At 70.7% G+C, this 115,343-nt stretch carries 96 protein-coding genes and 1 pseudogene (1 of these 97 running past the window's edge); 40 read left to right on the forward strand and 57 right to left on the reverse strand.

Annotated features, from left to right (window positions below; genetic code table 11):
• Window positions 1-98 precede the first annotated feature (98 nt).
• A complete protein-coding gene (locus tag CLV71_RS30560) occupies window positions 99-863 on the reverse strand; it encodes a class I SAM-dependent methyltransferase (protein WP_133906352.1) in 765 nt (254 codons plus the stop codon).
• Between the two features lie 112 nt (window positions 864-975).
• Here CLV71_RS30560 and CLV71_RS30565 point away from each other — a divergent pair, with 112 nt between their 5' ends.
• On the forward strand, window positions 976-3,327 hold the full coding sequence (locus tag CLV71_RS30565) for a CDP-alcohol phosphatidyltransferase family protein (protein WP_243866808.1): 2,352 nt from the start codon (window positions 976-978) through the stop codon (window positions 3,325-3,327).
• The gene (locus tag CLV71_RS30570) at window positions 3,324-4,028 is read left to right on the forward strand and encodes a creatininase family protein (RefSeq protein ID WP_133906353.1); all 705 of its coding nucleotides are present in this window, start codon (window positions 3,324-3,326) and stop codon (window positions 4,026-4,028) included. Before CLV71_RS30565 ends, CLV71_RS30570 begins: the two co-directional genes overlap by 4 nt.
• A 55-nt stretch (window positions 4,029-4,083) precedes the next feature.
• On the opposite strand, the gene ribA is transcribed toward CLV71_RS30570, so the two are convergent.
• The 6 genes from ribA to CLV71_RS48010 form a co-directional block, all read right to left on the reverse strand.
• On the reverse strand, window positions 4,084-4,725 hold the full coding sequence (gene ribA / locus CLV71_RS30575) for a GTP cyclohydrolase II (RefSeq protein WP_133906354.1): 642 nt from the start codon (window positions 4,723-4,725) through the stop codon (window positions 4,084-4,086).
• Window positions 4,722-5,663 (reverse strand): lysylphosphatidylglycerol synthase transmembrane domain-containing protein, encoded by a 942-nt coding sequence (locus CLV71_RS30580; RefSeq protein ID WP_243866809.1) that lies wholly within the window; start codon window positions 5,661-5,663, stop codon window positions 4,722-4,724. Before CLV71_RS30580 ends, ribA begins: the two co-directional genes overlap by 4 nt.
• A gap of 115 nt (window positions 5,664-5,778) precedes the next feature.
• On the reverse strand, window positions 5,779-6,810 hold the full coding sequence (locus tag CLV71_RS30585) for a glycosyltransferase family 4 protein (protein ID WP_243866810.1): 1,032 nt from the start codon (window positions 6,808-6,810) through the stop codon (window positions 5,779-5,781).
• Entirely contained in the window at window positions 6,807-7,205 is a 399-nt protein-coding gene (locus CLV71_RS30590) for a 6-pyruvoyl trahydropterin synthase family protein (RefSeq protein WP_133906355.1), read from the reverse strand. The genes CLV71_RS30585 and CLV71_RS30590 overlap by 4 nt, the downstream gene beginning before the upstream one ends.
• A 21-nt stretch (window positions 7,206-7,226) precedes the next feature.
• Window positions 7,227-8,192: a zinc-dependent alcohol dehydrogenase gene (locus CLV71_RS30595; RefSeq protein WP_133906539.1), complete on the reverse strand. Its 966-nt coding sequence runs from the start codon at window positions 8,190-8,192 to the stop codon at window positions 7,227-7,229.
• A 95-nt stretch (window positions 8,193-8,287) separates the two neighbouring features.
• On the reverse strand, window positions 8,288-8,452 hold the full coding sequence (locus CLV71_RS48010) for a hypothetical protein (RefSeq protein WP_166664315.1): 165 nt from the start codon (window positions 8,450-8,452) through the stop codon (window positions 8,288-8,290).
• A gap of 17 nt (window positions 8,453-8,469) precedes the next feature.
• On the opposite strand from CLV71_RS48010, the gene CLV71_RS30600 reads away from it, so the two are divergent.
• The 3 genes from CLV71_RS30600 to CLV71_RS30610 all read left to right on the forward strand — a co-directional run bounded on the left by CLV71_RS30600 (window position 8,470) and on the right by CLV71_RS30610 (window position 11,690).
• The gene (locus CLV71_RS30600; RefSeq protein ID WP_133906356.1) at window positions 8,470-9,090 is read left to right on the forward strand and encodes a hypothetical protein; all 621 of its coding nucleotides are present in this window, start codon (window positions 8,470-8,472) and stop codon (window positions 9,088-9,090) included.
• Between the two features lie 236 nt (window positions 9,091-9,326).
• The gene (locus CLV71_RS30605; RefSeq protein WP_133906357.1) at window positions 9,327-10,685 is read left to right on the forward strand and encodes a glycoside hydrolase family 10 protein; all 1,359 of its coding nucleotides are present in this window, start codon (window positions 9,327-9,329) and stop codon (window positions 10,683-10,685) included.
• Window positions 10,686-10,856: 171 nt separating this feature from the next.
• Entirely contained in the window at window positions 10,857-11,690 is an 834-nt protein-coding gene (locus tag CLV71_RS30610) for an alpha/beta fold hydrolase (RefSeq protein WP_133906358.1), read from the forward strand.
• A gap of 50 nt (window positions 11,691-11,740) precedes the next feature.
• On the opposite strand, the gene CLV71_RS30615 is transcribed toward CLV71_RS30610, so the two are convergent.
• The 3 genes from CLV71_RS30615 to CLV71_RS30625 form a co-directional block, all read right to left on the reverse strand.
• Window positions 11,741-12,361, reverse strand: coding sequence for a lytic polysaccharide monooxygenase auxiliary activity family 9 protein (locus tag CLV71_RS30615; protein ID WP_133906540.1), 621 nt, complete (start codon window positions 12,359-12,361; stop codon window positions 11,741-11,743).
• Window positions 12,362-12,449: 88 nt separating this feature from the next.
• Window positions 12,450-13,817 (reverse strand): glycoside hydrolase family 6 protein, encoded by a 1,368-nt coding sequence (locus CLV71_RS30620; protein WP_133906359.1) that lies wholly within the window; start codon window positions 13,815-13,817, stop codon window positions 12,450-12,452.
• Window positions 13,818-14,165: 348 nt separating this feature from the next.
• Window positions 14,166-15,101, reverse strand: a complete 936-nt coding sequence (locus tag CLV71_RS30625) for a glycoside hydrolase family 6 protein (protein WP_243866811.1) — start codon at window positions 15,099-15,101, stop codon at window positions 14,166-14,168.
• 278 nt (window positions 15,102-15,379) lie between these two features.
• Between CLV71_RS30625 and CLV71_RS30630 the strand changes: the two genes are divergently transcribed.
• Window positions 15,380-16,414, forward strand: coding sequence for a LacI family DNA-binding transcriptional regulator (locus CLV71_RS30630; RefSeq protein WP_133906360.1), 1,035 nt, complete (start codon window positions 15,380-15,382; stop codon window positions 16,412-16,414).
• 56 nt (window positions 16,415-16,470) lie between these two features.
• On the opposite strand, the gene CLV71_RS30635 is transcribed toward CLV71_RS30630, so the two are convergent.
• Window positions 16,471-19,050, reverse strand: coding sequence for a glycoside hydrolase family 9 protein (locus tag CLV71_RS30635; protein WP_243866812.1), 2,580 nt, complete (start codon window positions 19,048-19,050; stop codon window positions 16,471-16,473).
• Window positions 19,051-19,294: 244 nt separating this feature from the next.
• Here CLV71_RS30635 and CLV71_RS30640 point away from each other — a divergent pair, with 244 nt between their 5' ends.
• Window positions 19,295-20,341, forward strand: coding sequence for a lytic polysaccharide monooxygenase auxiliary activity family 9 protein (locus CLV71_RS30640; RefSeq protein WP_133906361.1), 1,047 nt, complete (start codon window positions 19,295-19,297; stop codon window positions 20,339-20,341).
• A 36-nt stretch (window positions 20,342-20,377) separates the two neighbouring features.
• Here CLV71_RS30640 and CLV71_RS30645 read toward each other — a convergent pair whose 3' ends face one another.
• Window positions 20,378-20,917, reverse strand: coding sequence for a hypothetical protein (locus tag CLV71_RS30645; protein WP_133906362.1), 540 nt, complete (start codon window positions 20,915-20,917; stop codon window positions 20,378-20,380).
• Window positions 20,918-21,078: 161 nt separating this feature from the next.
• On the opposite strand from CLV71_RS30645, the gene CLV71_RS30650 reads away from it, so the two are divergent.
• Window positions 21,079-23,025, forward strand: a complete 1,947-nt coding sequence (locus CLV71_RS30650; RefSeq protein ID WP_243866813.1) for a glycoside hydrolase family 9 protein — start codon at window positions 21,079-21,081, stop codon at window positions 23,023-23,025.
• Between the two features lie 172 nt (window positions 23,026-23,197).
• Here the strand turns inward: CLV71_RS30650 and CLV71_RS30655 are convergent, their stop codons facing one another.
• The gene (locus CLV71_RS30655) at window positions 23,198-24,439 is read right to left on the reverse strand and encodes a hypothetical protein (protein ID WP_133906363.1); all 1,242 of its coding nucleotides are present in this window, start codon (window positions 24,437-24,439) and stop codon (window positions 23,198-23,200) included.
• A gap of 110 nt (window positions 24,440-24,549) precedes the next feature.
• Here CLV71_RS30655 and CLV71_RS30660 point away from each other — a divergent pair, with 110 nt between their 5' ends.
• The 7 genes from CLV71_RS30660 (at window position 24,550) to CLV71_RS30690 (ending at window position 32,581) form a co-directional block, all read left to right on the forward strand.
• On the forward strand, window positions 24,550-25,752 hold the full coding sequence (locus tag CLV71_RS30660) for a TerC family protein (protein WP_243866814.1): 1,203 nt from the start codon (window positions 24,550-24,552) through the stop codon (window positions 25,750-25,752).
• 152 nt (window positions 25,753-25,904) lie between these two features.
• Window positions 25,905-26,567, forward strand: a complete 663-nt coding sequence (locus CLV71_RS30665) for a response regulator transcription factor (protein ID WP_133906543.1) — start codon at window positions 25,905-25,907, stop codon at window positions 26,565-26,567.
• Between the two features lie 3 nt (window positions 26,568-26,570).
• A complete protein-coding gene (locus CLV71_RS30670) occupies window positions 26,571-27,974 on the forward strand; it encodes a sensor histidine kinase (protein ID WP_133906365.1) in 1,404 nt (467 codons plus the stop codon).
• Entirely contained in the window at window positions 27,971-28,921 is a 951-nt protein-coding gene (locus tag CLV71_RS30675) for a TAXI family TRAP transporter solute-binding subunit (protein WP_133906366.1), read from the forward strand. The genes CLV71_RS30670 and CLV71_RS30675 overlap by 4 nt, the downstream gene beginning before the upstream one ends.
• 21 nt (window positions 28,922-28,942) lie before the next feature.
• Window positions 28,943-29,581 carry a hypothetical protein gene (locus CLV71_RS30680; RefSeq protein WP_133906367.1) on the forward strand — a complete coding sequence of 213 codons (639 nt, stop codon included), beginning with the start codon at window positions 28,943-28,945 and terminating at the stop codon, window positions 29,579-29,581.
• 365 nt (window positions 29,582-29,946) lie between these two features.
• A complete protein-coding gene (locus tag CLV71_RS30685; protein WP_133906368.1) occupies window positions 29,947-31,416 on the forward strand; it encodes a sensor histidine kinase in 1,470 nt (489 codons plus the stop codon).
• 76 nt (window positions 31,417-31,492) lie between these two features.
• A complete protein-coding gene (locus tag CLV71_RS30690) occupies window positions 31,493-32,581 on the forward strand; it encodes an alpha/beta hydrolase family protein (protein ID WP_133906369.1) in 1,089 nt (362 codons plus the stop codon).
• Here CLV71_RS30690 and CLV71_RS30695 read toward each other — a convergent pair.
• The 17 genes from CLV71_RS30695 to CLV71_RS30775 all read right to left on the reverse strand — a co-directional run bounded on the left by CLV71_RS30695 (window position 32,571) and on the right by CLV71_RS30775 (window position 55,406).
• Window positions 32,571-33,614, reverse strand: a complete 1,044-nt coding sequence (locus tag CLV71_RS30695; protein WP_208297821.1) for a LacI family DNA-binding transcriptional regulator — start codon at window positions 33,612-33,614, stop codon at window positions 32,571-32,573. The two genes, CLV71_RS30690 and CLV71_RS30695, sit on opposite strands and share 11 nt — an antisense overlap.
• A complete protein-coding gene (locus CLV71_RS30700) occupies window positions 33,611-34,519 on the reverse strand; it encodes an ABC transporter ATP-binding protein (protein ID WP_133906371.1) in 909 nt (302 codons plus the stop codon). The genes CLV71_RS30695 and CLV71_RS30700 overlap by 4 nt, the downstream gene beginning before the upstream one ends.
• Window positions 34,519-35,469: an ABC transporter ATP-binding protein gene (locus CLV71_RS30705; protein ID WP_133906372.1), complete on the reverse strand. Its 951-nt coding sequence runs from the start codon at window positions 35,467-35,469 to the stop codon at window positions 34,519-34,521. The genes CLV71_RS30700 and CLV71_RS30705 overlap by 1 nt, the downstream gene beginning before the upstream one ends.
• Window positions 35,470-35,545: 76 nt before the next feature.
• A complete protein-coding gene (locus CLV71_RS30710) occupies window positions 35,546-36,496 on the reverse strand; it encodes an ABC transporter permease (RefSeq protein WP_208297822.1) in 951 nt (316 codons plus the stop codon).
• Window positions 36,493-37,485, reverse strand: coding sequence for an ABC transporter permease (locus tag CLV71_RS30715; protein ID WP_133906373.1), 993 nt, complete (start codon window positions 37,483-37,485; stop codon window positions 36,493-36,495). Before CLV71_RS30715 ends, CLV71_RS30710 begins: the two co-directional genes overlap by 4 nt.
• Window positions 37,486-37,492: 7 nt before the next feature.
• On the reverse strand, window positions 37,493-39,217 hold the full coding sequence (locus tag CLV71_RS30720; RefSeq protein ID WP_133906374.1) for an ABC transporter substrate-binding protein: 1,725 nt from the start codon (window positions 39,215-39,217) through the stop codon (window positions 37,493-37,495).
• Window positions 39,218-39,233: 16 nt separating this feature from the next.
• The gene (locus tag CLV71_RS30725) at window positions 39,234-41,135 is read right to left on the reverse strand and encodes a glycoside hydrolase 5 family protein (protein ID WP_208297823.1); all 1,902 of its coding nucleotides are present in this window, start codon (window positions 41,133-41,135) and stop codon (window positions 39,234-39,236) included.
• A 229-nt stretch (window positions 41,136-41,364) separates the two neighbouring features.
• Window positions 41,365-42,609 carry a multiple monosaccharide ABC transporter permease gene (gene mmsB, locus CLV71_RS30730; protein WP_424923924.1) on the reverse strand — a complete coding sequence of 415 codons (1,245 nt, stop codon included), beginning with the start codon at window positions 42,607-42,609 and terminating at the stop codon, window positions 41,365-41,367.
• 1 nt (window position 42,610) lies between these two features.
• Window positions 42,611-44,119: a multiple monosaccharide ABC transporter ATP-binding protein gene (gene mmsA / locus CLV71_RS30735; protein ID WP_133906547.1), complete on the reverse strand. Its 1,509-nt coding sequence runs from the start codon at window positions 44,117-44,119 to the stop codon at window positions 42,611-42,613.
• 27 nt (window positions 44,120-44,146) lie between these two features.
• Window positions 44,147-45,262 carry a multiple monosaccharide ABC transporter substrate-binding protein gene (chvE, locus tag CLV71_RS30740; RefSeq protein WP_133906375.1) on the reverse strand — a complete coding sequence of 372 codons (1,116 nt, stop codon included), beginning with the start codon at window positions 45,260-45,262 and terminating at the stop codon, window positions 44,147-44,149.
• A 17-nt stretch (window positions 45,263-45,279) separates the two neighbouring features.
• On the reverse strand, window positions 45,280-46,788 hold the full coding sequence (gene araA, locus CLV71_RS30745; RefSeq protein WP_133906376.1) for an L-arabinose isomerase: 1,509 nt from the start codon (window positions 46,786-46,788) through the stop codon (window positions 45,280-45,282).
• Between the two features lie 10 nt (window positions 46,789-46,798).
• Complete coding sequence (locus CLV71_RS30750; protein WP_133906377.1) at window positions 46,799-47,452, reverse strand: L-ribulose-5-phosphate 4-epimerase; 654 nt, start codon at window positions 47,450-47,452, stop codon at window positions 46,799-46,801.
• On the reverse strand, window positions 47,449-49,122 hold the full coding sequence (gene araB / locus CLV71_RS30755; protein ID WP_133906378.1) for a ribulokinase: 1,674 nt from the start codon (window positions 49,120-49,122) through the stop codon (window positions 47,449-47,451). The genes CLV71_RS30750 and araB overlap by 4 nt, the downstream gene beginning before the upstream one ends.
• Window positions 49,123-49,246: 124 nt before the next feature.
• Window positions 49,247-50,269 (reverse strand): LacI family DNA-binding transcriptional regulator, encoded by a 1,023-nt coding sequence (locus CLV71_RS30760; protein ID WP_133906548.1) that lies wholly within the window; start codon window positions 50,267-50,269, stop codon window positions 49,247-49,249.
• Between the two features lie 84 nt (window positions 50,270-50,353).
• Entirely contained in the window at window positions 50,354-51,841 is a 1,488-nt protein-coding gene (locus tag CLV71_RS30765; protein ID WP_243866817.1) for a family 43 glycosylhydrolase, read from the reverse strand.
• Window positions 51,838-54,330 (reverse strand): alpha-L-arabinofuranosidase C-terminal domain-containing protein, encoded by a 2,493-nt coding sequence (locus tag CLV71_RS30770; RefSeq protein WP_133906379.1) that lies wholly within the window; start codon window positions 54,328-54,330, stop codon window positions 51,838-51,840. The genes CLV71_RS30765 and CLV71_RS30770 overlap by 4 nt, the downstream gene beginning before the upstream one ends.
• Window positions 54,331-54,365: 35 nt before the next feature.
• A complete protein-coding gene (locus CLV71_RS30775; protein WP_133906380.1) occupies window positions 54,366-55,406 on the reverse strand; it encodes a glycoside hydrolase family 43 protein in 1,041 nt (346 codons plus the stop codon).
• Between the two features lie 186 nt (window positions 55,407-55,592).
• On the opposite strand from CLV71_RS30775, the gene CLV71_RS30780 reads away from it, so the two are divergent.
• The 4 genes from CLV71_RS30780 to yjfF are packed head-to-tail and all read left to right on the forward strand — an operon-like array spanning window position 55,593 to window position 60,055.
• Window positions 55,593-56,540, forward strand: a complete 948-nt coding sequence (locus CLV71_RS30780) for an ABC transporter substrate-binding protein (protein WP_133906550.1) — start codon at window positions 55,593-55,595, stop codon at window positions 56,538-56,540.
• 4 nt (window positions 56,541-56,544) lie between these two features.
• Window positions 56,545-58,062 carry a sugar ABC transporter ATP-binding protein gene (locus CLV71_RS30785; protein ID WP_133906381.1) on the forward strand — a complete coding sequence of 506 codons (1,518 nt, stop codon included), beginning with the start codon at window positions 56,545-56,547 and terminating at the stop codon, window positions 58,060-58,062.
• Window positions 58,059-59,066 carry an ABC transporter permease gene (locus tag CLV71_RS30790; protein ID WP_133906382.1) on the forward strand — a complete coding sequence of 336 codons (1,008 nt, stop codon included), beginning with the start codon at window positions 58,059-58,061 and terminating at the stop codon, window positions 59,064-59,066. The genes CLV71_RS30785 and CLV71_RS30790 overlap by 4 nt, the downstream gene beginning before the upstream one ends.
• Window positions 59,063-60,055, forward strand: coding sequence for a galactofuranose ABC transporter, permease protein YjfF (gene yjfF, locus CLV71_RS30795; RefSeq protein ID WP_133906383.1), 993 nt, complete (start codon window positions 59,063-59,065; stop codon window positions 60,053-60,055). The genes CLV71_RS30790 and yjfF overlap by 4 nt, the downstream gene beginning before the upstream one ends.
• Here yjfF and CLV71_RS30800 read toward each other — a convergent pair.
• The 6 genes from CLV71_RS30800 to CLV71_RS30825 all read right to left on the reverse strand — a co-directional run bounded on the left by CLV71_RS30800 (window position 59,985) and on the right by CLV71_RS30825 (window position 65,586).
• Window positions 59,985-61,004: a branched-chain amino acid ABC transporter permease gene (locus CLV71_RS30800; RefSeq protein WP_133906384.1), complete on the reverse strand. Its 1,020-nt coding sequence runs from the start codon at window positions 61,002-61,004 to the stop codon at window positions 59,985-59,987. The two genes, yjfF and CLV71_RS30800, sit on opposite strands and share 71 nt — an antisense overlap.
• Window positions 61,001-61,876: a branched-chain amino acid ABC transporter permease gene (locus tag CLV71_RS30805; RefSeq protein ID WP_133906385.1), complete on the reverse strand. Its 876-nt coding sequence runs from the start codon at window positions 61,874-61,876 to the stop codon at window positions 61,001-61,003. Before CLV71_RS30805 ends, CLV71_RS30800 begins: the two co-directional genes overlap by 4 nt.
• Before the next feature lie 175 nt (window positions 61,877-62,051).
• Window positions 62,052-63,293 (reverse strand): ABC transporter substrate-binding protein, encoded by a 1,242-nt coding sequence (locus CLV71_RS30810; protein WP_133906386.1) that lies wholly within the window; start codon window positions 63,291-63,293, stop codon window positions 62,052-62,054.
• Between the two features lie 12 nt (window positions 63,294-63,305).
• Complete coding sequence (locus CLV71_RS30815) at window positions 63,306-63,998, reverse strand: ABC transporter ATP-binding protein (protein ID WP_133906387.1); 693 nt, start codon at window positions 63,996-63,998, stop codon at window positions 63,306-63,308.
• Window positions 63,991-64,749, reverse strand: coding sequence for an ABC transporter ATP-binding protein (locus tag CLV71_RS30820; RefSeq protein WP_208297826.1), 759 nt, complete (start codon window positions 64,747-64,749; stop codon window positions 63,991-63,993). The genes CLV71_RS30815 and CLV71_RS30820 overlap by 8 nt, the downstream gene beginning before the upstream one ends.
• Before the next feature lie 90 nt (window positions 64,750-64,839).
• Window positions 64,840-65,586 carry a 3-hydroxybutyrate dehydrogenase gene (locus tag CLV71_RS30825; protein ID WP_133906388.1) on the reverse strand — a complete coding sequence of 249 codons (747 nt, stop codon included), beginning with the start codon at window positions 65,584-65,586 and terminating at the stop codon, window positions 64,840-64,842.
• A gap of 270 nt (window positions 65,587-65,856) precedes the next feature.
• Between CLV71_RS30825 and CLV71_RS30830 the strand changes: the two genes are divergently transcribed.
• Window positions 65,857-66,900, forward strand: a complete 1,044-nt coding sequence (locus CLV71_RS30830) for an alpha/beta hydrolase (protein WP_166664316.1) — start codon at window positions 65,857-65,859, stop codon at window positions 66,898-66,900.
• Window positions 66,901-66,996: 96 nt separating this feature from the next.
• On the opposite strand, the gene ilvA is transcribed toward CLV71_RS30830, so the two are convergent.
• Window positions 66,997-68,226, reverse strand: coding sequence for a threonine ammonia-lyase IlvA (gene ilvA, locus CLV71_RS30835; protein WP_243866818.1), 1,230 nt, complete (start codon window positions 68,224-68,226; stop codon window positions 66,997-66,999).
• A 49-nt stretch (window positions 68,227-68,275) separates the two neighbouring features.
• On the opposite strand from ilvA, the gene hrpB reads away from it, so the two are divergent.
• The 3 genes from hrpB to CLV71_RS30845 all read left to right on the forward strand — a co-directional run bounded on the left by hrpB (window position 68,276) and on the right by CLV71_RS30845 (window position 73,508).
• Window positions 68,276-70,666, forward strand: coding sequence for an ATP-dependent helicase HrpB (gene hrpB / locus CLV71_RS30840; RefSeq protein WP_166664317.1), 2,391 nt, complete (start codon window positions 68,276-68,278; stop codon window positions 70,664-70,666).
• A 141-nt stretch (window positions 70,667-70,807) separates the two neighbouring features.
• Window positions 70,808-70,945 carry a hypothetical protein gene (locus CLV71_RS48015; protein ID WP_166664318.1) on the forward strand — a complete coding sequence of 46 codons (138 nt, stop codon included), beginning with the start codon at window positions 70,808-70,810 and terminating at the stop codon, window positions 70,943-70,945.
• A gap of 73 nt (window positions 70,946-71,018) precedes the next feature.
• The gene (locus CLV71_RS30845; protein WP_133906390.1) at window positions 71,019-73,508 is read left to right on the forward strand and encodes a class III lanthionine synthetase LanKC N-terminal domain-containing protein; all 2,490 of its coding nucleotides are present in this window, start codon (window positions 71,019-71,021) and stop codon (window positions 73,506-73,508) included.
• A gap of 7 nt (window positions 73,509-73,515) precedes the next feature.
• Here CLV71_RS30845 and CLV71_RS30850 read toward each other — a convergent pair whose 3' ends face one another.
• The 4 genes from CLV71_RS30850 to CLV71_RS30865 are packed head-to-tail and all read right to left on the reverse strand — an operon-like array spanning window position 73,516 to window position 76,820.
• The gene (locus tag CLV71_RS30850) at window positions 73,516-74,469 is read right to left on the reverse strand and encodes an asparaginase (RefSeq protein ID WP_133906391.1); all 954 of its coding nucleotides are present in this window, start codon (window positions 74,467-74,469) and stop codon (window positions 73,516-73,518) included.
• Window positions 74,462-75,256: an amino acid ABC transporter permease gene (locus CLV71_RS30855; RefSeq protein ID WP_133906392.1), complete on the reverse strand. Its 795-nt coding sequence runs from the start codon at window positions 75,254-75,256 to the stop codon at window positions 74,462-74,464. The genes CLV71_RS30850 and CLV71_RS30855 overlap by 8 nt, the downstream gene beginning before the upstream one ends.
• A complete protein-coding gene (locus CLV71_RS30860) occupies window positions 75,253-75,897 on the reverse strand; it encodes an amino acid ABC transporter permease (RefSeq protein ID WP_133906393.1) in 645 nt (214 codons plus the stop codon). Before CLV71_RS30860 ends, CLV71_RS30855 begins: the two co-directional genes overlap by 4 nt.
• Window positions 75,897-76,820, reverse strand: a complete 924-nt coding sequence (locus CLV71_RS30865; protein ID WP_133906394.1) for a glutamate ABC transporter substrate-binding protein — start codon at window positions 76,818-76,820, stop codon at window positions 75,897-75,899. Before CLV71_RS30865 ends, CLV71_RS30860 begins: the two co-directional genes overlap by 1 nt.
• An 89-nt stretch (window positions 76,821-76,909) precedes the next feature.
• On the opposite strand from CLV71_RS30865, the gene CLV71_RS30870 reads away from it, so the two are divergent.
• Complete coding sequence (locus CLV71_RS30870) at window positions 76,910-78,067, forward strand: ROK family transcriptional regulator (RefSeq protein ID WP_208297827.1); 1,158 nt, start codon at window positions 76,910-76,912, stop codon at window positions 78,065-78,067.
• Window positions 78,068-78,211: 144 nt separating this feature from the next.
• A complete protein-coding gene (locus CLV71_RS30875; RefSeq protein ID WP_133906395.1) occupies window positions 78,212-79,855 on the forward strand; it encodes an ABC-F family ATP-binding cassette domain-containing protein in 1,644 nt (547 codons plus the stop codon).
• Here CLV71_RS30875 and CLV71_RS30880 read toward each other — a convergent pair whose 3' ends face one another.
• Entirely contained in the window at window positions 79,856-80,176 is a 321-nt protein-coding gene (locus CLV71_RS30880; RefSeq protein WP_133906396.1) for an antibiotic biosynthesis monooxygenase, read from the reverse strand. It abuts the gene before it with no gap.
• Between the two features lie 53 nt (window positions 80,177-80,229).
• Between CLV71_RS30880 and CLV71_RS30885 the strand changes: the two genes are divergently transcribed.
• From CLV71_RS30885 to CLV71_RS30900, 4 genes are all read left to right on the forward strand, one after another.
• A complete protein-coding gene (locus tag CLV71_RS30885) occupies window positions 80,230-80,850 on the forward strand; it encodes a histidine phosphatase family protein (protein ID WP_133906397.1) in 621 nt (206 codons plus the stop codon).
• Between the two features lie 93 nt (window positions 80,851-80,943).
• Window positions 80,944-81,906 (forward strand): hypothetical protein, encoded by a 963-nt coding sequence (locus CLV71_RS30890; RefSeq protein WP_133906398.1) that lies wholly within the window; start codon window positions 80,944-80,946, stop codon window positions 81,904-81,906.
• Window positions 81,903-82,589, forward strand: a complete 687-nt coding sequence (locus tag CLV71_RS30895) for a response regulator transcription factor (protein WP_481734524.1) — start codon at window positions 81,903-81,905, stop codon at window positions 82,587-82,589. The genes CLV71_RS30890 and CLV71_RS30895 overlap by 4 nt, the downstream gene beginning before the upstream one ends.
• Window positions 82,586-83,980: a sensor histidine kinase gene (locus CLV71_RS30900; RefSeq protein WP_133906400.1), complete on the forward strand. Its 1,395-nt coding sequence runs from the start codon at window positions 82,586-82,588 to the stop codon at window positions 83,978-83,980. Before CLV71_RS30895 ends, CLV71_RS30900 begins: the two co-directional genes overlap by 4 nt.
• A 57-nt stretch (window positions 83,981-84,037) precedes the next feature.
• Here CLV71_RS30900 and CLV71_RS30905 read toward each other — a convergent pair whose 3' ends face one another.
• Window positions 84,038-84,475 (reverse strand): VOC family protein, encoded by a 438-nt coding sequence (locus tag CLV71_RS30905; protein WP_133906401.1) that lies wholly within the window; start codon window positions 84,473-84,475, stop codon window positions 84,038-84,040.
• A gap of 46 nt (window positions 84,476-84,521) precedes the next feature.
• Window positions 84,522-84,806 (reverse strand): hypothetical protein, encoded by a 285-nt coding sequence (locus CLV71_RS30910; RefSeq protein WP_133906402.1) that lies wholly within the window; start codon window positions 84,804-84,806, stop codon window positions 84,522-84,524.
• 57 nt (window positions 84,807-84,863) lie between these two features.
• Here CLV71_RS30910 and CLV71_RS30915 point away from each other — a divergent pair, with 57 nt between their 5' ends.
• Complete coding sequence (locus CLV71_RS30915; RefSeq protein WP_133906403.1) at window positions 84,864-85,400, forward strand: TetR/AcrR family transcriptional regulator; 537 nt, start codon at window positions 84,864-84,866, stop codon at window positions 85,398-85,400.
• Window positions 85,401-85,410: 10 nt separating this feature from the next.
• A complete protein-coding gene (locus CLV71_RS30920; RefSeq protein ID WP_133906404.1) occupies window positions 85,411-85,734 on the forward strand; it encodes a hypothetical protein in 324 nt (107 codons plus the stop codon).
• Here CLV71_RS30920 and CLV71_RS30925 read toward each other — a convergent pair.
• The 6 genes from CLV71_RS30925 to CLV71_RS30950 all read right to left on the reverse strand — a co-directional run bounded on the left by CLV71_RS30925 (window position 85,694) and on the right by CLV71_RS30950 (window position 97,929).
• Window positions 85,694-88,309 carry a PEP-utilizing enzyme gene (locus tag CLV71_RS30925; RefSeq protein WP_133906405.1) on the reverse strand — a complete coding sequence of 872 codons (2,616 nt, stop codon included), beginning with the start codon at window positions 88,307-88,309 and terminating at the stop codon, window positions 85,694-85,696. The genes CLV71_RS30920 and CLV71_RS30925 overlap by 41 nt on opposite strands.
• Window positions 88,310-88,416: 107 nt before the next feature.
• Window positions 88,417-89,565, reverse strand: a complete 1,149-nt coding sequence (locus CLV71_RS30930; protein WP_133906406.1) for an alkaline phosphatase PhoX — start codon at window positions 89,563-89,565, stop codon at window positions 88,417-88,419.
• A gap of 95 nt (window positions 89,566-89,660) precedes the next feature.
• Complete coding sequence (locus tag CLV71_RS30935; protein WP_133906407.1) at window positions 89,661-91,907, reverse strand: SulP family inorganic anion transporter; 2,247 nt, start codon at window positions 91,905-91,907, stop codon at window positions 89,661-89,663.
• A gap of 142 nt (window positions 91,908-92,049) precedes the next feature.
• Window positions 92,050-92,499: a DUF3592 domain-containing protein gene (locus tag CLV71_RS30940; RefSeq protein ID WP_133906408.1), complete on the reverse strand. Its 450-nt coding sequence runs from the start codon at window positions 92,497-92,499 to the stop codon at window positions 92,050-92,052.
• A 152-nt stretch (window positions 92,500-92,651) separates the two neighbouring features.
• Window positions 92,652-94,142 (reverse strand): S8 family peptidase, encoded by a 1,491-nt coding sequence (locus tag CLV71_RS30945; RefSeq protein WP_208297828.1) that lies wholly within the window; start codon window positions 94,140-94,142, stop codon window positions 92,652-92,654.
• Between the two features lie 160 nt (window positions 94,143-94,302).
• Window positions 94,303-97,929 carry a S8 family serine peptidase gene (locus CLV71_RS30950; RefSeq protein WP_133906410.1) on the reverse strand — a complete coding sequence of 1,209 codons (3,627 nt, stop codon included), beginning with the start codon at window positions 97,927-97,929 and terminating at the stop codon, window positions 94,303-94,305.
• Window positions 97,930-98,223: 294 nt separating this feature from the next.
• Between CLV71_RS30950 and CLV71_RS30955 the strand changes: the two genes are divergently transcribed.
• Window positions 98,224-100,206 (forward strand): glycosyl hydrolase family 28-related protein, encoded by a 1,983-nt coding sequence (locus tag CLV71_RS30955; RefSeq protein WP_133906411.1) that lies wholly within the window; start codon window positions 98,224-98,226, stop codon window positions 100,204-100,206.
• A 14-nt stretch (window positions 100,207-100,220) separates the two neighbouring features.
• Entirely contained in the window at window positions 100,221-101,336 is a 1,116-nt protein-coding gene (locus CLV71_RS30960; RefSeq protein WP_133906412.1) for a VanZ family protein, read from the forward strand.
• 125 nt (window positions 101,337-101,461) lie between these two features.
• On the opposite strand, the gene CLV71_RS30965 is transcribed toward CLV71_RS30960, so the two are convergent.
• The 5 genes from CLV71_RS30965 to CLV71_RS30985 form a co-directional block, all read right to left on the reverse strand.
• On the reverse strand, window positions 101,462-102,754 hold the full coding sequence (locus CLV71_RS30965; protein WP_133906413.1) for a M28 family metallopeptidase: 1,293 nt from the start codon (window positions 102,752-102,754) through the stop codon (window positions 101,462-101,464).
• Window positions 102,755-102,838: 84 nt separating this feature from the next.
• Window positions 102,839-103,936, reverse strand: coding sequence for a ligand-binding sensor domain-containing protein (locus CLV71_RS30970; RefSeq protein WP_133906414.1), 1,098 nt, complete (start codon window positions 103,934-103,936; stop codon window positions 102,839-102,841).
• Window positions 103,936-104,709, reverse strand: a complete 774-nt coding sequence (locus CLV71_RS30975) for a hypothetical protein (RefSeq protein ID WP_133906415.1) — start codon at window positions 104,707-104,709, stop codon at window positions 103,936-103,938. Before CLV71_RS30975 ends, CLV71_RS30970 begins: the two co-directional genes overlap by 1 nt.
• Window positions 104,710-104,719: 10 nt before the next feature.
• On the reverse strand, window positions 104,720-105,733 hold the full coding sequence (locus CLV71_RS30980; RefSeq protein ID WP_166664319.1) for a methyltransferase domain-containing protein: 1,014 nt from the start codon (window positions 105,731-105,733) through the stop codon (window positions 104,720-104,722).
• 127 nt (window positions 105,734-105,860) lie between these two features.
• Window positions 105,861-106,862, reverse strand: a complete 1,002-nt coding sequence (locus CLV71_RS30985; RefSeq protein ID WP_341771680.1) for an ATP-binding cassette domain-containing protein — start codon at window positions 106,860-106,862, stop codon at window positions 105,861-105,863.
• A 59-nt stretch (window positions 106,863-106,921) separates the two neighbouring features.
• Here CLV71_RS30985 and CLV71_RS30990 point away from each other — a divergent pair.
• From CLV71_RS30990 to CLV71_RS31010, 5 genes and pseudogenes are all read left to right on the forward strand, one after another.
• Window positions 106,922-107,308: pseudogene (locus tag CLV71_RS30990) on the forward strand (TetR/AcrR family transcriptional regulator C-terminal domain-containing protein); the annotation flags it as partial.
• A 20-nt stretch (window positions 107,309-107,328) separates the two neighbouring features.
• Entirely contained in the window at window positions 107,329-107,787 is a 459-nt protein-coding gene (locus CLV71_RS30995; protein ID WP_133906419.1) for a MarR family winged helix-turn-helix transcriptional regulator, read from the forward strand.
• The gene (locus tag CLV71_RS31000) at window positions 107,784-109,490 is read left to right on the forward strand and encodes an MFS transporter (protein WP_133906420.1); all 1,707 of its coding nucleotides are present in this window, start codon (window positions 107,784-107,786) and stop codon (window positions 109,488-109,490) included. The genes CLV71_RS30995 and CLV71_RS31000 overlap by 4 nt, the downstream gene beginning before the upstream one ends.
• 207 nt (window positions 109,491-109,697) lie before the next feature.
• Window positions 109,698-111,830 carry an immune inhibitor A domain-containing protein gene (locus CLV71_RS31005; RefSeq protein ID WP_208297829.1) on the forward strand — a complete coding sequence of 711 codons (2,133 nt, stop codon included), beginning with the start codon at window positions 109,698-109,700 and terminating at the stop codon, window positions 111,828-111,830.
• Between the two features lie 88 nt (window positions 111,831-111,918).
• Window positions 111,919-112,704 carry an alpha/beta fold hydrolase gene (locus CLV71_RS31010; RefSeq protein ID WP_208297830.1) on the forward strand — a complete coding sequence of 262 codons (786 nt, stop codon included), beginning with the start codon at window positions 111,919-111,921 and terminating at the stop codon, window positions 112,702-112,704.
• Here CLV71_RS31010 and CLV71_RS31015 read toward each other — a convergent pair.
• Window positions 112,682-113,092, reverse strand: a complete 411-nt coding sequence (locus CLV71_RS31015) for a PGPGW domain-containing protein (RefSeq protein ID WP_133906422.1) — start codon at window positions 113,090-113,092, stop codon at window positions 112,682-112,684. The two genes, CLV71_RS31010 and CLV71_RS31015, sit on opposite strands and share 23 nt — an antisense overlap.
• 377 nt (window positions 113,093-113,469) lie before the next feature.
• Window positions 113,470-113,736 (reverse strand): hypothetical protein, encoded by a 267-nt coding sequence (locus CLV71_RS31020; RefSeq protein ID WP_133906423.1) that lies wholly within the window; start codon window positions 113,734-113,736, stop codon window positions 113,470-113,472.
• A gap of 179 nt (window positions 113,737-113,915) precedes the next feature.
• Here CLV71_RS31020 and CLV71_RS31025 point away from each other — a divergent pair, with 179 nt between their 5' ends.
• Together CLV71_RS31025 and CLV71_RS31030 are read left to right on the forward strand one after the other, a co-directional pair.
• Window positions 113,916-114,596, forward strand: coding sequence for a hypothetical protein (locus CLV71_RS31025; protein ID WP_133906424.1), 681 nt, complete (start codon window positions 113,916-113,918; stop codon window positions 114,594-114,596).
• 42 nt (window positions 114,597-114,638) lie between these two features.
• Window positions 114,639-115,343, forward strand: partial view of a glycoside hydrolase family 15 protein gene (locus tag CLV71_RS31030; protein ID WP_133906425.1) — the start only. Its footprint extends 1,404 nt past the window's final position; only the first 705 of its 2,109 coding nucleotides appear in the window; its start codon is at window positions 114,639-114,641; its stop codon lies beyond the right edge, outside the window.

Genomic DNA, 115,343 nt, shown 5'->3' on the forward strand with positions numbered 1-115,343 from the left:
CCTGGTCAGCCAAGCTAGGGCCCGGGCCTGCGTCCGTCTCAAGATCCACAAACCGCAGGCTACCGGCCCTGTCACAACCTAACCGACCAGCATTGCGGCTAGGCCGGAATCGCCAGCAGGTCCTCGTGCTCGACGGTCACCCGCAGGTCCTCGCCCAGCCTGCGGGACAGGTACTCCTCCGCCCCCGCACCCAGCTCCGGGTTCTGCTCGCAGGCGGCCGACACCCACCCCCCGAGCCATTCGGACAGCAGCGGTGACGAGGTCAGCCGCCAGTGGCTCGGTCGTCTGTGGACCGTCGCACCCAGACGGGTGAACGCCGTCGCCATCGCCGGGACCGCGGACGGTCCAAGCAGGACACGACCCCCCACGGTACGTCTCTGGTGTGCGTTGAACGCCGCCATCAACTGCTCGTCCAGCGGGTCGGCGGGCGCCAGCTCCACGCGCCCCACCACCGACAGCGTGAACAACGCCGGGCAACCCGCCCCCACACACGCCGCCGCCAGCTCTGTGACCTCCGCCATGGTCAACAGGTCCAGCAGCGCGGAGCCCGTGACGAGTGAGACACCCGACAGCTCGGCGGCGCCGATGGTCGTGATGTCCCGCAGGTCCGTGACGGCCCCGGGCACCGACGCGGCCGCCACCTGCAGCAACGCGGGGTCGAGGTCGGTCAGGACCCACGTCGCCTCGCCGGGGAGCCGGGGCGCCAGCCACCGGGCCATCGCCCCCGTGCCGCTGCCCAGGTCACGAACCACCAGGTCCGGCCCGTTCAGGGACGTACGCAGCGTCGTGAGGAGTTCCTCCGCACGCGCGGACGCGTCGGCGGGTTCACGGAGGGCAAGCCACTGGGCTGAGAAGTCGCTCATCGATCCCTAACACGCGGGGGCCATGTCGGTGGTTCAGAACCATACGGACGCGGCGTGCGTATTCACAGTCGAATCAGATCTTGTTGAGGGCGGAACAGATCTTGGAGGGACCGTGACCGCACCGATCACCCGGACACTCGTCATCGCCGCGGGGGCGATGGCGGGTTTGCTCACCCTGCTGACACTGGCCGGGTCAGCAGGACTCGGCCCACCGGGCTGGCTCGCGGGCACGGCGTTCGCGGCCGCGGGATGGGCCGTGCTCACCGAGGCGGCGTCACGCTACGGGCTCACGCGGTTCGGACCGGCCGACCTCGTCACCATGACGCGGGCGGTACTCGTCGGCGTGGTCACGGCCATGGTCGTGGACACCAGCCACCCCCGCACGTCACTGTGGCCCCTGGCGATCGTCGCGGCGCTCGCGCTCGCGACCGACGCCATCGACGGCAGGGTCGCGCGGCGGACCGACACCGTCTCCGAGTTCGGGGCACGCTTCGACATGGAGGTCGACGCGTTCCTCATCCTCGTGCTCAGCGCCTACGTCGCCACCCAGCTCGGCTGGTGGGTGCTCGCGATCGGCGCCATGCGCTACCTGTTCGTCGCCGCGGCGCGGCTCTGGCCGTGGCTCGGCGCGCCGCTGCCGGTCCGCCTGTCCAGCAAGGCCGTCGCGGCGGCGCAGGGCATCGTGCTCACCGTCGTGTTGCTGCTGCCCACGACGCCCGCGATGATCCTCACCGGGCTCGCGCTGCTGGCCCTGATCTGGTCCTTCGCGTACGACGTCCGCTGGCTGCACCGCAACAAGGCCACCGCGCCCGCCGTCGCGACCGCCACGGCGACTCCGGAGACGACCACGAGGGCCACCCGCAGGCGCCGCATCCTCACACCCGTCGCGTGCGTGCTGGTCCTGTTCGCGCTCCTCGCGCCGGCGAGCCTTTCCGAGCTGACCCCGGCCGCGTTCACCCGCATCCCCGTCGAGGGGCTCCTGGTCGCCGGGCTCGTGCTCGTGCTGCCCGGCCGCGCACGGCGCGTCGCCGCCTCGCTCGTCGGGGTCGGGCTGGCCCTGATCACGATCATGAAGCTCTTCGACATCGGCTTCGAGGAGGCGCTCGGCCGCAAGTTCCACCCCGTCTACGACTTCTCGGCACTGCGACCCGCCGTCGAGTTCGTCCAGGACTCCCTGGGCTCCTTCGCCTCGGTCGCCGCGATCGTCGGCGCGGTCCTCCTCGTCATCGGGCTCGTCGCGGTCATGGTGCTGTCGGTGCTGCGGCTCACGAAGGTCGCCGTCGGCAGGCGCACGTTCGCCACCCGCGGTCTCGCGGCACTCGGCGTGGTCTGGGTGGCCGCCGCCGTGCTCGGCCAGCCCGTCGCCGCGAACTCCGCGGCCAACGAGGTGTACGACGACCTGCGCCAGGCCCGCGCCGACATCGTGGACCCGGACGTGTTCGCGCAGCAGGCCGCGGTCGACAAGTACCGCTACACCCACGGCGACAAGCTGCTGAACGGCCTGCGCGGCAAGGACGTCATCCTCGTGTTCATCGAGAGCTACGGCCGGGTCGCCGTGCAGGGCACCGACATCGCGCCGGGGGTGGACAAGGTCCTCGACGGGGGCACCGACACCCTCAAGGCCGCCGGTTTCGACTCCCGCAGCGCCTTCATGACCTCCGCGACCTTCGGCGGCATCAGCTGGCTCGCGCACTCCACCACGCAGTCCGGCCTGTGGGTCGACTCCCAGCCGCGCTACGACACGCTGATCGGCACCGACCGGCTCACGCTCACGGGCGCGTTCGCGCGGGCGGGCTGGCGCACTGTCGGCATCTCGCCCTCGATCGTCCGCGACTGGCCGGAGGCGAAGTTCTTCGGCTACCAGAAGGCGTACACACGCGACAACGTCGGCTACGAGGGCCCCAACTTCGCCTACGCCAAGATGCCCGACCAGTACACGATGTCCGCGTTCTACCGCAACGAGATCCAGCCCGCGAACCGCAAGCCGGTGATGGCCGAGATCGACCTGGTGTCCAGCCACATCCCGTGGACGCACCTGCCGACCATGATCGACTGGAACACGGTCGGCGACGGCTCGGTGTTCGGGCCCATGCCCGCGCAGGGCAAGACGCAGGCCGAGGTGTGGCCGGACCCGATGAAGGTCCGCGCCGCGTACGGACAGTCCATCCAGTACTCGCTCGACACCCTGATCCAGTACATGACCCACTACGGGTCCAAGGACACGGTCATGGTGTTCCTCGGCGACCACCAGCCGGGTCCGTCGGTGTCGGGTGACACCAAGAACCACGACGTGCCGATCTCGATCGTGGCCGGCGACCCCGCGGTGCTCGACAGCGTCAGCGGCTGGGGCTGGCAGGACGGCCTCAACCCGGGCCCGTCCGCGCCGGTGTGGAAGATGGACTCGTTCCGCAACAGGTTCCTGGACACGTTCGCCGCGCCGCCCAGCGGGCATCCCGGCATATGACCTCACTGCTCCCGACGGGCACGTCCGTCGACGCGCGGGACCGCGACGTGGCCGTGCTCCCGGTCGGCAGCTTCGAACAGCACGGCGCCTTCCTCCCCCTGGCGACGGACTCGGTGATCGCGATGACGGTCGCCGGGGCCGTCGCCTCGGCGCACCCCGTGCTGCTCCTGCCGCCCGTCACGATCTCCTGCTCGCACGAGCACGCCGCGTGGCCCGGCACCGTCAGCATCTCGGCGGCGACCCTGTACGCGATCGTGCGGGACGTGGCGGACTCCCTGCGGCTGCAGGGGATCCGGAAGCTGGCGCTGGTGAGCGGGCACGGCGGCAACTACGTGCTCGGCAACGTCGTCCAGGAGGCCAGTGCGCGCGGCGAGCGCATGGCGCTGTTCCCCACCGAGACCGACTGGCTGGCCGCACGGGCCGCGGGCGGTGTCGAGACCGGGCCGGACACCGACATGCACGCCGGTGAGCTGGAGACCTCGCTGCTCCTGCACGCGCACCCCGAGCTGGTGCCGGAGGACTACGCCGACCACGACGAGCGCGCCGACGAGCGGGACCGGTTCCTCACCCTCGGCCTCGGCGCGTACACGCGGTCGGGCGTCATCGGCAGGCCGTCGCTGGCCACGCCCGCGAAGGGCCGGGACGCGCTGGCCTACCTGGTCACCGCGTTCGGCGACGTGCTCGCCGCGCTGAACCACTGAAGGCACGAGAAAAGGCGCGTCCGGCAGCGGACGCGCCCTTCCTCTGTGGATACTTCTAGGCCAGGTGCGGGAGGAGGTGGTCGAGCCGCTCCCGCTTGGTGCGCAGGTACGGCAGGTTGTCCTCGTTGGGGGCGATGAGCAGCGGCACCCGCTCCACGACACTGATCCCGTTGCGGCGCAACGAGTCCAGCTTCTCCGGGTTGTTCGAGAGCAACCGCACCTGCTCGATCCCGAGGTCGCGGAGGATCTGCGCGGCCACGTCGTACTCGCGGGCGTCGACCGGCAGGCCGAGCGCGAGGTTCGCCTCGACGGTGTCCAGGCCCTCCTCCTGCAGGCGCATCGCGGCCAGCTTGGCGAGCAGGCCGATGCCGCGGCCCTCGTGGCCCTTGAGGTAGATGACCACCCCGGCGCCCTCGGTCACCACCCCGCGCATCGCCGCGTCCAGCTGGTCGCCGCAGTCGCAGCGCGTCGAGGCGAACACGTCCCCGGTGAGGCACTCCGAGTGCAGCCGTGTCAGCGGCGTGGTCCCCGCGACCTCGCCGTACACGAGCGCGACGTGCTCGTGTCCCCACCTCGAGTCGAGGTAGCCAACCGCCCGGAACTCCCCGTACGTGGTCGGCAGGCGGGTCTCCACCATGCGTTCGACCGTCTCCGCGGAGTCCTCGACCTTTGGTCCAACGTCGGCCAGGTCCGTCATGCCACCCTCTCTCGTTTCCGGACAAGCTCCATGGCGACGGGACCGCGGACGTACGCCGCGAGCTTCGCCCACGGCACGAGCGTCAGCGCACCCGGCAGGCTCGCCACGAGCCCCAGCAATCCGAACGCCACCGCGGCGGTCAGGCCCTGCGCGGCCCCGAGGCCCGCGGCGGCGAACATCAACGCCGTCACGCCCTCCCTCGGCCCCCAACCACCCACGTTCAGCGGCAGCCCCATCGCCAGCAGCGCGACGATCACGATCGGCAGCAGCTGCTCCAGCGACTGCGGCGCACCTGCCGCCTTCATGGCGATGAGGAACAGTGTCACGTGCCCGGTGAGTGCCGCGGCGGACAGCGCCGCGATGCTCGGCCAGACGTCCCTCGACAGCAGGCCGCTGCGCACGTCGTCGATCGTGCGGCGCCACCGCGAGCCGACGCCGACCCACCGCCGCGCGGCCAGGTAGGCGAGCACGACCACCCCGAGCACGGCCACGATCGCCAGGCCGAGGCCTCGCGCCGGCCCGGACAGCAGCACAGCCACTCCCGCGACCATCACCACGGCCTGCCCCGCCGTCCGCTCGAGCACGACCGCGCGGACACCGGCGCCGACGTCGCCCTCCTGCTTGCCGTGCGAGACGGCCCGCTGCACGTCGCCGAGCACCCCGGCGGGCAGCACGGCGTTGAGGAACAACGCGCGGTAGTAGTCGGTGACGGCCTTGCCGAGCGACAGTCGCAGGCCGAGACGCCGTGCGACCAGGCACCACCGCAGCGCACAGAGCACGGTGGTGCCGAGCCCGACAAGGAGCGCGGCCGCGACGTCACTCCCGTCGAGTACCCGGAATCCGTCGACGAACCCCCCGCCGCCCACTTTCCACATGAGAGCGCCCACGATCGCCACGCCAGAAGCAAGCTTGAGCCACGTCCAGATCTTCCCGTTCACGCCGCCACCTCGCCTGCTCCGCAGCGCCGGAACGCTCCGCAGGCTCCGCTGCTCCGGCGCTCTCCGCCGGCTCGGCAGCAGCGTGAATACCGATTGTTCACTCCGCAAGCTCCGTTCACCGCAATACTCCCGCGAGCCTCTTCGCCGCCGTCGGCCAGTCCTCGATCTCACGTGCCCGTGCCGCGTCACGCAGCCGGTCGCGCAGCTCGGCCTCGGTGAGCCAGCGGCGCAGCGCCTCGGTGAGCGCGGGCACGTCGTCGGGTGGGACCAGAAGGCCCGGCGTCTTGTTGATGTCCCGGCCGAGCGTGTGCGGCAGTGCGTCCACGTTGGTGGTGAGCACCGGCACGCCGCGCACGAGTGCCTCGGTGACGACCATCCCGAACGTCTCGCGACGGGAGGGCAGCACCAGCAGGTCGGTCCGGTTGAAGGTCTGGTTCAGGTCCTCGTCCGACAGCGGGCCGGCGAGGATCATCTTGTGCGTCAGACCGAGCTTGTCGATCATGGCCTGGATCCGGCGCGCGTGGCCGGGGTCCCGTCTCAGCGAGCCGACACAGACGCACGTCCACGGCAGGTCGGAGAGGTTCGCGAGCGCCTCGGCGAGCACGTCGTGGCCCTTGCGCTGGGTCACCGACGCCAGGCACAGGAGCCGGTTGCCCGACTCCGTGCCGGCCGCGAGGGGCGCGGGGTCGGTCCCGGGGGGCGCGGTGCGCACGCGGCGCGGGTCGAGCCCGTGGTGCGCGATGGCGCGGCGGGCCGCCCACTCGCTGGTGGCGACGACCGCGGTCGCGGCACGCAGCACCTCGCGTTCGCGCCGGTCGAGGCCTGCCGCGCGTTCGGCGGGCAGCCCGGTCTCGTCGGCGAGCTGCAGGTGCAGCACGACCACGAGACGTAAGCGGCGTGCCTGGGGCACCACCACCTCCGGCACACCGCACGCGACGAGCCCGTCGATCAGGACGACGGACCCGTCCGGGATCTCGCCGAGGGTCTGGGAGAGTGCGACGCGGGCCTTGGTGCTCGGTGTCGGCCAGCGGCCCGGCACCGTCGCCTTCTCGAGGCCCAGCAGCTCGCACATCCGTCTGTCATAGGTGTTGCCGCCACTCGCGACGGTGACGTCGTCGACGTCCCCCGGCAGTATGAAGACCGTCACATGGACCGCCGGTAGGTCGCCCAGGCCACATGGGATTCCTTCAGTGTCACCGAGATCTCTGCGAGCCCGGTGGCGCTGTCGCCGAGGGATCCGTTGTGGACACGGTCGACCAGGCGGTCGGCGATGACCTTCGCGAGGAACTCCGTGGAGGTGTTGACCCCCGTGAACTCCGGCAGCTCGTCGAGGTTGCGGTAGTTCAGCTCGCCCAGTACCGCCTTGAGCTGGTCTGTCGCGAGCCCGATGTCCACGACGATGTTGTCCGCGTCCAGCTCGGTGCGGGAGAACGTGGCGTCCACGACGAAAGTGGCGCCGTGCAGCTGTTGCGCGGGGCCGAACACCTCTCCGGTGAAGCTGTGCGCGACCATCATGTGGTCGCGGACGGTGAGGCTGAACACCCTGCGCCTCCTACGGTCGGCTTAGTCGCTGTCGTAGGTAACACGCAGGCAGAGCGAAGACGGTTCACGGCTGATCAGCTTCGGCAAAGCCGCAGGTAGGTCGTCGAACCGGCACTGGTCGGCCACCAGCGCGTCGAAGCAGGGGTCGGCGAGCAGGTCCAGGGCCGTCGCGAGGCGCTGGCCGTAGCTTCGCGGCCGGTTGGGCGAGACGGTGCCGACCTGGCTGCTACGGATGGTGAGGCGCCGGGAGTGGAACCACTCCCCCAGCGGGATGCTGACGCGGCGGTCGCCGTACCAGCTCAGCTCCACGCAGACGCCCTCCGGCCGGAGCAGCTCGAGTGCCCGGGTGAGGCCCTGCTCGGAGGCGCTGGCGTGCACGACGAGGTCACGGTCGGCGCGGGCGTCGTCCGGGAGGGCGAACTCCACCCCGAGCTTGTCGGCGATCTCCGCACGTGCGGGGTCGATGTCGACGAGCTGGACCTTCGCGGCCGGGATGCCGGCGAGGATGCGGGCGACGGAGGCCCCGACCATCCCGGCGCCGACCACGGCGATCCGGTCGCCGACCTGCGGGGAGGCGTCCCAGACGGCGTTGAGCGCGGTCTCGATGGTGCCGGCGAGCACGGCGCGTGCGGCGGGCACGGCGTCGGGCACGACGGTCACGGCGTCGGCGGGGACGACATAACGGGTCTGGTGTGGATAGAGGCAGAAGACCGTGCGCCCCAGCAGCTCCGCCGGTCCACTCTCGACGATCCCGACGTTGAGGTAGCCGTACTTCACGGGTGCGGGGAAGTCACCCTCCTGGAAGGGGGCGCGCATGATGTCGTGCTGGCTCGCGGGCACCCCACCCCGGAACACGAGCGCCTCGGTGCCCCGGCTGACGGCCGAGTAGCGCGTGCGCACGACCACGTCGTCCGGCCCGGGGTCGGGCAGCTCGACCGCCCGCAGTTCCCCGTAGCCCGGCTCCCGCACCCAGAACGCCCGCTCCACCGCCACCGGCCCCGCCTCCTCGTCCACCGCGTCCGGCCCGCCCCCCAGTGCACTGAAGGACGCCTTCGTAACGCCCAGCGTAAGGAAGGCGTCCTTCAGTGCATGGGGGCCTCGGTCGCCTCGGCGGCGCGGGTGTGGAGGCGGGTGCGGATCTCGTCCGGGGTGTAGGCGCGTCGCTTGCGTTCGGCGCGGGCGATGGCCGCCCCGGTCGCCGCGACTCCGGCCAGGCCGGCCAAGCCGACGATTTTCCACCAGCGCACGGGCCTAGGCTACCCGGATGGCCGTTTCACTGGACGAGGCAGTCGAGCTGACCCGCACCGGCGACGTGTGGTTGTTCCGAGGGTCGACCGTGGCGGACCGGACCATCCGGATCACCACGAACAGCCCGGTCAACCACGTCGGCATGGCGATCGTCATCGAGGACCTGCCGCCGCTGATGTGGCACGCGGAGCTGGGACGGTCCCTGCGGGACGTGTGGACGGGCGGCCACCAGCGCGGCGTGCAGCTCCACGACCTGCGGGAAGCGGTCGTGCTGTGGACCACCCGGTACCGGCAGCGTGCGTGGCTGCGCCAGCTCGAGCCGCTCGCGGGCAAGGAGATGGAGGACGCCGCGCTGCGGACGGTCGCGCGCCTGGACGGGACACCGTTCCCCTCGACGGCCAAGCTCTTCAGCCGGTGGCTCTACGGACGCGCTCCCATCCCGAAGACCAGGACGACCGACGCGAAGCTGGAGACCGCGTACTGCGCGGAGGTCGTCGCGCTCACCTACCAGGCCATGGGCCTGCTGCCGGACCGGCGCCGCGCCAACTGGTACGACCCCGGCCGTTTCTGGAGCGGGGACGACATGCCGCTGCTGGCAGGCGCGTCACTGGGCCGGGAAATCACCGTGACGACCTGATCGATACTTCCACAAAAGTTTCGACACTCCACCGGCTGTCGCAAACCAGCAGCTCAGCGTATACGCGGCTCAACCGGCCGAAACTTTCCGATAATATTCCGGAAAACAATGATTGACATTCGTTCTGCCTCGCACTGAGAATCGGAAGAGCTGTAGCTGGTCGCGATCGAGTCGTCGCTCAGCGTTGCGCGAAATCCAACTCCGGTTTGGTCTAGTACAGCGAGGAAGAAACAGTCATGGTCAAGGAATCCCTGCGAGCCGTCGCCAGGAAGGCGGCGGTGTTCGTGGCGGCAGGCGCGATGGCGGCCTCGGGCGCGGTGGCGCTGGCCGGCACCGCCGACGCCGCCACGACGCTAGGTGCCGCGGCCGCGGCTCGCGGCAGGTACTTCGGCGCCGCGGTGGCCGCGAACCACCTCGGTGAGGCGCAGTACGCGAGCACGTGGACAACCGAGTTCAACGGCGTCACGCCCGAGAACGAGATGAAGTGGCAGACGGTCGAACCCAACCGCAACCAGTTCAACTTCTCCTCCGCCGACCAGATCGTCACCCAGGCGCGCAGCCGGGGCATGACGATCCGGGGGCACACACTGGTGTGGCACTCCCAGCTCGCGGGCTGGGTGAGTGGCCTCGACGCCACCAACCTCCGCTCGGCGATGCTCAACCACATCAACGGCGTGATGGCGCACTGGAAGGGCCAGATCTACGCCTGGGACGTCGTCAACGAGGCCTTCGCGGAGAACGGCGGCCGTCGTTCCGAGTCGGTGTTCCAGCAGAAGCTCGGCAACGGCTACATCGAGGAGGCCTTCCGCGCCGCCCGCACAGCCGACCCGAACGCCAAGCTCTGCTACAACGACTACAACACCGACGGCATGAACGCGAAGAGCAACGCCGTCTACGCGATGGTGCAGGACTTCAAGAGCCGAGGCGTGCCGATCGACTGCGTCGGCTTCCAGTCGCACTTCAACGCCCAGTCCCCGGTGCCGAGCAACTACCAGCAGAACCTGGCACGCTTCGCCGCGCTCGGCGTCGACGTGCAGATCACCGAGCTGGACATCGAGGGCTCCGGCACGGCACAGGCGAACAACTACGCCAACGTCGTGCGTGCCTGCCTCGGCGTGTCCCGCTGCACCGGCATCACGGTGTGGGGCATCCCGGACAAGTACTCGTGGCGGGCGAGCGGCACGCCGTTGCTGTTCAACGACAACTACGGCAAGAAGGCCGCGTACACGTCGGTGCTGAACGAGCTGAACGGTGGCACGACCGACCCACCGCCGGACGACCCGGAGGACCCGCCGCCCGCCGACGGTGCCTGCGCGGCGACCGTGACGACCAACCAGTGGCAGGGCGGCTTCGTCGGCACCGTACGGGTGACCGCGGGCTCGGCCCAGGTCAACGGCTGGACGGTCACCGTGACGCTCCCCTCCGGCGCGACCCTGACCAGTGGCTGGAACGCGAACCGCAGCGGCAACTCGGGCACGGTCCAGTTCACCAACGTCGGGTTCAACGGCTCGATAGCTCCCGGGCAGTCGGTCGAGTTCGGCTACCAGGGCACCGGGACCGGAACCGGTGTGACCCCCAGCTGCGCGGCCGACTGACCGGGGACTCGCGCGCGGTGCGTACGTGGCCCACCACTCCAGCCACGCACGCACCGCGCCGTGTCAACGCTCACAACCGGGGCGCACCCGGAATGACCCGCTCGCGCCGCACCGTTGTGCCGGACAGCGGAGAACGTCCGTTCTCCCGGGTCCAGCAAAGGAAACAGCGCGATGCCGTTCATCACCGTCGGGACAGAGAACGCCTCGAACGTCGACCTGTACTACGAGGACCACGGCGAGGGTCAGCCGGTCGTGCTCATCCACGGGTACCCGCTCGACGGGCACTCCTGGGAGAAGCAGAGCGCCGCGCTCCTGGCCGCGGGCTACCGTGTCGTCACCTACGACCGCCGCGGCTTCGGCCGGTCGAGCCAGCCCACCACCGGCTACGACTACGACACCTTCGCAGGCGACCTGAAGGTGGTCCTCGACACGCTGGACCTGACCGACGCCGTGCTTGTCGGCTTCTCGATGGGCACCGGTGAGGTCGGCCGCTACCTCGGCACGTACGGGTCGGCCAGGGTCGCGAAGGCAGCCTTCCTCGCCTCGCTCGAGCCGTTCCTGCTCAGGACGGACGACAACCCGGAAGGCGTGCCGCAGGAGGTCTTCGACGGCATCTCGGCCGCGGTGAAGGCCGACCGCTACGCCTACTTCACCGAGTTCTACAAGAGCTTCTACAACACCGACGACAACCTCGGCACGCGGCTGTCCGAGGAGGCACTGCGCAACAGCTGGAACGTCGCGGCGGGTGCGTCGTGGTTCGCCTCCAGCGCCGCGGTGCCGACGTGGCTCACCGACTTCCGCGCCGACATCCCGAAGATCGACGTACCAACGCTGATCCTGCACGGCACCGCCGACAACATCCTGCCGATCGACGCCACCGGGCGCCGCTTCCACGAGCTCCTGCCCGCCGCGAGGTACGTCGAGATCGAGAACGCGCCGCACGGCCTGCTGTGGACACACGGCGACGAGGTCAACGAGGAGCTGCTCGCCTTCCTCGCCGAGTGAGCGAAGAGGTGGCGGTCACCTTCCGGAGGCGACCGCCACCCTCCCTACGGCTAGCTGAAGTTCACGTCACTGCACCAGTAGTAGGACTGGTCCAGGTGACTCGCCTGCCAGATCGTGTAGACGATGTGGCGACCGGTCCGGCTGCCCGCGTTCACGTTGAGGAACGTGTGTTCCTGCGGCGGGGTCTTCCCCACGGTCGTCACCAGCTCCAGGTCCGACCACCGCAGAGCCTGCGTGATCGGGTTGAAGCCCTGTTTCGTGATGTAGACGCGGTAGTAGTCCGCGCCGTGGAATGCCTGGTCGTACACGTCGACGGTGAAGTTCCGCGACTTGTTGACGGCCTTCCAGTCGCCCACCGTGTCCATGGCCCGGTACCTGCCGCCCTGGGTGCGGCCGGCACTGCACAGCTGGCCGTCCGGGATGGCTGCCTGGTGGTTGCCTGCCACGCCCTCGCGGTAGAGGCCGTTCCAGTTCCACATGGCGTTGGTGTCGGTCTGCCACGCCTGCCAGCACATCGGGTCCTGCGTGGCCATCGCCGGGTTCTGGAAGTCACTGCCCCAGCGCTGCCAGCAACCGTAGTTGCGCGACGGCGGGTCGATGGTGGTGCCGTGCGCCGACGCGGTCGACGCGAAACCGACCAGCAGGGTTGCCACCGCCGCGAGAACGGCCATGGCACGTAGTCGGATAGACACTTCTCCACTCCTTTCTATCCTTTGTGGACGGTGGCGGGCCCGCGTTCGTGGCGGGCCCGCCCTTTCGTCACAGCGGTGGGTAGGCGTTACGCATCAGTTCCTGGAACTGGGCCGAGAACCAGTGACCGGACAGCGGCGAGTTCGCGAGCGCGCCGGAGGGGTTGTCGCCGTTGCGCGGGTTGCACTGGTAGGCGGGATCGCACATCTCGTCGAAGCCCTTGCCCTCGTCGTTCGGGATCTCCTGGCTGGCGCCGTCGGACTCGCCCGGCGGCTTCATCCACACGTACGCGTCGACCCCCGACGCCGGCACGGCCGTTGGACGCTCACCGAGACCCGCACCGGACTGGTTGCACCAGTTGCCGATGTGGATGCGCCGGTCGACGCGGCCGCCGTCGACGTAGGCGTCCACGGACGTCTGGGGGCCGGGGCCGGTCGGCCGGGCGCTCCCGCCCCAGCCGTTGCGCGAGGTGTCGATCAGCATGCCGACCCCCTGGTCGAAGCCGGCCCGCACGAGCCGTTGCCGGAACGCCTGCGCGAAGGACAGCTCGTCGACGTAGCGGTTCCAGTCGACCCACCTGGACTGGCGCACGGGGTCACCGAGGCCGTCGACGGTGAAGTACGGCTCACGCAGCACCGAGTAGTTCGCCGTGTTGGTGATGAAGCCGTGCACGTCCGCCGGGGTCGCGCCCTCGGCGCGGGCCGCCTCGGCGAACTGGTCCACGGCCGCGCCGAAGTTGTCGTCCCAGCCGATCCAGCCGTGGTGCGCGGCGTCGACGTAGTTGTAGACGTTCTCGATCGCGCCGAGCCTGCCGAGCGCGTAGCCGACGCCCCTGACGTAGTTGCCGTTCGCCTTCATGACGTCGCACCGGGGTGTCGCCGTCGGCCTGCCACCGGTGTTGGTCACCAGGTTCGGCAGCGAGTCGATCTCGGTGACGGTGACGATCCGCAGGTCCGCGTAGGCGGGGTCGGCGAGGATCTCGGCGATCGGGTCGATGAACTCGGACTTGTACCTGGGCAGGTCGTCCGGTCCCAGCTCGCCGTTGGACGCGAGCGCCGCGCAGTCGCGGCCGGGCAGGTCGTAGATCACGAGCTGGATCACCGTCGGCTCACCGCCGGACTGGCTGACCGCCTCGTCGAGGTGGTCGCGCAGGCCCATGCCGCCACCCGCGCCCTCGATCGCCGCGATCCGGTCCAGCCAGACGCCGGTCGGCTGGTCGGCGATCCGGCTGCCGCCCGGTTCGGCGGCGGCCTTCGCCGACCACTCGGGGCTCACGTAGACCCGGGCACCCGCGTAGGGGTTGTCCACTCTCGGGGCGGGAGTCGCGGACGTGGTGCCGGCGGCGACGGTGAGAACCGATGCCGACGTGAGAGCAGCGGCGGCCAGGGCGCGAAGCAGGCCGGTCCCCGGCATGCCCCGTGCGATGGCTGAACGCATGATGACTCCTTTGTCCTCAGGCTTTCAGGGGAGAATTTGGGAACGCTCCCAGCGACTGACTGTAACGGTGCAGACCGGACACGTGAAGCTTGAACGGGCGAAGCCGACCCGAACTGGCGACGGACTGTGATTTTCCGACCGGACAAAACGGTCACGGACTAGGCCGTTCGGGGGGTGTTCGATGGCTGACCAGTGCCTACGCCACCGGAACGCAGCCGTGCTGGGCTGTTCGGCTGTTGATCTTAGCCCGATCGTGCGAACTTCTCGCGGATCGGTAACGGTCACCGAAACGAAAATATCGGCGAGGCCGGAATTGCCTCGCCGATATTTCCGAGAACGTCGCGCTAATCAGCCGCCGGCCAGCTCGAAGGCGCGCTGGGGCACGAACTGGCCCGCACTCGCGATGCAGCCGTCGGCCTCGCCGGGCAGTTTCACCCACAGGAACGCGTCGATCCGCGCGTCACCCGTCTCGGTCGTGCTCGGCGTGCCGATCCGCCGCCCCGCCGGGTCGCACCACTCACTGCCGAGCGGGCCGTTGCCGTTACGGCTCGTGTCGATCACCGCGTGCAACCGCCCGTCGCCGACGGCCGAGAGCACCGACCTGGCGTAGGAGACCTCGGCGGCGGAGGTGCGGTAGTTGGACACGTTCGTCGAGATGCCGTCGGCGCTGTTGGAGATGTCGGCCGCCCGCAGCCGGGCCGCCGCCTCGGCCGCCGGGAGCCACGCCGAGTGTCCGATGTCGAAGTACACCTTGGCCTGCGCCGAGCCCGCCTTGAGCCGCTTTCCCGCGTAGGCCATGGAGTTGCGCGTCTCGGCCTGCTGGGCCGCACTCTGGCAGTCGGTCATCAGCGGCAGCACGTCCGGCTCGAGAACGATGTACGCGGGCCGCCCGGCGAGCCCGGCCGCGACCTCGTCGATCCAGGCCCGGTAGGCCGCGTGCGAGGGCGCGCCGCCGGAGCTGGCCCCGCCGCAGTCGCGGTTCGGGATGTCGTAGACGACCATGATCGGGATCTTCCCGGCGGCGGCCGCGGCGCCCACGAAGGCACTGACCTGTGCACGCACCGTGCTCGTGTTGGTCGTGGTGAACCAGCGCGCCTGCGGCACGCTCGCGATCCGGTCCCGGATGACCGCGGCGCGGCCGTCGTTCGGGTTGGCGGCGACCCAGCGGGCCGCGTTGGTCTCCGGGTCCACGTAGAACACCGACGGCGCGGCGGCGGCCGGGGTCGCCGACGCGGCCACACCGGCAACCACGCCGATGGCGACCACCCATTTCCTGATTCCCATCCAAGCCTCCGTAAGAAAACACGTGAAGACGGATGGGAGCGTTCCCAAGAATAGCTTCCCCAGTGTGCGTGGTTCGCCACGCGGAGTCAAGGAACCACCGGCCATGGGAAGGTTCCCAGTATCATGACCGGGATGCGGGAGTGCGCGCGACGAGGCGGACACTGTCCCGGCCGCGGCGTGCGCACAGGGTAAGAGGGCGAGCACACTCCGGGGGCGGGCGGCGTCTTTCGTGCGGCGACCAATTCCTTTTCAACCAGCGGGAATTGCGGGAGTGCGGCATGACGAGCGACGGTCGTCGAACACGGGCGAGCGGGCGCCCGACCCTCGAACAGGTCGCGGTCGAGGCGAACGTCTCCCGCGGCACGGCGTCGCGGGTCGTCAACGGCTCGCTCGAGGTGAGTCCCTGGGCGCTCAAGGCGGTACAGGACGCGATCCGCAAGCTGGGCTACGTGCCCAACCACGCGGCACGCAGCCTGGTGACGCAGCGCAGCGACACGGTGCTGCTGGTGGTGTCGGAGTCAGAGGACCGGGTGTTCGGCGAGCCGTTCTTCGCGAGCCTCGTCCGCGGGCTGTCCCTGGAGCTGTCCACCACCCCGCTGCAGCTCAACCTCATCATGGCGAACACGGCTCGCCAGCACGGCCGCGTCGAGCAGCAGGTGCGCAACGGCCACGTCGACGGCGTCTTCCTGATCTCGCTGCACGGCGACGACCCGCTCCCCCGCAACCTGATCGACGCGGGCGCACCGGTCGCGGTGATCGGCCGGCCCATGTCGGACATCGGCGCGGCCCCCTACGTCGACGCGGACAACGAGTCGGGTGCCCGGTCGGCGACCGAGTACCTGTACAACCAGGGCAGGCGCCGCATCGCGACGATCACCGGCCCGCAGGACATGGCCGCGGGCGTCGACCGGCTGGCCGGCTACCGGTCCGCGCTGCGGGGCAAGCGGGGCGTGTCACGCCTGATCGCGCAGGGCGACTTCGGCCAGGCGAGTGGCGAGGCCGCGACCCGCGAGCTGCTCGCGAAGGACCCGACGCTCGACGCGATCTTCGCCGCGAGCGACCTCATGGCGGCAGGCGCGCTGCGGGCGTTGCGGGCCGCGGGCAGGCGGGTCCCCGACGACGTCGCGGTGATCGGCTTCGACGACTCCGAGGTCGCCCGCCACACCGACCCGGCGCTCACCAGCGTGCGCCAGCCCATGCAGCAGATGGGCCGCGAGCTGGCCAAGCTCCTCATCACCCAGCTGCGTGACCGGGAGACCAAGCTCAGCCCGGTGATCCTCCCCACCGAGCTCATCATCCGCGAGTCCACGTGACGCGCAGCTGACTCCGGAGCGGGCGGGCCCGGCGGCGCGGGCCCGCCCGCTCACGGTCACGCGGCGCAGAGGTGGTCGTTCACCGTGAACCTGGTCGGCGGCGTGTGCTGCCCGGTCTTACCCGCGTTGAAGCCGAGCGTCACCGTCCCGCCGGGCGGCACCGGCTGCTGCCACGACTCGTTGTTCGCGCTCACCTGGCGGTCCTGCTGGGACCACGTCGCCGACCAGCCGCTGGTCAGCCGCTCGTCGCCGCCGAAGGCGAAGCGCAGTGCGAAGCCCTGCCACGGGGTGGTGCCGGTGTTGGTCAGCGTCACCTGGGCGGTCAGGCCCGTCGCCCACGTGCTGGCGTCGTAGGTGACCCGGCACGCGCCCGCCGCGTCGGACTGCTCCGCGGTCCAGTTCGACAGCCACGCGAACGCCGAGTTCCAGTTCACGGTCACCTCGTTGACCGAGTACGCCTCGATGTGGTCGACGAAGCAGCGCTGCGGCGCGCAGCCGGTCAGCAGCCGCGCCGCCACCGGGTCCTGCAGCCGGCTGTTCGGGCCGCCGGACATCGCGCCCGCGGGCGCGTTCGGCAGCGACGGGTCGAGCTGGTTGGCCCAGAACCGGTGGTGCACGTTCCGCACGGCCTGCTCGCCGTAGCCCGCCACGTAGGAGTAGTCGGCCGGGTTCCTGCCGAGCAGGTAGTCGAGCGCGGTGAACACGCCGTCGCGGTACTTCGGCGCCCTGGTCAGGTCGTAGGCCAGCGCCAGGACGACGCCGTTGTTCGCGACCAGGCCGTTGGAGCCCCACTCGTAGCGGCCGTCCTCGGTGCGGTAGGGCGCAGGGTGCCCGGCCGACGCCATGTTCGCGAGGTGCGTGTCCGCGGTCGACACCAGCGCGGCTCTGATGGCGCTCACCCCCGAGGCCGGCAGGCTCGTCGGCACGATCGCCAGCGTGATGTCACCCAGTGCGCCGGTCGCCGCCCAGTCGAAGCCGCGCGGGGTGAGGCTCTTGCCCGCGTAGAGCGGCGAGCCCGTCACGTCCGCGCGGTAGCGGCCGGTGGTCGCGAACAGCTCGGCCGCCGCCCAGTAGAACTCGTCGGACACCGTGGAGTCGCTGTAGGTGCCGCCGCCCTGGCCGTCGTTCGGGTCGGCGAGCACGTCCGGGTGTGCCTTCGCCGCCGCGTAGGCCTTCTCCGCCGCCGCGAGGGCACGGGACGCGAACGCCGGGTCGTAGGTCTTCCACAGCCGGGCGGCCTGTGCTGCCGCGGCGGCCAGGTTGAGCGTGGCCGCCGTGCTCGGCGCGGAGAGCCTGCGGGGCTGGGCGTCCTGGTCCGGCCGGGTCGGCAGGCCGGTCCACTGCTCGTCGTGGATCTTGTGGTGGGCCATGCCTGCGAGCGGTTTCCCGTCGGGCACCTGCATCCGCAGCAGGAACTCGACCTCCCAGCGGGCCTCGTCCAGCACGTCCGGCACGCCGTTGGACCGCTCGGGGATGTCGAGGGTGCCGTCGCCGAGCGCGGCGGCGTCACCGAGGCGCAGGGCGCGCTCGTACTCGTTCTGTAGCTGCCAAGCCGAGATCCCGCCGTTCACCACGTACTTGCCGTGGTCTCCCGCGTCGTACCAGCCGCCACGCACGTCGAGCGTGTAGCCGCAGGCGAGGTCCGCCCGGCACGGCACCGCGTTGTCACCCCGGTTGGGTGCGACGTTCACGTGCCCGGCGGGCCGCGCGTGGGCGGCGCCGACGTACTGCGCCTCGATCGGCGTGCCGCTGCGCTGGTGGTAGAAGAACGCGAGCGAGTCGTACCGCAGGCCGGTGAGCGCGGTCGTCGAGATGTCGAACGGGAAGCTCGTGTCGTCCCCGACCGTGAGCGTGTAACCGCTCCCCTGCCTGGTGTAGGAGGAGAAGTCGGCGATGTGCACGTTCTCCCCCGAGCCCGCGTCGAGACCCTTCGGCACGGTCCGGCCGCGTGCCACGGCGGTGCCCGCCGCGTTCTTCAGCGTCCAGACGAGCGGCGTGGTCGACTCGGTGGCCACGGTCGCGCGCTTGGGCAGGTTCGGCAGGTAGCCGACCTGGTTGACCCGGACGGGTGGCGCCGGTTCGAGGCCCGGTGGCGGCAGCACGCCGCCGACCAGCGAGACGTTGTCCACGCACACCGTGTTGTCGAAGGTCTGGCCGCCGAGCCAGAACGTCAGCTGGCCGTTGCCTGCGGCCGGGAAGTCCAGTGACGACTGGAAGGTGAACGTGAACGTCTGGGCCGTCGGCGTCAGGTTCGCGTCGAGCTTCGCGATCTGCCGGTAGGGCGCCACGGCCTCACCGGCCACCGCGCTCACCTGTTGCAGCGTCGCGGCCCGCGCGTCGAACCGCAGCGTGTAGGACTGGCCCGCCTCGTAGGGCACACCGTTCTGGCCGACCAGCGCGTCGTAGCCGTTCACCGCGCCGCCGGTGACGTCGACGCACCACTCGCCGCCGCTCACCCGCCCGGCCGTGCCGGGACCCGTCCACCACGGGTCGGCCGCGCCGGAGTCGAAGGCGCCGTTGACGACTCGTTCGTAGTCAACGGCTTCCAGGGCTTCGGCGGATGCCGCGAGTGGCGCGCCGAGCGCCAGCAGGACAGCAGCGGCCGTCATCGCCCGCCACCAGTTCTTGATCACCACGACGTGATCTCCCGTCTGCCTGGGACCGACCGATTGGGAGCGCTCCCACAATCTGACCACACCCGCCCCGGCTGGGCAGACCACGGCGCGGGCGGTCGAAACCACCGGCGCCGTCGACCGAACGGCCCAGCCCGTTGGGCGCAACGTTGTGCGGCCCGTGACGGGATGTTTCCCGTCCGCAACCGCGCACGCTACCGTACCAGTACTGGGAGCGCTCCCAGTACGCGTGAGGAAAGAAGGACCGATGACACGAAGATGGGCAACAACGGTGTTGGCCGCCGTCGGGATGTTGATGGCCGGCCTGATAACGGCGACGGTGACCGCGGCGCCCGCGGCGGCACACGGCGCGCTGATGACACCGGGCAGCAGGACGTTCCTGTGCTGGCGCGACGGCCTGTCGCAGCAGGGCGACATCCAGCCGAAGAACTCGGCGTGCGCCGGCGCGGTGGCGCAGAGCGGGGCCAACTCGCTCTACAACTGGTTCTCCGTGCTCCGCTCGGACGGCGCGGGCCGCACGACCGGCTTCATCGCCGACGGCCAGCTCTGCTCGGGCGGCAACCCGAACTTCGCCGGCTTCGACCGGACCGGCAACTGGCCGCTCACCCACCTGACCTCGGGTGCGAGCATGAACTTCACCTACAACGCGTGGGCCGCCCACCCGGGCTGGTTCTACCTGTACGTCACCAAGGACGGCTGGGACCCGAGCCAGCCGCTGCGCTGGGACGAGATCGAGTCCCAGCCCTTCGCCTCGGCCGACCACCCGCCGCTCGCCGGCTCGGTCGGCAGCGTCGACGCCAAGTACTCGTGGACCGCGAACCTGCCGTCGGGCAAGTCCGGCAGGCACGTCATCTACTCGGTCTGGAAGCGCTCGGACTCCAACGAGACCTTCTACGGCTGCTCGGACGTCACGTTCGACGGCGGCAACGGTGAGGTCACCGGCGTCGGCGTGGTCGACAACCCGCCGGACCCGGGCGCCCCGGCGAACGGCGCGTGCAGCGCGAGCTGGGCGGTCACCGGCAGCTGGAACGGCGGCTACCAGGCGGAGGTGACGGTCCGCAACCCGGGCACGACGACGCTGTCCGGCTGGCGTGTCGGCTGGTCGATCCCGAGCGGCACGACCATCAACAGCGTCTGGAACGGCACGCTGACGACCGACAGCCTGGGCACACAGGCGACGGTGAGCAGTGTGGGCTGGAACGGCTCGATAGCGCCGAACACGACCAGGTCCTTCGGGCTGACGGCGAACTCGTCGAGCAGTACCGCGCCGCCGCTGACCTGTTCGAGTCCGTAGTGCGCCGACACCACTGGATCGGCGGCTTCAGTGGTGTCAACCGTGCGCGTGCTCGGAGTTCGCGAACACGCAGTCCTGTTCGTCGGCGGGGATCCGGTGGGCCGTGGGGTCCGTGTAGTCGCACAGGAACCAGTACAGCCCGAGCCTGCTCACCCCGAGCGCGCCTGCCGAGACCCCGAACCCGTTGCCGAAGGCGAACGACGGCCCGTCCGCCACCTCGCCGTCGGTCATCGCGTCGTGCCACGATTCCTGAAATTTTCGCTGCGCATCGCCTTCGAACAACACCAGCCCCACACGCGGGAATTCCGCGGACACCGAACAGGTCGCCCATTCCGCGACGTAGGGCTCGAAGCGCGCGGCGTTGTCCGGGCCGAGGAACTCGACCAGCGCCTCCGACGTCTGCGGGATCACCTCGTCGCAACCCCCTGCGGAGTCCCGCATCCAGTCGACGAGCTCGTCCATTGTGGTCAGCCGCTGGCCGAGGGCCGCGGCGCCCCTGGTGGCGCCCTGCTGCACGCCGGAGCAGCCCGTGAGCACACAGAACGCGGCCAGGAATATGAGGGCGACGCGCTTCATGGCTTTACTGCTCTACTCCGAAATCGACACCGGCACAACCGTCCTCGTACGGATGGCGCAGCCCCCTTCCCAAATCCAACATCGAACCCCTACACTTCTGGGAGCGCTCCCAGGGCGCCCCGCTCGGCGGATCGACCGGAAGCCCTCGACGAGGAGGACCCGTGCGCAACCGGCTCTCACTGCTCACGGTGCCGGCCATGGCCTGCGCCGTGCTCGTGGCACCCTCGGGTGTCACGACGGCTGCCGCGGCGCCCGCCTTCAACTACGGCGAGGCCCTGCAGAAGTCGATCTGGTTCTACGACGCCCAGCGTTCGGGCGCCCTCGGCTCCGGCAACCGCGTCGCCTGGCGCGGCGACTCGGCGCTGAACGACGGCCGCGACGTCGGACTCGACCTGACCGGCGGGTTCTACGACGCGGGTGACCACGTCAAGTTCGGGCTTCCCTTCACCGCCAGCATGACCATGCTCGCGTGGGGCGCCATCGAGGAGCAGGCGGCCTACCAGCGTGCGGGCCAGCTCGCGGCGCTGAAGTCGAACCTGCGCTGGGGCATGGACTGGCTCATCAGGGCACACCCGCAGGCGCAGGTCCTCTACGGGCAGGTGGGCAACGGCAACGCCGACCACCAGTGGTGGGGGCCTGCCGAGGTCATGCCGATGGCCCGCCCCGCCTACAAGATCGACGCGAACTGCCCCGGCTCGGACCTCGCGGGCGAGTCCGCCGCCGCGATGGCCGCCGCGTCCATGGTGTTCACCGACGACGCGAGCTACCGCAACACCCTGCTGACGCACGCGAAGCAGCTCTACACCTTCGCCGACCAGCGGCGCGGCAGGTACAGCGACTGCATCACCGACGCGCAGAACTTCTACCGCAGCTGGAGCGGCTACCAGGACGAGCTGGTGTGGGGCGCGATCTGGCTCTACCGCGCCACGGGCGACGCGACCTACCTCGCGAAGGCCGAGGCGGAGTACGACGCGCTCGCCAACGAGCAGCAGACCACCACGAAGTCCTACCGCTGGACCATCGCGTGGGACGACAAGTCCTACGGCGACTACGTGCTGCTGGCCGAGCTGACCGGCAAGCAGAAGTACTTCACCGACGCCAACCGCTGGCTGGACTTCTGGACGGTCGGCGTCAACGGCCAGCGGGTCACCTACTCCCCCGGCGGTCTCGCCTTCCTCGACACGTGGGGCTCACTGCGTTACGCCGCCAACACCGCGTTCGTGGCGCTGGTGCACAGCGAGAACGTCACCGACCCGACGCTCAGGGCCCGCTACCACGACTTCGGCGTCCGCCAGATCAACTACACGCTGGGCCAGAACCCGCGCAACGCGAGCTTCATGGTGGGCTTCGGGCAGAACCCGCCACGCAACCCCCACCACCGCACGGCACACGGCAGCTGGACCGACAACATCACCCAGCCCGCGCAGAGCCGCCACATCCTCTACGGCGCGCTCGTCGGCGGCCCGAACTCGAGCGACGCCTACACCGACAGCCGCCAGGACTACGTGGCAGGCGAAGTCGCGCTCGACTACAACGCCGCCTACACCGGGGCGCTCGCGAAGCTGTACGACGAGTACGGCGGCACCCCCCTGGCCGACTTCCCGCCCGCCGAGACCCCGGACGGGGCCGAGCTGTACGTCCAGGGCGCGGCAACGCAGCAGAGCACGACCTTCACCGAGGTGAAGCTGTACGTCGCCAACCAGTCCGCGTGGCCCGCGCGGGCCCTGGTCGGCGGCAAGGTCCGCTACTTCTTCACCCTCGACGGCACGACGACACCGGACCAGCTCACGGTCACCACGAACTACAACCAGTGCGGCGCGGCGTCGGCCCCGATCCAGTGGAGCGGCAACGTCTACTACGTCGAGGTGCCCTGCCCCGACTCGATCGCACCGGCCGGGCAGAGCCAGTACCGCAGGGAGATCCAGGTCCGCGTGACGAGCCGAGGCACGTGGGACCCCACCAACGACTGGTCGTACAGCGGGCTGCCCTCGGGCAGCGGCGCACAACCGGCCAACACGAGCCGCATCGTCCTGACCAACGCGGCCGGCGCAGTCCTCTGGGGCAGCGCGCCGCCTCGGTCAGTGTCCGGGAGTCCCTCCGGACGCTGACACAGGGCGGGTCGCCGGCCCGTGGCAACCGGCGACCCGCCCACACTCTCGCCAAGCGATCGGGAGAGCGTTCACATCCCCCGCGTCGGAGATTGTGATCGTGCACATCGGCGTGTGCGACCACACGGCCCCGGTCCCGCCAGCCGCCGCTGGCGGGACCGGGGATCCCGTCTCACGCAGGCAGGCTCGAGAGGGGCACGGCGAACACCGTGCGTCCGCAGGCCTGGCCCGCGCCCGCGCAGTCGCCGTTGGACCACTCGGACTGCGACCAGACCAGGCCGGTGGACCAGTCGTAGGTGAGTGCCTCCGGGTGCACGGCCCAGCACGCCCTGGTCGGGGTGGTGCCGCAGGTGGCGGAGACGCTGGCGGCCGTGGTCTGGGTCCACAGCTGGCCCGGCTGCGTCGCCGAGCTGTGCGCCACGTACCACTTCCCGTCGTGCGCCAACACACCCTGCATGTTCCCGACCGAGCCGCGGTAGGCCTCGGTGGCGGCCACGGTGCCCGAGGAGCCGGCGGCGAGGAGGAAGTCGGCGCCCATGCCGTACCGGTAGAGCCGGCCGCGCAGGGTCTGGTCGGCGAAGTACTCGGTGGTGACCAGGCTGGCGGGCGACGTGCTGCGGTCGAGCGAGAGGGACGAGAAGCACGGCGTGCCGGTGTCGGTCGCCATGTCGCAGGTGCCCGCGGCGTAGCTGTAGTAGCCGATCTGCATCATGGCGTACTCGTAGCCGTAGGCCGCGTACCCGCTGCTCGTCCTGCCGATGGCGCTCGCGCTGTCGGTCATCCGCAGGATGTGGGTGGTGCTGAACACGCGGATGGCGGTGGAGGTGTTGCCGACCGCGGTGACGTAGATCTTGTCGCCGTACCAGGCCATGCCACCCATGTGGGCCTTGGCCGCGGTGAAGGTGGTGCCGGTCGAGTTGGGCACGGCGAGGTAGACCATGCGGAAGGCAGGCGCGGCCGGGTCGTCGTAGTTGATGAAGTGGATCCGCGCGTCGTTGGCCCGACCGAGCTCGTCGGTGCCGTGCCAGCCGGACAGGATGATCCTGTCCGCGCCCCACAGGCCGTCGTCGTCGGCGTCCCCGGAGGTGGTGATGCCCTGCGGGACCCACGCCGTGCTCCCGGCGCGGTCGGCGTCCCAGCACAGCGCGGCGGTCGCCGTCGGCACCCTGGGCAGCGCGGCCTTCTCGTTGCTGGTGCAGCCGGTCATCGCGTGGTCGGCGTCGTGCGCGACGGTGTTGGCGCTGACGTTGGTCATCACGCCGTCGAGAGCGGCGAGCGCCGCGGCGGGTGTGGCGTGCCAGACCAGGCCCTGCTTCGTGGTCGTGGTCAACGGGTCGTCGTAGGCCGCGGTGGCGACGGTGGGTGCCACGAGCAAGGCACCCACCACGGGCAGGACAACCGCGAACACCCGCATGACGACCTCCACCGTGAAGAAATGACATAATGATTCATCTGTGAGAAATGATCTTTCTCAACGCATGCTCAGTCAACAGGTTCGGTGCGGGTTCGTGGCAGAGTGTGGGCGTGCCTCAGGTGGTGTGGTGGGCGACGACTGCCGGGATCGCGGCCCTGTTGCTGTTCGACTACCTGGCACACGTGCGCAGGGCACACGTCCCGACGCTGCGTGAGGCGGCGCTGTGGTCGACCCTCTACGTGGGCATCGCGGTGCTGTTCGGGCTCGGTGTGCTGGTGTTCGGCGGTGCGGACACGGGCGCGGAGTACTTCGCGGGCTGGGTCACCGAGAAGGCGCTGTCGGTGGACAACCTGTTCGTGTTCCTGGTCGTCATGTCCAGCTTCCGGGTGCCGCGGGCGAACCAGCAGAAGGTGCTGCTGTTCGGCATCACGTTCTCGCTGGTCGCACGTACGGGGTTCATCCTGCTGGGCGCCGCGCTGATCGACCTGTTCGCGTGGGTCTTCTACGTCTTCGGGCTGATCCTGCTCCTCACGGCGGGCAACCTGGCCAAGCCCGCGTCCGAGGAGAACCACGACGCGGACAACGTCGTCATCCGTGCCGCGCGCAGGCTCGTGCGCACCACCGACACCTACGACGGCGACCGCCTGTTCACGGTGCGGGACGGTGTGCGGACCATGACGCCGATGCTGCTGGTCATGGTCGCGATCGGCGGTACCGACCTGCTGTTCGCCCTCGACTCGATCCCCGCGCTCTTCGGGCTGACCCAGGACGTGTACGTGGTGTTCACGGCGACCGCGTTCTCACTGCTCGGGTTGCGCCAGCTGTACTTCCTGCTCGACGGGCTGCTCAACCGGCTCGTGTACCTGACCTACGGGCTGGCCGCGATCCTCGCGTTCATCGGGGTGAAGCTCATCCTCCACGCACTGCACGAGAACAACCTCCCGTTCGTCAACGACGGCGACCCGGTCGACGTCGTCGAGATCGGCACCGGGCTGTCCCTGGCCGTGATCTTCGGCGTGCTCGTCGTGACCGTGGCCGCCTCGCTGACCAGTCGCTGGGGCCGGGCCCAGAACGTGATCTGCGCGGCGCGGCGGCACGCCCGCGAATACCTCCACGTGGACAACGACCCCGTGCACCGCGAGGAGATCTACGCGAAACTCCACGCAGAGGAAGCCGTCCTCGGCGGGCTTCCGGAGAAGTACCGGGCCCGGATCCGCGCGCAGGAGGAACTGATGTCCCTTCTCGATCAGGCACACGCGCGCCGCGCCGAACCCGCTGTCACCCCAAAGAGTGGCGGCCGGACACTTTTGTAGTCACTTTCCGTCGGAATTCCTAAACAAATGTCAAAAGTGGGCACGGATTCTTGCTCCGTCGGACAGCATTGCAGACATTGAACCCATCACGAAGGAGGTGGGTCGTGTCCGTTCCGGTACAGGAGAGGCTGGATCTCGAGCCGATCCTCGGGCTGCGAGTTCTGCTGGTCGAGGACAATCCGGCCTTCGCGCAGGCCGTGAAACCCCAGCTCGTCCGTGCTGGGCACATTCCGACGGTCGTGACGCACGCCGCCGACGCGCTCGCCCGTCACCACGAGGCCGACGTCGTGTTGCTGGACCTCCTGCTGCCCGACGGCCACGGACTCGACGTGCTGCGTGGCGTCCGGGTCGAGAGCACGGTCCCGGTGCTCGTGGTCACCGCGGTCGCCGGGAACCAGACCCTGGTCAGGGCACTGCGGCTGGGCGCGGACGACTACCTCGTCAAGCCGTTCGGCAAGGACGAGCTGCTCGCCCGCATCGACGCGGTCGTGCGGCGCGGCCGGATGCGCACGCTCGCACAGCCGACGAACGTCGTCGTCACGCGGGACGTGCGGATCGACCTCGCCGAACGACGGGTGCTGGTCGGCGGTGCCGAGGTGGAGTTGACCCGCAAGGAGTTCACCGTCCTGTCCGTGCTGGCAGGCCACATCGGCAGGCTCGTCACCCGGCAGGACCTCCTCGACATCGGCTGGGGCGACAGCGACCAGACCCGGGACCGTTCGCTCTCGGTCGTGATGACCACGTTGCGCAGGAAGCTCAACCGGCCCGGGCTGATCGTCACCCAGCACGGGCTCGGCTACAGGTTGGAGGTCTAGAGAGTGCGCAGGAGGCTCCTGGTCGTGCTGCTGGCGTTCTCGGCGCTGGCGGTGACCGCGTTCGCGTGGCCGCTCCTGGTCAGTACGGCGGGCGAACGCACACAGGACTTCCGCATCGCCCGCACGGCCGACCTCGAGCGCATCGCGGCCATCGCGCAGCAGGGCACGCTCGACTCCACCGAGCTGGCGGCCGAGCTGAAGGCGGAGGTCGATGCCTACCACGACCTCTACGCGGACGGCGTGCTCGTGGTCGACAACACGGGCGGGACGATCGCCAGTGGGGGCCTGAGGCTCGGCGACCCCGACGTGGCCGACGCGGTCGCCAAGGCGCTGAAGAACCAGCCGGCGACGGCACCGAAGGACCTGCGGCCGTGGTCCTCCGAGCACGTGCTGTTCGCCGTTCCCATCGGCACCGACACCAGGGTGAGCGGCGCGGTGGTACTGCGGTCGTCGGTGACGGCCGCGGCGTCCGACATCGGCGCCGCGTGGCTCGTCGTGCTCGGTGCCGCGCTGGCGGCCGCGGTCGTCTGCGCACTGCTGGCACTGTTCGTCGCCCGCTGGGTGCTGCGGCCGCTCGGCGAGCTGGCGCGGGGTGTGCTCGCCGTCGCGGCGGGCGAGGGCGCCCACGTCGGCGACCGGCTCGGCCCGCGCGAGCTGCGTGCGCTGGCGGCCTCCTTCAACGACATGGCCAGCGCTGTCACGACCGCGGCGGAACAGCAGAGCAGGCTCGTCGCGGACGCCTCCCACGAGCTGCGCAACCCGATCGCCCGGCTGCGGCTGACCGTCGACTCGCTGGTCCCCTACGTCACGCCCGCGGGCGAGGTGCCCTACGGCCGCATCGTCGCCGAGGTCGAGGAGCTGGAGTCGCTCGCGGGCGGCCTGCTCGACCTCGCCGCCGCGGACCACGGGGCCACCGAGCTGGCCGCGGGCGGCGGTTCCACCGACAGCTGCGACGCCACCGAGCTGCTGGTCGAACGCAGGGAGACGTGGCTGCCCGTCGCGGACCGGGCCGGTGTGCGACTGTCCGCGCCGGACTCGGTGGACGCGGTGCCGCTCGCCCTCTCCGAGATCGAGCTCAAGCAGGTGCTGGACGTCGCGATCGACAACGCCATCAAGTACGCGGGCTCCGGCGCACACGTCCGGCTCGACTGCGCGACCGGCGCGGAGGCCGGGCACGTGGCCATCACCGACGACGGACCCGGCCTGCCGGAGCCGGAGATGGCCGTGGCCACCACCCGGTTCTGGCGGTCGCGACGCCACCACGGCGGCCCCGGCTCCGGTCTCGGGCTGGCCATCGCCGAACGGCTGGTGACCGCGCGCGGCGGCACGTTCCGCCTGCGCGCCAACCGTCCGAGAGGGCTCGTGGTCGAGCTGACCGTGCCCCTGGCCAAGGAGACGGACCCATGACGCTGACCAGACGCACACTGTGCCAGGCGGCCGTCGCGGCGGCCGCGGCCGCGCTGACCGGTTGCGGTGCGCAGCTCTACCGGGGGCCGGACCGCGACATCACGATCGCGGGCGGCCTGCGGGGCGGCTTCTACCTCGAGGTGGCCCAGCTGCTTGCCCACGAGGTGAACGCGGCCGAGCCGGGCCTGCACTGCACGGCGGTGAGCACCAACGGGAGCAAGGACAACCTCGAACAGATCGAGTCCGGCGAGGCGGAGATCGCCGTCTGCCAGTCCGACGTGGCGCTCGCCGCCGTCACGGGCACCGACCCGTACCGCGACGTGCAGTCCGTGGCGGGCATCGGCCGCATGTACGAGGACTACCTGCAGCTCGTGGTCCGCGCCGACAGCGGGATCGAGTCGATCACCGACCTCGCGGGCGCAAGGGTGTCGCTCGGCGCGAAGGGCTCCGGCACCGCCATGACCGGCGAGCGGCTGATGGCCGCCGCGACGGTCGCGGTGCGCGAGCGCAACGACACGCTCGAGGTCGCGGTCGACAAGGTGGCCGCGGGCGAGGTGGAGGCGTTGCTGTGGTCCGGCGGCGTGCCGACGCCGCCGATCGCCGAGCTGCACAGGGAGGTCGGCATCAGGCTGCTGCCGCTCGCCAAGGCACTGCCCGCCCTGCGGAACACCTACGACGGGGCCTACCAGTCGGTCACGATCCCGGCCACCGGCTACGGCCACTCCGGCGTCGACACCATCGGCGTGGCGAACCTGTTGGTGTGCGGGCGATCCCTGCCCACCGACATCGCGGCGGCGATCACCGCCGTGGTCGTCGGGCAGGCCGGGAGGCTGGTCCCGCCCCAGGCGGTCGGCACCCAGTTCCTGGACCGCCGCGCACTCATCAACCTGCTCGGAGTGCCCATGCACCCGGGTGCGGTCTCCGCCTACCGGCAGCTGCACGGCTAGCCGACCCCGAGGTGATCCACCATGCTCCTGCTCGCCACCGCCGACGACGTCCGACGACGCGCCCGCTTCCTGTCCGACCGGCTGCGTCTCGACCGCGCCCCACGCCACATGTCGATCATGGTCATCGACGTGACCGGCTTCGGCCGCCTGGACAACCGCGCCCAGACCCGGGTCCGCGCCGCCCTCAACACCATGGTGCGCCAGGCCTTCCGCCGCGCGGGCATCCGCTGGTCCATCGCGGTCGAGAACCGCGGCGACGGGATGATCATCCTGGTGCCCGCGACCAAGTCGACGGTGCGCCTGCTCGACCCCGTGATCCCGGTGCTCGCCGCCCGCGTCCGCCGCCACAACGAGTCGGCCGAGCCCCGCATCCGGCTGCGCGTGTCACTACACGTCGGCGTCGTGGACCGCGACGCGACCGGCTGGGTGGGCAGCGACATGATCACCGCGTGCCGGCTCGTCGACAGTCCCGTGGTGCGCCGGTATCTCCAGCAACGGCCCGACGAGGACGTCGTGGTCGTGGTGACGGACGTCGTGTACTCCGGCCTCGTGACGCACCGCTACCGCCGCCTGGACCCCTCCACCTACGAGGCGATCCACGTCTCGGTGAAGGAGCTGAACACGCGAGCATGGGTGCACGTGCCCCGGCCGTACGACTAGCGCCCTTGAATGCACTGAAGGGAGCTTTCGTAACGTTGGGCCTGGTGCAACTACCGACACACACCCAGGTGCCAGCCCGCTCAGTGGTGGCCCGGCCGAACGTTATGAAGGCGTCCTTCAGTGCGCTGAGCGTTACGAAGGCGTCCTTCAGTACGCCGGACCCGCACCGCTGAGGACGTTCGGTGGTCGCCCGCAGCGCCCTCACCCGCCCCCACCGCGACCCGTGTTCGACGACCAACACGCACTCCCAGGTGCAAGCCACTCACTGGTGGCCCGGCCGAACGTTATGAAGGCGTCCTTCAGTGCGCTGAGCGTTACGAAGGCGTCCTTCAGTACGCCGGACCCGCATCGGTACGGTGGTCGCCGTGGCTGATGGCATGGGTCGGGGCCGGCTGGTCGGGTTCCGGCGGCAGGGCGTCGCCGCCTTCCTGGTCATCGCACTGCCGCTGTCTCTGGAGGTCGCCGGGCACTGGGTCGAGCTGGCCGTCGGCCTCGTCGTGGTCGGGGCGGCCGTCACATCGTTCCCACGCTTCCCGCTCGCGCTGTTCTCACTGGCCGTGGTCGGAGTGCTGGTCCCGACCCTCGTACTCGCCCCCATCGCGACAAGCCCCGTGCGTGGCTGGCCCTTCCTCGTCGCCGCGGTGTTCGGCTATCTCGCCGCGCGGCGACTCGCCGACCAGCGGTCGGTGGTGACCGCACTCGCCGGCATCCTGCTCGCAGGCCTGCCCGTCGGCGTGCTGATCGACGTCGGCGACCGCGGCGCGTTCGGTGTGCTCTTCGGCCTCTACGACTGGTTCGTGCTGGTCCTGCTGCTGCTCCTCGCCGTCGGCCTGCCCTGGCTCGCCGGGCGGTACCGGCGCCAGCGTGCCGAACTGCTCGTCGCCGGGCTCGAGCGGGTCGCGGTCACCGAGCGGGCCCGCATCGCCAGGGACATGCACGACTCCCTCGGGCACGAGCTGGGCCTCGTCGCGTTGCGGGCCGCCGCGCTCCAGGTCGCGCCGCACCTCGACGAGCACACCCGCGCCGAGGCCGGCGAGCTGCGTGCCGGGATCGCCGCCGCCACCGAGCGCTTGCACGAGATCGTCGGCCTGCTCGGCGAGCCGGAGGGCACCGACCTCACACCCCTGGTCGCCCGCGCGACCGCCGCCGGCCAGACTGTCGAGCTGGTCGCACCCGGCGATCCGCCCCCGCAGGTCGCCGCCGCGGTGCACCGGGTCGTGCGGGAGGGGCTCACCAACGCCGCCCGGCACGCACCCGGGACACCGGTGACCGTCCGCGTCACGACAAGCGGCGACCGGACGACCGTGACCGTCGAGAACGCCCTGTCCGGCGTGGAAGCCCCGGGCCGCAACGGGTTCGGTATCGCCGGGCTACGTGAGCAGGTCGCCGTCCTCGGCGGCACGTTCGACGCCGGTGTCCGCGACGGTCGGTTCGTCGTCGAGGCCGGGCTGCCGCACGACACGGCGGTGGCGCCACCCGGGCGTGACCGGCCCCGCCTCTGGCGGCTCGCGCGGGCACCACTGCTCGCCGCCGCCGTCGTCGTGGTGCTGGGCATCGGGTTGTACCTGTTCGTCGGGTCCGACAACCGGCTCGACCCGGCCGTGTACGGGAGGCTCTACCTCGGGCAGCCGCAGGCGGACGTCGAGAGGGTGCTGCCCCGCTTCCAGATCCTCGGCGACCCCGAGCGCATGCTGCCCACGCCGAGACAAGGCGCCGACTGCAGGCAGTACTGGGCCACCGTGCAGACCGACGACCGCCTGTTCTACCGCCTGTGCTTCGCCGACCAGCGCCTCGTGGTCAAGGAGACCGTCCCGAGGAGCGCGGTGTCCCGGTGAACCTATGACCTTCGGCCAGTGCGTCCGTTCACCCTCGACAGATGCCGGACGGACCGGCGCCGAACAGACTGGCCGCATGAAGAAGAAGTGGATGTTGGCCGCCGGTCTTGCCGCGGTGGCACTGGCGGCGGGCCTCGCACCCGCGGCGGCGACAGCGCCGGTCGTGCTCGCACTGCCGGGACCGACCGGGCCCTATCCGGTCGGCACCAGGGAGCTGCACCTCGTCGACCACGACCGGATCGATCCGTGGACGGGCCAGGCGCGGGAGCTGATGGTGTCGCTGTGGTACCCGGCAATCCCGAAGGGGCCGATCGCGCGGCAGTTCCCGCCGGGTGTGGCGGCCTTCTACGACCAGAACGCCGGTGTCCCGCCGGGCACCGCGGACTTCGCCGCCACCCGCACCCACTCCAGGACCGGCGCCACACCGCTGCCCGGCAGGCGCCCGGTCGTGCTGTACTCACCGGGCGGTGGCCACTCCCGGTTCCTCGGCACGACACTGGTCGAGGACCTCGCGAGCCGAGGCTACGTCGTGGTCGGCATGGACCACACCCCCGTCGGCCCGGTCCAGTTCCCCGACCGCGTCGTGCTGCCCCAACCGGGCGTCGACGCCGCGCAGGTCATGCGGGAACGCGTGCGGGACACCGGCTTCGTGCTCGACGAGCTGGCCGGTGTGCCCTTCGCCGACCTGACGCGGGTCGGGATGTTCGGTCACTCGATGGGCGGGTTCACCACCGCCGAGGCGATGATCGGCGAGACGCGGATCGACGCGGGCGCGAACCTCGACGGCAGCATGGACCCCCGCTTCGGGCAGGCCGCCACGGTCGGCGTCACGCGACCGTTCCTGCTGATGGGCGGCGGCCTCACCAGCGGCGCGCCGCACAACCACGCGAACAGCGACGACTGGGGTGCGTTCTGGTCGGCGTCCACCGGGTGGCGGCGCGACCTGTACCTGTCAGAGGCCGAACACCTGAGCTTCACCGACGCCCAGGTGATGCTCCCCCAGGTCGACGGCGACTTCACGGCGTCGATCGGCACCATCGACCCGCGCCGGAGCCTCGCCGCGCAGCGGAAGTACCTCGCCGCCTACTTCGACCTGTGGCTGCGGGGCAGGCCGACGACGGTGTTCGACGGTCCCGGCGACGCGGACGTCCAGATCATCCCGTGACCGCGGCGGGCCGGTGGTCCGTCGGGCGGGCGGTGCTCCCCCGGACCACCAGGCGGGGCGGGTTGTCCTGGACCTCGGTGACGACCTCGCCGTTCAGCAGCGCCAGCAGGTGCTCGGCGAGCTGGCGGCCGTAGGCGGTGATGTCGCGGCTCACGGCGGTCAGGGGCGGGTGCGTGATCTCGCACAGCACCGAGTCGTCCCACGCCATGATCGACAGGTCGCCGGGGACCTGGACGCCCATCTCGTGGGCGACCGACACGCCGGCGACCGCCATCACGTCGTTGTCGTAGATGATCGCGGTCGGCGGGTTCGCGCCGGAGAGGAGCCGCCGCGTCGCCTGCGCGCCGCGCTCCGGGCTGTAGTCGGTGGGGATCGTGGTGGACCACTCCAGCTCGAGGCGGTCGGCCACCGAGTCGAACGCGGCCGAGCGCAGCTCGTCGTGCAGCATGCCCGGCACGCCGCCGACCCGCGCGATCCGCCGGTGACGCAGCGCGGCCAGGTACTCGACCACCATCACCATGGCGCTCGCGTCGTCGATCCACACCCCGGCCAGCGACCCGTGGTGGCCGGGGCCGCCGACGACCATCACCGGCAGGCGCAGCTCCTCGAGGACCGGCACCCGCTTGTCGTCGACGCACAGGTCGATCAGGAACACGCCGTCGACCCGGCGTTCGGCCCACCAGCGGCGGTAGGTGGCGATCTCGGCGTCGTGGTCGGGCACGACCTGCAGCAGCAGCGCGGTCTGCGTCGACGCCATGGCGGTCTCCATGCCCGAGATGAGCCGCATGAAGAACGGCTCGACCCCGAGCGTGCTCGCCGGCCGCGCCAGGACGAGGCCGAACGCGCCGGAACGCGCGCCGGACAGCGCCTTGGCCGCGCTGTTGGGGTGCCACCCCATCTCCAGCGCGAGCCGCAGCACCCGCTGTCTGGTCGACTCCGACACGCCTGGCTGGCCGTTGAGGGCGTAGGACACCGCGCCCTTCGACAGTCCCGCCTGCCTGGCGACGTCGGCGATCGTCACTCGTTTCGTCACACCGGTTCGCTCTTCCGTCCATGGTGGACATCCGCGTCGTCGAAGCATGCCACGAAGTGGTCGTCCTCGACCTGTTCGAGCGGCGCGTCACACTCGTGCGCACCGGTCTCCGGCACCGGCAGGTCCTCCCAGCGCACCCCCAGCCGGGGCACCGAGGCAAGCAGAGTGCGCGTGTACGGGTGCCTCGGGTCGCCGAACACCCGCTCGGTGCCGCCGCGCTCGACGATCCTGCCCTTGTGCAGGATCACCGCCTGGTCGGAGAGGTAGTTGCCGAGCGAGAGGTCGTGGGTGATGAACATGATGGCGAGACCGCGTTCCTTGAGGTCCGCCAACAGGTTCAGCACGTCGATGCGGGTCGACGCGTCGAGCATGCTGATGATCTCGTCGGCCACCAGCAGCTTGATGTCCAGCAGCAGCGCCCGCGCGACCAGCAGCCGCTGCAGCTGGCCGCCGGAGAGCTGGTGGGGGTACCTGCCCAGCACGAGGTCCGGGTTGAGGTTCACCGACCGGACCGACTCCACCACCCGGTCGCCCCACTCGTCGTCCTTCACGCCCGGGAAGTAGGACTGGCGGATCATCGCGAACACGCGGTCCGCGCGGAAGATCGGGTTGTAGGTGCTGAAGGGGTCCTGGAACACGCCCTGCGCGTGCCGGTAGTACTCCTTGAGGCCGCCGCCCCGCAGGCCGGTGATGTCCTGGCCGTCGAAGGTGATCGTGCCCTCGGTCGGGCGCAGGAGCCGAAGGACCATCCTGCCGATCGTCGACTTGCCGCTGCCGCTCTCCCCGATCAGCGACATGACCTGTCCCGGCTTCAGCTCGAAGCTCACGTCGCGGACGGCCTGGAGCGTGCCCCTGCCGAACGCGCCGACGCGGTAGGTCTTGGAGACCCGGTCCAGCTTGAGCATCACATCGCCTTCCAGCACGCCACTTTGTGGTTCGCCGCGATCTCCACGAACGGCGGTTGCTCTGCGCACTTGTCGAACGCGAGCGGGCAGCGGTCGCGGAACCGGCAGCCGGGCGGCGGGTTCAGCAGCGCGGGTGGGCTGCCCGCGATGCCGGTGAGCCGCTTCCCGCTGTAGCGCACGCCGACCTCGGGGAGCGAGGAGATCAGCATCTGCGTGTACGGGTGCCGTGGCTCGGAGACCATCACGTCGGTCGGTGCCGTCTCGGCCAGCCTGCCCGCGTACATGACCGTGATCGAGTCGGCGATCTGGTACACCAGCGACACGTCGTGGGTGATCACGATCATGCCGCGGACCAGTTCGTGGTCCCGGAAGGACGCCAGCGCGAGCGCGACCGCGCGTTGCGTGGACACGTCCAGTGCCGAGGTCACCTCGTCCGCGATCAGCAGCGACGGGTTGAGCAGCGTGGAGATCACCATCACCATGCGCTGCTTCATCCCGCCGGACAGCTCGATCGGGTACCGGTCGAGCACCGCGCGGTCGAGGCCGACGAGGTCGAGGCGGCGGTTCAGCTCGTCCCGCACGGTCGAGAACCTGATCTTGCGGGACTCGACCAGCTCGCGGACCATCCTGCCGATCTTGCGGGTCGGGTTCATCGCGCTCATGGCGTACTGCGGGACGATCGACACGTCGGAGAACCGGAACTTGTTCATGGCCACCGTGTCGCCGATCGGCAGCTCCACGCCGTCGAGGGTGACCGTGCCGCCGACGTGCCGCATCCGGCCGTCCATCCGGATCAGGCTCTTGCCCAGCGTGGTCTTCCCGGACCCCGACTCGCCGACGAGGCCCATGATCTCCCCGTCCGCCAACGAGAACGTGACGCCGTCGAGAGCGTGCACCGGCCCGCGGGTCGTCTGGTAGTGAACCTCGAGGTTCTCAACCGTCAGGCTCATGACGACCCCTCGCAGGCTCCGGGTCGCCGCTCGCGGTCGCCCTGTGTCTGATTGTTCGCTCCGCAAGCTCGGCTCATCACATCTCCCGGAGCTTGGGGTTGAAGACCTCGTCGAGGCCCACGTTCATGATGTAGAGCGAGCCGACGATCGTGGTGATGGCGAGTCCCGGTGGGATGAACCACCACCACAGGCCGAGGTTCATCGCGCTCCACTGCTTGGCGTGGTTGAGCATCAGGCCGAGCGAGACGCCCTCGGAGGGGCCGAGGCCGATGAAGTCCAGCGTCGCGGCGATGAGCACCGCGCTGCCGAACAGCAGGATGACCACCATGAACAGGTAGGAGGCCATGTTCGGCGCGATCTCACGGAAGATGATCCGCCGCACGGGCGCACCGGAGAGCTTCGCGAGGTCAACGAACTCCCTGCTGCGCAACGAGAGTGTCTGCGCCCGCACGGCACGGGCCACCCACGGCCAGGAGAACAGGCCGATGATGACCGACTGGGACAGCACGGTGCGCACGTCGAGGTAGGCCGCGATGACCATCAGCACCGCGAGCACCGGCAGCACCAGCACGATGTTCGTGACCATGTTGAGGATCTCGTCGAGCATGCCGCCCCGGTAGCCGGACGTGAACCCCACGACCATGCCGACCACTCCGGCGATGAGCGCGGCGATGCTCCCGACGAGGAACGTCGCCCGCAGCCCGTGGACGAACTCGTTGAACACGTCCTGCCCGAACGTGGTGGTGCCGAACCAGTACTCGCCGGACGGCGGCGCGGACTGCGGGCCGACGTAGGCGAGCGGGTCGTCCGCGGTGAAGAACGGCCCCAGCAGTGCGAGGAGCAGGAACGCCACCACGACCGCAAGGCCGCCGACGAGCTTCTTGTTGCGCAGTGCGAAGTGCAGTGCCTCGCGACGCATCGGGCCCGCGTGGATGGTCGCCACGCCGGGCACGGTGGCCAGCTCGGACGCCGCCGCGCCGACGGGGGTCGGCTCGACGTCGGCGATGTCGGCCCTTGGCTCGGTCACGCCGCACCTCCCATCCCCACGCGGGTGCGTGGATCGACCAGCACGTAGACGACGTCGATGAGGAAGTTCGCCACCAGCACTCCGATGACGACGAACAGGAACACACCCTGCAGCAGGAACAGGTCGTTCGCGCTGATGGCCTGCAGCACCAGGTAGCCGAGCCCCCGGTAGTCGAAGACGATCTCGGTCACGACCTGGCCGCCGATGATCACCCCGAGCTGCAGTGCGAGGCCGGTGACCTGCGGCAGCACCGCGTTGCGGAAGGCGTAGCGGCGCACGAGCCGCTGCGGCGCGCCCAGTGCGCCGAGGTAGTGCGAGTAGTCCGCCTCCAGCTCGTAGATCACGAGGTTGCGCATGCCGATGGCCCAGCCGCCGAACATCACCAGGAACAGCGACAGGAACGGCAGGAACCAGTGGCTGATCAGGTCCTCGATGAACACCCAGGTCCACGCGGGCTGCAGCGTCGCGGAGAAGCTGCGGCCGACCGGGAAGACACCCGCGACCTTCCCGAGTGCCCACGCCAGCAGGATCGCGAGCCACATGTACGGCGTCGCGGTCAGGATGTACCAGACGGGCAGGACAGCGTTGTCGAGCACCTTCTTGCGTGCCGCGTACGCGCCGAACTTGTTGCCCGCCCACCAGCTCAGCAGGATGGCGGGCAACAGGAGCCCGAGCGTGTACGGCACGGCCGCGAGGATGATCGAGCCGACCGGCTGCGGGTAGGCCCACAGGCTCGTGCCGAAGTTGCCCTGGAGCAGTTCACCCCAGAAGTTGAGGTACTGCTTCCAGATCGGCAGGTCGAAGCCGAACAGGCGCGTGTAGTAGTCCTGCATGGCGGCGACCCCGGCCGGGTCCTGCAACCCGGCACGGGTCACCATGCTGCGCACCGGGTCCCCCGGCATGAAGCGCGGGATCAGCCAGTTGATGGTCACCGCGACGAAGAACGTCAGGGCGTAGATCCCGAGCTTCCTGCCGAAGTACCGTCCCATCGCTACGTCACTTCTCCTGCGGTGCTGGCTTCAGCTCGGCCAGCATCTTGATCGCGCCCCGCTGCAGGTAGCCGTGCCACATCGTGGGCAGGACCTGCGCACCCTCGGCGTCGGACGGCCAGTTCGTCCACACGGAGTTGCTGTACTGGGACCAGAGGCCGTTGTACCACAACGGGATCACCGGCTCGTCGGTCAGCTGGATCTGCTGGAGCTGCTTGGTGACGGCGTTCATGCCGGCCAGGTCGTCGACCTTCGTCGCGTCGAGCTGGGTGACGAGGTCCCACGCCTGCTGGTTCTCGTAGCGGCCGTAGTTGATCGTCGTCTGCTTCTCGAGCACCGGCAGCCCGAAGACGTACTCGTAGTACCGCCACGGCGTGTTGTCCATCTGACGGTCGTTGTTGAGGATCAGGTCGAACTGGCCGGACTCGCGCTGGTCCTGCACGACCTCCGCGGCCGGGGTCTCGGAGGTGATCTGGATGCCGGCGGCCTTGGCGCTGTCGGCGATCACGCGGGCGGCCTCGTTCCAGTCCGTCCAGCCCGACGGCGTGGCGAGCTTCAGCGTGACCGGCGAGCCGTCCTTGTTCTCGACGAACCCGTCACCGTTGGTGTCCCGGTAACCCGCCTGGGACAGCAGGGTCTTGGCCTGGCCGGTGTCGAAGGTCGGGCCCAGCTCGTCGACGGTGCCCTTGTCGATGTACTTGTCCCAGATGGGCAGCAGGCCCGTGGGGTTCGCCTTCTCCACGATGTTGCTGTACACCGAGTTCACGATTTTGTCGGTGTCGATGGAGTAGGCGAGCGCGCGGCGGAAGGCCGCGTCGTTCATCGGCGCCTTGGTGGTGTTGGGGATCAGCCACGTGGTGTTGGCGGCCAGCATGTACGGCGCGTCCTTGAAGTAGGTCTGCAGCTTGTAGCCGCCCTTGACCAGTGACGCGATGCCGGGCAGGAAGTTGTTGGACAGGTCGATGTCACCCTGGAGCACCTGGCCGAGCGCGGCCTCGTTGCTGGTGTTGACGATGTCGATGATGTAATTGGGCTTCATGTCCATGCCCAGGGCGTCCTTGCCCCACCACTTGTCGTTCTTCTTCCAGACCATGCGGTCCTGGTCGTGCGTCTCGACCACGTACGGCCCGGAGCCGACCGGCTTGTCGAAGTTCGCCCCTTGCATGACGTCCTTCTCGGACTTGCCCTCCCACACGTGCTTGGGCACGATCGGGTTGAAGTAGACCCAGTTCGCCCACTGCTGGTAGTGCGGTTCCTCGAAGGTGACCTTTGTCGTCCTGTCGTCGACGGCCGTGACCGACTCGATGGAGCCGAACAGCGGGTTGTAGGGCACCGTCTTCATCTTGCCGAGGTTGATCGTGAACGCCACGTCGTCGGCCGTGATCGGCTTGCCGTCGCTCCACGTGAGACCGTCGCGCAGCGTCACCTCGTAGGTCTTGTCGTCGACCCACTTCTCGCTGTCGGCGAGCCACGGCTCGAACTTGTCGGTGAGGGGGTCGTAGAGGAACAGGGTCTCGTAGAGGAGCCCGACCGTGCCGGTCGCGTAGTCGTTCTGCCGGAAGGGGTTCGCGTTGCTCGGGGGCCCCCACTGCGTGCCGCTGGTGAAGAGCGTCTCGTTGCGCGGGTACGAACCGGTGGAGCTGCTCGCACCGTCGCCCTCCGCCCCCGTACAGGCGGCCGCGAGTAAGCCGGCCGCGACGAGGATGGTCAGGAAACGCTTACGTTGCCGCATGGCGCCTTCTCCTAGTTCAGGAATCCTTGTGTGACAACACCCGCACGCCATACGGGTGCATGGTCACCTCGTCGACGGGCTCCCCCGTCGCGAGGTCGGTCAACCGGCCCCCCACAACCGGTTTCACCGTGAGCTCCTCCTCCGCCTGGCTGACCAGCCAGACGAACCGTCTGCCGTCCCGGTGGCGCAGCTCGGCCGAGTGGACGAGCGGGTCGGCGACGGTGACCGGCCGTGACACGCCGGCCATGGCCCCCAGCGCGTCGTAGATCCGGTACGTGGGTTCGGGGTTGACGTGCGGCAGCGCCGCGGCCATCCCCTCGAGTGGGAACGTGCACAGCACCAGGTGGCCGGCACCGTGCGACCGCCGCAGCAGCACGGGTTCACCGTGCTGGTCGACGGCGACGACCTCCGCGTCCGTGGCCCGCACCGGTAGGTAGGACCGGGCGTGCTCGTTGCCCCCGGCGCGGAAGGTGAGCGTCGTCCCCGCACTCAGCGACCCGAGGTCGGCGACGAAGCTCACGGTGACCTCGTCGTCGGCGACCGGGTCCACCAGCCCGTACCGCAGCCGGTGCTCGACGCCGAACATCCCGTTGACGTCCGCGTGCCACAGCCCGCGCTGCACCCCGTGGTTGCCGGGGCTGTAGGACACGTAGACGACGGCCCCGTCCTCGGCGAACCCCGCGAGGTCACGCCAGGCTGGGGCGGTGAGCTGTTTGGCGGACGGGACGAGGTAGAGCTTGCGGCCCGCGGGCAGGCCGTCCCGTTCCCGGGCCGTGCGCACCGGCAGGTCCGCCTCGCGCGCGGCGACGAACGCCTGGCGCAGCACGTCGAACACGTAGGTGTGGTCACCGGCCTCGGTGAACGGGTAGGCGTGTTCGAGGTAGGAGGGCACGACGAGTGCGGTCTCGCTGTCCGGCCGCACACAGCCGGGCAGGTCGACGTGCGCGATGACCTCGGCGAACGCCCTGACCTCACGCAGCGCGGGCTTGGGGTTCCCGTCGACGTCGGTGAGCCCGAACCGCATCTCGAACGCGTGGTGGCGGTAGGGGTCCTGTTCGTGGAGGTTGTCGTAGTCGCTGTTGTTCCAGCCGATCCAGCCGGTGGCGCCGGCGAGCAGCGAGTTGTGCAGGATCTGGCGGTAGTAGTGGGCGGCGTGCTCGCGGGAGACGAACGCGTCGGTGACGCCGAACTCCTCCAGCACGACCGGTTTGCCGCTGAACCCGGCCAGCTCGCAGACGAACGCCGCGGTGAGGTGCTGGCGCACGACGTCGTTCTCCATGCGGTACACGTGGGGCCCGACGAAGTCGGTCAGCTCGGCCAGGTCGCGCACGGAGAAGCCGTTGTCGGAGCCGGTGACCTCCATCCCCCAGGCGCCGTCACCGATGGAGACGGGCTGGGTGCCGCCGCCCGCGCGGACGGCCTGCACCATGAGCTGCGCCCAGGCGGTGACGGTGTCCCTGGTGGCGGGTTCGCCGTAGATCGGCATCTCGTTGGAGATCAGCCAGCCTGCGACGGCGGGGTGCTCGTGGAACCGGGCGGTCATGCGCTCGACGAACCATGCCTGGCGGGCGACCATCCAGACGTCGCCGTAGAGGTCGCGGCCCTGCCGCCACACGGGGTCCCAGTTCTCCCCGGACATGTGCCCGACGATGAAGGTCGGCACGGTGGCCATCCCCGCGTCGGTGTGCCGGTCGAGGAAGTCGGCGAACCGCTCGACCATGACGTCGTCGACCCGGTCGGGCTCCGGCATGAAGTCGGGCCAGTAGAAGAAGGAGCGGGTGAGGTTCATGCCGTGCTCGCGCAGCACGGACAGCTCCCGCGCGATCAGGCCCGAGTCGTAGCCGCGCCACATCAGCGGCCCACCGGACCGCGACCAGAAGTTGGCACCGAGCCACGGCTGCCCGTCGTGCAGAAGCATCGTCGCCTCCCAGCACGCACGCCAACTGAACCGCGTAAGTATCGGTCCGGTGGTCGAGCGCTTGTCGACGCGCAGCTTACGACAGCCGTCAAGCCGAAAACCAGACCTGACGATGAACCGGTTCAGTAACGAAGCCTAAATTTGGGAGCGCGCACGGCGCCCAGGTGCACTGAAGGACGTCTTCCTGACGCTGAGCGTCAGGAAGGCGTCCTTCAGTGCGTTGGGGCCGCTACCGGACCGTGCCTGCCCGGCGCTTGGTCCACACGTCGTAGGCGACCGCCGCCAGCAGGACCAGGCCCTTGACCAGCATGACGCGTTCGCTCGGGGCGCCGATCAGGGACATGCCGTTGTTGATCACGCCCATGATGAGGCCGCCGGTGATGGCGCCGATCACCTTGCCGACGCCGCCCTGTACCGCGGCGCCGCCGATGAAGGCCGCCGCGATCGCGTCCAGCTCGAAGGACATGCCCGCGGTCGGTCCGGCCTGGTTCAGGCGGCCCGCGAAGATCACGCCCGCCAGCGCGGCGAGGACACCCATGTTCACGAACACCCAGAACGTCACCGGCTTGACCCGCACACCCGACAGGGTTGCCGCCTGCAGGTTGCCGCCCACCGCGTAGATGTGCCGGCCGAACACCGAGCGGTTCGCGGTGAGCGAGTAGCCCAGCACCAGCACGGCCAGCAGCACCAGCACCCACGGCAGGTTCCTGAACCGCGCCAGCTGCACGACCACGAACATCACGACCACCGCGGCCAGCACGATCTTGCCCGCGAACAGCGGGAACGGGTCGACCGTCTGGCCGTAGCCGAGCCGGGCCCGCCGCCTGCGCCACTGCGCCACCGCGAAGCCCGCCACCGCGAGGATGCCGACCAGCAGGGACACCACGTCGGCACCACCGAGCGGGCCGAGGCCGACGTTCCCGAGGTACCCGCTCGTGAAGCCGTTCGACAGGGTGCGGATCTCGTCCGGGAACGGGCCGATGCCCTGGTTGCCGAGCACGGTGAGCGTCAACGCCCGGAACACCAGCATGCCGCCGAGCGTCACGATGAACGCCGGAATGCCGAAGTAGGCGATCCAGTACCCCTGCGCCGCGCCGATCGCCGCGCCCGCGACCAGGGTCACCAGGACCGCCAGCCACCACGGCAGGCCCCAGTTGACGGTCAGCACCGCGCAGATCGCACCCGTCACGGCCACCACCGAGCCCACGGACAGGTCGATGTGGCCGCTGATGATCACCAGGATCATGCCGATCGCGAGGATCAGCACGTAGGAGTTCTGGACGATGACGTTCGAGATGTTGCCCGGTTCGAGCAGGTCGCCGTCGGTCAGCACGGTGAACAGCACGACGATCAACGCGAACGCGACGTAGATCCCGCTCTGCCGCAGGTTGATCCGGATCCGCCGCGGTGACTCCGGCGGTGTCGTCCGCGACGCGGGTTCGTCCACCTCGGACGTCCGCGACTCGCTCGCCAGGTCACTCACGGCCTACCTCCTGCGTCATGTACTCCATCAGGCGCTCCTGCGTCGCCTCCGCGCGCGGCACCTCGCCGGTGATCCGGCCCGCCGACAGCGCGTAGATCCGGTCGCACAGCCCGAGCAGCTCCGGCAGCTCCGACGAGATCACCAGAACCGCCTTTCCCTGCTCCGCCAGCGAGTTCACGATCGTGTAGATCTCGTACTTCGCGCCGACGTCGACGCCCCGGGTGGGCTCGTCGAGGATCAGGACGTCCGGCTCGGTGAACATCCACTTCGCCAGCACGACCTTCTGCTGGTTGCCGCCCGACAGGGTCTGGACCGGCGCCTGCACGGTCGGCGTCTTGATCCGCAGCGCCGCGCGGAACTTCTCGGCGACGCGGAACTCCTCGTTCTCGTTCACCCAGCCACGTCTGGACAGCAGCCCGAGCCCCGCGGCCGACACGTTCTGCTTCACGTCCGTCACGAGGTTGAGCCCGTACCGCTTGCGGTCCTCGCTCACGTACGCGATCCCGTTGCGGATGGCGGCGTCCACGGTCCGCACGTCGATCTCGCGGCCGTCCTTGAACACCCGGCCCGTGATGTCCACACCGTAGGAACGGCCGAACACGCTCATCGCGAGCTCCGTGCGGCCCGCGCCCATGAGGCCCGCGAGCCCCACGATCTCCCCGCGCCGCAACGAGAGGTTGGCGCGGTCTACGACGACCCGGCCCGCGATGGTGGGACTGTGGACCGTCCAGTCCTCGATGCGCAGCACCTCGTCGGAGATGTGCGGCTCCCTCGGCGGGAACCGGTGCTCCAGGTCGCGTCCCACCATCCCGGAGATGAGGCGGTCCTCGGTGACGTCGGTGGCGTCGAGCGTCTCGATCGTCCTGCCGTCACGCAGGATCGTGATGGTGTCGGCGATCTCGATGACCTCGCCGAGCTTGTGCGAGATCACCACGCACGTGATGCCGTCGTCACGCAGGCCGCGCAACAGGTCCAGCAGGTGCGCGGAGTCGTCGTCGTTGAGCGCGGCGGTCGGCTCGTCGAGGATCAGCAGTCTGACCTTCTTGGACAGTGCCTTCGCGATCTCGACGAGCTGCTGCTTGCCGACACCCAGCTCACCGGCCGGCGTCACCGGGTTCTCCCGCAACCCCACGCGGCGCAGGTGCTTGGCCGCCTCGTGGTTCACCCTGTTCCAGTCGATCATCCCGCGCTGGGTGATCTCGTTGCCGAGGAACAGGTTCTCCGCGATCGAGAGCTGGGGCACGAGCGCCAGCTCCTGGTGGATGATCACGATGCCCCGGGACTCGCTGTCCCGGATACCGGCGAACGCGCACGGCTCGCCCTCGAAGATCACCTCTCCGGAGTACGTCCCGTGCGGGTGCACCCCGGAGAGGATCTTCATGAGCGTCGACTTGCCCGCTCCGTTCTCGCCGCAGATCGCGTGGATCTCACCGCTGCGCACCGAGAACGCCACGTCCCGCAGCGCGGTCACGCCGGGGAACGACTTGGTGATGCCGTGCATCGCGAGGATCTCGTTCGACACGCGACGCTACTTCAGGTCGTCTGCTGTGTAGTAGCCGGTGCCGATCAGCTCTTTCTCGTAGTTCGACTTGTCCACGATCACGGGCTGCAGCAGGTACGCGGGCACGACCTTCTCGCCGTTGTCGTAGTCCTTGGTGTTGTTGACGTCCGGCTTCTCGCCCTTCAGCACCGAGTCGGCCATGTTGACGGCGACCTTGGCCAGCTCGCGGGTGTCCTTGTGGATCGTCGAGTACTGCTCGCCCGCGATGATCGACTTCACCGAGGCGACCTCGGCGTCCTGGCCGGTCACGATCGGGTAGGGCTGGCCGCCGGTGCCGTAGCCGCCGCTCTTGAGCGCCGACAGGATACCGATCGAGAGGCCGTCGTAGGGCGAGAGCACGCCGTCGACGTGTGCGCCGCCGTAGGTCGAGGTGAGCAGGTCCTCCATGCGCCGCTGTGCGGTCGAGGGGTCCCAGCGCAGGATCGCGATCGTCTTGAAGTCCTTCTGCCCGCTCTTGACCACGAGCGTGCCGTCGTCGATGTACTTCTGCAGCACGGACATCGAGCCGTCGAAGAAGAACGTGGCGTTGTTGTCGTCCGGCGAACCGGCGAACAGCTCGATGTTGAACGGCCCCTTCGCCGTGCCGGGCGAGCCGTCGGCGTTGAGGACCTTGAGGCCGGTCAGCAGTGAGGTGGCCTGCTGGACCCCGACCTTGAAGTTGTCGAACGAGGCGTAGTAGTCGACGTTGGGACTGTTGCGGATCAGGCGGTCGTAGGAGATGACCGGGATCTTCTCGTCCGCGGCGCGCTGCAGCTGCGAGGTGAGCGCGGTGCCGTCGATGGACGCGATGATCAGCACCCGCGCGCCCTTGGTGATCTGGTTCTCGATCTGGTTGGCCTGCGTGGGGATGTCGTTCTCCGCGTACTGGAGGTCGACCTGGTACCCCTTGGCCTCCAGGGCCTTCTTGATGTTGTCGCCGTCGTGGATCCAGCGCTCCGAGGAGCGGGTCGGCATGGTGACGCCGACGAGCGAGTCCGCACCTGCCTTCGGTGCCTGGTCGGCGGTCTTCTCTGACGAGCCGCAGGCGGTCATGGTCAGGACCAAGCCTGCGGCAAGTCCCGCCGCGAGCCGTGGAAACCTCATCGTTTCTCCTATCCTTGTCAGTGCAGGCCGCCTGCGAGGCGGTAGTAGGCCTGGTTCCAGCGCAGCCGGTCGGCGAACGCGTCGGTCGTGGTGTCGTCGTCGATCAGCACCAGCTCGGTCTCCGCCATGCGTGCGAAGTCCTTCAGCACGGCCGAACCGACCGACTGGGACAGGACGGTGTGGTGCGGACCGCCTGCCGTGAGCCAGCATTCGGCGGAGGTCTGCAGGGACGGCGAAGGCTGCCACACGGCCCGCGCGACGGGCAGGTTCGGCAGCGGCTCGTCCGGCGGCACGACCTCGATCTCGTTGGCCACCAAACGGAAGCGGTCGCCGACGTCCGCGAGGCCGACCACGACGGCCGGTCCTGGCTCGGTGTCGAACACCAGCCGCACGGGGTCCTCGCGGTCGCCGATGCCGAGCGGGTGGATCTCGCACGAGGGCGTGCCGGTGGCGATCGAGGGGCACACCTCGAGCATGTGCGCGCCGAGGATCTTCGGGGTGCCCGGTCCGAAGTGGTAGGTGTAGTCCTCCATGAACGAGGTGCCGCCCGGCGCGCCCGCGCCCATGGCCTTCACGGCGGCCAGCAGCGCGGAGGTCTTCCAGTCGCCCTCGCCGCCGAAGCCGTAGCCGTCGGCCATCAGCCGCTGCACGGCCAGACCCGGCAGCTGCCGCAACCCGCCCAGGTCCTGGAAGTTCGAGGTGAACGCGCCGAAGCCGCCCTCGGTGAGGAACCGGCGCAGCCCGGCCTCGATCCGCGCGGCGTAACGCAGCGACTCGTGCCGTTCTCCCCCGCGCGCCAGCTCCGGCGCGAGCCGGTAGGAGTCGGCGTAGGCCGCGACAAGAAGGTCGATCTCGTCGTCCGCCACGTCGACGACGAGATCGACCAGGTCATTGACACCGTAGGTGTTGACGGAGACACCGAAGCGCAGCTCCGCCTCGACCTTGTCGCCCTCGGTCACGGCGACGTCGCGCATGTTGTCGCCGAACCTCGCGAGCTTCAGCGAACGCAGGTGCGCGAAGCCCGTGGCCGCTCGGGCCCACTCGTCGATCCGCCTGGTCAGCACGGGATCGCTCGCGTGGCCTGCCACGGTCTTGCGCGGCACCCCGAGGCGGCTCTGGATGTAGCCGAACTCGCGGTCGCCGTGCGCGGCCTGGTTGAGGTTCATGAAGTCCATGTCGATGGTCGCCCACGGCAGCGTCTCGTTGAGCTGGGTGTGCAGGTGCAGCAACGGTTTGCGCAGCACGTCCAGCCCGGTGATCCACATCTTGGCCGGGGAGAACGTGTGCATCCACGCGATCACGCCGACACACGACGGGTCGCTGTTGGCCTTCAGGAGGACGTCGCGGATCGCAGGCGAGTCGGTCAGCACCGGCTGCCAGACGATCTCCGCGCTGATCGCGCCCGAGTCGGTGAGCATGCGCTGGATCTGCTGCGACTGCCCGGCCACCTGGTCCAGGGTCTCCGGACCGTAGAGGTGCTGGCTGCCGGTCAGGAACCAGACCTGTGGCTTGGCGGCAGAGGACATGAAGACTCCCTTATTGCCCGTAGACGTTCTGGTACCGGGCGTAGAGCCGGTCCACGTGTGCCTTGTCGATGACGTGCGGCGTGCCGAGCTGGTGTGCGAAGTGGACGGTGCGGGCCACGTCCTCGAGCATGACCGCCGCCTTGACCGCGGCCCGCGCGTCCTTCCCGACGGTGAACGGGCCGTGTCCCGCCATGAGCACGGCCGGGGACCTGGAGTCCCGCAACGTCTCGACGATGCCTCGGCCGATCGAGTCGTCGCCGATGAGCGCGAACGGGCCGACCGGGATGTCGCCGCCGAACTCGTCGGCGATCATGGTGAGCACGCACGGGATCGGCTCGCCGCGTGCGGCCCATGCCGTGGCGTAGGGGGAATGCGTGTGCGCGACCCCACCGACCTCGGGCATGTGCCGGTACACGTACGCGTGCGCGGCGGTGTCGGACGAGGGTGCGAGCGCGCCCTCGACGAGTTCGCCGTGCAGGTCGGTGACGACCATGGTGTCCGGGCCGAGGTCGTCGTAGGACACGCCGGAGGGCTTGATCACCATCAGGTCCTCGCCGGGCACGCGGGCCGACACGTTGCCCGCGGTCCAGCTGACGAGGTTGTACCTGGTCAGCTCCGCGTGCAGGGTGGCGACCGTGGCGCGAAGCTCCGCGAGCGTGCTCATCGGCCGGCCACCGCCGCCCTCCGCAGTGCCCTGAGCCTGTGCATGACGTCGTTGCCGCCGCGCCCGAAGTGGTCGTGCAGTGCGGCGTACTCGGCGAACAGCTGGTCGTACACGGCCGCGTTCTCCGGGATCGGTTGGTAGACCCCGGAGTTGACCGCGCCCATCGCGTAGGCCGCCGCGCGGATGTCCTCGTAGGCCCCGGCGGCGACGGCGGCGTGCATGGCCGAGCCGAGTGCCGGCCCCTGCGCGGAGCCGATGGTCGACAGCGGCAGGTTCGTGACGTCGGCGTAGATCTGCATCAGCAGCTCGTTGCGTATGAGCCCGCCCGCGACGACCAGTTCGGTGACCGGCACACCCGAGTCCGTGAAGGCGTGGACGATCATCCGGGTGCCGAACGCCGTCGCCTCCAGCAGCGCCCGGTAGACGTCCTCGGGCCTCGTGGCGAGGGTCTGGCCCAGCACGACCCCCGACAGCTCGTGGTCGACGAGCACCGAGCGGTTGCCGCTGTGCCAGTCGAGCGCGAGCAGGCCGTGCTCGCCGACGCGCTGCTTCGCGGCGAGGTCGGTGAGGTGCCCGTGCAGCGACTTCCCCGCCGCACGCGCGGCCTCGTGGTAGGAGGGCGGCACCTGGTGCTCGGTGAACCACGCGAAGATGTCGCCGACGCCGCTCTGCCCGGCCTCGTAACCCCAGAGCCCGGGCACGATGCCGCCTCGCACGACCCCGCACATGCCCGGCACTTCACGCAGCTCCGCACCGCTGAGGACGTGACAGGTGGACGTGCCCATGATCGCGACCAGCCGGCCCGGCTCGACCGCCTGTGCGGCGGGTGCCGTGACGTGCGCGTCGACGTTCCCCACCGCCACGGCGATCCCGGCGGGCAGGCCGGTCCAGTACGCGGCGAGCTTGCTCAGGTCCCCGGCGCGGTCGCCGAGCTGGCCGATCGGGTGGTCGAGCTTGTCCTTCACGAACCCGCCGAAGTCCGGGTGCAGTTCGCGCAGGAACTCCTCGGACGGGTACTCGCCGTCCTGGAGGATGCCCTTGTAGCCCGCGGTGCAGGCGTTGCGGACGTAGTTGCCGGTCAGCTGCCAGATGATCCAGTCGGCCGCCTCGACCCAGTGCGCCATCGCGTCGTAGACCTCGGGCGCCTCCTCCAGGAGCTGGAGGCCCTTGGCGAACTCCCACTCCGAGGAGATGAGGCCGCCGTAGCGGGGCAGCCACTTCTCGCCCCGGGCGGCGCCGAGCGCGTTGATCCGGTCCGCCTGGGGCTGGGCGGCGTGGTGCTTCCAGAGCTTGACGTAGGCGTGCGGGTTGTCCGCGAACTCCGGCAGCTCGCACAGCGGCGTGCCGTCCTCGGTCACCGGGATCATCGTGCAGGCGGTGAAGTCGGTGCCGATGCCGATCACGGCCGACGCGTCCACGCCCGCGTCCCTGATCGCCTCCGGCACGGCCGTGCGCAGCACGTCGAGGTAGTCCCTCGGCACCTGCAGCGCCCAGTCCGGGGGCAGTGACCGGTCGCTCCCCGGCAGCGACCGGTCGACGACCCCGTGGCCGAACTCGTGCACCGCGCTGCCCAGCTCCGCGCCGTCACGCACCCGCACGACCACCGCGCGCCCGGACAGCGTGCCGAAGTCGACGCCCACCACCAGCGCGTCCCCGCGATCGTTGGCCATGCGAGGAGTGTTATCGCTAACAACTACCCCGTCAAGGGTTGGGTGCGTTTGCTGTCGAGATCGTTAGTGAACGTGCACAAAGGACGGTGAACAGGACATACGCGACTCCCGGCGCGCACCGGAACTATCGGCGTCGGACCGGTGGGGTGACGCTCGCCCGCTCCACGAGCATCGGGGCGATCGTGCGGTGGGTCTCCCCCACCTCGCCGTCGGTCACCTGGGCCAGCAGCAGGTTGAGCGTCTCGCGGGCTACGCCGTCGAAGTCGGGCCGCACGGTCGTGAGCGGCGGGATGAAGTAGGCGGCCTCCGGCACGTCGTCGAACCCGACCACGCTCACCTCGTCGGGCACGCGCCGGTTCCGCTCGTACATGGCACGCAGGATGCCGAGCGCCAGGTGGTCGTTCGCCGCGAAGATGGCCGTGCACTCGGGCATCCGTGCCAGCATCTGGCCCGCCTTGTAGCCGGACTCCGCGCTCCAGTCGGCCGCCACGAGCGGCGGCTCCTCCACGCCGGCGTCGTCGAGCGCCCTGCGCCAGCCCCGGACACGGCCCGCGCTGTCGTACCAGTCCGAGGGGCCCGACACGTGCCACACCGTCTCGTGCCCGGCGTCGAGCAGGTGCCTGGTCGCGAGGTACGCGCCGCGGAACTGGTCCACGGTCACCAGCGGGGACTCCCGCTCCGGGTCGCCGTCGACGGTCACCAGCGGCACGCCGGCGGGCACCTCGGCGAGCGCCTCGTTGGCGGAGGCGGTCGGCGCGATCGCCACGATGCCCGCGACCCGCGCGTCCCGGTGGTGCTCGACGGCGGCCGAGATCGACTCGCGGTCCAGCACCTTCACCCGCCGCAGGCTCACCGAGAAGCCGGCCTCCGCCGCGGCCGACTCGAACGCGCCGAGCAGTGACGAGGGCCCGAACAGCGACGAGTTCTGCGCGATGACACCGATCAGCTGCGACTTGCCGGTCACGAGTGCCCGCGCCGCCTTGTTCGGCCGGTAACCCAGCTGGGCGATGGCCGCCCGTACCCGCAACCGCGTCTGCTCCCGCACGTTCGGATGCCCGTTCAACACGCGTGACACGGTCTGATGGGACACCCCTGCCAGCCGGGCGACGTCCGTCATCGCGGGATCCCGCGTGACCTTGCTCCCCATCACCGGGCTGTCCACTCGGAACCTTCTTCCTCGGTCACTCCCGTCCAGCCCACCCTGGACGTCCGTCTTACCAGTGTCGCACCATCACCCGAGTCGGAAGGTGGAACGTTCACGTTCGGCGCGTCCCCTGCCCGGCCGGGCGATGACAAGCCGTCCGTTGTCGTGCGAGATGTACGCTCCGGAGTCGTCCAGCGACCGCAACGACACGGCCGAGCGTTCCGCAAGCCCGGGAACCCGGACAAAGCTCGCGGCGCGACCGTAGTCGTCGGTCTCGGTGAACGGCTCGATCCGCAGCACGCCCTCCCCGGCGCACACGTAGTGGTTCGGGAAGCTCGCCGACTGCACCGACACCGTGCCCGCGCCCAGATGCCCCGGCGTGAAGCGGAACCAGGAGTCGGCCACCTCGCGGACGTTGCCCTCGACCCGCAGCCGGAACTCCGCGTGCCGCACCACGAGGTCCGGCGCGTCCAGAGGGGACAGCCGCACGATCACGCCGCCCTTGCCGACCGGGACGCCGAACGACGGCGTGCCGTCCTCGTTCCAGTACAGCTTCTGCACGCGGGTGTGCCGGTTCGGGTCGAACAGCGGGTCGCCGTTGATGTCGCGGTAGTCGCGGGCGTGGTAGACGAGCACGTCGGTCGTGCCGTCCTCGGCGACGGTGAAGGAGTTGTGGCCGGGGCCGAACTGGCGGGTCTCGGTGTTGGTGGTGAACACCGGGTTCGCCACCTTGGTCCACGACCTGGCGTCGAGGAGGTTGGCGTTCTCGTCGGCGTAGAGCAGGCCCATGCAGTAGCGGGCGTCGGTGGCGCTCGCGGAGAACGTCACGAACACGCGACCGCCCCGGACGAGCACCGCCGGTCCCTCGTTGACGCGGAAGCCCTGGGTCTCCCAGGACAGCGTCGGCACGGCGATCCGCACGACCGGTGTCACGAGCTCGAGCGGGGACACCATCTCCGCGATGTAGAGGTTGCTGTTGGTGGCGATGCCCGGCTCGCTCTGCGCCCACACGAAGTACTGCCTGCCCCGGTGGGCGAACGTGGTGGCGTCGAGGGTGAACGAATCCCAGCCGGTGACCATCCGCTTGGGCGGCAGCCAGCCGGTGGACCTCGGGTCGTCGTTGATCGACTCCAGCACGTAGGTGCGGATGCGGAACGGGTCGTCGGAGTCGCCTGCCGCGAAGTAGACGTACCAGCGGTCGCCCACGCGGTGCAGCTCCGGCGCCCAGATGTAGCCGCCCATCGAGCCGGACGCCGGGCGGCGCCAGATGGTGCGCTCGCGGGCCGTCGCGAGGCCCTCGAGCGTGGTCGCGCCGCGGATCACGACGCGGTCGTACTCCGGCACCGACCCCGTCAGGTAGTACATGCCGTTGACGGGTCTGGTGATGAACGGGTCGGCCCGCTGCTCTACGAGCGGGTTGACGGTGGTGAGGGCGACGGGGCCGGTCCGTGGTCCGGCAGCCGCGTGCTTTCCCCTGGTCACCGCGGATGCGTTGCCTGTTGTGGTCATGGGTATCACGCTCGCCGTGGCCACGAGACCGCCGGCACGGAACAGGGTCCTGCGGTCGAGGCTCACGAGCTGCTCCTGGTCTTCACTCGGATGAAGGTCACTGAGTACGGCGGGAACGTATAGGTGAACGTCGTGGCAACGTTCACGCTGGACTCCCGTGGTGCGATCGGTGTTGTGTACTGGGTGTTCACGTCGTTCGGATCGCCTTGCAGGGTAGTGACCTTCGCGCTCCGGTCAACGGCTCCCGCGCCGTCGAGGTTCACCGTCGTGCGTGCGGAGTCGGCCTGGGCGTTCACGACCTTGACGACCAGCTCGCCGGTGCGCGTGTCGCGGGTGACGACCTGGCGGAACGGCTCGACCTTCTGGGTGTCGGTGAACTCGCCCCACTTCTGCCCGTCCAGGAACAGGGTGACGGTGCGGCCCCGGATCCGGACCCTGAGGTCGTACTGGCGGCCGGTCTCCACGGCGGTGCCGTCGGCGACGAGCGTGGACTTGCCGCCGCCCTCGGCCTTCTCGACCGCGGACTGCGTGTTGTTCCACCCGCCGAGGTTCCACCAGTAGTAGTTGCCGGAGTCCTTGACGCCGAACCCGAGGAGGAAGCCCTCGCGGCCGGACAGCTTGGTGGCCTTGACGCCGAGGTCGTAGTCCTGCCACGCGGTGTCGCCCGCCATGACCATGGTGTTCTCGGCGGCGGTGTCGGACTGGACGTACGCGCCGCCCGTGACCGCCCACGAGCCGCGGCCGGCGATGTTGGTCCAGTCGGCGTCGGTGCCGGAGAAGTCGTCGGCGAACAGCTCTGTGCCATCCGGTGTGGACACGCGCACGTCGTCGTAGGCGGCCGCGGTGCCCCAGGTGGACAGCCCGACCGCGCCGGAGATGGGCCGGTCCTCCTGCGACGGCGTGCCGGTCGCAGTGCTGGGCACCACGTGGTCGCCGACGTTGTTCATGAACAGCCGCTGCACCTCGTAGCTCGCCGAGCCCCACGACGCGCGGTTGTTGAACCAGATCAGGTCCGGCCGCCACTGGACGTAGTCCTCGTTGGACAGCAGGGGCGCGTAGGAGGCGAGGCGCACGACGTCGGCGTTGCGTTCGAGGCCGGTCAGGTAGGCGGCCTCGGTCAGCGCGTTGTAGAACCGGTTGTCCTGCGAGGCGTACTCGCCGAGGAACACCTTGGGGCCCGCGCGGTCGTAGGAGTCGTAGCGCTCGTTGTTCTGCAGGAACCAGGTCGGGCTGTTGTAGTAGTGCTCGTCGACCAGGTCCACGCCCGCGTCGGTGTTGAGCTGCCAGAGCCGGTCGAAGGTGGCGCCGGAGTCGTCCGGGCCCGCGTTGCCGACCACGGTCACCTCCGGGTACCTGGCCTCGATCGCCGCGCGGAACCGCACGAAGCGCTCGAAGTAGGCGTCCGGCAGGTTCTCCTCGTTGCCGACGGCGAGGTGGGTGAGCCCGAACGGCTCGGGGTGACCCATCTCGGCGCGCTTGCGGCCCCAGGTGGAGTCTGCGGGGCCGTTGGCGAACTCGATCAGGTCGAGTGTGTCCTGGACGTGCCGCTGGAGCAGCGCCGGGTCGTCGGTCGCCCGGTTCTGCCCGCAGCCGGTGACGAGGGCGGGCACGACCGGGAGCGCCATGGCGCCGATGTCCTCGGCGAACTGGAAGTACTCGTAGTAGCCGATGCCGTAGGACTGGTTGTAGCCCCAGAAGTTGGCGTTGGTGCTGCGCTGTTCGACCGGGCCGATGGTGTCCTTCCACTGGTAGGACCGCCTTCGTTCCCAGTTGGGGGCGTCGTAGCCGTAGTGGCTGCCGGTGTTGACGAGGCAGCCGCCGGGGAAGCGCACGAACTCCGGGTGCAGCGCGGCGATCTTCTCGGCGAGGTCGCGCCGCATGCCGTTCGGCCGGTTCCTGTACGTGTCCTTCGGGAAGAGCGAGACCATGTCGAGTGCGAGCGTGCCCACCCCGCCGCCCTCGACAAGCAGCCGTCCGGTGATGGCGGCGGTCTGCGCGGTGAAGGTGCCGGTGTAGCGGGTCCAGGCCGCGCCTCTGACGGTCGCCCTGACCGGCGCGGCCAGCTGCGTGCCCGCGGGGTCGGTGAGCGTGGCGGTCAGCGGGGTGGTCGCCCGGTCCGTGCGCGCCCAGACGGAGAAGTCGTACTTCCTGCCCTTCTCGACGACGATCCCGGAGTTGTAGCCGGCGTTGATGATCCCGCCGGGCAGCGGCAGCCGCAGGTAGCGGCGGTTGTGCGCGTTCAGCCTGCCGTCGTCGTCGACGACCTGCGGGTTGCCCGCCCTCGGCGCCCAGCCGGTGAGCGGGGTGTAGGCGGCGTTGTCGGCGGTGTCGTACTCGAAGGAGCGGTTCTGCACCAGCTCCGCGTAGAGGCCGCCGTCGGCCGCGCGGTTGATGTCCTCGAAGAAGACGCCGTACATGGTGTCGGCGATGTCGGCACCGTGCGCGTTCACATCCACGGTGACGGTGTAGTCCTGCACGGCCGCCTGTCCTGCCTGCGGCGCGACGAGGAGTGCGCCCCCGACGAGAACCGCCACGGACACACGGGATCGGGACATGGGTGACTCCTGGATAGCAGGGGATGTACCGGTTTTCAGGAGTAGGCGGCGCGCACCCTGGCCAGCTCGGCCGAGGTGACCGGCAGGACAGTGCCGTGCCGGGGGCTGCTCGGCAGCGTGTAGCCGCTGACCGGGCTCCACTGGCCCGCCGCGAGGTTCGTGCTCTGGAACGGCACGTAGCCGCGCCCACCGAACTCGTCGATGAACAGGTACCACCTGTTCTCGGTGTTGGACCTGAACGCGGTCGGCCCCTCGCCCTGGCTGATCGCGCCGGAGCCGACGCAGTCCTTCACGAGGTCGTAGGTGGTGTCGCGCAGCTGCGTGGACCGCTGCTCGGTGATGAACTTGCCGCACGGCGCGCCGGGACCGGCACTGCGCTCGTCCTTGGTGAACCGGTAGTACCAGCCGCCGTCCTCGAGCACCGTCGAGTCGATCACCGAGTAGCCGGGGTCGACCCAGACGCGGGCGGCGGAGAAGGTGCGGAAGTCGGTGGTCGTGGCGTAGAGCATGCGGTTGTAGGTGCTGCCGGTGTGGTTGGGGTCGTTCGCGGCGTAGAGCTTCGAGGCCCAGAACACGACGTAGGCGTTGATCGTGCGGTCCCAGTACGCCTCGGGTGCCCAGGTGTTGCCCGCGGTGTCGGGCGAGACCCGCACGTGGCGTTGCGCCGACCAGGTCACCAGGTCGGTGGACTCCCAGACCTCGATGTACTTGCTGCCGTGGCGTTGCGCGGCGTCCCAGTCGCCGTTGCCATAGATGCGCAGGTCCGTGGCGAGCAGGTAGAAGCGGTCGCCCCGGGGTGAGCGGATGACGAACGGGTCGCGGACTCCCCTGTCCCCCAGGGAGGACGTGAGGACCGGGCGGCGCCCGTTCAGCTCGTCCCAGTGCAGTGGGTCGTTGCCACGGCTCGCGGCGAGGTAGACCTGTTCGCCGTTGGCCGTGCCCTCGCCGGTGAAGTAGAGGAACAGGTACCCGCCGTAGGCAGGTCCCGCGGACGCGGACGGTGCGAGGAACGCGGCGAGCGCCACCAGCACGAGCGGGAGGAGGGCGGTCCTGCGGCGAACGAGAGGTGCCCGCATGTGGGTCCTCCGAGGGTCGGCTGCGACTCGCAAAGTGAGCGTTAACATAGGACGATCCCATCGCAGTGTCAACCGAGGACACGGTGTAATCACGGGGGTTGACGCACGCACTGTGAACGTTCACTCTAGTGGCCCAGTGACATCGGTCACGCACGGTCCAACGGAGGAATCGCAGTGCGTAAGACGATGACGACCGCTCTCACCGCGGTCCTGTTGACGGCGTTGACCGCGTGCGGCAGCGGCGGGGGCAACGCAGCGGACGACGGCAAGATCACGATGGGCTTCGCGCAGGTCGGGGCCGAGAGTGGCTGGCGGACGGCGAACACCAAGTCGGTCCAGGAGTCGGCCAAGTCGGCCGGGATCGAGCTGAAGTTCTCCGACGCGCAGCAGAAGCAGGAGAACCAGATCAAGGCGATCCGGTCCTACATCCAGCAGAAGGTGGACGTGATCGCCTTCAGCCCGGTCGTGGAGACCGGTTGGGACACGGTGTTGTTGGAGGCCAAGCGCGCGAAGATCCCGGTGATCCTCACCGACCGCGCCATCGACTCCGACGACACCTCGCTGTACGAGACGTTCCTGGGCTCGGACTTCATCGACGAGGGCAAGAAGGCCGCCCAGTGGCTGGTGGAGAACAGCAGCGGCCCGACGAACGTGGTCGAGCTGCAGGGCACCACGGGTGCCGCGCCCGCGATCGACCGCAAGGAGGGCTTCGAGGACGTCATCAGGTCGAAGCCGGACATCAGGATCGTCGCGTCGCAGACCGGTGACTTCACGCGGTCCGGCGGCAAGCAGGTGATGGAGGCGTTCCTCAAGTCCCAGCCGGACATCGACGTCGTGTACGCGCACAACGACGACATGGGGCTCGGCGCCATCGAGGCGATCAAGGCGGCGGGCAAGAAGCCCGGCGTGGACATCAAGATCATCACGGTGGACGCGGTGAAGGACGGTATGACCGCGCTCGCGGGCGGCGAGATCAACTTCATCGTCGAGTGCAACCCGCTGCTCGGACCACAGCTGATGGACCTCGCGAAGAAGGTCGTCGACGGCGAGGAGGTGCCGGAGCGGGTGGTGACCGAGGAGACGACGTTCACCCAGGACCAGGCCAAGACGGCACTGCCGGACCGGAAGTACTGATCAGGTGGCCGAGTCCTCCCCCGTAGTCGACATCCAGGGCATCACCGTCACGTTTCCCGGCGTGAAGGCGTTGCAGGACGTGGACTTCAGGATGTTCCCCGGTGAGGTCCACGCGTTGCTCGGCGAGAACGGTGCCGGCAAGTCGACGCTCATCAAGGCCCTCACCGGGGTGCACACCCCCGACGCCGGCGAGATCCGTCTCGCCGGCGTCCCGGTGTCGTTCAGCAGTCCCGCGCGGGCGCAGGACGCCGGCATCAGCACCGTGTACCAGGAAGTCAACCTGTGCGCGAACCTGTCGGTGGCGGAGAACATCCTGCTGGGCCGCGAGCCCCGCCGGTTCGGCTCGATCGACGGGCGGGCGATGCGGACGCGGGCCGCGGAGCTGCTGTCCCGCATCGGTCTGCACATCGACCCGGCGTCCACGCTCGGGAGCCATCCGATCGCGGTGCAGCAGCTGGTGGCCATCGCCCGCGCGGTCGCGGTCGACGCACGCGTCCTGATCCTCGACGAGCCGACGTCCAGCCTGGACGCCGGTGAGGTCGCCGAGCTGTTCCGGATCATGCGGGTGCTGCGGGAGTCCGGGGTCGCGATCCTGTTCGTGTCCCACTTCCTCGACCAGGTCCACGAGATCGCCGACCGGCTCACGGTGCTGCGCAACGGTTCCGTGGTCGGCGAGTATCCCACGACGGTCAGCCGCCTCGAGCTGGTGCGCGCGATGATCGGGCGGGATCTCGGGGTGCTCGACGAGGTCGAACGGCGGGCCGAGCGACGCGTGCCGTCCGAGACTCCCCTGCTGCGCGCGGAGAACCTGGGTCGCACGGGTGCGATCGCCCCGTTCGACCTGGAGCTGCACCCGGGCGAGGTGGTCGGGGTGGCGGGCCTGCTCGGCTCGGGCCGCACCGAGCTGGCGCGCCTGCTGTTCGGCGCGGACCACGCCGACTCCGGCCGGGTGCTGCTGGACGGCAGGCCGCTGCGACTGCGGAACCCGCGGGCCGCCATCGCGAAGGGGATCGCGTTCACCTCCGAGGACCGCAAGGCGGAGGGGCTCGTCGCGGACCTGACCGTGCGGGACAACCTCATCCTCGCCATGCAGGCCGCGCGGGGGTGGGCCCGCCAGGTCCCGCGCCGCACGGCGGACGAGCTGGTGTCGAAGTACGTGTCCGCTCTGGACATCCGACCGTCCGATCCGGACGCGGTGGTCGCGACCCTGTCCGGAGGTAATCAGCAGAAGGTGTTGCTGGCACGGTGGTTGATCACGCAGCCGCGCCTGCTGATCCTGGACGAGCCGACGCGCGGCATCGACGTCGGTGCCAAGGCGCAGATCCAGAAGGTGGTCACCGACCTCGCGGCCGAGGGGATGTCGGTGGTGTACATCTCAGCGGAACTGGAGGAGGTCATGCGTGTGTCCGACCGGGTGGTCGTGCTGCGTGACCGCCGCAAGATCGGCGAGCTGGGCGGCGACGCGGGCGTGGACGACGTGCTGGCGTTGATCGCGGGCGAGGCGGAGAAGGTACCAACGTGAGACGTCTACTGTGGCCGCTGTTGGCCTTCGTGGCCCTGTTGTTGCTGAACCTGGTGTTCACACCGTCGTTCTTCTCGTTGCGGCTGCTCGACGGGCACCTGTTCGGCAGTCTGGTCGACATCCTGCGCAACGGCGCGCCGACGCTGTTGGTGGCACTGGGCATGACGCTGGTGATCGCGACACGCGGCATCGACCTGTCGGTCGGCGCGGTGGCGGCCATCGCGGGAGCCGTGGCGTGCACGTACATAGCGTCGGGCAGCGACGCGTTCACGGCGATGGCGACGGCACTCGGCCTGTGCCTGGTTCTGGGACTGTGGAACGGTTTCCTGGTCTCGGTGCTGGGCATCCAGCCGATCATCGCGACGCTGGTGCTGATGACCGCGGGCCGGGGCGTGGCGATGCTGATCACCAAGGGCCAGATCATCACCGTCAACAACGACACCTTCGGCGCGGTGAGCGGCGGTTTCGTGGTGCTGCCGATCGCGATCCTGATCAGCCTGGTGGTGCTGGCCGCGGTCGCGCTGCTGACCCGCCGTACCGCGCTGGGCATGCTGATCGAGGCGGTGGGGGTGAACCCGGAGGCGAGCCGACTCGCGGGCGTCCGGTCACGCACGATCATCTGGCTGGTGTACGTGTTCTGCGCGCTGTGCGCGGGCGTCGCCGGCCTGATGATGGCGTCGAACGTGCACGCGGCGGACGCCAACAACGCCGGGCTGTGGATCGAGATGGACGCGATCCTGGCGGTGGTCATCGGCGGCACGTCCCTCGCGGGCGGCCGTTACTCGCTGACCGGCACGCTGATCGGCGCCCTGGTGATCCAGACCCTGACGACGACCGTCTACACGATCGGCGTGCCACCGGAGACCACGCTGGTGTTCAAGGCGGCCGTGGTCATCGTGGTGTGTCTGCTGCAGGCGCCCCGCCTCACGGGTGCGCTGCGCCGCCCGGTCGGCCCGACGGCCCCACCGGTGGCGGCAGTGCCGCAGGAAGCGGGTGCCCGGTGAACCTCCTCGCCAGGACTCCGTCGCGGTTCCTTCCCGTGATCGCGACGTTCGTCGTGTTCGTGCTGACGTTCGGGGCCGGGGCCATCCGCTACGACGGGTTCGGCACACCGCAGATCTTCGCGAACCTGTTCATCGACAACTCGTTCCTCATCGTCGTCGCGGTCGGCATGACGTTCGTGATCCTCACCGGCGGCATCGACCTGTCCGTGGGGTCCGTGGTCGCGCTGTCGACGATGATCGCGGCCGCGACGCTCCGCGCCGGGTGGCCGGCCTGGCTCGCGATGGTCGCCGTGCTCGCCACCGGTGCCCTGCTGGGCCTGGGTATGGGCACGATGATCCACCGGTTCGGCGTGCAGCCCTTCATCGCCACGCTGGCGGGCATGTTCCTGGCCCGCGGGCTGTGCTTCGTGATCAGCGTGGAGTCGGTGTCCATCAAGGAGAACACCTTCCGCGACATCGCGATCGCCACCGTCGAGCTGGGCGAGGTGACGATCACCTACAGCGTGCTGATCGCGGTCGCCGTCGTGGTCGTCGCCGCGTACGTCCTGCACCTGACCCGGTTCGGGCGCACCGTGTACGCCATCGGCGGCAGCGAGACCTCGGCCACGCTGATGGGGCTGCGCACGGGCCGGGTCAAGGTCGGCGTGTACGTGATCAGCGGGCTGTGCTCGTCGCTGGGCGGCCTGCTGTTCTCGTTCTACATGCTCTCCGGCTACAGCCTGCATGCCGTCGGCATGGAGCTGGACGCGATCGCGGCCGTGGTCGTCGGCGGGACGCTCCTGGCGGGCGGCCTGGGTTACGTGCTCGGCTCGGTGGTCGGGGTCCTGGTGCTGGGGACGGTGCAGACGCTGATCTCCTTCGACGGCTCGCTCAGCCCGTGGTGGACGAAGATCGTGATCGGTGTGCTGCTGCTCGTGTTCATCGCGCTCCAGCAGCTGATCGTGCGTCGTCGTCCGCCTCGTCGGCCACCGGCCCCGGCGCTTCCCTGACACGGCGCCGGAGCAGCCGCCGTGCGGTGCCCCAGATACCGCGACGGAACACCAGCACGGTCACCACGAAGATCACGCCGGTGACCACACCGACCGCGTCGATCCCGGCCGTGGCGAGGTAGTCCTCGAGCACGACGATGATCCCCGCGCCGACGACCGGACCCCACAGCGTGCCCATGCCACCGAGGATGTTCATCACGACGACCTTGCCGGAGGTCGTCCAGTACACCTCCTGCAGCGAAGCGAACCCGTGCCCGACGGCGTAGACGCCCCCCGCGATGCCCGCGAGGAAGGCGGAGATCACGAACACCTGCACCTTGTACCGGTCGACGGGATACCCCAGCGCGCGTGCGCGGGCCGGGTTCTCCCGGATCGCCACCATGACCCGCCCGAACGGCGAGTGCACGACACGCCAGGCACCCAACAGCCCGAGGAGGACCAGCGGAATTGCCGCGTAGTAGAAGTAGAACGAGTCCGAGAGGTCCATCCCGAACGCCTCACGCGGAATGCCCTGCAGCCCGTTCTCGCCACCGGTCACGACCCGCCACTGGTTCGCGACGAAGTACACGAGCTGGGCGAACGCCAACGTCACCATGGCGAAGTAGATGCCGGTGCGCCGGACGGAAAGCAGGGCGATCGGCACCGCGATGACGGCCGCCAGCACGGCGCCCCCGAGCACGGCGACGTAGAACGGCACACCGGTGTCGATGGCGATGACACCGGTGGTGTAGGCCGAGGTCCCCCAGAAGGCGGCGTGGCCGAAGGAGAGCAGTCCGGTGTACCCGAGCAGCAGGTCGAGCGCGACCGCGAACAGGGCCCAGGCGGCGATATCCAGGGCGACGGGCGGGTAGACCCACCAGGGCAGCCCGAACGCGACCCCCAGCCCGACGACCAACAGCGAGAGCCGGGCCAACGGCGACCGGCCGTCGAGCAACCTGGAGATGATCACGTGCGCACGCCCTCCTCGCGCCCGAACAACCCCGCGGGCCGCAGCAGCAGCACCAACGCCATGAGCACGAACACCAGGCTCTGGGAGAAGGCGGGCAGGTAGACGCTCCCAACGGCCCCGAGCATCCCGACGACGTAGCCGGCGACGACCGACCCGAACACCGACCCGAGCCCGCCGATCACGACAACGGCGAAGATCACGATGATCAGGTCGGCGCCCATCCCGGAGTTCACCGCACGCATCGGCGCGGCGAGCACCCCGGCGAGCCCGGCGAGCGCGATGCCGAACCCGAACACGGGCGTGACCCACCGCCGGACGTCGATGCCGAGCGCCTGCGTCAGCTCCGGCCGCTCGGTGGCGGCACGCACGATCATCCCGACGCGGGTCCGCGCCAGCACCAACCACACGAGCACGGACACCACGACCGAGAACGCGAACACGAACACCTGGTAGGTGGGGTAGTCGAACAACCCGAGGTTCACCGTGCCGTCGAGCAGCGCCGGCCTCGAGTAGGGCTGGGAGGCCACGCCGTACTTCAGGCGCACCACGTCCTGGAGGATCAACGCGACGCCGAACGTGAGCAGGAAGTTGTACAGCGGGTCGAGCCGGACGAGCCGTGCGACGAGCAGCCGCTCGAACGCCATCCCGACGACGCCGAGCACGACCGGCACCACCACGAGCGCGAGCCACCACGACAGCCCGACCGTGTCCAGGAGCACGAAGGCCCCGACCGCGCCGAGCATGTAGAACGCGCCGTGGGCGAAGTTGACCACGCCGAGCATGCCGAAGATCACCGAGAGGCCGAGCGCCAGCAGGGCGTAGAAGCTGCCGCTCACCAACCCGTTGAACAGCTGCTGCACAAGTTCGTTCACGACGCCCCCTCGCCCGCCCCGCCCGACGCTGTCCACATGGCAACGAGCGAACCGGCCGTCCTGCTCCCCGGACGCGTACGAAACCCGTGCGAAAGTCCCACTCGTGCGTGCAGAGGCAGGTGAGCTGCCGTTCTTGGATATCCTGGGATCGCTCCGCAAGCTCCGCGCACAGAATTCACCCCATGTCGCAGCCGCTGTCGGAGGCCTTGCGGAAGGCCTCGTCCGCCGGGATCTTCTCGATCAGCTCGGTGAAGTCGCCGTCCTCCTCCATGTCCGCGGGGTCCTTCACCCTCACCAGGTACGAGTCGTGCACGACTCGGTGGTCCTCGGCGCGGATCTTGGCGTTGCGGGCGAAGAAGTCGCTGAACTCCCTGCCGTCCAGCTCCTTGCGCACCGTGTCGGCGTCGTCGGTGCCCGCGCGCTGCACGGCCTCGAGGTACTGCGTCGCGGCGGAGTAGGTCGCGGCGTGGTCGAACGTCGGCCGCTTGCCGGTGCGCTCCTTGAACCGGTCCGCCCACTCCTTGCTCTCCCCGTCCAGGTTCCAGAACCAGGCGGTCGTGAACACGGTGCCCGCCAACGACTCCACGCCGATTGACGCGATGTCGGTGTCGAACATCAGGCCCACGGCGAGTCCCACACCCTTGTCCTTGAGCCCGAACTCGTTGTACTGCTTGACGACGTTCACCAGGTCACCGCCGGCCTGCATCACGCCGAGCACGTCCGGCTTCGGGTTCAGGTTGGGTGCCTTGGTCATGAACGTGGCGAAGTTGTCGTTGGGGAACGGCGTCGGGTCTGCGGCACCGACAGTGCCACCCGCGGCCTCGACCGCGGCGGTGAAGCTCTTGTTCATGTCCTGGCCGAAGGCGTAGTCCGGATAGATGATGTACCACCGTTTCGCGCCCTGCTCGGTGAGCGTGGTGCCGGTGCCGTGCGCGAGCATGTACGTGTCGTAGGCGTAGTGGTAGGTGTAGGCGTTGCACTGCGCACCGGTCAGCTCGGTAGTCGCGGCACCCGTGTTGAAGTAGAGCTTCTTCTGTTGCTTGGCGACGGTCGCGATGGCCAACGCGGCCGACGAGGTGGGCACGTCGAAGATCGCGTCGACACCGTTCCGGTCGTACATCTCCCGCGCCGCGGTGTTCGCGATCTCCGGCTTGTTCTGGTGGTCGGCCGAGCTGACCTCGATGTTCTTGGTGACGGCGTCGTCGGCGTGGCGCTTCGTGAAGTCGTCGACGGCCATCCGCACCGACTCGACCGAGTTCTTCCCACCCACCTCGGAGTACACACCGGACAGGTCGGTGATGACGCCGAGCCTGATCGCGTCTCCGCTGACCTTCCCGCCCCCGCTCTGCGGCCCACCCCCGCATCCCGCGAGCACGACTCCCGCTATCACAACCGCTGCCCGGATCTTGGTAGCCATGTCGTGCCCCTTTCAGATTCCCAGGTACTCCAGCAGTTCGTGCTCCCGGCGCTCGACCTCGGCGTTGTCGAGCGTCTCGACGACGCGGCCCTGACTGATGAGGTAGTGCCGGTCCGCGACCGTCGACGCGAAGTGGATGTTCTGCTCGATCAGCAACACGGTGACGCGGTGTTCCTTCACCGTCCGGATGATGTCCCCGATCTGCCGCACGAGAATCGGCGAGAGCCCCTCGGTCGGCTCGTCCGCGAGCAGCAGCCGGGCACCCATGCGCAGAACCCTTGCCACGGACAGCATCTGCTGCTCCCCGCCGGACAGGTGCGTACCTGCCTGCCTGCGTCGGTCCGCCAGCGCCGGGAACGCCTCGTACACCTTGTCGAGCGGCCACGCATCCGGCCCGACTGTCGGTGGCAGCGTGAGGTTCTCCTCGACGGTGAGCGTCGCGTAGATGCCCCTGTCGTCCGGCACGTAGCCAAGACCCAGCCTGCATCGCCTGTGCGGCGCCAGTTTCGTGATGTCGCGGCCGTCGAGCCGGACCTCGCCGGTCATCGAGCGGTGCAGTCCCGTCAGGCACCGCAGCAGCGTGGTCTTGCCCGCGCCGTTGCGGCCGACGAGCGTGACGACCTCGCCGGCGGCCACCTCCAGCGACACCCCGCGGAGCACCGAGGCCTCGCCGTGGTGGGCGCTCACCTCCCGGACACTAAGCACGGGCCTCCCCCAGGTAGGCGGTGATCACCCTCGGGTCGTTGCGCACCTCGTCGTAGGGCCCCTCGGCGAGGATCCTGCCGAACTGCAGCACCGTGACCCGGTCGGTGAGGTCGCCGACGACCTTCATGTTGTGTTCCACCAACACGACCGTGCGGTCGGCACGGACGCGGCGGATGAGGTCGACCGTGCGGGCGACGTCCTCGACGCCCATGCCGGCGGTCGGCTCGTCGAGCAGCAGCAGACGTGGCGACAGCGCGAGTGCGAGCGCCAGTTCGAGTGCACGTTTGCGGCCGTAGGCGAGGCTGGCGGCCGGGAGGCGGGCGTGTGCACCGAGGCCGACCTCGGCCAGCAGGCCGGCCGCCTCGTCGGCGTACCGGCGCAGTCGCCGCGCCGAGCGCCAGAACTGGGTGCCGCCGCCGTCGCGGCCCTGCAGTGCCAGCTCGACGTGCTCGGTCAGCGTCAGCTCGTCGAACAGACTCGTGATCTGGAACGACCGCGCGACGCCGCGCTGTGCGATCCGCTCGGGACGCAGGCCCGTGACGTCCTCGCCGTCGAGTTCTATCGAGCCGGCCGTCGGCGTGAGAAACCCGGTGAGCAGGTTGAACAGTGTCGTCTTGCCGGCGCCGTTGGGTCCGACGAGCGCGTGCACGGTGCCGGCCTCGACCTCGAGGTCGACGTCGTCGACCGCGCGGAACCCGTTGAACTCCCTCGCGAGTCCACGCGTACGCAACATCGGTGTGGCGCCGGTCACGTCGACGACCATAGAGCTTGTCGACTGTATGCAACATGGCCAGCACATCCACAAGGACGGGGCTCGATGTGTTCATTTCCTACATAGTGGCTATCTCGCCGTCCATCCACCGTCGAGTCGCAGCGACGAGCCCGTGATCGCCGACGCCGCGTCCCCGCACAGGAAGGCGACGGCCTCGGCGACCTCGGCCGGCTCGATCAGCCGCTTCACCGCGGCCGGCCCGAGCATCACCTCGTCGACGACCCGGTCCTCGCCGATGCCGAGCTGCTCGGCCTGTGCGGCGACCTGACCGGCCACGAGTGGGGTGTTGACGTACGAGGGGCTCACGCAGTTCGACGTGACCCCGTGCTCGGCGCCCTCCAGCGCGACGACCTTCGACAGCCCCTCGACGCCGTGCTTGGCGGCGACGTAGGCGGCCTTGTAGGGGGACGCGACCAGCCCGTGCACGCTGGAGATGGTGACCACCCGCCCCCAGCCGCGCCCGTACATGTGCGGCAGGGCCCGTCGGACGATGCGGAACGGCGCCTCCAGCATCACGCGCAGCAGGTAGGAGAACCGTTCCGGCGGGAACTCCTCGACGGGCGCGACGTGCTGCAGCCCGGCGTTGTTCACGACGATGTCGACGTCGAGGTCGAGGGTGTCGACCGCGTCGAGGTCGGCGAGGTCGGCGACCACCGGCCGGACGTCGAGCTCGGCGGTCAGTTTCGCGAGGGCGTCGGCGTCCCGGTCGACGGCCACCACGGTGGCCCCTGCCGCGGCGAGCCGCGCGGCGCAGGCACGCCCGATGCCGCCGGCCGCCCCGGTCACCACCGCACGCCGCCCTGCCAGATCACTCATGGCCACCGACGCTACGCCCGTCACGGAGCGTCGCTCCACGTGTGCGCCAGCCATACCGCGGTGGCCATGGATGTGTGTCACCCACATGTGTGGTCACCCGTGGATGGCGACCGTCCACGTTGACCTGTGTACGGGCGCGGACGAGGGTACGGACATGACATCGGTGTCCGAGGTTCCGGTCGCGGGTGGCACGGTGACCGTCGGCCTGCGGGGTGCGCCGGCCGACGGTCGGCCCGTGCGGCGCGCAACCCTGTCCTGAGTGGAGTGTCCATGGTGGATGGCATCGTCAGCAGCCGGATCACGACGCCGCGGCTGACCGCGCAGGTGCTGGAAGTGCCCGAGCGGGCGGGTGAGCCGGTGGTGTTCGTGCACGGCAACGTGTCGTCGGGCCTGTTCTGGCAGCGGCAGATGCTCGCCCTGCCGGCGGGCTACCGCCCGATCGCGGTGGACCTGCGGGGCTTCGGCGGCTCGGACCCGCTGCCCGTCGACGCGACACGCGGCCTGCGGGACTACAGCGAGGACGTCGAGTCGGTGTGCGCCGCGCTGGAGCTGTCCGACGCGCACTTCGTGGGCTGGAGCATGGGCGGCGGCGTGGTCATGCGGCTGCTGCGCGACCGTCCGACGCTGGTGCGCACACTGACACTGGTGAACCCCGTGTCCCCGTACGGTTTCGGCGGCACCCGGGACGCCGAGGGCACGCTGATCTCGCCGGACGGCGCGTGCGCGGGCGCGGCGGGCGCGAACCCGGACTTCGTGCGCCGCCTGAGCGAGGGTGACCGCACCGACGCGGACCCGTTCTCCCCGCGCAACGTCATGCGCACGTTCTACGTGAAGCCCCCGTTCGTCGTTCCCGACGAGGACGAGCTGGTCGAGTCGATGCTGAGCACGGTCACGGGCGAGGACAACTATCCCGGCGACGGCCGCGAGTCGCAGACGTGGCCAGGTGCGGCTCCCGGCACCCGCGGCGTGCTGAACACCATGGCACCCAACTACTTCCGCCTGGACGACCTGCACACGGTCGAGCCGAAGCCGCCGATCCTGTGGCTACGTGGGGCCGACGACCAGATCGTGTCGGACACGTCGATGTTCGACCTGGCCTACCTCGGCCAGCTGGGCGCGATCCCCGGCTGGCCGGGCGCGGAGACCCACCCGCCACAGCCGATGGTCACCCAGACCCGCGCGGTCCTCGACCAGTACGCGGCGGCGGGCGGCACCTACGAGGAGGTCGTCATCGCGAACTCCGGCCACAGCCCCCACCTGGAAGCGCCCGCCGAGTTCGCCGCAGCACTCTCTCGCGGGCTGGCCATGCACTGAAGGACGCCTTCCTTACGCTGGGCGCAACGAAGGACGCCTTCCTTACGCCGGACGTTACGAAGGCGTCCTTCAGTGCACGGGGGGCAGGTGCGGGACTTAGACCAGGAACGTGAACAGCGGGCTGTCCGGCGGCACCCGCTCGATGCGGTGCGGTGCCGCCTCCATCCGCTTCAGCATGGCCTGGAGGTTCTCCGGCGCGCCGAGCTCGATCCCGACCAGCGCGGGCCCGGTCTCCCGGTTGTTGCGCTTCACGTACTCGAACAGCGTGATGTCGTCGTCCGGGCCGAGGACGTCGTCGAGGAACCGGCGCAGCGCACCCGGCTCCTGGGGGAACTCGACCAGGAAGTAGTGCTTGCGGCCCTCGAAGACCAGCGCCCGCTCGACGACCTCCGCATACCGGCTCACGTCGTTGTTGCCGCCGGACAGCACGCACACGACCGTGGCGCCCGGCGCCAGGTCGAGCACGCCGAGCGACGCAGCGGCGAGCGCGCCGGCGGGCTCGCTGATGATCCCGTCGGACTGGTAGAGGTCCAGCATCTCGACGCAGATCTGGCCCTCCGGCACGGCGACGAGCCTCGGCCCGTGGGCGGCGGCGAGCGCGTGGGTGTGCGCACCGACCTGTCGCACGGCGGCGCCGTCGACGAACGGGTCGAGCTCGGCCAGCGGCGCCGGTCCACCGGAGGCGATGGCGTGGGCCATGCTCGCCGCACCGGCGGGTTCTGCGCCGATGACGTGCGCCCCCGACCCGAGCCAGGCGAGCGTGCCCGCCAGCAGTCCCCCGCCACCGACCGGCACGACCAGCGCGTCCGGCACCCGGCCGAGCTGCGTGACGATCTCGGCGGTCACGGTGCCCTGCCCGGCGATCGTCCTCGGGTCGTCGAACGCGGGGATGAGGGTGCGGCCGGTCTCGGCGGCGTAGGTGGACGCGGCGTGCGCGGCGTCGTCGTAGGTCTCGCCCTCGACGACGATCTCGACGTGCCTGCCGCCCAGCGTCGCGACGCGGTCGCGTTTCTGGCGGGGCGTGGTGCGTGGCAGGTACACGCGCGCGGCCACCCCGAGCGACGCGCACGCGAACGCCACGCCCTGCCCGTGGTTCCCGGCGCTCGCGCACACGACGCCGCGCTCCCGGTCGGCGGCGCCGAGCAGGCTCACGAAGTTGAAGGCGCCGCGTCCCTTGTAGGACCGGACGGTGTTGAGGTCCTCACGCTTGAGCCACACGTCGAGATCGTGCCGCGCGGACAGGCGCGCGTTGTGCTGCAGCGGGCTCGGCGGGATCACGCCCGCGAACCGCTTCGCCGCCGCGGCGACGTCCACCCTGGATACCACCCACGAGACCTTACTCACCGCGTCGGCGGCACCCGGCAGACTGGTGGCCGTGCGCCTGCCCCCGAACCTCCCCGACCTGCCGGTACGCGCGGTGCTCGACGACCTGGCCGCCGCGCTCGACGGGCACGGCACGGCGGTCCTGGTCGCCCCGCCCGGCACCGGCAAGACGACGATCGTGCCGCTGGCGCTGCCGGGCCGCGTGGTCGTCGCCGAGCCGCGCAGGCTGGCGGCACGGGCGGCCGCGACCCGCATGGCGGCGCTGCTGGGCGAGCCGGTGGGCCGGACCGTCGGCTACGCGGTGCGTGGCGACCGGAAGACGTCGAAGGACACCCGGGTCGAGGTCGTGACCACGGGTTTGCTGGTGCGGCGGCTGCAGCACGACCCGAGCCTGCCGGGGGTCGACACGGTCCTGCTGGACGAGATCCACGAACGCCACCTGGACGCGGACCTGCTGCTGACGCTCCTGCTGGACGCCCGCGCCGGTCTGCGGCCGGACCTGCGACTGCTGGCCACCTCGGCGACGGTGGCGACGGACCGGGTGGCGGCGTTGCTCGAGGCGCCGGTGGTCGAGGCGCACGTGCGCACCTACCCGGTCACGGTGACCTACCACCCGCCTGCCCGTGGTGAGCGCCTGGAGCGGCACGTGGCGCGGGTGGTCCACACGGCACTGTCCGCGTCGGATGGTGACGTGCTCGTGTTCCTGCCGGGTGCCGGGGAGATCGCTCGGGTGGCGCCGCTGGTCGAGGGCGCGGAGGTCGTGCCGCTGCACGGCAGGCTTTCGGCGGGCCGCCAGGACGCCGCGCTGACGCCGGGCGACCGGCGGCGGGTCGTGCTGGCGACGGCGGTGGCCGAGTCGAGCCTGACGGTGCCGGGTGTGCGGGCGGTAGTGGACTCGGGGCTGGCGAGGGTGCCGAGGATGGACCATCGCCGGGGTCTGTCGGGGCTGGTGACGACGCGGGTGTCGGCGTCGGTGGCGCAGCAGCGGGCCGGTCGTGCGGGGCGGGAGGCGCCGGGGTGGGTGTACCGGTGCTGGCCGGAGCACGAGCACGCGACGCTGCCTGCCCAGCCGGAGCCGGAGATCCGTACGGCGGACCTGACGCGGCTCGCGTTGGAGCTGGCGTGCTGGGGGACGCCGGACGGGACGGCTCTGGACTGGTGGGACGCGCCGCCGCAGGGGCCGTTGGCCGCGGGTCGGGCGGTGCTGACGGCGTTGGGGGCGTTGGACGCGTCGGGTGCGGTGACCGAGCGGGGGCGCCGGATCGCGGGGGTCGGCCTGCACCCGCGCCTGGCCAGGGCATTGTTGGACGGTGCGGAGGCGGTGGGCGCGACGGCGGCGGCCGAGGTGGTCGCGCTGCTGGACGACGACACGCTGGCGACGAGCACCTCGGTGGAGGACACGCTGCGGCGGCTGCGGGACGACGGGTCGCCGCGGTGGCACCGGGAGGTGCGCCGCTTGACGGCGTTGGTGGCGGGTCGGCCGAGGGGGACGCCCGACCCGGCGCTGGTCGTGGCGTTGGCCTACCCGGAGCGGCTGGCGCGGAGGCGGTCGCCTGGTTCGCCGGTGTACCTGATGGCCGGCGGGACCGCGGCGGAGCTGTCCGAGGGTGGTGAGTGGCTGGCGGTGGCGAGCGCGGACCGGCAGCCCGGGCGTGCGCAGGGGAAGATCCGGTTGGCGGCACGTGCGGACCAGTCGCTGGCGGAGCGGGCGGCACCAGCGCTGCTGTCGGAGGCGGACGAGATCGCGTGGCTGGACGGTGACGTGGTGGCCAGGCACGTCCGTCGGCTCGGCGCCATCGTGCTCCGGGAGCGGCCGTTGCGGGACCCCGACCCCGCGCGGGTGCGGGAGGCACTGGTGGCGGGTCTGCGGGCGGTGGGCCTCGGGTTGTTGAACTGGACCGAGGCGGCCACGAGGCTGCGGCAGCGGTTGGCGTTGCTGCACCGGGTGCTGGGTGAGCCGTGGCCGGACGTGTCCGACGAGGCGTTGCTGGCGGGTATCGAGGGCTGGCTGAGCCCGGCGCTGGCGAAGGCCCGTCGACGAGCGGACCTGGCGAGGGTGAACGTGCACAACGCGCTGTCGCTGCTGCTGCCCTGGCCCGCGGCGGCGCGGCTGGACGAGCTGGCCCCGGATCGTCTGGAAGTGCCGACTGGGGCGAGGATCCGCGTCGACTACGGGGCCGACGACCCGGTGCTGGCGGTGAAACTGCAGGAGACGTTCGGCTGGACCGAGACCCCGACGATCGCCGACGGTCGGGTGCCGGTGCTACTGCACCTGCTGTCCCCCGCGGGCCATCCGGTGGCGGTCACCGCGGACCTGAACACCTTCTGGCGGGAGGCATATCACCAGGTCCGCGCCGAGCTGCGTGGCCGCTACCCGAAGCACCCGTGGCCGCAGGACCCGCTGACCGCCACCCCGACGGCCCGCACGAACCGGCGCCGCTGACCGGTCTCCCGCCGTTCGGCACCGGGGGTCACCCCGGATGCCCGTTCGTCTGAAAATCACGTGCATCTTTGCCGACTCGTTCTCGATCATGCTAGATGTGTGCCTCCGACCTATACAAGGAGGCGTGAAGTGTCACACCTGATGACCCTTGAACCACGAGAGGTCGACCTCGTAGTCCGGGAGCCGGAGGTCGCCTTCGCCAGTGCCGACGGCGACAGGCTGTCCGGGCAGCCGTGCCCGTGCGACGACGCCTGGACCATCGTCGCGACCTGGTTCTGAGCACCCGATCGCCGAGGTGAGTGATCCGCTGAACGACCGAGCCCCCCGGACCGCGGTCCGGGGGGCTCGGGTCGTGACAGAGACCGATACCGAGACACGGGTGCGTGACCTGGCACACGCCGCCGGCCACCGCGTCCACCGCGAGGATCCGTGGCTCGTGGTCCTCCCGCCGGACACGGAGGCGCCCGACCACGGGTGGAAGCTGCACGTCTCGACGCGCGCCGCCACCTTCCCCGCGTTGGTTCAGCGCCTCCTTCCCGTCCTGCTGGGCGAGGGCTGCGTGTTCAAGCTCGCCCGCTCACCCGCCGTGCTCGCCGAGCTGAACGACGGGATCACCGCACCGGCGGCGGTCGGCAAGGCGGTCACCGTCTACCCGCGCCCCGACCGGGTACGCGAACTGGGCCTCGCCCTGGTCGAGCTGCTCGCCGGTCACGACGGCCCGAGGGTGGTCAGCGACCGGCGGATCGACGGTGCCGCGCCCGTCTACTACCGGTACGGGCCGTTCGCACCGGACTGGCGCACCGACCGGTCGGGCCACACCGACCTGGTCATCCGCGGGCCGGGCGGGGAGGTGTTCGACGGTGAGGCCGACAGCCGCGGCTACCGGCAGCCGTCGTGGGTGAGCGACCCGTTCCCCGACGCGACGAACCCGCTGCCGGACGCGGGCCCGCTGCTGGGCGGCCGGTACCTGGTGACCGAGGGCATCCGCGAGTCCGCGCGAGGCAACGTCTACCGAGGCGTGGAAGGCGGGACCGGTCGACCGGTCGTCATCAAGCAGGCCCGCGCGCTGGTGGCCGAGTCCTCGGGCGAGGTGGACACGCGGATGCGGCTGCGCAACGAACGCCGGGTCCTGCACGCGCTCGACGGGGTGCCGGGCGTGCCGCGGTTCCTCGACCACTTCCGGCATGCCGACGACGAGTTCCTCGTGGTCACCGACGAGGGACCCACCAACCTGGGTGACGACCTGGCGCGCAACGGCCCCTACCGGCCCGACGGCGACGGGACGCGGTCGTTGCGGCTGCTGGCCGAGGACCTCGCCCGCATCGTCGGTGACGTGCACGACCGCGGTGTGGTGATGCGCGACGTCAAGCCGGGGAACATCATCGTCCGAGCGACGGGCACACCCCGGGTGAGCCTCGTCGACTTCGGGATCGCGGCCCTCGACGGACTGCACCTGCCGGGCGGCTCCCCGGGATACGCACCCGACCGGCAGACCACCGGCGAACCGCCCCGGCCCGCCGACGACCTGTACGCACTGGGCATGACGCTCATCGAGGCCGCCACCGGACTGCGCCCGGTGTCCAGGGTGGACGCCCACCAGGCCAGGACGAAGGCGCTCGAGACGATCCGGTCCCGGTGGGGTGCCCCGGACGGCGTGCTCGGCACGGTGGTCGACCTGGTGCACGACGACGTCGCGGTCGCCGGGGTTGCCGCGCGGCGCCTGCGGACCGGCGCCCCCGACCACGTGACCGGGTCCCGGCTGCCGCGACCACCGGTGGTCGACGCCGGGTCGACCACCGCACTGGCCGAGGTCCTGCTGGACCAGCTGATCGACAAGGTCGACGCCGCACTGGCCGTGCCCGGCGGGCGACGCCGCCCGAACTCGACGCTCTACGGCGGTCTGGCGGGCATCGGCCTGGAACTGCTGCACCACGGCCCCGCAACCCACGACCGGGTCGGCAGGCTCCTCGCGCAGGTGACCACGGACGCCGGCACCGTCGAGCTGGGTCCCGGGCTGCTCGCCGGACGCACGGGCGTCGACATCTTCGTCCGGGAGGCGCGGGAACGGCTCGGCCTGCCCGCCGCCGCCCGAGACCGGCCGGACCCGCCCCCGGCGCCGGACGAGTTCGACCTGGTGTCCGGCACGGCCGGGATCGGTCTTGGCCACGTCTGGTTCCTCCGGCGTGACGGAGATCCCCGCGACCGCGAGGTGGTCCGCCGGTGCGCCGAGACGCTCGCCGCGGCGGCGCCGACGAAACCCGGGCTGGCACACGGAACGGCGGGCGTCGTCCTGTTCGGTCTGCTCGCCGAGGACCACGCCGACGTCGACCCGGGTCCGGCCGACGACCGTCTCACCGCCCTGGTCGACGCGGCGGGACCGCTGATCGCGCGGGCCGCGGCGGGGACCGGTGACACACTGAGGACGGCGTCGTGGTGCAACGGCCTCGCCGGCGTGGCCCGGGTGCTCGCCGAGGCCGGACGGCGCCGCGACCGCCCCGACTGCACCCGGCTGGCACTGGCCGCGGGGGACGCGCTCACCGGCTGGATCCCCCGCTCGGCGCACCTGGGCCAGTGTTGCGGGGTCTCCGGGATCGGTGACCTCATGCTCGACCTGTGCGCGGTCCCGGGAGGCGAGCGCTTCACCGGCCACGCCTACGCCGCCGCCGAACAGATCCTGCTGCGCAGCGCGGGCACCCACGACCGGCCGGAGCCGGTGTCGTTCTCCACCACCGACCGGGACGGCGTCTCCTGGGCGGTCGGCCTGACCGGCATCCTCGGCTTCGTGCGCCGCCTCCGCGACCAGGGCGGCCCCCGCCTCCTCCCGGAGGTCGGCCGGCCCTGACGGGCCCTCACGCGAGTGCGCGGAGCACCTCCGGGCCGGCCACCACCTCGCCGACCGGGTGGCCGCCGCCCAGAACGGGGACGTGGGCCAGGGTGTCGGCCAAGGACACGTCGACGCCCAGTGCGCCGAGGACCGCGAGCGCCAGGACTGTCGTGGCGCGGGGATTCCCGTCGATCACCTTCATCGCCACCGCCTGGCCCGTCGCGGCGGCGGCCATCAGCACGCCCTCCGCGCCGCCCTTGCACACCGTGCCCGGCACCAGGCGCATGAAGTCGGTGTTCTGGTGGCCCGCACCGCCGACGTACTCCGGCTCGGCACGCATCGCGTCCGCCACCGCCCGTTCCGGGGAACCCGCGGGGGCCAGCACCAGCGAACGGGTCGCCCGCGCGAGGCCGAGCACCGTCGTCGAGAACAGCGGGGCACCGCAGCCGTCCACCGCCACATGCGTTACCGGGCCCGCCGCCTCCTCCAGCCTCGCGCGGATCTCCTTCTGCACCGGGTGGTCCGGCGACAGGTAGTCCTCCGTCGACCAGCCGTTCACCACGCTGCACGCCAGCATCGCCGCGTGTTTGCCCGAGCAGTTCATCCGTACGCGGCTCGGGCCCTCGCCCGCACGGATCAGGCGCAGGCGGGTCTCCTCGTCCTCCGGCCAGTCCGCCACGCACTGCAGGTCCTCCTCGGACAGTCCGGCATCCGCCAGGATCGCGCGGGCCACGGCCACGTGCCGGTCCTCGCCCGTGTGGCTGCCGGCCGACAGCGCCGTCGCGGCCGGGGACAACACCAACCCCGCCGCGCGGCATCCCGCCGCCTGCCACGGTTTCGTCGACGAGCGAGGCAGGATGGGCTCTTCGGGGGTGCCCAGCGACACGGCCACCGAGCCGTCCGACGCCAGACCCACCAGCGTGCCGAAGTGCCTGCTCTCCACGAAACCCGACCGCGTCACCACCGCCAGCTCAGCCATGTTTCCTCTCCGACCGGCGCAACCGGTGCGCCACGAACGACAGGGAGCTGTTGCACACCAGATAGACGAACGTCACCACCAGGAACGTCGGCACCAGAAGGTGGTTGTAGGCCGACAGCACCTGCGCCCGGTACAGCAGCTCCGTGAAAGCGACCACATATCCCAGGGACGTGTCCTTGAGCAGGCTCACCAGCTGGCTCACCAGCGACGGCCGCACGTGCCGGACCGCCTGCGGCAGCACCACGTACCGCATCGACTGCGTCCGGGTCAGCCCCAGCGACAGCGCCGCCTCCGACTGTCCACTCGGGAGGCTCAGGATCCCCGCGCGGAAGATCTCCGCGAACGCCGCCGAGTTCGCCACCGTCAGCGGCAGCACCAGCTTCCACAGCAGCGGCAGGTTCACCCCGACACCCGGTAGCGCGAACAGCGTCACGTAGATCATCAGCAGCACGGGCAGTGTGCGGGCGATCTCGATGTAGCCCGTGGCGATCCAGTGCACCGCCCGAACCCGCGACAGCCTGCCAAACGCCAGCACGATCCCCAGCGCCGACGACAGCACCGCCACGTACGCCGCCGCCTCCAGCGTGCCCAGCAGCCCCACCAGCAGGTACTTCCAGATCGGCCACTGCGTGAACGGCGCCCACTTCGCCGCGTCCAGCTGCCCATGCCTCGCGAACTGCCACACGGCCAACGCCAGCACACCCGCCAGCACCAGTCCGCTGACGACCGACCAGACCAGGATCCGCCTGCGCGTGCGTGGGCCCGGCGCGTCGTACAGGACGGTCATCGCACGATCGCCACCCGTCGCTCCAGCCAGCCGGTGCTCAGGCCGATCAGCAGTGCCAGCACCATGTACGTCAAACCCGCGCCCACGAAGATCGGGATCGGCTGTGCGTGCACGAGGTTCGTCTTGTTCGCCGCCGCCGTCAGCTCCACGATCCCGACCGCCGCGAACAGCGACGTGTTCATCACCAGCGCGATCATCACGTTGCCCACCGGCTGCACCACCGCGCGCAGCGCCTGCGGCAGGATCACCGAGCCCAGCGTCTGCCGGAACGTCAGCCCCAGTGCCCGCGCGGCCTCCGCCTGGCCCAGCGCGACGGTGTTCACGCCGCTGCGCACCGCCTCCGCCACGTAGGCCGCCTCGTAGATGATCAGCACCACGACCGCCGTGACCGGCAGCGGCATCAGCAGACCCGCGTCCGGCAGCGCGAACACGAACAGCACCAGCAGCGCGAGCAGCGGCACGTTCAGGAACAGCTGCACATAGGCGAACGCGACCCCGCGCAGCACCGGGATCGGGCTCACCCGCATCGCCGTCACGACCACGCCGAGTACCAGCGCCCCCACCGCCGACAGGCCCGCCATCCACAGCGTGGTCAGCAGGCCGGTCAGCAGTGGTCCGAGGTCGTCGAGCAGTGCCTGCATCAGGAACCGGGCACGGACCCGATGGCAGGCGGGGTCGGCGGGTCGGACTCGACGACGGTGCCGAGCGAGCCCTTCCACGCCTGCGCCCACTGGCCGCCGTCCTGGATCTTCTTCAGCCAGTCGTTGACGAACTCCTTGAAGTCGTCGTCGCCGTGGGCCAGGCCGATGCCGTAGGGCTCCTTGGTGAACGGGTTGCCGACGACGGCCAGCTGCGGGTTGGCCTTCGCGTCGCTCGCCAGCAGCGTCAGGTCCTGCACGTACGCGTCGCCCCGGCCCTGCAGCAGCGCCGTGACGGCCTGCGGGTCGGTGCCGAAGGTCGTGATCTTCGCCGACGGCGCCACCTTCGGCACCTCGGTCACGGCCGGGGTGTTCGCGCCGACGATGACGTTCTTGCCGTCGAGGTCGTCGACGCCCTTGATGTCCTTGTTGCCCGCCTTGACGGCCACGGCCAGGCCGGACTCGAAGTACGGGCCCGCGAAGGAGACCTGCTGCGCCCGCTCCTCGGTGATCGTGTACGTGTTGAACACGACGTCGACCGTGCCGTTCGCGAGCAGTGCCTCGCGGGTCTCGGTCGCCGGGGGCACGATGTCGACCTCGGGCTTGCCGAGGATGTAGACCGCCAGCAGCTTGGCGAGGTCCGCGTCGAAGCCCGTGACCTCGTCGGGATTGCTGGGGTTCTGCTGGGACAGCAGCGGCGCGTCGAGCGCCTCGGCGACGACCAGCTTGCCGCGTTTCTTGATCTTCTCCATGGTCGAGCCGGGAAGGATCGCCGACGCGGCGGCCACCGGCGCGTCCCTGAACAGGTCCGGGCTGCTCGTCGCGCCGCCGCCCGCGGGCGGCACGGCCGAGTCACCCCCGCTCGAGCAGCCGGCGAGCACCACGGCGAGGGCACCGACGCCGGCCAACAACACACGACGCTTCATCCGATTTTCCTCCACCTTGCTTCGAATATCGGAACCATAGGTACGAAAATCGTAGTAAGTCAAGCCGAAATCGCACTAAGGTGTGCTTCGTGTCCACGCCCAGTCGCGGCGTCGCCCCGGACTCCCCCGGCGCCGTCCTGCAGCTCATCCGATCGGGTGAGGTGTCCTCCCGTGCCCGGCTCGCCAAGCACCTCGGCGTGTCGGCGTCGACCGCCGGTCTGCGCGTCCAGGCGCTGATCGACCACGGCTACGTGCGGGAGACGGCCGACGGACAGCCGCAGGGCGGCCGCCGCCCCCGGCGCCTGGCGCTGCGCCAGGACTTCGGCGAGGTCGTCGCCGTCGACCTCGGCAGCCACCACGCGACCGTGGCGCGGTTCGACATGTCCGGCACGCTGGTCACGCACCTGACGAAGGACGTGCGGATCGCGGAGGGTCCCGACGAGGTGCTCGGCTGGGTGCACGCCATGCTCGCGGACTCGCCCGCACGGCTGCGCGGCGTGACGATCGGGGTGCCGGGGCCGGTGGACGCGCGGACCGGCCGCGTGGTGTCCCCGTCGCGGATGCCCGGCTGGAACCGGGTGCGGGTCGCCTCCGAGATGACCAGGTACGGGCCGCCCGCGACCGTGCTCGTCGACAACGACGCCAACCTGATGGCGCTCGGCGAGCACAGCGCCGAGCCCGTCGACCACATGGTGTTCGTCAAGGCGGGTGCCGGCATCGGATGCGGTGTGATCGCCTCCGGCCGACTGCACCGCGGCTCGGCGGGTGCGGCGGGCGACATCAGCCACCTGCCGGTGCCGGGCCGCGAGGACGTCGAGTGCTCGTGTGGCCGCAACGGCTGTCTGGAGGCGGTCGCGAGCGGTGCCGCGCTCGTGCGTGACCTCAACGCGGCGGGCGTCACGGTCGGCAGCCCCGCCGAGGTGGTCGCGCTGGCCGGCGACGCGGAGCCGACCGCGACCCGGCTGCTGCGGGAGGCGGGCCGTGCGACGGGTGAGCTGCTGGCGACGGTGGTCAACTTCTTCAACCCGGACGCGCTCGTGATCGGCGGTCAGCTCGGCCGTGCGGAGCCGTTCGTGGCGAGCGTGCGCGCCGCCGTCTTCGAGCGCTGCCTGCCCATGGCCACCGAACGACTGCAGGTCCGGGCCAGCCGGACCGGCTACCTCGCCGGGGTCACCGGCGGCGCCCGGCTCGTCATCGAGCACCTGCTCGACCCGGAGCGCGTCAACGAGGCGATCGAGAAGAGTTGACCTTGTGGCGCACGCCACAAGTAGTGGGGGCATCACCGGTAACGCGTCGGCGGGTGGCGGCGATGACACAGGTGACCCCGCGGTGCTGGCGGACCCCCGACCTGGCAGCACCGCGGGGTTTCGTCATGTCTACCCTTTCCGACGGTGAGCGCAACGTTGGTCGCCAAGGGGCTGGCCGCCGGTTTCGGCGAGCGGATCCTGTTCTCCGGCCTGGATCTCGTGGTGGCACCCGGTGACGTGGTCGGCCTGGTCGGCGTCAACGGGGCCGGGAAGTCGACCCTGCTGCGGATTCTCGGTGGGGTCGCGACACCCGACGACGGGGTCGTGCGACGCAACCCGCCGACGGCGAACGTCGGTTACCTGCCCCAGGAACCCGATCGGCGGCCCGGCGAGACCGTGCGCGCGTTCCTCGGGCGCCGCACCGGGGTCAGCGCCGCGCAGGCGTCGATGGACGACGCGACCGTCGCGCTGACCGAGGAGAAGCCGGGCGCCGACGAGGAGTACGCGACCTCGCTCGAGCGCTGGCTCGCCCTCGGCGGCGCCGACCTCGACGAGCGGATGGCCGAGGTGGTCGCGGACCTCGGGCTCACCGTCGACCTCGACGCGCACATGACGTCGCTGTCCGGCGGGCAGGCCGCGCGGGCGGGCATGGCGTCGCTTCTCCTGTCCCGCTACGACATCTTCCTGCTCGACGAGCCGACCAACGACCTCGACCTCGACGGGCTGGCGCGGCTGGAGGCGTTCGTGACCGGCCTGCGGGCGGGAACCGTGCTGGTGAGCCACGACCGCGAGTTCCTCGCGCGGACCGTCACCTCGGTGGTCGAGCTGGACCTCGCGCAGCAGCAGGTGAACACCTACGGCGGCGGCTACGAGTCCTACCTCGCCGAACGGGAGGTGGCGCGCAGGCACGCCCGGGAGCGCTACGAGGAGTTCGCCGACACCAGGGCCTCACTGGAGCAGCGGGCCCGCACGCAGCGCGCCTGGATGGAGAAGGGTGTCCGCAACGCAAGGCGCAAGGCCCCCGACAACGACAAGATCGGCCGCAACAAGCGCGTCGAGGCCACCGAGAAGCAGGCGGCGAAGGCACGGCAGACCGACCGGCTGATCGAGCGCATGGAGGTCGTCGAGGAGCCGCGCAAGGAGTGGGAGCTGCGGATGGAGATCGCCGCGGCGCCCAGGGCTGGTGCCGTGGTCGCGGTGCTGCGTGGCGCGGTGGTCGAGCGCGGGTCGTTCACGCTCGGGCCGGTCGACCTGCAGATCGACTGGGCGGACAAGGTCGCCATCACCGGCGCGAACGGCGCGGGCAAGTCGACGCTGCTCGCCGCGCTGCTGGGCCGTGCGGAGCTGGCGACGGGCAGCGCGTCGCTCGGACCGGGCGTGCGGGTCGGCGAGGTCGACCAGGCCCGGGCCCTGTTCACCGGCGGTGAGACGCTGCTCGCCGCGTTCGAGGCGCAGCTGCCCCAGGTGCCGCCGACGGAGCTGCGCACGCTGCTGGCGAAGTTCGGGCTGACGGCCCTGCACGTCCGGCGGCCGGCCGACAGCCTCTCCCCCGGCGAACGCACCCGCGCGGCCCTGGCCCTGCTGCAGGCACGCGGTGTGAACCTGCTGGTGCTGGACGAGCCGACCAACCACCTGGACCTGCCCGCCATCGAGCAGCTGGAGTCGGCGCTCGCGCAGTACCCGGGCACCCTGCTGCTCGTCACGCACGACCGGCGCATGCTGGCGGCCGTGCACACGAACCGCCACCTGCACGTGGTCGACGGCGTCGTGACCGATCGCCAGACCTGACTACCCGGCGACGACCAGGCGCTCGGCCACCCAGGAGTCCGCGACGCTGACGTGCCGGATGCCGCTGGAGTCCGCGATGTGCCGCAGCCACGCGGCGCACTCCGGCACCGTGGTGATGAGCTGGGCGGACTCCTCCGCCGCCTCGGCGTCGCGCCACACGATCACGTCGAGCCAGCCGCCGTCGTCCTCCCTGGTCAGGAACGCCGCGAGACAGCCGGGAAACCGACGACGCAGCGCGGCGATCATCCCCGGTCGTTCGGCCAGGAACTCCTCCTCGGCGCCGTCGTGGATTCGGAACCGGGCCAGTTCGATCACCATCATGCCGACGACCGTAGCGGCAGGCACCGACGTCTCGCCCGGTAGGCTTCCCGTCCGTGCTGCGGGTATGGCTGGTCAGGCATGGTGAGAGCGAGTCCAACGCGGGGGCGCCGTCCACCGACCCCGGCGCGAGCCCGCTCACCGCGCGCGGCCGGGAGCAGGCGGAACGGGTCGCCGCGCGGTTGCCGGAGGCGCCCGGGCTAATCGTGACCTCGCCGTTCCGGCGTGCCGCGCAGACGGCCGAGCCGACGATCGAGCGCTACCCGGACACGTCGGTCGAGGAGTGGCCGGTCCAGGAGTTCACCTACCTCGGCGGCTTCCACGACCGGGTGAGCACCAGCGAGGAACGCAGGCCCTACGTCGAGGAGTACTGGCGGCGCGCCGACCCGGACCTGTCGGTCGACGGCGCCGAGTCCTTCACCGACCTGCTGAAGCGGGTCCGCGACTGCCTCGACCGTCTCACAGTGCAATCCACGGGCACGGTCGCCGTGTTCACGCACGGGTTCTTCATCCGCGCGCTGATGTGGGTGGTGCTGAGCGACGGCGCCGCCGACCACGACGGCATGCGGGCGTTCCACCGGTTCTCCGAGGGTGTCGTCGTGCCCAACGGGGCGATCGTCGGCCTGTTCGCCCCGCCCGGCTCGACACCGAGGCTGGTGGCGGGCACCGCCTGGTGATTCCTGGGAGTTCGCTGGGAACCACGGCCGGTCGGCCGAGGACGGGTCGCGCGTTCCCAGGAACCCGTCACCTCGCCGCGACAGCGTGGCGCCATGACAACCACCACCTCCGCCAGGGCCGGAGCCAGGCAGGCCACGGTCACCGATGTCATGGTCGGCGTCGCCGCCGGGCTCGTGTCGTGGGCCGGGATGGCAGGCTGGGCGTCGCTGGGAGTGTCGCTCGCCGGGTTCGGCGCGGCGGTCACCCCGGCCGCCATGGCACTGGCCGTCGGCGGGTCCGCCGGCATCAGCCAGGACCTCGGACGCGCCGCGCTCACCGGGTCGATCTCCGTGCTGCCACTGGGTATCTCGCTCGTCGGGGCCGTGCTGCTGGCGGTGCTGCTGACGACGTGGCTTCGCGTCGCGGGCGCCGCGGCGGCGTTCGTGGTCGGGCTCGTCGTGCTCGTGTTCCTGCCCGCCGGACAGCTGGACGTCCGGCCGGGGCCGACGCTGTTCGGCGGCCTGCTGTGGCTCGCGGTCGTCCTCGGGTTGCGGGTGGCCATGTGGTGGGTGCCCCGGGTCCGGTACGTGGTGCTCGTGCTGCTCGGTGCGGCGGGGGTCGCCGCGGTCGTGGGGGCGCTGGCGTCGATCGCGGGTGGCGCGCGGGTGCTCGGCACGATGGTGCTGGCCGCGCCGAACCTGCTGTGCGTGGCGCTGACCAGGGGGCTGGGCACGGCGTGGTCGGTGCACGGCCCGGACCTCCCACTGCCGACCGTGGAGACCGGCGGGCTCGGGCCGATCGGCGCGCCGGTGTGGCCGCTGACCGTGCTCGCGGCGGTGGTCGTCGTGCTGGTCGCGGTGTTCGCCGGGTGGCACGCGCCGTGGGTCGCGGCGGTGTGCTTCGGCGGCATGGCACTGCTGGGTGGCGCGAACGTGGCGTTCCACGCGGGACCGTTCGCGATCGAGCTGGGTGTCGGCGGGAACGTGTTCGTGGCGGCCGGGGTCGGGCTGCTCGCGGGGCTGGCGGCATGCCTGCTCGTCGAAGGCGTCCGGTACTGGCATCGTCAACATCCGTGAAGGCCAACCTGCTGGTCGTGGAGGACGACCCGACGCTTCGGGAGCTGCTCGCGGCGAGCCTGCGGTTCGCCGGATTCGCGGTGTCCACCACCGCGAGCGGCACCGAGGCCGTGCGGATCGCCGCGAGCAGGCCGCCGGACCTGGTGGTGCTGGACGTGATGCTGCCCGACGTCGACGGTTTCGAGGTGCTGCGCAGGCTGCGGGGCGGCGCGGCACCCGGTCGTGCGGTGCCGGTGCTGTTCCTGACCGCACGCGACGGCGGCGAGGACAAGGTGGCCGGCCTGACCGGCGGTGGCGACGACTACGTCACCAAGCCGTTCCGGCTGGAGGAGCTGATCGCCCGCATCCACGCGATCCTGCGCAGGACGATCGGCACCGCACGCGAGGTGCTGACCGTCGCCGACCTGGAGCTGGACCCCGCCGCGCGGCTCGTCACCAGGGGCGGTGAGGAGATCTCCCTGTCCCCCACCGAGTTCACCCTGCTGCGGTTCCTCATGGACAACGCCGACCGGGTGCTGGAGCGCGGCAGGATCCTGCACCACGTGTGGCGCTACGACTTCGGCGGCGACGCCAGCATCGTCGAGTCCTACATCAGCTACCTGCGGCGCAAGGTCGACAACCGGGAGCCTCGGCTGATCCACACGGTCCGCGGCGTCGGCTACGTGCTGCGCAGCCCGCGATGAGCAGGCTGTCGCTGCGGGCACGCATCCTGGTCGTCGCGATGACGCTGCTGACCGCGGGCCTGGCCGTGAGCGACGCGGTGGTGCTCGTGGCGTTGCGGAAACCGTTGGTGGAACGGGTGGACCTGCAGGTGCGGATCGGGGCCGGGGTCCTGGGCTACGTGCCGGAGTCGCTGCTGACGATGCTCGCGGCGCAGGCCCCCGCCGGGCGCAAGCAGGTCGTCCCGCCCGCCGACTACTACTTCGCCTTCCTCGACGCGGACGGCAGCCCGACCCTGTCGCTGCACGGTCCGTCGGTGCCCGACCTGCCGCGCCTGGACCGTGCGGCGGTCACGAAGCAGCGCGGGCAGGTGTTCGAGGTGCCTGGCTGGCGGGTGGTCGCGCTGCCGACGCGGGCGGGCGGCAGTGTCGTCGTGGCGGGCGCGTTGTCCCAGGTGGACGCGACGATGAACCAGGTGCTGCTGCTGTGTGTGCTGGTGGGCGCGGGGTTGCTGGTGGTGCTGGCCGGCGTGGGCTGGTTCTGGGTGCGGGCGGGACTGCGGCCACTGGGCCGCATCGAGGAGACGGCGGCGGCCATCGCGGGTGGCGACCTGTCCCGCAGGGTCCCGTTCACGACCTCCCCCGCCACCGAGGTCGGGCGCCTGACGGCGTCGCTGAACGGGATGCTGGCCCAGATCGAGGCGGCGGTCGCGGCACGGACGCACTCGGAGGAACGCCTGCGCCGCTTCGTGGCGGACGCCAGCCACGAGCTGCGCACGCCGCTGGCGGGGATCAGCGGCTTCGCGCAGCTGTACCGCATGGGCGGTGCGGAAATCGAGGCCACGATGGACCGGATCGAACGCGAGTCGCTGCGGATGACGGGCCTCGTGGACGACCTGCTCCTGCTGGCACAGCTGGACGAACGCGGCCTGGAGCTGCGTCGCGCCCCGATGGACCTGCGCACGCTGGCGGCCGACGCGCTGCACGACCTCCGCGCGCTGGACCCGGCCCGCCCGGTGCGCCTGACGGGCCCCGGTACCGCGCAGGACCCGGCAGCGGCCCCGGTGGTCGGCGACGAGGCAAGGCTGCGGCAGGTGGTGAGCAACCTGGTGGGCAACGCCGTCGCACACACCCCGCCCGGCAGCGCGGTCCGCGTCGGCGTGGGTTGCGTGGGGGACGACGCCGTGCTGGAGATCGCCGACACCGGCCCGGGACTGCCGCCGGAGCAGGCAGGGCAGGTGTTCGAGCGGTTCTACCGCGCCGACACCTCGCGGGCCCGCGACCACGGCGGCGGCGCGGGTCTCGGGCTCGCGATCGTGTGGTCGCTGGTCACCGCCCACAGGGGCACCGTCGACCTGGTCACCGCGCCCGGCGACGGCGCGACCTTCCGGATCGTCCTGCCCCGGAACGGCTGAGCCCCCCGACCGCACTGAAGGACGCCTTCCTTGCGCTGGGCGTTACGAAGGCGTCCTTCAGTCCAGGCAGAACTCGTTGCCCTCCGGGTCGGTCATCACGATGTGGCCCGCGGCCAGCGGCGGGGCGGGCTCGTGGCGCTGGACCCGGGCGGCGCCGAGCGCCACCAGCCGGTCAGCCTCCTCCTCGAGGGCCTTCATCCTGGCGTCGCCGTCGAGGCCCGGGGCCGCCCGCACGTCCAGGTGCACGCGGTTCTTGACCTGCTTGCCCTCGGGCACCTTCTGGAAGAACAGCCTCGGCCCGACCCCGTCCGGGTCGACCACCGCCGACGCGTCGTTGCGGTGCTCCGGCGGCACGTTCATCGCCTCGAGAGCCGCCTCCCACGACGGGAAGCCCGCCGGCGGGTCCTGTACCCGGTAGCCGAGCGCCTCGGCCCAGAACGGGGCGAGGCCGGCCGGGTCGGCGCAGTCGAAGGTGATCTGGACGGCTCGTGTCATGGCGACAGCATGCCGCACACTGCGGACAGTTTCCGTCCGCAATTCCTCACGAGCCGCCGCGCATCGAGCGGCGGATCTCCGCCAGCTTGTCCTGCCCGGCCTTCTTGCGGGCCTCGAACTGGTCCTCGACCGCCTTGCCCTCCTGCGTGGCGTCGGCCAGCTCCTGCGAGCCGATGCCCGTGGCCACCCGGTTCTCGATGCGGTCGCGGACGAAGTCGAAGGTCGGCACCCCGCCCTCGGTGTAGTCACCCTCCGGCACCACGACCGGTGGCGTGGCGGTGAGGTCCTTCTTGTCCTCGACGATCTCGGCGTCGAGCGGTTCCTCGGTCATGAACCCGACCATAGCGCTGTCTTGCACACCAGCATTTCGAGACGCTACCGTCTCGTTATGGCCGCACGAGCACGCAGCGACGTCCGCGAGGAGGCGATCCTCCTCGCGGCGATGGCACTCCTCGCCGAGATCGGCTACGACCGGATGAGCGTCGAGGCCGTGGCCGAGCGCGCGAAGGCGGGCAAGGCCACCGTCTACCGGCGCTGGTCGGGCAAGGCGGAGCTGGTCACGGCCGCGGTCAGCCGGTACGCGACCGGCACGGTCACCCCGGTCGAACGGACCGGCGACCTGCGTGCCGACCTCCTCACGCTCCTCGACCGGCTGCGCCGGAGCCTGCGCGACCAGGACGCCGACCTCGTCCTCGGCCTGCTGGGCGCCATGCGGCACGACGCGGAGCTGGCGCGGACCGTGCGGCAGGCCGTCCTGGCACACAAGCACGACGCGTTCGCCGCCCTGCTGCCCGACGCCGACCACGCGTGGCTCGCGGAGCTGACCTCCGCCGCCCTGCTCTCCCGGCTGCTCGTCACCGGCGAGCCGCTCGACGACGAGTTCCTCGCCAAGCTCGTCGACACCGTCCTGCTACCCCAGCTGTGAGGAAACCCGCATGTGGCACGTGATCCTGCTCGGCTTCCTCGGCGGGCTGCTCGCCGGCAACGCGTTCCCGCACCTCGCGAGCGGCATCACGAGGCGGCGCTACCCGTCCGCCCTCGGCAACGGTCCCGTCACCAACTTCGTCGGCGGCTGGGTGCTGTCCGTCCTCGCGGCGCTGTGCCTGTGGTGGGCGGACCTGCCGAGCCACCCCGGCCCGGCGTTCGCGTCGGTCAGCGCCGGAGTCCTGCTGATCGGCCTGTTCCACGCCGGCCCGGGCGCGTTCGGCCGGCCGGAGCCTAGGCCCGCACCGACGCCGGAGCCGGGCTCAGCACGGTGACGTCGCCGGTCACGCCGTCCACGCGCACGAGCGTGCCCCGCGCGAGCCGCGCCGAGGCGTCGCGGGTGCCGGTCACGCACGGCACCCCCAGCTCCCTGGCCACGACCGCCGCCCTGGACAGCGGGCCGCCGAGGTCGGTGACGATCGCGCCCGCGGCACCGAGCACCGCGGCGTGCCCGACGTCCGCGGCACGCACGACGACCACGTCACCCAGCTCGACATCGGCCCTCGCGTCGGTCAGCACCCGGACCGGCCCCTCGACGACACCGGCAGAGACGCCGATCCCGTGCAGCTGCTTGCCTTCCGGCGTCGGGTAGTCCACGACCTCCGGGCGCCACGAGCCGGTGACCACCGCGGGCATCCGCACACCGGCCAGCCGCTCCCGGTCGTCCCTGCGGCGCTCGACGCGGTTCAGCGCGTCGGCGGGCAGCGCGAGCAGCTCGTCGAGCGTCAGGTAGAACGCGTCGTCGACGTCGACCAGCCGTCCCGCGTGGACCTGGCGGCGCCCCCACTCCCTGACCAGCCTGCGCAGCTCACCCGTGTACCGGATGGTCGCGTCCACGGCCAGCTCCTGCTGGCGCTGTCCGGCGATGGCGAGCTTCTCCACGAAGCGGCGCTTGGCCTTCTGCGCAGGCGCGGCAGGCTCGTCCGGCGTCGGCCTCGTCGGCTCGGTCGCGGTGTCCGGCTCCTCGACCGCGTCGTCCGGCTCGCGCCTGGTCGGCGACGGGACGAAGTCGGTGCGGGTGGCCGCCTCTGTCGGCCACGCCGGTGTCTCGGCAGGCTCGGGTGTCTCGGGCGCCGGTTCCGCGGCAGGGGCGGGTGGTTCCGGCTCCGGCTTGCGTGACGCGCTCAACGCGGCGAGGAACACCAGCTCCGGCCGCTCCGCGAACGGCGCGGCGGACAGCTCGGTCTCGTTCGGGCCCCGGTGGCCGATGCGGGCGAGCGCGTCGTCGAACGCCTTCGCGAACTCCGGCGACTTCTGCCGCACGGGCTCGGGGTCACCCCACTCCGCGAGGGCCCGCAGGTCCTCGTCGGCACGCAGCAGCCCGGCAAGCTCGGCGATCGCCGCGAACGTCGGCTCGTGCACGATGTCCGCGCCCCGGCCAAGCGCGGCCACGTCACCCTTGGCGCGCCTGCGCAGCGGACCGGCCGCGGCGTGGGCGACGAGCACACCCACCTGCGTGAGCGTCCAGCCCTCGGCGAGCCGGTCGGCGAGCAGCCTGGCGCGCACCGCCAGCACGGCGTCGGGCAGGGCCGCGAGTCCCTCGTCGAGACGCTCGGCCTCCACAGCGGCCGCGAAACCCCGCACGGCGGCCCGGTAGCGGCGCGCGATCCGCAGGAACCGCGCCCGCGCACCCATGCGCGTCGCGATCCCACGCAGCCCCGACGGCACCGAAGGGCGCCCGTCGGGAAACAGGTCGACGTCGGCACGGGGACCGAGGTGTTGCTCGGTCACGGTTCTCTCGGTCCAGCCCGGCAGCGGAGCGGCAGCGGCGGACGAGACCCCGGCGTACACGTGGTGGCCGAACACCGCGTGGCCCCGGCTCTCCCACTCGTCGGCCACCGCGCCGGTCAGCCCGGCGATCCGTGCCAGCGCGCGACCGGCGGCCCGCAGGCCTGCCAGGTGCACGTCGATCGACAGCGGGGTCAGCCGCGAGGGGAACAGCTCCGCGGTCTGGGAGGCGCTGAACACCGGGTAGCGCGCGTCGATCCGGTCGTCGCACTCGACGGCCATGCTCGGCAGCGCGACGGAGACGAGCGTCCCCTCCTCCGGCGGGCGGCGGCGCGGCAGCGGCTCGGTCGGGATGGGCAGCCGGGTCACGTCCTCCTTCGCGCCGTCCTTGGTGAGGGTGCGGCCCCGCATGCCACGCGCGAGGTCGACGAGCACGTCGGCCGAGGTCCAGCCGCACTCGAAGCCCCAGTCGCGCGCGGTGCCCTTGCGGTCCGAAGTGGACATCATGGGCCAGCTGGGGATGCCGCGCGCCGAGGCGCCACGCAGCACCTCGCGGGCCGCGCCCGCGAGGACGATGTCCTGCGCGGCGAGCGCCACGACCCCGGTGCGGTCGGACGTGAGCGTGTACAGCAGGAAGCGGATGAGGTCGTCGGTGTGGAGCAGCCGCCACTGGGTGTCCTTCGGCGAGGACAGCAGCGTCGCGACGGTCCGGCAGGCCTGCCAGTCGAGCACCCTGCCGCCGAGCGGCGCGGACCGCACCACGACGTGGCGGGTGCCGGTGTCGCGCACGACCCGGTCCGCGTCCGCGGCATCCGGGCCGTGCGCGATCGGCGTGACGAAGCGGATCCCGTGGCGGGCGGCGGCGGTCGCCATCCGCCGCAGCGCCGGGATGCCGCCGGACTCGGGTGCCTCGCGGTCCACCGGCGACAGGTGCACGACGACGTCGGTGCCCGCGACGAGCGACTCTGCGGTCGCCGCGTCACCGGCGTGGAACGCCACCTCGGCCGGCAGGTCGCGGTGCGCGCTCGCGCCGACGCCCACGACCTCGTGCCCGGCCCCCAGCACCGCTCTCGCGAACGCGCGGCCGAGGTCGGAGGTCACTCCGCTGATGAGAACCCGCATCGCCCGCCCTTCCCACCGGCTCTCAGCTCCCCAGAACCCACCCGTGTCAGCGGATGGTGTTACCGGGCGGCACGCTACACGCGCGGTGACGAGGGCTCACGCCGACCTCACCTCCGAAATGGTCCCGTGACCTCGTAGGTGATGCCGCCGCTCGACGAGCCGGACGTGCCACGCTGTGAGGAGAAGTAGAGCCTGTCACCCGCCGGAGTGAACGCTGGTCCGGTGATCTCCGATCCGCTCTGCCCACTGACCCGCAGGAACGGCGACACGGTGTCGTCCGGGGTGATCATGCAGATCTCCATGTTGCCGCCGTCCTCGGCGACGAACAGATCGCCGGAGGAGGTCCCGGTGACGTTGTCGACGCCGGTCAGCGGCGCGGAGCCGTTCGTGACGAGCGAGTCGTCGTAGGCCAGCTCGTAGGTGTCGTTCACGAGGTCGAGCTGCCACACCCGGTTGTCACCCTTCGTGGTGAACCAGACGGTGTCGTTGGCGTAGTGGAGGCCCTCGCCGCCGTTGAAGTGCTTCGCACCGGCGACCTGGTTGCGGGTGGCGGTCGGCGAGCCGTCCGGGTCCGGCACCGTCGCCCACGTGAAGGAACCGCTCGTGGCGCTCCCGGCGACGAGCACCTGCAGCGTGCCTGCCGACAGGTCACCCCAGGTCGTCGGCACGAACCGGTAGAAGCAGCCGTCCGTGGTGTCCTCGGTCAGGTAGACCGCGCCTCGGACGGGATCCGCCGCCGCGGCCTCGTGGGTGAACCGGCCCATCGCCGGACGCTGCGTCGAGGCGCCGCCCCACGGGTCGGTCTCATAGACGAACCCGCGGTCTACTTCCTCGCACGACAGCCACTTCTGCCACGGCATCGCGCCGCCCGCGCAGTTCTGGCGGGTGCCGGAGAGGACCCGGTAGGCGCCGGTGATCACGCCGTCCCCGTCGAAGACCAACGCACTCGCGCCGCCGCCGGGGTTGACCTCGGAGTTCGAGACGTAGATCCAACCGCTGCCGTCGGCGAACACGGCGCCGCCGTCGGGCGCGCTGTGCCAGGTGTACCCGGCCACCTGCTGGCCGGACCTGGCGACGACCCGGCTCGTGAAACCGGCAGGCAGCTGGATTCCGTTCGCGTTGGCGGCCTGCAGCGGGCCGTACGGACTCGGGCCGTTCTGGGCGGGCGCGGCCATCGCGCCTGGTGTGAGCGTGTTGCCGAACGCCGTTACCCCCGCACCGATCACGGCGGCGCGCAGGAAGTTCCGTCGCTTCACGTGGATGCCTCCGAAGAGTGGTTACCCGCTTACCTTGAGCAGCGTAAGCGGGTAAGCCTCTGACGTGAACCGAACTGCGGTGGTCGAACCGACGACTACTCGGCTATCTGTCCACTGTGGATGGACACGGGCCGGAAGTCGTTCGTGGCCTCGTCGTACAGGTGGACACGCGCGGAGGCGACGTCGAAGTACATGCCGATCAGGCGTATCTCGCCGCGTTCCAGTGCCGTCGCCACCGTGGGATGACGGCTGAGGCGGTCCAGCTGCGTGAGCACGTTGTGCAGCGCGAGCCGGTCCCACTCCGCCTCGGGCAGCAGGCCGTCGAGCGTCACGGGCTCACTCGTCCTGGCCCGGTCCAGGCTCGGTAACCCGTGCCGCAGCCACGAACGAAGTGCGGGCGCGCCGACCGGGGTGCCGCCGATCAGCGCCCTCATCGCGCCGCACGACGAGTGGCCGCACACCGCTATCTCCCGCACGCCGAGGGTGCCGACCGCGAACTCGACCGCCGCGGCGACCGAGCTGTCGGTGCCCGCGGGCACGAGGTTGCCGATGTTGCGCACGGTGAACAGGTCACCCGGCCCGCTCGACGTGATCACGTTCGGCACGATCCGCGCGTCCCCGCAGGTGAGGAACAGCGTCGCCGGCTTGTGGGCGTCCGCGAGGCGGCGCAGGGTCGGCCGCATGAACCGGGCCACGTGCCGCTCGTACTCGGCGGTGCCGCGCAGGACCGACGGCGGCCCGGACCGCTGCGCGGGCACCACGGCCCCCGCCGCGACACGCTCCCATTCCGACCAGGGCGCGAACCACCTCGGCAGCACCCTCGTCCTGGACACGGTCGGCGTCCCCGCCTTGCCGTGGGCGAACCACGGGTGGCCGGGCTCCTCGACGATCACCGTGCCACCGGTGCGTTCGTGTGCCTGCTGCCAGGCAGACAGCGTGTCGAACGCCGCGTGGTCGAGGTAGTCGACGACGAGCTCGAGTGTCACGGTGGTGCCGGGCGGGACCGTCGCGAGCACGGACGTGAGCCGAGGGATCGACACGGCCGCGAACGCGCCCTCGACGACGATCCGCCTGCCGTCCCCGTCCCCTTCGACGCGGATCCCGGTCCACAGCAGCCGCCGCAGCGTGAGCAGGGCCGCGACACCGAGGCCGAGCAGCACGCCGGACATGAGGTCGAGGAACACGACCCCGCCGAGTGTCACCAGGTAGACGAGCAGGTCGCCGTGTCGCCGCACGGCCCGGATGTGCTCGAGGTCGACCAGCCGGGCGCCGACGTACACCAGCAGCCCGGCGAGCGCGGCGAGCGGGATCGACCGCAGCACGCCCGCGAGGCAGATGACGAACAGGAGGATCCACACCCCGTGCAGCACGGTGGAGGCCCTGGTGCGGGCGCCGGAGGAGATGTTGGTGGAGCTGCGGATGATCACGCCGGTGACCGGCAGCCCGCCGAGACCGCCGGAGACGATGTTGGCCGTGCCCTGGCCGACGAGCTCGCGGTTGAGGTCGGCTCTCGGCCCGCCGTGCAGCTTGTCCGCGGCGACGGCGGAGAGCAGGCTCTCGATGCTGGCCATCGCCGCGATCATGAACACGGTGACGATGAACGCGGTCCACTCGCCGTCGGGCAGCGAGGGGACGAGTTCCAGGCGTAACGCGTTGTCCGGCACCGCGACGCGGTCGAGCGTCATGCCGGTCACGAGCGAGAACACCGTCACCCCGACCACGGCGGCGAGCGGTCCCGGCACCTTGCGCGCTGCGGCGGGCAGGCGTGGCCACACCACCAGCAGACCCACGGTCAGCAGGCCGACGGTCGTCGCCGGGGCGCTCGCGTCCAGCACCTGGGCGGGCAGCCCGATGAGGTTGTCGAGCGGCGCGGAGTGCATGTCGCCGCCGAGCACGACGTGCAGCTGTGACAACACGATCGTGATGCCGATGCCGCCGAGCATGCCGTGCACGATCGCCGGTGAGATGGCGAGCGCGCCCCGTGCGACGCGGCTCTTGCCGAGCACCACCTGGACGACGCCCGCGAGGACGGTGATCGCGCAGGTCTCCGCCCAGCCGAACCGCTGGATGGCCTCCGCGATGATCACGGTCTGACCCGCGGTCGGCCCACTGACCTGGAGCGGTGAGCCGCCGAGCAGTCCGGCGACGATGCCGCCGACGACGGCGGCGATCAGGCCGGAGATGAGCGGTGCCCCGGATGCGAACGCGATGCCGAGCGACATCGGCACGGCGACGAGGAATACGACGAGAGAAGCAGGGAGGTCGTGCTTGAGATTGTTCCGGACCCGCGACACCCAGGACTGCGTGGGCGGCGGCAGGTCCTCTTTCGTTGGCTCGATCATGACACCAGGAAACCTGACGACCGGGTGTGTTGTCCGCTACACGATGGATGTCCGAAATCGCATATATGGCGGCCCAACTGCGGTTTCGCCGAGGCTCGTCACCGAATGGGTGAACCAAATTCCACCCGAACCAGTGACTGCGTTACGACCGTTTTCCGCCGTTTCGCGCATCGAGGTCCTCCACTACGACCGCGTTCGCCGGATTCCTCGTGTCATAGGCGATCGTGGCGCAGGAGCCGAGCGGGAGGTGGGTGAAGGCACGCGTCTCGGCCTGCACGACCCGGCCTCCGTGCCGGGCCTCGAAGGTGTGCGCGAGCAGCGTCCGGTTCCTGATCCGCGTGTTGGTGGCCCGGGAGTCGACCAGCCGCGCGTGGACACGCGTGCCCGAGGTCAGCAACGCCGCCCTGCGGCCGTCGGCCCGCTGCCAGCGCAGCATGAACGCCAGCAGGACGACGACGGCGACGAGTGCGAAGGCACCCAGTGCGTACAGGAACGCCCAGTCCACCGCGACCCCGAGAACCAGGCCCGCCGGCAGCGCCCACGCCACCTGCGAGAGCAGCGTGATGACGAGAACCCTCCGCGTGGCGACCATGTCGTCGACGGTGGCGCCGCCGCGAGGACGAGTCAACGAACTGCCCGAAGGTACGTTCGCGCGGCCGGGCGATCAGGCCTGTTCAGGCCGGTTGGCCTGCGAGGACCTCCCGATGGCCGCGAGGAGTCCCTCGGCCACCGGGAGGTCTCGACTCAGCGGGTCACCGCGTCCAGTGCGTCGACCACGCCCGCACCGTAGAAGCCCTTGCCGGTCCGGCCGCCCTGGCAGGTGGCCAGGAACGCACCGGTGCCGTCCGGGTCGTAGACACCCGGCGGGCACGGCAGCCGGTCCGCACGGACGCCGAGCGACGCGAACACCGCGCCGACCGACCAGTGCGGGTGGGTGCTGCGGATCAGCGCGGCCACCCCGACGGCGTGCGGCGACGCCATCGACGTGCCCTGCGAGTAGCCGTAGCCGCCGCCCGGGATCGTCGACAGGACCGATCCCCTGGCGTCCGGCGTGTCGGCGACCTGCCGCGAGTCACCACCCGGCGCGGTCACGTCGGTCTCGATGATCCCGTAGTTCGAGTAGTAGGACTTGCGGCCCTCCGGCCCGATCGCCGAGACGCCGACGACACCCGGCAGCTCGGCGGGTATGTCGAGGCACTCGTTGCCGACGGTCCTCGACACCGGGGTGCCGTTGTTCGGGCTGCCGGTGTCGGTGATCTCGTGCGAGAGGTCCCAGTTGCTGTTGCCGAGTGCGGCGACGTTCACCACGTCCTTGCGCACCGAGTAGTCCACGGCCCGCTTGACGGCCTGGATCACCGCGGCCTGGTCGCGGTCGGTCTTGCACCACAGGAACCACGGGTCGATGAAGTACGAGTTGTTCGTGACGTCCATGCCGTGGTCCGCGGCCCAGAGGAACCCGCAGATCGCGTACTCCGGGTAGATGTAGCCGTCGTCGTCGACGACCTTCACCGCGGCGAGCCGCACGTTCGGTGCCACGCCCGCCACGCCGATCCCGTTGCGGGCGGCGGCGATCGTGCCCGCGACGTGCGTGCCGTGGGAGCTGGTCGTCGGCGCCCACGCGGCCGGGGACGTGTCGGGCACGCCCTCGTTCACGCAGCCGACCGACTTCGACGCGTCGACGTTCGCCGCGAGGTCCGGGTGCGTCGCGTCGATGCCCGAGTCGAGCACACCGACGAGGACCTTCCTGCTGCCACCGGAGATCGCGTTGGCCCGGTCGGACTTGATCTGGCGCAGGTCCCACTGGTTGGCCTCGAGCGGTTCGGGCGTCGCCGTGCCCGAGTGCCTCGTCATCGCCACGGTCTTCCCGGCGACCGCGTCGATCGGCGCGAGCATCTCCGCACGCTGGCTCGACGCGGCACCGCTCGCCGCGCGGGCCGCCGCGGCGCCCAGCTCGGCGAGGTTGCGGGACGCACCCGCGGCCTCCACACCCGGCTTGCGCCGGACGGTCGCCGCGAAGTCCGCACTCGTCGACGTCGCGATGACGACCCCGATCTGCGGCCAGCTCTTCAGCACGTCGCCACCGGCCGCGCGGATCGACGCCTCGGTCCGGTGCAGCGAGCCGTGCTGGGGTCCGAGCACCACGAAATGCGCCTCGGGGGCATCCTGTGCCGCCGCAGGCGCCGCGGTCGCGACGCACAGGCTGGCGGCGCAGGCGGCCACCGATGCCGCGACCATGGCTCGGAAGGGTGTTCTTCGCACTGGCATTCCCTCCATCGACTTCCCCGACCCGGTGGCACGCAACCACCCGGCCCGGGGTGAAACAAGGACCGTTCGGAGGTAAAGACACGGGAAAGGCGCGTTCGGGACGGCCCGAACGCGCCTTTTTCCCCTGCGATCAGCGAGTGGCGTAGGCGCGTACGACCGTCTCGGTCACCGCGTTGCCCGCGCCGTCGGTCGCGCTCGCCCGAAGGGAGGCGTAGCCGCCGGACGTGCCGCCGCCGGGGATGCGCACGTCGAAGCGGTCGCCCCGGGGCGTGACGGTCGCCTTCCGCCAGGTGGCGCCCTCGTCGTAGGACACCTCCACCGACACCGACCGGACCTCCCGCGCCGTGACGCCCGGCTGCGTCGCGACGGTCAGCCCGCCCGTGAGCGTGCCGGTCCCCGCCCGGTTGTGGTCGTCGAGCGGCAGCGACCACCGGACGTCCAGGAACGGCAACGCGACCCGCTCCCCCGTGCCGGCGCGGGTGTGGACCGTCCACCGCGCCGACGTACGTGTGGACAGCGCGGGCTCCAGCAGCAGGGACGCCTGCCGTTCGGCGTCCGCGACGACCGTGTAGGTCCCCGGCCCGGACGGCAGCGTGAACGTGCCGAGACCCGCGATGTCGTCGCGTCGCCCGATCTCGACACCGTCCCCGCGCACGACCGTCGAGCCGTGGTTGGTCGTGTCGTAGAAGCTCGCGTCGGCGGGGTCGGCGTCGGCGAACATGGGGATCGCGAGCACCAGCTTGTCGTGCTGCCGGTAGGCGACCGGCACGACCGTGCCGTCCTGCCGGCTCGTCGGCCCGGTGGTCAGCTCGGGACCGAACGGTGCCCCGAACATGCGGACGTGCCTGGTCTCACCCCGTTTCACGGTCATGGGGAGCGTGACCTCGCTGCCGAACGCGCCCTCGTCGGTGTAGCCGGCGTCGCCGTACACGCCGAGCGCCGCGACGGGCGACACGTAGTCGGTGCGGTGGTGCGGCCAGTCCAGCTCGACGTCCCCGTTCGCGACGAAGCCGTCGGCCGACCAGGTCGCGATCTGGTAGCGGTACCTCTTGTCGGGCAACGTGTCCACCAGCTCCCGGTCGATCATGCCGAGGTCCCCGCGGGCGAACCGGAACGCGTGCCCTGCGGGGATCCGACCGGTCACCACGTCGGCGAGGAAGTAGGCGACCGGGCTGTTCACCCGCCCGGTCACCGTGGCGGTCACGGGGCCGTTCGCCGTGCGCGCCACCATCTCCTGCAGGTCCCGGAGGTTGAACACCATGATCACCGGCAGGGGCAGGGCGGGTGGGTTCGGCGCGCTGTACTGCGGGTTGTAGTTGGACAGCACGAGCTTCGCGCCACGCTCGGCCAGCAGCGCGACGGCGTCCTGGAGCTGCTGTTCGGACGGGTTGGTCGGGTCGTCGGGGCCGGTCGCGGCGATCACCGCGATCTTGCCTCGGACCTCGCCCGCCGCGTCGATGCTCTCGCGCTCACCGTGGCCGACGTGGGCGATCTCACCGGTGACCGTGCCGTCCAGGCGCGGGTAGGTGGACACGTAGATGTCCTCGGCCTCGAACCCGTCCCGGCCGTCGACGCGGACCGTGGCGAACGGACGGGTCCAGTAGCCGAAGTAGCCGAGCCTGACGCCGTTCATCCTGGGGCTGCCGATCGTGTACAGCTTCGCGTCGCGTGACACGTTGCCGCCCCTGGCGACGCTCGCCGCGCCACCGCCCACCTCGGACAGCACACCGAGACCGCCCGCGAGCTGCGCCCGCGCGTCCGGGTCGTCCACACCGGAGGTGATCTCCCTGCCCCTCCTGGTGTCCACGACCAGCTCGGTGTCCTTGTCCACCTTCCCGGTCGGCAGCACGAACAGCGTGTCGTTCGGCGCGGTGAAGTCGGCCACCTGGCCGAGCACGCGGTAGGTGCCAGTCGGGACGGTGAACGCGGTGGTGTCGCTGTCGGCGAAGACCGCCTGTGCCAGACCGGTTCTCTCGTCCTGCACGGCGATCAGGGCAGCGTCCGGGGTGTCGTCGCGATCGACGGTCCGGACCGTGAGCGTGTGCTTCTCGCCGGGCAGGCTCGCGGTGAGCGGGGTGGTCAGGGTGACCTCGCCCGAGGTGGCGACCAGCGCGCCGGTGACGTCACCGATCCGCTTGTGCGGGACGTGCGCGGAGACGGTGACCGCGGCGTTGCCGTGCGCGGGAACCGTCACCCTCGGACTGTCCACGGTGAACACGTCGTGGTTGGTGCGCAGGTTGACGTCGAGGGTGACCGGGGTGTCGCCGTCATTGGCGTAGGCGACCTTGCCGGCCACGGTGTCCGCCTCGCCCGCCCACGCCTCGCCGAACGCGAGCACGCCCTCGGCGCGGACCTGCTGGCGGACGGCACGCGCGACGTCGAGGCGCCCGGCACCCTGGGCCAGGGTGTCGATGCCGGGCAGGCGCTTGGCGCTGCCGACGAGCGCGTCCTTGAGCTGCGAGCCGGTCCAGTCGGGGTGCTCGCCCGCGAGGATCGCCGCGGCGCCCGCGACGTGCGGTGTGGCCATGGAGGTGCCGGAGAGCTGGGTGTAGTACTCGTCGACCGACGAGTCGGGGAAGGTGCCCTCGGCACGGGCGGCGATGATGTCGGAGCCGGGTGCGGCGATCTCGGGCTTGAGGCCGAAGTCGCCGGACCGCGGGCCCTGGCTGGAGAAGCTGGACAGCTCGTCGTCCTTGGTGACGCTGCCGACGGTCAGGGCGCGGTCGGCGGCGCCGGGGCTGCCGATGCTCTCGCGGGCGCCCGCGTTGCCCGCGGCCACGACGAACAGCGTCCCGGTCGTGTCGGACAGCTCGTCGAGCGTCTGGGACATGAGGTCGGTGCCGTCGGAGGTGCCGTTGGTGCCGAGGCTCATGCTGACCACGTCGGCACCCTGGTCGACGGCCCACTGCATGCCGGCGATGATGTCGGCCTCGGTGCCGCCGAACTCGCCGAGCACCTTGCCGACCAGCAGCTTCGCACCGGGTGCGACACCCCTGCGGCGGCCGTCGGAGGCCGCGCCGGACCCGGCGACCGTACTGGCGACGTGGGTGCCGTGCCCGACGGTGTCGGCGATGCCCTCACCGGTGAAGTCGCGCTCGCCGACCACGACGTTCGCGAGGTCCGGGTGGGTCGCGTCGTAGCCGGTGTCGAGCACGGCGACCGTGGCGCCGGTGCCGGTGAAGCCGGCCGCCCACGCCTGCGGCGCGCCGACCTGGGGCACGCTGTCCTCCAGCAGCGGCTCGACGTGGCCGTTGAGCCAGACCTTGCCGGTGGCGGCCCTGGCCGTGGTCATCTCGCGCCAGGCCGAGCCGTCCTTGGGTGCGTCGAGGACGGCGAGCCCGCGACCGGACGCCTTCCGCTCACCCGAGACGGGTACGGCACCCTGGAGGATGAGCGGGACGGTCGCGGTGGACGCGTCGTCGAGTCCCTGGTCGAGAAGTTCGGTGACGTCGAACAGCCGCTCGTCGAGCCGGTTCGCGCGGAGCATGGGCACGACGTCCGTGGGGACCACGTGCTGGTGGTGGTTCAGCTCGTACCGCCAGACCCGTCGGGTCTCACGGCCGGCGGCCATCCGCACCCCGGCGACCTTGCCGCCGACGACCTGGACCTCGTCTCCCGTGAGGAGTGTGACGGTCTGTGGGCGCCCGGCGAGCTGGTCCCTCGCGGCCGGGTCCTGGGCACCGGCGGGACTCGCGGCGGCCAGGGAGGCCACGACCACGATCCCCACGACGGCGCCGGTGGTTCTGCGCAGGTTCATGATCCCTACCCACGCGTGCGACCGTGTGCACGTTGCAGATCACCAGATCCACGGGCTCACCAGCCCAGGAAACCGCCGCCCCACCGCCGAAGTCCCCCACCGCCGGCCGTACTGAAGGACGCCTTCGGTGCGCTGGGCGTTAGGAAGGAGTCCTTCAGTGCATCGGGGGGCGTGAGTGGCCGCAGAAGCGCAACTTTCCGAACGAGTAGCGCAAATATTTGGCAGTCTCTTGTGGGATGGCTGATCGGCCGCCTATCGTCTGCTCACCTTCCCGACGAGAGGAACGAGTCGGCCATGAGGTGGACGCGTACGTGGACCATGGTGTCGGTCGTCGCTCTTCTCACCGGCGGAGGTGTGGCGGCGGCATCGCCGACGCGTTCCACGCCACCGGTCGTGACCAGGGCCGGGCTCGACCCCGCGCTCGTCGCCGGGCGCGGCGCGACCGTGCCGTTCCTCGAGCAGGAAGCCGAGAACGCCCGCACCACCGGCACCGTGATCGGCCCGGACCGGACCGCCTACACGCTGCCGTCCGAGGCGTCCGGCCGCACCGCGGTCAGGCTCACGCCCGGCCAGTACGTCGAGTTCACGCTGCCGCACAGGGCGAACGCGATCACCGTCCGCTACAGCATCCCCGACGCGCCCGCCGGCGGCGGCATCACCGCGCCGCTCGGCGTCACCGTCAACGGCAACCACCGCACCTCGATGACGCTGACCTCGCAGCACGCCTGGCTCTACAACCAGTACCCGTTCAGCAACGACCCCAACGCCGACCTGCTCCACCCCGACTGGTGGATCACCGAGTGCGACTGCGTCCCCGCCCAGACCTCACCGCCGCCGGTCATCCAGAAACCCCTCCGCCCCAGCCACTTCTACGACGAACAGCGGCTGAAGCTGGACCGCACCCACCAGGCGGGCGACAAGATCCGCCTCACCGCGAGTGACCGGGCCGCGTGGACGGTCATCGACCTGCTCGACTCCGAACTGGTCGCCGCGCCACGCCTCAACACCCGCGGCCTCGACGTCCGGCTGTTCGGCGCGGACCCCACCGGCCGCCGTGACGCCGCACCCGCCATCGAGCGGGCCATCTCCCTGGCACGACTGCTGAACGTGCCGGTCTACCTGCCTGCGGGCACGTTCCAGGTCAACCGCCACATCATCGTGGACGACGTGACGATCACCGGCGCGGGCAACTGGCACACCATCGTCAGGGGCCGCGAGGTCGCGCTCGACCCGCCCGCGCCGGACGGCTCGGTCCACACCGGCGTCGGCTTCTACGGCAGGTCCTCTGCGGACGGTGGCAGCCACAATGTCCACCTGTCCGGCTTCACCATCGAGGGTGACGTCCGCGAACGGGTCGACACCGACCAGGTCAACGGCATCGGCGGCGCCATGAGCGACTCGACGCTGTCCGGTCTGTACGTCCACCACACGAAGGTCGGCATGTGGTTCGACGGGCCGATGGCACGGACCACGATCAGTGACAACGTGCTCACCGACCAGGTCGCCGACGCGCTCAACTTCCACGTCGGCGTCACCGACTCGGTGGTACGGAACAACTTCGTCCGCAACACCGGCGACGACGGGCTCGCCATGTGGGCGGAGCACGAACAGGACGCCCGCAACACCTTCGACCACAACACCGTCCAGTCGCCGGTGCTCGCCAACGGCATCGCCCTCTACGGCGGCACCGACAACACAGTGTCGAACAACCTGGTCGCCGACCCGGTGCGGGAGGGCAGCGCCATCCAGCTGGGATCGCGGTTCGGCGCCGAGCCGTTCACCGGCCACGTGTGGGTCACCGCCAACACCACCGTCCGCGCGGGCACCTACGAGCTGAACTGGGAGATCGGCCTCGGCGCGATCTGGTTCTACGCGCTGGAACGCGACCTGTCCGCCGACGTCCAGGTGGTCGGCAACCACTTCCTGGACAACACCTACAACGCCGTCATGTTCGTGAGCGACTGGGCCGTGAAGGACCTGTACTCGATCACGAACGTCCACTTCGCGGACACGCGGGTCGACGGGACGGGCACGTCGGTGCTGAGCGCCCGCGCGAAGGGCGGCGCGTCGTTCGCGAACACGGACGCCCGCAACGTCGGCGCGGTCGGCGTCAACAACTGCGGTTCGTTCAACTTCCCGCCGACCGGCTCGGAGTTCACCGTCATCGACCTCGGCGGCAACGACGGCGGCTGGCTCGCCCCCTGGATGCTCCCCAACACCATCACCTGCGACGACAGGCCTCCGGTGGTGCCGCCACCAGGGCCGTCGACCTGGTGAGGTATTAGTTCCGGGTGTTCGAGACCTACCTGCTGCCGGTTCGCACGGCGGTCACGTTGTTCCCGCTGTTGGCGCTGGTGGTGATGCTGCCCGTCGCGGTGATGAGCTACCGGCGGCGCGGCCGGGCAGGTGGGTGGACGACGACCGTCTTCTACTGCTTCCTGTTCTACCTGTTAGCCGCGTTCCTGCAGACGATCATCCCGCTGCCCGCGAACCCGGCGGAGTACTGCGCCGAACAGACCTACGCCAGCACACCGCAGCTGCGGCCCTTCTACTTCTGGGACGTGCTGGAGACGCGGGCGCGGGTGTCCGGCACGTGGCTCAACCCGGCGATGTGGAGCACCGCGCTGAACGTGGTGCTCCTCGCGCCACTCGGCTTCTTCGTGCGCTACCTGTCCGGCGTGCGCTTCCTCGGCGCCGCGGCCCTGGGGTTCGTGGCGTCGCTGTTCTTCGAGCTGACCCAGCTGACCGGGGTGTGGTTCATCTACCCGTGCGCGTACCGCCTGTTCAGCGTGGACGACCTGATCCTGAACACGGTCGGTGCCGTGCTGGGCTGGCTGGTCGCGGGCCCGCTGATCAAGATCCTGCCCGAGCTGGACTCGGAACGCGACCGCAGTCGCTACGCGGCCCGTGTGACGGCGAGCAGGCGAGTGCTGGCCCTGCTCACGGACGGAGTCGCCTTCGGCGTGCTGACGGTCGTGGTGCTGGGCCTGCTGCAGCTGTTCGGCGTGCCCCCCGCGGTCCGCAACCCGGCGACGGCGGCACTCGCGGTGCTCTACTTCCTGCTGGTGCCGGTCCAGACGGGTTCGACCGTGGGCAAACGGGCCATGCTGATGCGGATCGAACGCACCGACGGCAAACGGCCGGGTCCGTTCGCGCTGCTCGCCCGCAACGGGGTGCTGCTGTCGCCGTTCTGGCTGACGTGGGTGGCACTGAGCGTCGACCACTGGAACGTCTTCAGCCAGCCGCTACAGCTGCTGATCCCCGTGGGTCTGGTGTTCTCCCTGCTGGTGGTGGGCGTCTGGACGCCGCTCGCGGTCTTCTTCGGCGACGAGCCGGCCCCGTACGAGCGCCTGTCCCGCACCCAGAACGTGGCAATCGTCCGCACGGAGCCCGCCACCACCACCTAACACCGGCCGCACTGAAGGACGCCTTCCTCACACTGGCCGTACCGAAGGACGCCTTCCTAACACCCGGCGTACCGAAGGCGTCCTTCAGTGCGGTCGATCAGTGCGATTCGGTCGGTGCGGTCCGGTCAGAACTGCAGGCTCCAGCCGGTGATCGTGCCGGTGTCCTGGGCGGCCGCGTCGCGGACACGCAGGCGCCAGGTGCCGTTCGCGACCTCGCTCGACGCGTTGACCGTGTACGTCGTCGAGATGTTGTCCGCGCTGCCGCCGGAACGGTTGTGCACGTTGTAGACGCTGCCGTCCGGGGCGAGGACGTCCACGACGAGGTCACCGATGTAGGTGTGCGTGATGTCCACGCCGACCTGCAGCGTTGCCGGTGCGTTGCCGGACACGCCACTCACCGTGATCGGGCTCTCGGCGCTGGACTGGTCGGGGATCGCGACGTCCGCGGTGTTCTCGAAGCGCGGGCCGGACGGCGGCGGCGTGCCTGCGGACAGCGTCCAGATGGCGTAGGCGATCGCGTCGGCGTTGCGGTCCAGTGCGGTCACGTTGATGTTGCTCGTGGTGTCGCAGGACGCGTGGTAGCAGCGGTCGAACGCCTGACCGGACGTGCCGCCCCACTTCTGGGCCTGTGCCGCGGTCTTCGTGACCTCGGCGCCGGTGAACAGGCCACCGACCGGGATGCCCGCGCTGGCGAACGCGGCGTGGTCGGAGCGGCCGCCGACCGACGTCAGCTCCGTCGGCACACCCATTGCCGCGAACGGCTCCTGCAGAACCTGTTGCAGCGCCAGCGATCCCGACGGCTGACCGCTCGCGGAGTAGACGAAGTAGCCGGGGTTCGGCGAGCCGATCATGTCGAAGTTCACGTACGCCTTGATCCGCCCACGCTCGGCGCTCGACAGGCTGTTCACGTACGCCGTCGAGCCGACGAGGCCGCGTTCCTCCGCGCCCCACCAGCCGAAGCGGATCCGCTTGTCCGGCGTGTAGTTCTGCCGCGCGATGGTCAGCGCGATCTCCAGCAGTGCCGCCGAGCCGGAGCCGTTGTCGTTGATGCCGGGTCCGGCCGGGACGCTGTCGAGGTGGCCGCCTGCCATGAGCACGTTGTTGGCGTCGCCGCGCGGCCACTCGGCGAGCAGGTTCCACCCGGTCGCGCCGCCGGAGGTGAACGAGTGCAACGAGGTCGTGTAGCCGGCCGCGTTCAGCTGGGCCTGTACGTAGTCGATGGACGCGCGGTAGCCGGTTCGGCCGTGTGCGCGGTTCCCTCCGTTCGCGGTGGCGATGGACTGGAACTGGTTCAGGTGCGCCTGCACGTTCGCGACGGGGATGTCGGGCGCGGCGAGCACGACCGGCGCCGCCGCGGCGGCGGGCGCGGCCACCGCGACGAGCGCCGTGACGGCAAGGGACACGAGGAACTTACGCATGGTCGCTGCCTCCAGCAGGGTGGGAAGGACGACCTTCCGAGCGTGCAGGACGACCAGGCCGGGCACCACAGCCGAAAGAGTCCCTTATTTCCCGTACTTCCCATTAGGCAGGCGGTTTCTGTCGGCCGTGCCGAGCAGGCGACCCGCGCGCTCGGTGATGCTCCCGCGGTCGGCCCGGCGGCGGGCGCGGCTGATCCCGCCGCGCCACCGCGCGAACGGGTAGGTGCCGAACCAGATCGTGCCGTCGCGGTCCTGGGTGATGGTCCGCACGAGGTTCTCCGCAAGGCCGTCGTCGCGCGTGAACGACCGCCAGGTGGTCCCGTCGAACCGGCTCACGCCGCCCTCGGTGCCGAACCACATCTTCCTGTCGTCGTCGATGAACATCGCGTACACGCGGTCGTTCACCAGGCCGTCCTCGGTGGAGAGCAGGCGCCAGGTGTCGCCGTCGAACACCGACACCCCACCCGTCGTGCCGAACCACATCCGGCCCTCCGGGTCCTCGAACATCGAGTACACGCAGTCGTCCGCGAGCCCGTCGCGATGGTCGTACCCCCGCCACGTCCTGCCGTCGAAGCAGCCGACACCGGCGCCTCGGCCGTGGTCGTAGGTGCCGACCCAGATCCGGCCGCGCGAGTCCTCGAAGACCTTGAGGATCTCCAGGCCGGGCAGCCCGTCGGCGGCGGTGAACGTGCGCCAGCCGGTTCCGTCGAACCGGGACAGTCCGCCGCCGGAGCGGGTGGCACGCCAGCTGCCGACCCACAGCTTCCCGTCACGGTCGAAGCACATGTTCAGGTTGCTGGCGCCCGTCAGACCCGCGCGCACGAACCGGTCACCCGCGAGCCTGCTCAGCCCGCCGTCGGTGGCCGCCCAGATCCCGCCACGCCGGTCCTCACGGACACAGGTGACCGCGTTGCTCGGCAGGCCGTGGCGGCGGGTGAACGTGCGCCACCGGCCGTCCTCGAACAGGCCGAGTCCACCGCCCCAGGTGCCGACCCACATCCGGCCGCGCGAGTCCTCGAACAGGTCGTAGACCCAGTTGTGCGGCAGACCGTCCTTCGTGGTCAGCGTGTCCCACTCGTACTCGTCGTCGGCCTCGGTCTCGCGCAGGAAGCGGCGCATCAGGTCCCGCACCTCGCCGCGCGGACCGGTGGCGCGGCGGCTCAGGGCGTTGTCGTCGGGCATCAGCCCGCTCCCCTCCGCGCGAGTGCCTCCAGACGTTCACGCAGCTCCCGCAGCCGGTCGGCCTCCCTGGCGATCGCGCGGTGGAACTGCTCCTGCTGACGGGCCATGCGTTCCCTGGTGCCGACCGGGTCACGGACCTCGTCCTCGGTGAGGCTCGCACGCAACGCCGTGACGCGGTCGGCGAGCCGGTGCTCGGCCGCCCGGTAGTCGGACAGACGGGTGGCGAGCTGGTCCGGCGTGAGGGGACGGCCGTCGTCGCCGGTGGCGGTGACCTCGCCCCGGTACTGGACGACGAAGGCCGCCATGAGCGTGTAGTCACGCGAGCGGTAGGCGCTGTAGGCGACCTCGAAGATCGCGTACGGCGTCTCGGAGGTGTCCGAGTGCACCTTGGGCAGGACGATGCGCTTGAACTCCCGCACGATCCGCTCCTTGGTCGCCGCGTCGAGGTCGTCGGCCTCGATCTCGGCGGGGGCTTCCGCCGGCTGGACCTGGTAGGCGTCGGGCTCGTCGGTGAGGACGGACTCGACGTCGTCGGCCAGCTCCTCGTCGCTGCCGTACCCGCCGCGCTCGACGCGGTCCCGGATGCGCCGGTACTCGGCCTCGAGCCGCGTGCGGGTGGCGACGATCTCCTGCAGCTGCCGCGCGGTGTGCATGACCCGCGCGCTGAAGGCGTCCTCCAGCTCACGCATGGACGCCGACAGCTCCACGTAGTCGGCGAGGGCACGCACCACGCGGTCCCGCACCTCGTTGGTATCGCGGACAACCGTGGTCATGCCCTCGTTTCTAACGGCTCCGGTCCGGGAGGGGTCCCCGCTCGCACACCGTGATCACCGGGTGGCGGCCGAAGAGGCTGATCGGGTACCGCGCGAGTGTGCGGAACCCGGGCAGCGTCGGCCACGGCGCGAGGCAGGTCAGCCGCCCCCCGGGCCGCAGGACCCGACGCCACTCACGCAGCAGCTCCCCCGCGACGCCGACGGTTCTGACCTGCCGGTCCCACGGCGGGTTGGTGACGATGTGGTCGACCGAGCCGTCCGGGTAGGGCAGGCGCCGCGCGTCGACGGTCAGCCAGGCGATGTCCGGCCGGTGGCGGGCGTTCACCCGCGCCGCAGCGACCCCGGCGATGTCGCTGCCGACACCCGCGACCGGCGACTCGACCAGCACCGTGCCCGCACCGCAGCACGGGTCGACCACGAGGTCGCCGTGGCCGATGCCCGCGACGCGCACCATGGCGGCGGCGACGGGCGGGTGGAGCGTGCCCGGCACGGACGCGACCTTCCACGGCCGCCGGTGCAGTGGCGGCCGGGCACCCCGGAGTCCGATGTGGACCCCGGTGGCGTCCAGGGTCACCCGCCAGTCGACCGCCCCGCGCGGCGGGACGCGACCGTCCCTCCTCGACACGTAGACCGCGCCGAGCCGGTCCGCGAGCACGGCGCCCACGATGTCCTCGACGTCGTAGCGGCTGTAGGTGCGGCGCCCGACCACGGACGCGGAGACGCTGACGACCGGCGCGTCCACCTCGCCGAGCGGGGTGCGTGCCAGCAACCGGGCCAGGACGGGGAGAGCCGGCTTGGTCGGCCCGGGATCGGGCGCGGCGAGGACGAGCCGGAACAGGTCGTCGACCGTGCCGGGTGGCCGGTCGAGCAGTGAGTCGGGTCCGTCGAGGACGAGCTGACGTGGGGACACGGCGACGACCGTGCAGTCCCGTTCGCGAAGTTCCTGGGCGGCGACGTGCTCCAACCCGTGGACCGTGCGTGCGAACAGGCGAGACCCCACCGCCGAGGGGCGGTGCGATGGCATGACGACACTCCCGAAGTGCGACCTGGGCGGCAGGGAGCCGACCCACATCGCCGGCCGCGGGGGTTCCTCGAACCGGCCGGCGGATCGCTAGCCGAGGGAGAAGAAGAACGTCATCACGCGGGACAGGTTAGTCCCACACCGGCGCGTCCACCTCCGCTGTTCGACCGTCCCTGCCGAAGTGGAGGTAGCGGTCGAACTCGGCGGCGAACCAGCGGTCGTGGGTGATCGCCACGACGGAGCCGGTGAACTCCCGCAGCCCGGTCTGCAGGGCCTCCGCGCTCGCGAGGTCGAGGTTGTCCGTCGGCTCGTCCAGGAGCAGCAGCGTCACGCCCGCGAGTTCGAGCAGCAGGATCTGCAGCCGGGCCTGCTGGCCGCCGGACAGGGTGTCGAACGTCTGCCGCCCGGCGGCGGCGATCTCGTAGCGGGCGAGCGCGGCCATCGCGTCGTCGCGGGCCAGGGCCGCGTCGGCCATGACGATGTCCGCCACGCACCGGCCGGTGAGATCGGGACGGACGTGGGTCTGCGCGAAGTGCCCCGGGGTGACGCGGGCGCCGAGCGTGACGGTGCCCGTGTGGTCGACGTCGTGACCCGCGAGCAGGTGCAGGAACCGCGACTTGCCCGACCCGTTCCCACCCAGCACCGCGAGCCGTTCCCCGAACCGGACCTCCAGGTCGAACGGCTCGGTCAGACCGACCAGGGCGACGGATTCGCAGGTCAGCGCCCATTTGCCGGTGCGACCGCCGGACAGGCGCATCCGGATGTTCGCCTCGCGCGGCGGTCGTCGCGGGGCGCCCGCGTCCTCGAACCGGGACAGGCGGGTCCTGGCGGCCCTGTACGCCGAGGACACCGCGTCGTTCTTCGCGGCGGCCTGGCGCAACGTGTGGGTCATGACGCGGAGGCGGCGGTGCTCGGCCTCCCAGCGGCGGCGCCGCTCGTCCAGCTCCGCGACGCGGCGGCGCCTGGCCTCGCCGAAGGTGGCGAAGCCGCCGCCGTGGACCCACACGTCCCGGTGCTCGACCGCGAGCACCCGGTCGGCGGCCTCGGCGAGGAGCTGGCGGTCGTGGGACACCAGCAGGACGGTCTTGGCACTCGCCCGCAGCCGCTCCGCCAGCCACAGCTTGGCGGGCACGTCGAGGTAGTTGTCCGGCTCGTCGAGCAGGAGGAGGTCGGTCGGCCGACTGGGCCAGGGACGCGCGCACCCTCGTCCACCGCTGGCGCGCGGTGATGCTGCGCCACCCGTGGTCCCCCGCGCTGCTCGGCCGCCCGATGCTGGGACCGAACGTGCTGGCACGCACCGAGTTCCTGCAGTCGACGCTGGCCAGGTCGGGCCTGGCGGGACCGGCACTGGCCGCCGCCACGCACGGCCTCGCCAACCTGACCATCGGGTCCGCGCTGACCGAGTCGACCTGGCGCACGGAGTCGCGGCTCCCCCGCCACAGCGCGCACGAGCACATCCGCGCGCACGCCGCCGAGTACCCGACGCTCGCGGCGAACGACCACATGGCCGACCTCGACCCGGACGCCCTGTTCACCCGGGCGGTGGACTGCTTTCTGACCGGGGTGCAAAGTACATAAGCACGTGATATAAATAGGTTATGCATCCTGCCGTGCCGGACCTGTCGGTGGCCGTCGAGGAACTCGTGCGGTTCTTCCGGCGGCTGAGTCCCGACACCGGCCTCAGCCTGACCGCCGCCGCGACCCTGTCGAGCCTCGACCGCGGTGGCCCCGCGCGGCTGACGGAGCTGGCCGTCCAGCAGGGCGTCACCCAGCCCGCGATGACCCAGCTCGTCACGCGCCTGCAGGACGCGGGCCTCGCCGAACGCAGGCCCGACGCCGACGACGGGCGGGTCGTCCTGGTGCACCTCACCGCCGCGGGCCGCACCGAGCTGACCAGGCGCCGCGCGATCCGGACCGAGCGGCTCGGGGAGCTGTTCGACCGGCTGCCGGACGACCAGCAGGCCGCGCTCGTCACCGCGCTGCCCGCCATCCACGCACTCATCCAGCCGGCCGAACAGGTCGACGACCGGCCGCGAGCGGAAGGAGCTCACCTATGACCGGCCAAGCGGCCAGTCCGTTCAAGCAACCCAAGGCCGTCTTCGCGGTGGCGTTCGCGTGTGTCGTGTCCTTCATGGGCATCGGCCTCGTCGACCCGATCCTGCCCGCCATCTCCCACGACCTGAACGCCACCCCCAGCCAGGTGACGCTGCTGTTCACCAGCTACCTCGTGATCACGGCCGTCGCGATGCTGATCACCGGCTGGGTTTCCAGCCGCATCGGGGCCAAGAAGACCCTCCTCGTCGGGCTCGCGCTGATCGTCGTGTTCGCGGCGCTGGCGGGCACGTCCGGCAGCATTGGCGGCATCGTCGGGTTCCGCGCCGGCTGGGGTGTCGGCAACGCCCTGTTCATCGCGACCTCGCTGGCCGTCATCGTCGCCTCGGCGTCCGGCGGGTTCGTCGGCGCGATCATCCTCTACGAGACCGCCCTGGGTCTCGGCATCGCCGTCGGGCCGCTGCTCGGCGGGGTGCTCGGCAACATCAGCTGGCGCGGGCCGTTCTTCGGCGTGGCCGTCCTCATGGCCATCGCGGCGATCGCGACGCTGGTGCTCGTCAAGCCACTGCCGATACCGGAACGCAAGACCGGCATCCTCGAGCCGCTCCGGGCACTCAGGCACCGAGGGCTCGCGACCATGTCGCTGACCGCCCTCTGCTACAACTGGGCCTTCTTCACCGTCCTCGGCTACGCGCCGTTCCCCATGGGCCTCGGCGCCATCCAGCTCGGCCTCGTGTTCACCGGCTGGGGCGTGCTCGTCGCGATCTTCTCCGTCTTCGGCGCGCCGAAGCTGCAGGCACGCCTGGGCATCGCACGCACGCTCTACCTCAACCTGTTCCTGTTCGCCCTGGTCGTGCTCGTCATCGCGATCTGGACGACCACGCCGACGGTCCTGATCGTGGCGGTCATCGTCGCGGGTGTCTTCATCGGCATCAACAACACGGTCACCACGCAGGCCGTCATGACGATCTCGCCCGTCGAGCGGCCCATCGCCTCCGCCGCGTACGGGTTCGTGCGGTTCATCGGCGGCGGCCTCGCCCCCTACGTGGCGGGCAAGCTCGTCGAGGCGACCAACGTCCACGTCCCGTTCTTCATCGGCGCGGGCGCGCTGGTCGTCGGCATCGCGGTCCTGCGCACCGCGCACAAGGAGCTGGCCGTCGCCGAGCGTGTGCAGGCCGAGTCCGTGCGGCCCGCCAGGCCCGCCGACCCGCCCGCGACCCTGGAGCTGGCCACCGCGCTCGGCGGCACCGGCAACGGGGTGATCATCGCGGCCGTCGACGACTCCCCCGTCGCCGCCCAGGTCACCGCCACCGCCGCCCGCCTTGCCGCCGTCCACGGCCGCGCCGTCCACGTCCTGCACGCGCAGGAACACGCCAGCACCAGCGAGTCCAGCGCCAACGGCGAGGCACTCGGACAGGCGGAGGCGCTCGTCCGTGCACACCTCGCCCGGCTGGAGGCCGCGGGGGTCCCTGCCGTCGGGCACGTGCTGCTCAACGCCGCCGACCACGGCGCGGTGGGCAGGCTGATCAGCGCGCACGCCGACGAGCTTGCGGCACGCGCGGTCGTCATCGGCGCCCCCACCCACGGCGGCCTGCCCGCGCTCATGGACGCGAGCGCCAGCCGCGAGCTGTGGCGGACGGTCCACTGTGACGTCGTGATCGTCAACCCCGCGACCGTCCCGAGTGAACCGGCCCCGGTAACCGGCTGATCAGGACTTTCCCACCCGAACGACTTAACCGGGAAAAACTCGTCGCCGCATCCTGAAACGCCCGGACCTCCCGTACCGAGAAAGTCGGATACGGGGGCATGTAAAACCGCGCCCGCCGACGTGGGCTCGGACCACGGGGCGGACGCGCATGTCGAAAGGGTTTCGATGCGACGACGCCGATTAGTCTCGGCCGCGGCCGCTCTGCTCGTGGTTCCACTCCTGCAGGTGCTACCCGCCTCGGCGGCGGCAGGCGCACCAGCCGCGACGCAGCCGCTGAACGACACCACCACGCAGGTTCGCAAGGACCTGAAGTACAACGGCAAGCCGGTGGTGACACCCGACCACTACACGCCGAGCGCGAGGCGGTCCGCCGCCGCGGGCGTGACGCCGCCGGTCGGGACCGTGCAGCCGTGGCTCGCCAGGGACGACTTCAACGGCGAGCTGTACCTCAAGGACTACACGCTGCGTGGTGTCGGCGACAAGATCGAGGTCTGGGTCGCGAACGACCTGTCGTTCCCGGCAGGCGACTGCCGCAACCAGATCGCCAACTCGACCACGGTCACCGACGCGCAGGTCGGCTCGCTCGTCACCGAGTTCGACACGAACATGTACCCGAAGGAGACGGCCGCGTTCTCGACGCCGCCCGACCGGGACGGTTCGAACGCGGACCCCGCCCTCGACGGCCTCGACTTCACCGGTGACGGCGACAACACGGTCGCGCTGATCGACAACGTCCGGGACGACAACTTCTACGAGTTCCCGGCCGCGCCGACCTACATCGCCGGCTTCTTCTCGTCGCAGTTCAACGAGCTGGTCGACCGCAACGTCATGACGATCGACGCGTTCGACTGGGCGCACCGCACGGGTGCCACCCCGCCGGACGAGCCGACGAACGACCTGTGCACCAGCCGCCCGGGCCGCCCGCACCTCTACGAGGGCACGTTCGCGCACGAGTGGCAGCACCTGCTCATGTACTACACCGACCCGTTCGAGGGGAACTGGGTCAACGAGGGCCTCTCGGACTTCGCCCAGACCCTGGTCGGCTACGTCGACCCGCGCCTGACGGTGGCCGAGAAGGGCGGCGACAGCCACATCTACTGCTACCAGGGCTTCGGCACGGTGCAGACGCCGTACAACACGAACCCCCGGGACTGCGGCGGTCCGGAGAACTCGCTCAACCTGTGGGGTGAGAGCAACCCGAACGCCGTACTCGCGGACTACGGGCACGCCTACTCGCTGATGCAGTTCCTGTTCGACCGGTACGGCCTCGAGTTCATGTCGAAGCTGCACCACGACGACCGGCAGGGCATCGCGAGCCTCCAGGCGCTCCTCGCCGAGCAGGGCACCGACATCTACGGGGTGCTGCACGACTTCCAGTCGGCGACGCTGCTCGACAAGATCGTCGGTGACTCGAACCGGGGCATCACGCTCGGGGTGCCGAAGAAGCGGGTGACCTCGCCGAGCCTGCGCTCGACGGTGAACCTCGACAACCCGGCCTCCTACGCCACCCCGGGTGCCGCCCCCAACGGCGCGGACTACCTGGCGCTGCGCAAGGCGAACGGGACCGTGCTCAAGGGCAGTGACCTGCGGTCGCTGAAGTTCGAGGGCGCCACGACGCTGCCGTCGATCCCGCTGTCGTGGACGGTCGTCACGGACGACCCGGACAGCCCCGGTGACCCGGTGCTGTTCTCGGGCAACGCCAACAACACCAACGCCACGGCCGTGACCCAGGTCGCCGTGCCCACGGCCGACCCGACGCTGCGCTTCGAGGCGAAGTACGGCGCCGAGCTGGGCTACGACTACGGCTACGTGGTGGTCTCCACCGACGGCGGCGCGACCTACACGCCGATCGCCGGTGACAGGACGGTGCCGGGGCCGGCCGGTCCGGCGCTGAACGGCACGACCGACGGTTTCGAGCCGCACTCGTACGACCTGTCCGCGTACGCGGGCCAGACCGTGCTGCTCGGCATCCAGTACATCTCCGACGGCGGCGTCAACGAGGGCGGTCTCCTCGTGGACGACATCACGGTCGGCGGCACGGTCGTCAGTGACGGTTCGTCGCTGGCGCCGTTCGACTCGCCGACGGAGATCCACCCGAACCCGGTGGACAACTGGAACCTGCGGCTGGTCGCGTACGACGAGCGCAACCAGATCGCGCTGCAGCTCGAGTACAACGGCAAGAACAAGGTCCAGCTCGGGTTCCTGCAGCTGCTGGTCCTGTCCGTGTTCCCGAAGGTTGTCGCGGTGGTGGCCTACGACGAGCCGACCGAGCTCGTCCAGCAGTACGCCTCGTACAAGCTGACGGTCAACGGAGTGGTGCAGCCGGGAGGCGGCGCCTGACCTGACGAGCGGCCCCCGGCACGATCCCGTGCCGGGGGCCGTTCGCCGTCATGACCCACCAGATCGGGGAAGTGGAACACTGACTGCCTTGCGGACCCTGCGCTTCGAGCGCGCCGGCACCACCATCACCGCGCTGATGCGGGAGGGTGCCGGGACACCGCTGGTGATGGTGCCGGGGGTGATGGCCGACGCGGAGTCGTGGCGGCCCGTCGTGGACGCCGTCCACCTGCCGAACCCGGTGGTCGTGGTCAACCGGCGGGGACGCACGCCGAGCGGTCCGCTGGGTCCCGGCTACTCGGTGCGCACCGAGATCGACGACCTGAACCTGGTCCTGGACGAGCTGGGCCCCGGCGCGCACCTGTTCGGCTGGAGCTACGGCGGGCTGATCGCCGTCGAGACCGCGACCGAGCGGTTCGACGTGCGGTCGCTGACGCTGTACGAGCCGGTCGCGGTGCCCTTCGCCGGGGAGTACGTGGCGCCGCTGCGGGAGGCGGTGGCGGAGGGCGACCTCGACCGGGCGGTGGAGATCGTGAACCGGGACGTGTCGGGTTTCTCGGCGGAGTACGTCGAGTCGCTGCGGGAGTCGTCCGTGTGGCCGTCGCTGGTGCCGCTGGCCGAGCCGCTCGCGGCCGAGCTGGCCGCGCTGAACGCGCACAGCCCGGCGCTGGGCCGGTACCCGGGCCTGGACATGCCGGTCACGTTGATCGTCGGCGAGCGCTCGGAGGGCGGGTTCCCCTACGGCAAGCCGTTCGCGTTGTTCGCGGGCGCGCTCCCCCAGGCGCGGACGATCCGGATGGCCGGGCAGGGACACCTGGCGCACGCGCAGGCGCCGGACCTGCTCGGCAAGCACGTCACCGACTCCGTCGTTCGCTGACCTTCTTGTAGCTCCAGCCGAGCAGCGCGAAGAGCACGATCCCGGACAGGATGAGGCTGGACCCGGTGCTCCAGCCCGGGAGCGGCAGCCAGGAGAACACCCGCAGGCCCCACAGGACGCCGGCCGCGAGCAGCGCGAGGCCGCACAGCACCGACCCGGCGATCCGCAGCGGCGAGGACACGCTGTCCTCCGCGGCCTTCATCGCCCTGTCCCGCACGGGATCGACGTACTGCTCGAGCTTGGGGAACTCGGAGGCGAGGATCAGCAGGCCCGCGAGCACGAGGAGGAGGCCGGGTCCCGGCAGCACGAGCAGCGCGACCCCGACGAGGAGCACGACGCCGCCCGCGACCGCGATGCTGATTCTCTTGACCTGTTTGCCAGCTGCCATGGTCCTGTCATCCTGCCCTGCCGGCGCGAGTTTCGCTGGGTTCAGGATCTCGCCGGGGTCGGGGACCGGACATCGAGATGGGGGGTAGCGCGCGGCGTTTCACCTACGCCAGTGGCAGTTCGCGGAGGTCCTGGTCGGTGGACGAGGGGCAGGACCCGCTGCGCGACGAGGACTCCTTCATCCTCCCCGACGGCTGGGAGGACCGGCTGCACCCGCGCCGGGGCGGCCGTTTCAGCCCGCCACTGGACAGCGACCCCGAGCGGGCGTGGCGGCTCGTCGACGAGTTCCGCGACAAGACCGTCGGCGTCATCGAGCGGCGCGGCGGCAACGGCGACCCGCGACGCGCTCACCTACCTCGAGACCCGCCAGGGCACCCCCTACGACGCGGCCGTCGTCGCGACCATCGTGGCGTGGGCGCTCGACGAGCGTTCCGGCGAGGCCGGCGCGTTCGTGGACACCTGGGTCGCCGGCCACGGGCTGGACTTCGCCGTGCGGGCGATCATGGAGCGCCAGCCCTGCACGTCTACAAGGCCGCCCTCCAACGCCACACGGGCGGCCTGCGCCTCAACTTGGACACCGTGAGTGTCGAGCCGACCGCCGGACGGCTCCGCGCACACCTCGCCGAGGCCACGGACGACGAGCACGCGCCGCCGTCGAGATCCTCGCCGAGTACCGGAAGACCGACCACGGCAAGCTCGTCACCGCGTTCCTCGCACCCGACCGCCTCGACTGGGTGCGTGCGGCGTCGGCTGTGTCGGAGTCGGCGGCACGCAGCGCTAGCCGGGTCGTGCGGCTGGTGTCGAGCCGGGTGGGGAAGACGAGCGTGAGGCCGTCGAACGGGAGCTGGGAGACGCTGCCGGGGCCGGTGCTCGTGCGGGACCTCGCGGCGCTGGACCGGTCGCGGGCGAACTTGGCACCCCGGCTGGTGCGGCCCAGGGTCGAGGCGGAGAACCTGCGGGTGGTTACGGTGGCGGAGGTCCTGGACATCGGCTACCACCCCGGCGACCAACGCCTGACCGCGGTGGTCGCGGACGAGGCCGGCACGACGGCGGTGGTGTCGGCGACGTACCGGCCCACGTCGCCCGCCGCACTCGACGCGGTGGACGCGGCGCTGCGGTCGGGTCCCCGGTTCGTGGCCGGTGCGGTGCGCCGCACGCGGGGAACGCTGGTCGTGGACTCGACCGTGGTGGTGCCGGACCTCGCACCCGGCGACGGAAGCTCGTCGCTCATGGGTGCGACGGCCACCCGGGAGGACGCGGTCACGGTCGCGCTCGACGGGGCGCTCGGCGTGTGCGCGGAGGCCGTGCACCGCGGGTTGCGCCACCTGCCAAAGGACTTCGGCGTGCGGGTTACCGAGGCCGCGGCGAGCCTGCGCGAGGTCGGGCTGCCGAGGGCGGCGACCGCGCTCGACGGGTTCGCGGATGCCGTGACGAGCCCGGAAACCGTTGTCAGCGCGTGGATAGCGGCGCAGATCCGGCTGAGCACGACGGCCGACGCACGCTGAGTTCGTTGTGCGGAACACCGTCCGGTAGGGCACGGTGGATCCGTGCGATCAACAGTGCTGTTATCGGTCCTGGCGTTGGTGGCGACGACCGCGGCTGCGCCCGCCGGCGGGGGTGAGGCGCCCGGCGCGCCAGGTGACCCCGCCGTCTACCAGCCCGCGGACAAACAGGGACTCGGCACGGCACACGGCGGCCCGGAGAGCCCGGTGTGGTTCACCTTGGGCGGCGGCCGCATGACGGAGGTGTTCTACCCGGACCTGAGCACACCGGCCACGCGTGAGCTGGCGTTGCTGGTCACCGACGGCCGGTCGTTCACCGAGGAGTTCCGCGGCCGCACCGAGCAGGTCGGCGACCTGACCTACCGGCAGTCGGCGCGGGGCACCGGGTGGTCGGCGACGGCCACGTACGTCACGGATCCAAAGCGCGCCACGGTGTTGGTGGACGTCTCGTTCACGTCCACGCGACCGCTCAAGGTGTTCGCGCTGTACGACCCGGCGCTGTCCCGTGAGGGCAACGACGACACCGGCGCGAGCGGCGACACCCTCGTCGCCTCGGACGCAGGCGCTGCGACGGCATTGGTCGCCGGCGACGGGTTCCGCGCCACCTCGACGGGTTACCTCGGCAAGAGCGACGGCCGCACCGACCTCGCCGACCACCGCATGGACTGGCGCTACCCGAAAGCGGGTCCTGGCAACGTCGTCCAGACAGGCGAGCTGACGCTGGACGGTGTGCGGCACAAGAAGGACACG

Origin of the sequence: Actinophytocola oryzae (assembly GCF_004364325.1) — a bacterium.
GTDB lineage: Bacteria > Actinomycetota > Actinomycetes > Mycobacteriales > Pseudonocardiaceae > Actinophytocola > Actinophytocola oryzae.

Excerpts from the sequence above, each read along its gene's own strand:
- CLV71_RS30560 (WP_133906352.1), bottom strand. The coding sequence starts at position 863 with ATGAGCGACTTCTCAGCCCAGTGGCTTGCCCTCCGTGAACCCGCCGAC.
- CLV71_RS30570 (WP_133906353.1), top strand. The coding sequence starts at position 3,324 with ATGACCTCACTGCTCCCGACGGGCACGTCCGTCGACGCGCGGGACCGC.
- ribA (WP_133906354.1), bottom strand. The coding sequence starts at position 4,725 with ATGACGGACCTGGCCGACGTTGGACCAAAGGTCGAGGACTCCGCGGAG.
- CLV71_RS30600 (WP_133906356.1), top strand. The coding sequence starts at position 8,470 with ATGGCCGTTTCACTGGACGAGGCAGTCGAGCTGACCCGCACCGGCGAC.
- CLV71_RS30605 (WP_133906357.1), top strand. The coding sequence starts at position 9,327 with ATGGTCAAGGAATCCCTGCGAGCCGTCGCCAGGAAGGCGGCGGTGTTC.
- CLV71_RS30610 (WP_133906358.1), top strand. The coding sequence starts at position 10,857 with ATGCCGTTCATCACCGTCGGGACAGAGAACGCCTCGAACGTCGACCTG.
- CLV71_RS30615 (WP_133906540.1), bottom strand. The coding sequence starts at position 12,361 with ATGGCCGTTCTCGCGGCGGTGGCAACCCTGCTGGTCGGTTTCGCGTCG.
- CLV71_RS30620 (WP_133906359.1), bottom strand. The coding sequence starts at position 13,817 with ATGCGTTCAGCCATCGCACGGGGCATGCCGGGGACCGGCCTGCTTCGC.
- CLV71_RS30625 (WP_243866811.1), bottom strand. The coding sequence starts at position 15,101 with ATGGGAATCAGGAAATGGGTGGTCGCCATCGGCGTGGTTGCCGGTGTG.
- CLV71_RS30630 (WP_133906360.1), top strand. The coding sequence starts at position 15,380 with ATGACGAGCGACGGTCGTCGAACACGGGCGAGCGGGCGCCCGACCCTC.
- CLV71_RS30640 (WP_133906361.1), top strand. The coding sequence starts at position 19,295 with ATGACACGAAGATGGGCAACAACGGTGTTGGCCGCCGTCGGGATGTTG.
- CLV71_RS30645 (WP_133906362.1), bottom strand. The coding sequence starts at position 20,917 with ATGAAGCGCGTCGCCCTCATATTCCTGGCCGCGTTCTGTGTGCTCACG.
- CLV71_RS30655 (WP_133906363.1), bottom strand. The coding sequence starts at position 24,439 with ATGCGGGTGTTCGCGGTTGTCCTGCCCGTGGTGGGTGCCTTGCTCGTG.
- CLV71_RS30675 (WP_133906366.1), top strand. The coding sequence starts at position 27,971 with ATGACGCTGACCAGACGCACACTGTGCCAGGCGGCCGTCGCGGCGGCC.
- CLV71_RS30680 (WP_133906367.1), top strand. The coding sequence starts at position 28,943 with ATGCTCCTGCTCGCCACCGCCGACGACGTCCGACGACGCGCCCGCTTC.
- CLV71_RS30690 (WP_133906369.1), top strand. The coding sequence starts at position 31,493 with ATGAAGAAGAAGTGGATGTTGGCCGCCGGTCTTGCCGCGGTGGCACTG.
- CLV71_RS30700 (WP_133906371.1), bottom strand. The coding sequence starts at position 34,519 with ATGCTCAAGCTGGACCGGGTCTCCAAGACCTACCGCGTCGGCGCGTTC.
- CLV71_RS30705 (WP_133906372.1), bottom strand. The coding sequence starts at position 35,469 with ATGAGCCTGACGGTTGAGAACCTCGAGGTTCACTACCAGACGACCCGC.
- CLV71_RS30715 (WP_133906373.1), bottom strand. The coding sequence starts at position 37,485 with ATGGGACGGTACTTCGGCAGGAAGCTCGGGATCTACGCCCTGACGTTC.
- CLV71_RS30720 (WP_133906374.1), bottom strand. The coding sequence starts at position 39,217 with ATGCGGCAACGTAAGCGTTTCCTGACCATCCTCGTCGCGGCCGGCTTA.
- CLV71_RS30725 (WP_208297823.1), bottom strand. The coding sequence starts at position 41,135 with ATGCTTCTGCACGACGGGCAGCCGTGGCTCGGTGCCAACTTCTGGTCG.
- mmsA (WP_133906547.1), bottom strand. The coding sequence starts at position 44,119 with ATGCACGGCATCACCAAGTCGTTCCCCGGCGTGACCGCGCTGCGGGAC.
- chvE (WP_133906375.1), bottom strand. The coding sequence starts at position 45,262 with ATGAGGTTTCCACGGCTCGCGGCGGGACTTGCCGCAGGCTTGGTCCTG.
- araA (WP_133906376.1), bottom strand. The coding sequence starts at position 46,788 with ATGTCCTCTGCCGCCAAGCCACAGGTCTGGTTCCTGACCGGCAGCCAG.
- CLV71_RS30750 (WP_133906377.1), bottom strand. The coding sequence starts at position 47,452 with ATGAGCACGCTCGCGGAGCTTCGCGCCACGGTCGCCACCCTGCACGCG.
- araB (WP_133906378.1), bottom strand. The coding sequence starts at position 49,122 with ATGGCCAACGATCGCGGGGACGCGCTGGTGGTGGGCGTCGACTTCGGC.
- CLV71_RS30760 (WP_133906548.1), bottom strand. The coding sequence starts at position 50,269 with ATGGGGAGCAAGGTCACGCGGGATCCCGCGATGACGGACGTCGCCCGG.
- CLV71_RS30770 (WP_133906379.1), bottom strand. The coding sequence starts at position 54,330 with ATGTCCCGATCCCGTGTGTCCGTGGCGGTTCTCGTCGGGGGCGCACTC.
- CLV71_RS30775 (WP_133906380.1), bottom strand. The coding sequence starts at position 55,406 with ATGCGGGCACCTCTCGTTCGCCGCAGGACCGCCCTCCTCCCGCTCGTG.
- CLV71_RS30780 (WP_133906550.1), top strand. The coding sequence starts at position 55,593 with ATGACGACCGCTCTCACCGCGGTCCTGTTGACGGCGTTGACCGCGTGC.
- CLV71_RS30810 (WP_133906386.1), bottom strand. The coding sequence starts at position 63,293 with ATGGCTACCAAGATCCGGGCAGCGGTTGTGATAGCGGGAGTCGTGCTC.
- CLV71_RS30825 (WP_133906388.1), bottom strand. The coding sequence starts at position 65,586 with ATGAGTGATCTGGCAGGGCGGCGTGCGGTGGTGACCGGGGCGGCCGGC.
- CLV71_RS30830 (WP_166664316.1), top strand. The coding sequence starts at position 65,857 with ATGGTGGATGGCATCGTCAGCAGCCGGATCACGACGCCGCGGCTGACC.
- CLV71_RS48015 (WP_166664318.1), top strand. The coding sequence starts at position 70,808 with ATGACCCTTGAACCACGAGAGGTCGACCTCGTAGTCCGGGAGCCGGAG.
- CLV71_RS30850 (WP_133906391.1), bottom strand. The coding sequence starts at position 74,469 with ATGGCTGAGCTGGCGGTGGTGACGCGGTCGGGTTTCGTGGAGAGCAGG.
- CLV71_RS30855 (WP_133906392.1), bottom strand. The coding sequence starts at position 75,256 with ATGACCGTCCTGTACGACGCGCCGGGCCCACGCACGCGCAGGCGGATC.
- CLV71_RS30860 (WP_133906393.1), bottom strand. The coding sequence starts at position 75,897 with ATGCAGGCACTGCTCGACGACCTCGGACCACTGCTGACCGGCCTGCTG.
- CLV71_RS30865 (WP_133906394.1), bottom strand. The coding sequence starts at position 76,820 with ATGAAGCGTCGTGTGTTGTTGGCCGGCGTCGGTGCCCTCGCCGTGGTG.
- CLV71_RS30880 (WP_133906396.1), bottom strand. The coding sequence starts at position 80,176 with ATGATGGTGATCGAACTGGCCCGGTTCCGAATCCACGACGGCGCCGAG.
- CLV71_RS30890 (WP_133906398.1), top strand. The coding sequence starts at position 80,944 with ATGACAACCACCACCTCCGCCAGGGCCGGAGCCAGGCAGGCCACGGTC.
- CLV71_RS30900 (WP_133906400.1), top strand. The coding sequence starts at position 82,586 with ATGAGCAGGCTGTCGCTGCGGGCACGCATCCTGGTCGTCGCGATGACG.
- CLV71_RS30905 (WP_133906401.1), bottom strand. The coding sequence starts at position 84,475 with ATGACACGAGCCGTCCAGATCACCTTCGACTGCGCCGACCCGGCCGGC.
- CLV71_RS30910 (WP_133906402.1), bottom strand. The coding sequence starts at position 84,806 with ATGACCGAGGAACCGCTCGACGCCGAGATCGTCGAGGACAAGAAGGAC.
- CLV71_RS30915 (WP_133906403.1), top strand. The coding sequence starts at position 84,864 with ATGGCCGCACGAGCACGCAGCGACGTCCGCGAGGAGGCGATCCTCCTC.
- CLV71_RS30920 (WP_133906404.1), top strand. The coding sequence starts at position 85,411 with ATGTGGCACGTGATCCTGCTCGGCTTCCTCGGCGGGCTGCTCGCCGGC.
- CLV71_RS30925 (WP_133906405.1), bottom strand. The coding sequence starts at position 88,309 with ATGCGGGTTCTCATCAGCGGAGTGACCTCCGACCTCGGCCGCGCGTTC.
- CLV71_RS30935 (WP_133906407.1), bottom strand. The coding sequence starts at position 91,907 with ATGATCGAGCCAACGAAAGAGGACCTGCCGCCGCCCACGCAGTCCTGG.
- CLV71_RS30940 (WP_133906408.1), bottom strand. The coding sequence starts at position 92,499 with ATGGTCGCCACGCGGAGGGTTCTCGTCATCACGCTGCTCTCGCAGGTG.
- CLV71_RS30945 (WP_208297828.1), bottom strand. The coding sequence starts at position 94,142 with ATGGTCGCGGCATCGGTGGCCGCCTGCGCCGCCAGCCTGTGCGTCGCG.
- CLV71_RS30950 (WP_133906410.1), bottom strand. The coding sequence starts at position 97,929 with ATGAACCTGCGCAGAACCACCGGCGCCGTCGTGGGGATCGTGGTCGTG.
- CLV71_RS30955 (WP_133906411.1), top strand. The coding sequence starts at position 98,224 with ATGAGGTGGACGCGTACGTGGACCATGGTGTCGGTCGTCGCTCTTCTC.
- CLV71_RS30965 (WP_133906413.1), bottom strand. The coding sequence starts at position 102,754 with ATGCGTAAGTTCCTCGTGTCCCTTGCCGTCACGGCGCTCGTCGCGGTG.
- CLV71_RS30970 (WP_133906414.1), bottom strand. The coding sequence starts at position 103,936 with ATGCCCGACGACAACGCCCTGAGCCGCCGCGCCACCGGTCCGCGCGGC.
- CLV71_RS30975 (WP_133906415.1), bottom strand. The coding sequence starts at position 104,709 with ATGACCACGGTTGTCCGCGATACCAACGAGGTGCGGGACCGCGTGGTG.
- CLV71_RS30980 (WP_166664319.1), bottom strand. The coding sequence starts at position 105,733 with ATGCCATCGCACCGCCCCTCGGCGGTGGGGTCTCGCCTGTTCGCACGC.
- CLV71_RS30995 (WP_133906419.1), top strand. The coding sequence starts at position 107,329 with ATGCATCCTGCCGTGCCGGACCTGTCGGTGGCCGTCGAGGAACTCGTG.
- CLV71_RS31000 (WP_133906420.1), top strand. The coding sequence starts at position 107,784 with ATGACCGGCCAAGCGGCCAGTCCGTTCAAGCAACCCAAGGCCGTCTTC.
- CLV71_RS31015 (WP_133906422.1), bottom strand. The coding sequence starts at position 113,092 with ATGGCAGCTGGCAAACAGGTCAAGAGAATCAGCATCGCGGTCGCGGGC.